The sequence below is a fragment of the Streptomyces sp. NPDC052496 genome, assembly GCF_040679095.1.
GTDB lineage: Bacteria > Actinomycetota > Actinomycetes > Streptomycetales > Streptomycetaceae > Streptomyces.
Genome location: NZ_JBFAUH010000012.1, coordinates 112750 through 226377, shown reverse-complemented (window position 1 = coordinate 226377; position 113628 = coordinate 112750). Strand labels below are relative to the sequence as shown.

General features: G+C 72.6%; 100 protein-coding genes, 1 tRNA gene and 7 pseudogenes (2 of these 108 cut by a window edge). 47 read left to right on the top strand and 61 right to left on the bottom strand.

The window, feature by feature from the left end; genetic code table 11:
* Both modA and AB0L45_RS18195 read right to left on the bottom strand, forming a co-directional pair.
* Window positions 1–146, bottom strand: the start of a protein-coding gene (modA, locus tag AB0L45_RS18200) for a molybdate ABC transporter substrate-binding protein (RefSeq protein WP_365840946.1). It extends 643 nt beyond the left edge of the window; the window shows 146 of its 789 coding nt (coding positions 1–146); its start codon is at window positions 144–146; its stop codon lies off the left edge, out of view.
* Between the two features lie 42 nt (window positions 147–188).
* Window positions 189–584 (bottom strand): helix-turn-helix transcriptional regulator, encoded by a 396-nt coding sequence (locus AB0L45_RS18195; RefSeq protein WP_365840944.1) that lies wholly within the window; start codon window positions 582–584, stop codon window positions 189–191.
* 307 nt (window positions 585–891) lie between these two features.
* On the opposite strand from AB0L45_RS18195, the gene AB0L45_RS18190 reads away from it, so the two are divergent.
* Window positions 892–1761: a triphosphoribosyl-dephospho-CoA synthase gene (locus AB0L45_RS18190; protein ID WP_365840942.1), complete on the top strand. Its 870-nt coding sequence runs from the start codon at window positions 892–894 to the stop codon at window positions 1759–1761.
* A 60-nt stretch (window positions 1762–1821) separates the two neighbouring features.
* On the opposite strand, the gene AB0L45_RS18185 is transcribed toward AB0L45_RS18190, so the two are convergent.
* Window positions 1822–2583 carry a PaaX family transcriptional regulator C-terminal domain-containing protein gene (locus AB0L45_RS18185; RefSeq protein ID WP_365840940.1) on the bottom strand — a complete coding sequence of 254 codons (762 nt, stop codon included), beginning with the start codon at window positions 2581–2583 and terminating at the stop codon, window positions 1822–1824.
* Window positions 2580–3212 (bottom strand): signal peptidase II, encoded by a 633-nt coding sequence (gene lspA / locus AB0L45_RS18180; RefSeq protein ID WP_365840938.1) that lies wholly within the window; start codon window positions 3210–3212, stop codon window positions 2580–2582. The genes AB0L45_RS18185 and lspA overlap by 4 nt, the downstream gene beginning before the upstream one ends.
* A 160-nt stretch (window positions 3213–3372) precedes the next feature.
* On the opposite strand from lspA, the gene AB0L45_RS18175 reads away from it, so the two are divergent.
* Entirely contained in the window at window positions 3373–5031 is a 1659-nt protein-coding gene (locus AB0L45_RS18175; RefSeq protein WP_365840936.1) for an acyl-CoA dehydrogenase family protein, read from the top strand.
* Window positions 5028–5825, top strand: a complete 798-nt coding sequence (locus tag AB0L45_RS18170) for a crotonase/enoyl-CoA hydratase family protein (protein ID WP_365840935.1) — start codon at window positions 5028–5030, stop codon at window positions 5823–5825. Before AB0L45_RS18175 ends, AB0L45_RS18170 begins: the two co-directional genes overlap by 4 nt.
* Before the next feature lie 9 nt (window positions 5826–5834).
* Here AB0L45_RS18170 and AB0L45_RS18165 read toward each other — a convergent pair whose 3' ends face one another.
* Window positions 5835–6869: a helix-turn-helix domain-containing protein gene (locus AB0L45_RS18165; protein WP_365840933.1), complete on the bottom strand. Its 1035-nt coding sequence runs from the start codon at window positions 6867–6869 to the stop codon at window positions 5835–5837.
* 154 nt (window positions 6870–7023) lie between these two features.
* Here AB0L45_RS18165 and AB0L45_RS18160 point away from each other — a divergent pair, with 154 nt between their 5' ends.
* The 7 genes from AB0L45_RS18160 to AB0L45_RS18130 all read left to right on the top strand — a co-directional run bounded on the left by AB0L45_RS18160 (window position 7024) and on the right by AB0L45_RS18130 (window position 15398).
* On the top strand, window positions 7024–7947 hold the full coding sequence (locus tag AB0L45_RS18160) for an NAD(P)-binding domain-containing protein (protein ID WP_365840931.1): 924 nt from the start codon (window positions 7024–7026) through the stop codon (window positions 7945–7947).
* Entirely contained in the window at window positions 7944–8597 is a 654-nt protein-coding gene (locus AB0L45_RS18155; RefSeq protein ID WP_365840929.1) for a maleylpyruvate isomerase N-terminal domain-containing protein, read from the top strand. Before AB0L45_RS18160 ends, AB0L45_RS18155 begins: the two co-directional genes overlap by 4 nt.
* 113 nt (window positions 8598–8710) lie before the next feature.
* Complete coding sequence (locus AB0L45_RS18150; protein ID WP_365840928.1) at window positions 8711–9562, top strand: YndJ family protein; 852 nt, start codon at window positions 8711–8713, stop codon at window positions 9560–9562.
* Window positions 9563–9640: 78 nt separating this feature from the next.
* Entirely contained in the window at window positions 9641–10180 is a 540-nt protein-coding gene (locus AB0L45_RS18145; protein ID WP_365840926.1) for a DUF1990 domain-containing protein, read from the top strand.
* Between the two features lie 123 nt (window positions 10181–10303).
* Window positions 10304–11578, top strand: coding sequence for a metallophosphoesterase (locus tag AB0L45_RS18140; protein ID WP_365840924.1), 1275 nt, complete (start codon window positions 10304–10306; stop codon window positions 11576–11578).
* A 318-nt stretch (window positions 11579–11896) separates the two neighbouring features.
* Complete coding sequence (locus AB0L45_RS18135; RefSeq protein ID WP_365840922.1) at window positions 11897–12961, top strand: pentapeptide repeat-containing protein; 1065 nt, start codon at window positions 11897–11899, stop codon at window positions 12959–12961.
* Window positions 12962–13247: 286 nt separating this feature from the next.
* Complete coding sequence (locus tag AB0L45_RS18130; protein WP_365840920.1) at window positions 13248–15398, top strand: SpoIIE family protein phosphatase; 2151 nt, start codon at window positions 13248–13250, stop codon at window positions 15396–15398.
* Window positions 15399–15486: 88 nt separating this feature from the next.
* Here the strand turns inward: AB0L45_RS18130 and AB0L45_RS18125 are convergent, their stop codons facing one another.
* On the bottom strand, window positions 15487–16878 hold the full coding sequence (locus AB0L45_RS18125) for an NADP-dependent succinic semialdehyde dehydrogenase (protein ID WP_365840918.1): 1392 nt from the start codon (window positions 16876–16878) through the stop codon (window positions 15487–15489).
* Between the two features lie 598 nt (window positions 16879–17476).
* Between AB0L45_RS18125 and AB0L45_RS18120 the strand changes: the two genes are divergently transcribed.
* The gene (locus AB0L45_RS18120) at window positions 17477–18220 is read left to right on the top strand and encodes a L,D-transpeptidase family protein (RefSeq protein WP_365840916.1); all 744 of its coding nucleotides are present in this window, start codon (window positions 17477–17479) and stop codon (window positions 18218–18220) included.
* Here AB0L45_RS18120 and AB0L45_RS18115 read toward each other — a convergent pair.
* The 4 genes from AB0L45_RS18115 to AB0L45_RS18100 all read right to left on the bottom strand — a co-directional run bounded on the left by AB0L45_RS18115 (window position 18207) and on the right by AB0L45_RS18100 (window position 24166).
* Window positions 18207–20465, bottom strand: a complete 2259-nt coding sequence (locus tag AB0L45_RS18115) for an ABC transporter ATP-binding protein (protein ID WP_365840914.1) — start codon at window positions 20463–20465, stop codon at window positions 18207–18209. The two genes, AB0L45_RS18120 and AB0L45_RS18115, sit on opposite strands and share 14 nt — an antisense overlap.
* 10 nt (window positions 20466–20475) lie before the next feature.
* Window positions 20476–21315, bottom strand: coding sequence for an ABC transporter permease (locus tag AB0L45_RS18110; RefSeq protein ID WP_365840991.1), 840 nt, complete (start codon window positions 21313–21315; stop codon window positions 20476–20478).
* A gap of 95 nt (window positions 21316–21410) precedes the next feature.
* Complete coding sequence (locus AB0L45_RS18105) at window positions 21411–22361, bottom strand: ABC transporter permease (protein ID WP_365840912.1); 951 nt, start codon at window positions 22359–22361, stop codon at window positions 21411–21413.
* Window positions 22358–24166 (bottom strand): peptide ABC transporter substrate-binding protein, encoded by a 1809-nt coding sequence (locus AB0L45_RS18100; RefSeq protein WP_365840910.1) that lies wholly within the window; start codon window positions 24164–24166, stop codon window positions 22358–22360. The genes AB0L45_RS18105 and AB0L45_RS18100 overlap by 4 nt, the downstream gene beginning before the upstream one ends.
* Window positions 24167–24381: 215 nt before the next feature.
* Here AB0L45_RS18100 and AB0L45_RS18095 point away from each other — a divergent pair, with 215 nt between their 5' ends.
* Genes AB0L45_RS18095 through AB0L45_RS18085 form a run of 3 tightly spaced genes read left to right on the top strand, consistent with a single transcriptional unit; the run spans window position 24382 to window position 29593 of the window.
* On the top strand, window positions 24382–25560 hold the full coding sequence (locus AB0L45_RS18095; RefSeq protein WP_365840908.1) for an ROK family transcriptional regulator: 1179 nt from the start codon (window positions 24382–24384) through the stop codon (window positions 25558–25560).
* Window positions 25561–25595: 35 nt separating this feature from the next.
* A complete protein-coding gene (locus AB0L45_RS18090; RefSeq protein WP_365840907.1) occupies window positions 25596–27158 on the top strand; it encodes a M81 family metallopeptidase in 1563 nt (520 codons plus the stop codon).
* A 56-nt stretch (window positions 27159–27214) separates the two neighbouring features.
* Window positions 27215–29593 carry a phosphoketolase family protein gene (locus AB0L45_RS18085; RefSeq protein ID WP_365840905.1) on the top strand — a complete coding sequence of 793 codons (2379 nt, stop codon included), beginning with the start codon at window positions 27215–27217 and terminating at the stop codon, window positions 29591–29593.
* Window positions 29594–29641: 48 nt separating this feature from the next.
* Here the strand turns inward: AB0L45_RS18085 and AB0L45_RS18080 are convergent, their stop codons facing one another.
* From AB0L45_RS18080 to AB0L45_RS18065, 4 genes are all read right to left on the bottom strand, one after another.
* Window positions 29642–30922 (bottom strand): MFS transporter, encoded by a 1281-nt coding sequence (locus AB0L45_RS18080; protein ID WP_365840903.1) that lies wholly within the window; start codon window positions 30920–30922, stop codon window positions 29642–29644.
* 48 nt (window positions 30923–30970) lie between these two features.
* Window positions 30971–32146, bottom strand: a complete 1176-nt coding sequence (locus AB0L45_RS18075; RefSeq protein ID WP_365840989.1) for an amidohydrolase family protein — start codon at window positions 32144–32146, stop codon at window positions 30971–30973.
* A gap of 38 nt (window positions 32147–32184) precedes the next feature.
* A complete protein-coding gene (locus AB0L45_RS18070) occupies window positions 32185–33594 on the bottom strand; it encodes a glutamine synthetase family protein (protein WP_365840901.1) in 1410 nt (469 codons plus the stop codon).
* A 163-nt stretch (window positions 33595–33757) separates the two neighbouring features.
* Window positions 33758–35821 (bottom strand): SpoIIE family protein phosphatase, encoded by a 2064-nt coding sequence (locus AB0L45_RS18065; protein ID WP_365840899.1) that lies wholly within the window; start codon window positions 35819–35821, stop codon window positions 33758–33760.
* Between the two features lie 109 nt (window positions 35822–35930).
* On the opposite strand from AB0L45_RS18065, the pseudogene AB0L45_RS18060 reads away from it, so the two are divergent.
* A pseudogene (locus AB0L45_RS18060) lies at window positions 35931–36526 on the top strand (TetR/AcrR family transcriptional regulator); the annotation flags it as partial.
* Window positions 36527–36933: 407 nt separating this feature from the next.
* On the top strand, window positions 36934–37182 hold the full coding sequence (locus tag AB0L45_RS18055; RefSeq protein WP_365840897.1) for a hypothetical protein: 249 nt from the start codon (window positions 36934–36936) through the stop codon (window positions 37180–37182).
* Window positions 37183–37265: 83 nt separating this feature from the next.
* On the opposite strand, the gene AB0L45_RS18050 is transcribed toward AB0L45_RS18055, so the two are convergent.
* The 3 genes and pseudogenes from AB0L45_RS18050 to AB0L45_RS18040 all read right to left on the bottom strand — a co-directional run bounded on the left by AB0L45_RS18050 (window position 37266) and on the right by AB0L45_RS18040 (window position 37971).
* Window positions 37266–37373, bottom strand: a complete 108-nt coding sequence (locus AB0L45_RS18050; protein ID WP_365840993.1) for a LysM peptidoglycan-binding domain-containing protein — start codon at window positions 37371–37373, stop codon at window positions 37266–37268.
* Window positions 37374–37519: 146 nt separating this feature from the next.
* A pseudogene (locus tag AB0L45_RS18045) lies at window positions 37520–37678 on the bottom strand (N-acetylmuramoyl-L-alanine amidase); the annotation flags it as partial.
* Window positions 37675–37971 carry a hypothetical protein gene (locus AB0L45_RS18040; protein WP_365840895.1) on the bottom strand — a complete coding sequence of 99 codons (297 nt, stop codon included), beginning with the start codon at window positions 37969–37971 and terminating at the stop codon, window positions 37675–37677. The pseudogene AB0L45_RS18045 and the gene AB0L45_RS18040, both read right to left, overlap by 4 nt.
* 107 nt (window positions 37972–38078) lie before the next feature.
* Here AB0L45_RS18040 and AB0L45_RS18035 point away from each other — a divergent pair, with 107 nt between their 5' ends.
* From AB0L45_RS18035 to AB0L45_RS18020, 4 genes are read left to right on the top strand one after another with little or no spacing between them, the layout of a single operon-like run.
* Complete coding sequence (locus tag AB0L45_RS18035) at window positions 38079–38495, top strand: WXG100 family type VII secretion target (RefSeq protein WP_365840893.1); 417 nt, start codon at window positions 38079–38081, stop codon at window positions 38493–38495.
* Window positions 38492–39025 (top strand): hypothetical protein, encoded by a 534-nt coding sequence (locus tag AB0L45_RS18030; RefSeq protein WP_365840891.1) that lies wholly within the window; start codon window positions 38492–38494, stop codon window positions 39023–39025. The genes AB0L45_RS18035 and AB0L45_RS18030 overlap by 4 nt, the downstream gene beginning before the upstream one ends.
* A gap of 9 nt (window positions 39026–39034) precedes the next feature.
* Window positions 39035–39826: a hypothetical protein gene (locus AB0L45_RS18025; RefSeq protein WP_365840889.1), complete on the top strand. Its 792-nt coding sequence runs from the start codon at window positions 39035–39037 to the stop codon at window positions 39824–39826.
* Entirely contained in the window at window positions 39823–40719 is an 897-nt protein-coding gene (locus tag AB0L45_RS18020; protein WP_365840887.1) for a hypothetical protein, read from the top strand. Before AB0L45_RS18025 ends, AB0L45_RS18020 begins: the two co-directional genes overlap by 4 nt.
* A 287-nt stretch (window positions 40720–41006) precedes the next feature.
* On the opposite strand, the pseudogene AB0L45_RS18015 reads toward AB0L45_RS18020, so the two are convergent.
* Window positions 41007–41651 (bottom strand): annotated as a pseudogene (locus tag AB0L45_RS18015) (oxidoreductase); the annotation flags it as partial.
* 418 nt (window positions 41652–42069) lie between these two features.
* Between AB0L45_RS18015 and AB0L45_RS18010 the strand changes: the two are divergent.
* Genes AB0L45_RS18010 through AB0L45_RS18000 form a run of 3 tightly spaced genes read left to right on the top strand, consistent with a single transcriptional unit; the run spans window position 42070 to window position 44085 of the window.
* Window positions 42070–42384: an ESX-1 secretion-associated protein gene (locus AB0L45_RS18010; RefSeq protein WP_365840885.1), complete on the top strand. Its 315-nt coding sequence runs from the start codon at window positions 42070–42072 to the stop codon at window positions 42382–42384.
* Between the two features lies 1 nt (window position 42385).
* Window positions 42386–43477 (top strand): WXG100 family type VII secretion target, encoded by a 1092-nt coding sequence (locus AB0L45_RS18005; protein WP_365840883.1) that lies wholly within the window; start codon window positions 42386–42388, stop codon window positions 43475–43477.
* A gap of 2 nt (window positions 43478–43479) precedes the next feature.
* Entirely contained in the window at window positions 43480–44085 is a 606-nt protein-coding gene (locus AB0L45_RS18000) for a hypothetical protein (protein ID WP_365840881.1), read from the top strand.
* A gap of 493 nt (window positions 44086–44578) precedes the next feature.
* Here the strand turns inward: AB0L45_RS18000 and AB0L45_RS17995 are convergent, their stop codons facing one another.
* A complete protein-coding gene (locus tag AB0L45_RS17995; RefSeq protein WP_365840879.1) occupies window positions 44579–45610 on the bottom strand; it encodes a hypothetical protein in 1032 nt (343 codons plus the stop codon).
* A 2164-nt stretch (window positions 45611–47774) separates the two neighbouring features.
* Here AB0L45_RS17995 and AB0L45_RS17990 point away from each other — a divergent pair.
* Window positions 47775–49754: a pre-toxin TG domain-containing protein gene (locus AB0L45_RS17990; RefSeq protein ID WP_365840877.1), complete on the top strand. Its 1980-nt coding sequence runs from the start codon at window positions 47775–47777 to the stop codon at window positions 49752–49754.
* Window positions 49751–50098, top strand: a complete 348-nt coding sequence (locus AB0L45_RS17985; protein WP_365840875.1) for a hypothetical protein — start codon at window positions 49751–49753, stop codon at window positions 50096–50098. Before AB0L45_RS17990 ends, AB0L45_RS17985 begins: the two co-directional genes overlap by 4 nt.
* Before the next feature lie 148 nt (window positions 50099–50246).
* On the opposite strand, the gene AB0L45_RS17980 is transcribed toward AB0L45_RS17985, so the two are convergent.
* Complete coding sequence (locus tag AB0L45_RS17980; RefSeq protein WP_365840873.1) at window positions 50247–50417, bottom strand: hypothetical protein; 171 nt, start codon at window positions 50415–50417, stop codon at window positions 50247–50249.
* A gap of 273 nt (window positions 50418–50690) precedes the next feature.
* Here AB0L45_RS17980 and AB0L45_RS17975 point away from each other — a divergent pair.
* From AB0L45_RS17975 to AB0L45_RS17940, 8 genes and pseudogenes are all read left to right on the top strand, one after another.
* Window positions 50691–50831: pseudogene (locus tag AB0L45_RS17975) on the top strand (lamin tail domain-containing protein); the annotation flags it as partial.
* A gap of 119 nt (window positions 50832–50950) precedes the next feature.
* A pseudogene (locus AB0L45_RS17970) lies at window positions 50951–51325 on the top strand (3-hydroxyacyl-CoA dehydrogenase NAD-binding domain-containing protein); the annotation flags it as partial.
* Window positions 51322–51465, top strand: a complete 144-nt coding sequence (locus AB0L45_RS17965) for a hypothetical protein (RefSeq protein ID WP_365840871.1) — start codon at window positions 51322–51324, stop codon at window positions 51463–51465. The pseudogene AB0L45_RS17970 and the gene AB0L45_RS17965, both read left to right, overlap by 4 nt.
* Before the next feature lie 26 nt (window positions 51466–51491).
* Window positions 51492–51536 (top strand): annotated as a pseudogene (locus tag AB0L45_RS17960) (hypothetical protein); the annotation flags it as partial.
* 414 nt (window positions 51537–51950) lie between these two features.
* Window positions 51951–52307, top strand: a complete 357-nt coding sequence (locus AB0L45_RS17955) for a DUF427 domain-containing protein (protein ID WP_365840987.1) — start codon at window positions 51951–51953, stop codon at window positions 52305–52307.
* A 100-nt stretch (window positions 52308–52407) separates the two neighbouring features.
* Window positions 52408–53370 carry a metallophosphoesterase gene (locus AB0L45_RS17950; protein ID WP_365840869.1) on the top strand — a complete coding sequence of 321 codons (963 nt, stop codon included), beginning with the start codon at window positions 52408–52410 and terminating at the stop codon, window positions 53368–53370.
* A gap of 22 nt (window positions 53371–53392) precedes the next feature.
* Window positions 53393–54649 carry an MFS transporter gene (locus tag AB0L45_RS17945; protein WP_365840867.1) on the top strand — a complete coding sequence of 419 codons (1257 nt, stop codon included), beginning with the start codon at window positions 53393–53395 and terminating at the stop codon, window positions 54647–54649.
* Window positions 54640–55758, top strand: a complete 1119-nt coding sequence (locus AB0L45_RS17940; protein ID WP_365840865.1) for a hypothetical protein — start codon at window positions 54640–54642, stop codon at window positions 55756–55758. The genes AB0L45_RS17945 and AB0L45_RS17940 overlap by 10 nt, the downstream gene beginning before the upstream one ends.
* Before the next feature lie 19 nt (window positions 55759–55777).
* On the opposite strand, the gene AB0L45_RS17935 is transcribed toward AB0L45_RS17940, so the two are convergent.
* From AB0L45_RS17935 to AB0L45_RS17915, 5 genes are all read right to left on the bottom strand, one after another.
* A complete protein-coding gene (locus AB0L45_RS17935) occupies window positions 55778–56461 on the bottom strand; it encodes a DUF309 domain-containing protein (protein ID WP_365840986.1) in 684 nt (227 codons plus the stop codon).
* A gap of 134 nt (window positions 56462–56595) precedes the next feature.
* Window positions 56596–57780: a serine hydrolase gene (locus tag AB0L45_RS17930; RefSeq protein ID WP_365840863.1), complete on the bottom strand. Its 1185-nt coding sequence runs from the start codon at window positions 57778–57780 to the stop codon at window positions 56596–56598.
* Window positions 57781–58075: 295 nt separating this feature from the next.
* Window positions 58076–59338 carry a cytochrome P450 gene (locus AB0L45_RS17925; protein ID WP_365840861.1) on the bottom strand — a complete coding sequence of 421 codons (1263 nt, stop codon included), beginning with the start codon at window positions 59336–59338 and terminating at the stop codon, window positions 58076–58078.
* Window positions 59339–59398: 60 nt separating this feature from the next.
* On the bottom strand, window positions 59399–60694 hold the full coding sequence (locus AB0L45_RS17920; RefSeq protein WP_365840860.1) for an MAB_1171c family putative transporter: 1296 nt from the start codon (window positions 60692–60694) through the stop codon (window positions 59399–59401).
* The gene (locus AB0L45_RS17915; RefSeq protein ID WP_365840858.1) at window positions 60687–61274 is read right to left on the bottom strand and encodes a hypothetical protein; all 588 of its coding nucleotides are present in this window, start codon (window positions 61272–61274) and stop codon (window positions 60687–60689) included. The genes AB0L45_RS17920 and AB0L45_RS17915 overlap by 8 nt, the downstream gene beginning before the upstream one ends.
* Window positions 61275–61704: 430 nt before the next feature.
* Here AB0L45_RS17915 and AB0L45_RS17910 point away from each other — a divergent pair, with 430 nt between their 5' ends.
* Window positions 61705–63360 (top strand): hypothetical protein, encoded by a 1656-nt coding sequence (locus AB0L45_RS17910; RefSeq protein ID WP_365840856.1) that lies wholly within the window; start codon window positions 61705–61707, stop codon window positions 63358–63360.
* Between the two features lie 42 nt (window positions 63361–63402).
* On the opposite strand, the gene AB0L45_RS17905 is transcribed toward AB0L45_RS17910, so the two are convergent.
* The 3 genes from AB0L45_RS17905 to AB0L45_RS17895 form a co-directional block, all read right to left on the bottom strand.
* Window positions 63403–63702: a hypothetical protein gene (locus AB0L45_RS17905; RefSeq protein ID WP_365840855.1), complete on the bottom strand. Its 300-nt coding sequence runs from the start codon at window positions 63700–63702 to the stop codon at window positions 63403–63405.
* A complete protein-coding gene (locus tag AB0L45_RS17900) occupies window positions 63699–64178 on the bottom strand; it encodes a hypothetical protein (protein ID WP_365840853.1) in 480 nt (159 codons plus the stop codon). The genes AB0L45_RS17905 and AB0L45_RS17900 overlap by 4 nt, the downstream gene beginning before the upstream one ends.
* A gap of 216 nt (window positions 64179–64394) precedes the next feature.
* Window positions 64395–64471 (bottom strand) — tRNA-Pro (locus AB0L45_RS17895).
* A 191-nt stretch (window positions 64472–64662) separates the two neighbouring features.
* Between AB0L45_RS17895 and AB0L45_RS17890 the strand changes: the two genes are divergently transcribed.
* Window positions 64663–64956, top strand: a complete 294-nt coding sequence (locus AB0L45_RS17890; RefSeq protein ID WP_365840851.1) for a YiaA/YiaB family inner membrane protein — start codon at window positions 64663–64665, stop codon at window positions 64954–64956.
* Here the strand turns inward: AB0L45_RS17890 and soxR are convergent.
* Window positions 64947–65441 carry a redox-sensitive transcriptional activator SoxR gene (gene soxR, locus AB0L45_RS17885; protein WP_365840849.1) on the bottom strand — a complete coding sequence of 165 codons (495 nt, stop codon included), beginning with the start codon at window positions 65439–65441 and terminating at the stop codon, window positions 64947–64949. The two genes, AB0L45_RS17890 and soxR, sit on opposite strands and share 10 nt — an antisense overlap.
* Window positions 65442–65496: 55 nt before the next feature.
* On the opposite strand from soxR, the gene AB0L45_RS17880 reads away from it, so the two are divergent.
* The gene (locus AB0L45_RS17880; protein ID WP_365840847.1) at window positions 65497–66264 is read left to right on the top strand and encodes a transketolase; all 768 of its coding nucleotides are present in this window, start codon (window positions 65497–65499) and stop codon (window positions 66262–66264) included.
* Window positions 66265–66410: 146 nt separating this feature from the next.
* The gene (locus tag AB0L45_RS17875) at window positions 66411–67316 is read left to right on the top strand and encodes a transketolase (RefSeq protein WP_365840845.1); all 906 of its coding nucleotides are present in this window, start codon (window positions 66411–66413) and stop codon (window positions 67314–67316) included.
* Between the two features lie 54 nt (window positions 67317–67370).
* Here the strand turns inward: AB0L45_RS17875 and AB0L45_RS17870 are convergent, their stop codons facing one another.
* Complete coding sequence (locus AB0L45_RS17870; RefSeq protein ID WP_365840843.1) at window positions 67371–68294, bottom strand: alpha/beta hydrolase; 924 nt, start codon at window positions 68292–68294, stop codon at window positions 67371–67373.
* Window positions 68295–68526: 232 nt separating this feature from the next.
* Here AB0L45_RS17870 and AB0L45_RS17865 point away from each other — a divergent pair, with 232 nt between their 5' ends.
* On the top strand, window positions 68527–71769 hold the full coding sequence (locus tag AB0L45_RS17865; RefSeq protein WP_365840841.1) for an amidohydrolase family protein: 3243 nt from the start codon (window positions 68527–68529) through the stop codon (window positions 71767–71769).
* 11 nt (window positions 71770–71780) lie between these two features.
* On the opposite strand, the gene AB0L45_RS17860 is transcribed toward AB0L45_RS17865, so the two are convergent.
* The gene (locus tag AB0L45_RS17860; RefSeq protein ID WP_365840840.1) at window positions 71781–72980 is read right to left on the bottom strand and encodes a Gfo/Idh/MocA family oxidoreductase; all 1200 of its coding nucleotides are present in this window, start codon (window positions 72978–72980) and stop codon (window positions 71781–71783) included.
* Window positions 72981–73359: 379 nt separating this feature from the next.
* Between AB0L45_RS17860 and AB0L45_RS17855 the strand changes: the two genes are divergently transcribed.
* Window positions 73360–74646, top strand: coding sequence for an acyl-CoA dehydrogenase family protein (locus tag AB0L45_RS17855; RefSeq protein WP_365840838.1), 1287 nt, complete (start codon window positions 73360–73362; stop codon window positions 74644–74646).
* A gap of 141 nt (window positions 74647–74787) precedes the next feature.
* Here AB0L45_RS17855 and AB0L45_RS17850 read toward each other — a convergent pair whose 3' ends face one another.
* The 6 genes from AB0L45_RS17850 to AB0L45_RS17825 all read right to left on the bottom strand — a co-directional run bounded on the left by AB0L45_RS17850 (window position 74788) and on the right by AB0L45_RS17825 (window position 80382).
* A complete protein-coding gene (locus AB0L45_RS17850) occupies window positions 74788–75396 on the bottom strand; it encodes a GAF domain-containing protein (protein ID WP_365840836.1) in 609 nt (202 codons plus the stop codon).
* On the bottom strand, window positions 75393–76049 hold the full coding sequence (locus AB0L45_RS17845) for an ATP/GTP-binding protein (protein WP_365840834.1): 657 nt from the start codon (window positions 76047–76049) through the stop codon (window positions 75393–75395). Before AB0L45_RS17845 ends, AB0L45_RS17850 begins: the two co-directional genes overlap by 4 nt.
* Complete coding sequence (locus AB0L45_RS17840) at window positions 76027–76437, bottom strand: DUF742 domain-containing protein (RefSeq protein WP_365840832.1); 411 nt, start codon at window positions 76435–76437, stop codon at window positions 76027–76029. Before AB0L45_RS17840 ends, AB0L45_RS17845 begins: the two co-directional genes overlap by 23 nt.
* A 2-nt stretch (window positions 76438–76439) precedes the next feature.
* Window positions 76440–76889: a roadblock/LC7 domain-containing protein gene (locus AB0L45_RS17835; RefSeq protein ID WP_365840831.1), complete on the bottom strand. Its 450-nt coding sequence runs from the start codon at window positions 76887–76889 to the stop codon at window positions 76440–76442.
* Window positions 76879–78900: an ATP-binding protein gene (locus tag AB0L45_RS17830; RefSeq protein ID WP_365840829.1), complete on the bottom strand. Its 2022-nt coding sequence runs from the start codon at window positions 78898–78900 to the stop codon at window positions 76879–76881. The genes AB0L45_RS17835 and AB0L45_RS17830 overlap by 11 nt, the downstream gene beginning before the upstream one ends.
* Window positions 78901–79185: 285 nt before the next feature.
* Complete coding sequence (locus AB0L45_RS17825; protein ID WP_365840827.1) at window positions 79186–80382, bottom strand: MBL fold metallo-hydrolase; 1197 nt, start codon at window positions 80380–80382, stop codon at window positions 79186–79188.
* 214 nt (window positions 80383–80596) lie between these two features.
* On the opposite strand from AB0L45_RS17825, the gene AB0L45_RS17820 reads away from it, so the two are divergent.
* Complete coding sequence (locus AB0L45_RS17820) at window positions 80597–81742, top strand: hypothetical protein (protein ID WP_365840825.1); 1146 nt, start codon at window positions 80597–80599, stop codon at window positions 81740–81742.
* A 57-nt stretch (window positions 81743–81799) separates the two neighbouring features.
* On the opposite strand, the gene AB0L45_RS17815 is transcribed toward AB0L45_RS17820, so the two are convergent.
* The 4 genes from AB0L45_RS17815 to AB0L45_RS17800 all read right to left on the bottom strand — a co-directional run bounded on the left by AB0L45_RS17815 (window position 81800) and on the right by AB0L45_RS17800 (window position 85478).
* The gene (locus tag AB0L45_RS17815; RefSeq protein ID WP_365840823.1) at window positions 81800–83257 is read right to left on the bottom strand and encodes an NAD(P)-binding protein; all 1458 of its coding nucleotides are present in this window, start codon (window positions 83255–83257) and stop codon (window positions 81800–81802) included.
* 167 nt (window positions 83258–83424) lie between these two features.
* Entirely contained in the window at window positions 83425–84297 is an 873-nt protein-coding gene (locus AB0L45_RS17810; protein ID WP_365840984.1) for an SAM-dependent methyltransferase, read from the bottom strand.
* A gap of 23 nt (window positions 84298–84320) precedes the next feature.
* Window positions 84321–84608, bottom strand: coding sequence for a DUF397 domain-containing protein (locus AB0L45_RS17805; protein ID WP_030023883.1), 288 nt, complete (start codon window positions 84606–84608; stop codon window positions 84321–84323).
* 3 nt (window positions 84609–84611) lie between these two features.
* Complete coding sequence (locus AB0L45_RS17800; RefSeq protein WP_365840821.1) at window positions 84612–85478, bottom strand: helix-turn-helix transcriptional regulator; 867 nt, start codon at window positions 85476–85478, stop codon at window positions 84612–84614.
* 136 nt (window positions 85479–85614) lie between these two features.
* Between AB0L45_RS17800 and AB0L45_RS17795 the strand changes: the two genes are divergently transcribed.
* The gene (locus tag AB0L45_RS17795) at window positions 85615–86076 is read left to right on the top strand and encodes an ATP-binding protein (protein WP_365840819.1); all 462 of its coding nucleotides are present in this window, start codon (window positions 85615–85617) and stop codon (window positions 86074–86076) included.
* A 49-nt stretch (window positions 86077–86125) separates the two neighbouring features.
* On the opposite strand, the gene AB0L45_RS17790 is transcribed toward AB0L45_RS17795, so the two are convergent.
* Complete coding sequence (locus AB0L45_RS17790; RefSeq protein WP_365840817.1) at window positions 86126–86926, bottom strand: SGNH/GDSL hydrolase family protein; 801 nt, start codon at window positions 86924–86926, stop codon at window positions 86126–86128.
* 393 nt (window positions 86927–87319) lie between these two features.
* Here AB0L45_RS17790 and AB0L45_RS17785 point away from each other — a divergent pair, with 393 nt between their 5' ends.
* Both AB0L45_RS17785 and AB0L45_RS17780 read left to right on the top strand, forming a co-directional pair.
* Entirely contained in the window at window positions 87320–88129 is an 810-nt protein-coding gene (locus AB0L45_RS17785; RefSeq protein ID WP_365840815.1) for a tyrosine-protein phosphatase, read from the top strand.
* Window positions 88130–88204: 75 nt separating this feature from the next.
* Window positions 88205–88867: a hypothetical protein gene (locus AB0L45_RS17780; protein WP_365840814.1), complete on the top strand. Its 663-nt coding sequence runs from the start codon at window positions 88205–88207 to the stop codon at window positions 88865–88867.
* Window positions 88868–88925: 58 nt separating this feature from the next.
* On the opposite strand, the gene def is transcribed toward AB0L45_RS17780, so the two are convergent.
* Complete coding sequence (def, locus tag AB0L45_RS17775; protein ID WP_365840812.1) at window positions 88926–89585, bottom strand: peptide deformylase; 660 nt, start codon at window positions 89583–89585, stop codon at window positions 88926–88928.
* A gap of 104 nt (window positions 89586–89689) precedes the next feature.
* Here def and AB0L45_RS17770 point away from each other — a divergent pair, with 104 nt between their 5' ends.
* Entirely contained in the window at window positions 89690–90277 is a 588-nt protein-coding gene (locus AB0L45_RS17770; RefSeq protein WP_365840810.1) for a helix-turn-helix domain-containing protein, read from the top strand.
* A gap of 22 nt (window positions 90278–90299) precedes the next feature.
* On the opposite strand, the gene AB0L45_RS17765 is transcribed toward AB0L45_RS17770, so the two are convergent.
* Window positions 90300–91526 carry a serine hydrolase domain-containing protein gene (locus AB0L45_RS17765; protein ID WP_365840809.1) on the bottom strand — a complete coding sequence of 409 codons (1227 nt, stop codon included), beginning with the start codon at window positions 91524–91526 and terminating at the stop codon, window positions 90300–90302.
* Between the two features lie 87 nt (window positions 91527–91613).
* The gene (locus AB0L45_RS17760) at window positions 91614–92804 is read right to left on the bottom strand and encodes a cytochrome P450 (protein ID WP_365840807.1); all 1191 of its coding nucleotides are present in this window, start codon (window positions 92802–92804) and stop codon (window positions 91614–91616) included.
* Between the two features lie 135 nt (window positions 92805–92939).
* Here AB0L45_RS17760 and AB0L45_RS17755 point away from each other — a divergent pair.
* Window positions 92940–93185, top strand: a pseudogene (locus AB0L45_RS17755) (helix-turn-helix domain-containing protein); the annotation flags it as partial.
* A 60-nt stretch (window positions 93186–93245) separates the two neighbouring features.
* Window positions 93246–93662 (top strand): MarR family transcriptional regulator, encoded by a 417-nt coding sequence (locus AB0L45_RS17750; protein WP_365840982.1) that lies wholly within the window; start codon window positions 93246–93248, stop codon window positions 93660–93662.
* An 84-nt stretch (window positions 93663–93746) separates the two neighbouring features.
* Here the strand turns inward: AB0L45_RS17750 and AB0L45_RS17745 are convergent, their stop codons facing one another.
* Together AB0L45_RS17745 and AB0L45_RS17740 are read right to left on the bottom strand one after the other, a co-directional pair.
* Window positions 93747–95054, bottom strand: a complete 1308-nt coding sequence (locus tag AB0L45_RS17745) for a S8 family serine peptidase (RefSeq protein ID WP_365840805.1) — start codon at window positions 95052–95054, stop codon at window positions 93747–93749.
* A gap of 195 nt (window positions 95055–95249) precedes the next feature.
* Window positions 95250–96413 carry a serine hydrolase domain-containing protein gene (locus AB0L45_RS17740; RefSeq protein ID WP_365840803.1) on the bottom strand — a complete coding sequence of 388 codons (1164 nt, stop codon included), beginning with the start codon at window positions 96411–96413 and terminating at the stop codon, window positions 95250–95252.
* A gap of 212 nt (window positions 96414–96625) precedes the next feature.
* Between AB0L45_RS17740 and AB0L45_RS17735 the strand changes: the two genes are divergently transcribed.
* Entirely contained in the window at window positions 96626–97417 is a 792-nt protein-coding gene (locus tag AB0L45_RS17735; protein ID WP_365840801.1) for a MerR family transcriptional regulator, read from the top strand.
* A gap of 49 nt (window positions 97418–97466) precedes the next feature.
* Here the strand turns inward: AB0L45_RS17735 and AB0L45_RS17730 are convergent, their stop codons facing one another.
* The 14 genes from AB0L45_RS17730 to AB0L45_RS17665 form a co-directional block, all read right to left on the bottom strand.
* Complete coding sequence (locus tag AB0L45_RS17730; RefSeq protein ID WP_365840799.1) at window positions 97467–98849, bottom strand: aspartate aminotransferase family protein; 1383 nt, start codon at window positions 98847–98849, stop codon at window positions 97467–97469.
* A gap of 13 nt (window positions 98850–98862) precedes the next feature.
* Window positions 98863–100743 carry a 1-deoxy-D-xylulose-5-phosphate synthase gene (gene dxs / locus AB0L45_RS17725; protein WP_365840797.1) on the bottom strand — a complete coding sequence of 627 codons (1881 nt, stop codon included), beginning with the start codon at window positions 100741–100743 and terminating at the stop codon, window positions 98863–98865.
* 36 nt (window positions 100744–100779) lie between these two features.
* On the bottom strand, window positions 100780–101973 hold the full coding sequence (ispG, locus tag AB0L45_RS17720) for a flavodoxin-dependent (E)-4-hydroxy-3-methylbut-2-enyl-diphosphate synthase (RefSeq protein WP_365840795.1): 1194 nt from the start codon (window positions 101971–101973) through the stop codon (window positions 100780–100782).
* Window positions 101974–101977: 4 nt separating this feature from the next.
* A complete protein-coding gene (gene hpnH / locus AB0L45_RS17715) occupies window positions 101978–103000 on the bottom strand; it encodes an adenosyl-hopene transferase HpnH (protein WP_073763388.1) in 1023 nt (340 codons plus the stop codon).
* A 5-nt stretch (window positions 103001–103005) separates the two neighbouring features.
* Entirely contained in the window at window positions 103006–103695 is a 690-nt protein-coding gene (locus AB0L45_RS17710; protein WP_365840793.1) for a 1-hydroxy-2-methyl-2-butenyl 4-diphosphate reductase, read from the bottom strand.
* Window positions 103695–105710 carry a squalene--hopene cyclase gene (gene shc / locus AB0L45_RS17705; RefSeq protein ID WP_365840791.1) on the bottom strand — a complete coding sequence of 672 codons (2016 nt, stop codon included), beginning with the start codon at window positions 105708–105710 and terminating at the stop codon, window positions 103695–103697. Before shc ends, AB0L45_RS17710 begins: the two co-directional genes overlap by 1 nt.
* Before the next feature lie 150 nt (window positions 105711–105860).
* Complete coding sequence (locus AB0L45_RS17700; RefSeq protein ID WP_365840789.1) at window positions 105861–106925, bottom strand: polyprenyl synthetase family protein; 1065 nt, start codon at window positions 106923–106925, stop codon at window positions 105861–105863.
* Between the two features lie 53 nt (window positions 106926–106978).
* Window positions 106979–108460, bottom strand: coding sequence for a hydroxysqualene dehydroxylase HpnE (gene hpnE / locus AB0L45_RS17695; protein ID WP_365840980.1), 1482 nt, complete (start codon window positions 108458–108460; stop codon window positions 106979–106981).
* A gap of 133 nt (window positions 108461–108593) precedes the next feature.
* Entirely contained in the window at window positions 108594–109559 is a 966-nt protein-coding gene (gene hpnD / locus AB0L45_RS17690) for a presqualene diphosphate synthase HpnD (protein WP_365840787.1), read from the bottom strand.
* An 8-nt stretch (window positions 109560–109567) separates the two neighbouring features.
* Window positions 109568–110512 (bottom strand): squalene synthase HpnC, encoded by a 945-nt coding sequence (hpnC, locus tag AB0L45_RS17685; RefSeq protein WP_365840785.1) that lies wholly within the window; start codon window positions 110510–110512, stop codon window positions 109568–109570.
* A 424-nt stretch (window positions 110513–110936) separates the two neighbouring features.
* Window positions 110937–111734, bottom strand: a complete 798-nt coding sequence (locus tag AB0L45_RS17680; RefSeq protein ID WP_365840783.1) for an ABC transporter ATP-binding protein — start codon at window positions 111732–111734, stop codon at window positions 110937–110939.
* A complete protein-coding gene (locus tag AB0L45_RS17675) occupies window positions 111727–112656 on the bottom strand; it encodes an ABC transporter permease (RefSeq protein ID WP_365840781.1) in 930 nt (309 codons plus the stop codon). Before AB0L45_RS17675 ends, AB0L45_RS17680 begins: the two co-directional genes overlap by 8 nt.
* A gap of 79 nt (window positions 112657–112735) precedes the next feature.
* Entirely contained in the window at window positions 112736–113608 is an 873-nt protein-coding gene (locus tag AB0L45_RS17670; RefSeq protein WP_365840978.1) for a glycosyltransferase, read from the bottom strand.
* 14 nt (window positions 113609–113622) lie between these two features.
* Window positions 113623–113628, bottom strand: the 3' portion of a protein-coding gene (locus tag AB0L45_RS17665) for a CDP-alcohol phosphatidyltransferase family protein (protein WP_365840779.1). 774 nt of this gene lie beyond the right edge of the window; 6 of the gene's 780 nt are visible here — the last part of the coding sequence; the start codon falls outside the window, past its right edge; the stop codon is at window positions 113623–113625.

Here is a 113628-nt window from a genome sequence, read left to right as displayed (position 1 = left end):
GCGGCCAGGACCTTGAGCGTGGTCCCGCGCTGCGCGGCGGACGAGTCGTCACCGCTGCCGCAGGCGGCGGCGAGCGGGGTGAGGACGGCGACGGTCAGGGCCGCGGCGACGGCGCGGCGACGGGTGACGCCGGAGGTGCGGGGCATCAGGATCGGCTCCTTGGGGACGCGAGCGGGGTGCGACACGCGTCAGGCGCGGTCGACATGGACGTTGGTCGACTTCACGCGGGCGGTGGCCCGCACGCCGACCTCCAGTCCGAGTTCCTCCACCGCTTCCCGGGTGAGGAGGGAGACCAGCCGGTGCGGGCCGGCCTGGATCTCCACCTGCGCCGCCACGTCGCCCAGCTTGATCGCCGTGACGATGCCGGGGAAGGCGTTGCGGACCGAGGTCCGGGAGGTGTCCTCCTCCGTGGTGCCGTTCTTGGCGAGTTCGGTGGAGAACGCGGCCAGGTCGCGGCCGTCGATCAGCCGGCGGCCGGTCTCGTCCCGGTGGGTGGGGATCCTGCCGGCGTCGGCCCAGCGGCGGGCCGTGTCGGGGCTGACGCCGAGCAGGCGGGCGGCCTGGCCGATCGTGTAGGACTGCATGTGCGGCACCGTAGGGCAGATACTGTCTCATCTGCAATTACTCCGTGGGATAGCACCTCGCAGGTGCCAGGCGCATTGGAGGATGCGACAAGTGAGGCCGTGGAGCGGCTGACCGGCACCGCGGCGCGCCGGGCGCGTGGCGCGGGGGCGCGGACCGGACATACCAGGGGGCGGAGCGTCGGCCGGGTGGGGGAAGCCGTACTCTTTTCGGAGGGATTCGGGAGGGCGTGGCGTAACACGGAGGGAGCGCGAACCGATGGGTACTCCTACTTCTTCAACCCGTTCCGCGGTCCGCGGCCGGTCGATCATGAGGAGACTGCGGCCGGAGGCCGCGCGCGGCGACGTGCCGCCGGTGCACGAGCGCCCCGTCCTGCACACGGTCCCGCACCCCTCCCCGGACCGCCCCCTCCCGCTGCGCCTGGCCGATCTCGCCGTCGCGGCCTGTACGGCGCAGACGGTGCTGGCCCCGAAGCCGGACCCGCTCGCACTGCACGCCGCCGAGCTGCTGCACGCCCCCTTCGCCTCCATGGCCGAGGCCGCCATGGGCCGGCCGCTGGACCGGCGGCTGCGCGAACAGCTCGGGCGACTGGGGCGAGCGGGTGAGCAGCGCGCCCTCCAGGCGGGTGCGGGCGCGCCCGGCAAGCGCGGCGCCCTGTGGTCCGTGGGGCTGCTGGTGGCCGGCGCCGCCGCCACGAACTGCCGCTCGGACGTGGAGACCTGTGAGGCGGCGGCCACCCTGGCCCGCCTGCCGGACGGCGGTGCCCCGGCGGCCAGCCGGTCGCCCGGCGGCCGGGCCCGGCAGTACTACGGCGTGCCCGGCGCCGTCGGCCAGGCCCGCTCCGGCTTCCCGAACGTGCTGGGCGTGGCGCTGCCCGCGCTGCGCCAGTCGCGCGCGGCCGGCGCCTCCGAGGTGACGGCCCGTATGGACGCGCTGCTCGCGCTGCTGTCCACGCTCGACGACACGACGCTGCTGCAGCGCGGCGGCTCGCAGGGTCTGTTGTCGGTGCAGATGGACGCGCGTGACGTGCTGTCGTCGGGCGGGTTCGGCACCCCGCGCGGGCGCAAGGCGTTCGTCCGGCTGGACGCGCGGATGACCCGTAACGGACTCACGGCGGGCGGCAGCGCGGCGCTGCTGTCGGCGACCCTCTTCCTGGACTTCCTCTTCGAGGGCCGCTGAGGTCCGTAGCCGGAGGCGGTGCCTCAGGCCGCGCCGCCGGGCATCGCCGGAAGTGTTCCCTCAGGCCGCGCCGCCGGGCGTCACGTACTGCCGTAGCAGCTCGCGCAGTTCGGCCTCGAAGGCGTCGTAGCGGTGGCGCAGTGCGACGCCCGGCCAGTCGGCGGGCAGCAGGGCGTCCGGCAGCAGCGGGTCCGCGAGGAGGTGCCGCAGCGCGGCGGCCGAGACGGTGAAGCGGCCGGCCGGTGACGCGGCGCCGGACAGCGCGGCGAGCAGGGCGCGGGCCCGTGCCGCCCAGCCGTCCAGGTCCCACAGCCCGCGCGCCAGCTCCGCCGGGTCGCCCTCGGGGGCGCCGGTGAGCAGGGTGCACTGGCGGGCGACCACGTCCGGGCGGGCGCGTTCCAGGTTGGCGGGGCGCAGCCAGGTGCCTTCGCGCAGTTCGGCGAGGCGCAGTTCCGCCATGGCCTGGCGCAGCGCGGTCCGTTCGGCGGCCGGGCGGGCTTCGGCGGTGACCACGGCGATCTCCCAGCCGCCGGCCCAGGGCCGGGTGCGCGGCGTGCGGCTCTCGTCCTGGCGCGCCTGGCGTTCCAGCAGCCGCGCGGTGAGCCCGTACGCGCCGTCGTCCTGCCGGAGATCGCCCGCGGCGACCATCCGGGACAGTGCGACGCGGACGGTGCCCTCGGCGATGCCGAAGAGTTCGCCGACGCGCACCAGGGCGCGCGCCGGGAGGCGGGGCGGGTGGTGGCCCAGGAGGGTGCTGAGCACGATGGAGCGGGCGGTGAGCGGCCGCAGGCCGAGGTGGCGCGCGGTATCGAGATCCGTCACCGGGACAGGCCGCCCGGCGCCGTCCCGTCCCGCTCCGCGGCGGCCGTGCCGTTCTTCGCCGCCGCTTCCGTCGCCTTCTCCAGCTTGTCCTTGCTGTCCGGGTTGTCCAGTTCCCAGCCGAGGAAGGAGAACAGCACGATCCCGATGCCGCCGCAGACGATCGCGCAGTCGGCGAGGTTCATGACGCTGAAGCCGCGGATGTGGATGAAGTCGACCACCGCGCCCCGGAAGTCGCCGGGGGTGCGGAAGAGGCGGTCGGTCAGGTTGCCCAGCCCGCCGCCCAGCAGCAGGCCCAGCGCGATCGCCCAGGGGACGCTGTAGAGCTTGCGGGCCAGCCGGAAGATCACCACTGTGACGGCCACCGCGATGACCGTGAACAGGATGGTCGTCGCCTCGCCGATGCCGAACGCGGCGCCGGAGTTGCGCAGCACCGTCAGTTCCAGCCAGTCGCCGAGCACCTTGACGGAGCGGCGGTTCTCCAGCTCCGCGACCACGGCCAGCTTGCTGCCCAGGTCGAGCAGGTAGGCGGCGCCGGCCACCGCCAGGAGCAGCGGCACCCGCCGGCTGCCCCTGGCCCCCTCCGCGCGGTCCGCACCGCTCTCCCCGGTGGTCCGGCCCGGATTCGTCACGTGGAAGTCCCCTCGAAGTCGTCGATCGCCCTCCACCTTAAGCGGGCCGGGCGCCGCGGCCGCCCCCGGTGAGCACGGCCCTGCCCGCCCTGGCACCCCACCGCCCCAGCCCGCCATTACACTCTTCCCACGCCTGACCGGTTTCTGTAACGTCATCGGTATGACCGTCACCCATGAAGTCGTGAATCAGGCGCCGCCGCTGACCGGATTCAGTACGGCGGACGATCCGGCCCTGCTGGAGGCGCTGCGCCGCGCGGACGCCGGGTGGGGCGTACCGGAGGTGCTGGAGCTGGGCGCGCTCGCCGGGACGGAAGCGGTGCGGGAGCAGGCCCGGATGGCCGAGGAGCAGCCGCCGCGGCTGCGCACCCACGACCGCTTCGGGCACCGCATCGACGAGGTGGAGTTCCACCCCGCCTGGCACCAGCTGATGACCGTCGCGGTGGAACGCGGGCTGCACGCCGCGCCGTGGGCCGAGGCCCGGCCCGGCGCCCACCTCGTGCGCGCGGCCAAGTTCCACGTCTGGTCGCAGGCCGAGCCGGGGCACGGCTGCCCCGTCTCCATGACGTACGCCGCCGTCCCCGCCCTGCGCGCGGCGCCGGACCTGGCGGCGCAGTACGAACCGCTGCTGGCGGCCCGTACGTACGACTACGGGCTGCGGCCCCCGCTGACCAAGGCGGGCCTGATCGCGGGCATGTCGATGACGGAGAAGCAGGGCGGCTCCGACGTGCGGGCCAACACGACCCGGGCGGTGCCGGCGGGCGACGGCACGTACCGCATCACCGGGCACAAGTGGTTCACCTCGGCGCCGATGAGCGACGTGTTCCTGACGCTGGCGCGGACGGCCGAGGGGATGAGCTGCTTCCTGCTGCCGCGCGTGCTGCCCGACGGCACCCGCAACGCGATGCGGCTGATGCGCCTGAAGGACAAGCTGGGCAACCGCTCCAACGCGTCCTCCGAGATCGAGTACGACCAGGCGGTGGCCTGGCCGGTCGGCGAGCCGGGGCGCGGCGTGCGGACCATCGTCGAGATGGTGAACATGACGCGGCTGGACTGCGTGATCGGCACCGCGGCGGGCATGCGCGCCGGGCTGCGGCTGGCGCTGCACCACACCGCGCACCGTCACGCGTTCGGTCGCGCGCTGTCCGAACAGCCGCTCATGCGGGCGGTGCTGGCGGACCTGGCGATCGAGTCGGAGGCGGCGACGACGCTGGCGATGCGGCTGGCGACCGCCGTGGACCGGGCCCAGGGCGGGGACGCGGAAGAAGCCGCGCTGCGCCGGCTGGGGCTGGCCGTCGGCAAGTACTGGGTGTGCAAGCGGGGCAGCGCGCACGCGGCGGAGGCGCTGGAGTGCCTGGGCGGCAACGGGTACGTGGAGGAGTCGGGCATGCCGCGGCTCTACCGGGAGGCGCCGCTGCTGTCGATCTGGGAGGGCTCCGGCAACGTCGCCGCGCTGGACGTCCTGCGCGCCCTCGGCAAGGAACCGGCCGCGCTGGACGCGTACTTCGCCGAGGTGGACGCGGCGGCGGGCGCCGACCGGCGGCTGGACACCGCCGTCGCGGGCCTCCGCAAGATGCTCGGCGCGCTCGGCGACCCGGACCAGGCGCAGCGCGCCGCCCGGACCCTTGCGGAGCGGATGGCGCTCGCGTTCCAGGGCGCGCTGCTCGTCCGGTACAGCCACCCGGCGGTGGCGGACGCGTTCTGCGCCTCGCGGCTCGACGGGGAGTGGGGGAACGCCTTCGGGACGCTGCCCGCGACGGCCGACCTGACGGCGATCCTGGAGCGGGCCCGGCCCGTACTGCCCCCGGAGGCCACCGGATGACCGGCGGGGGCCCGGACGGCGGGCCGGCGCGCCGCACGGTGCGCGTCGAGCGGGCCGGCCCGGTGACCACCGTCGTCCTCGCCCGGCCCGAGGCACGCAACGCCGTGGACGGCGCCACGGCGCGCCAACTGGCCGACGCGTTCCGCGCCTTCGCGGCGGACGACGACGCGCGCGTCGCGGTCCTGTGGGGCGAGGGCGGCACGTTCTGCGCGGGGGCCGACCTCAAGGCGGTCGGCACCGAGCGCGGCAACCGGGTCGCGGCGGACGGCGACGGGCCGATGGGCCCCACCCGGATGCGGCTGGACAAGCCGGTGATCGCGGCGGTCGCCGGGCACGCGGTGGCGGGCGGCCTGGAGCTGGCCCTCTGGTGCGACCTGCGGATCGCCGAGGAGGACGCGGTCTTCGGGGTGTTCTGCCGCCGCTGGGGCGTGCCGCTGATCGACGGCGGTACGGTACGGCTGCCCCGTGTCGTCGGCACCGGCCGGGCCCTGGACATGGTGCTGACCGGGCGGCCGGTCGGCGCGGCCGAAGCACTGGGGACGGGCCTGGCCAACCGGGTGGTGCCGCCCGGCCGGGCCCGCGCGGAGGCCGAGGAACTGGCCGCCGCGATCGCCCGCTTCCCACAGGCGTGCCTGCGCAGCGACCGCGCTTCCGTCCTGGACCAGGAGGGCCTGCCGGAGGACGCCGCCATGGCCGCGGAACTGCGCCACGGACAGGGCGTACTGGCGGACGCGCTGCGGGGCGCCGCACGGTTCGCCGCGGGGGCGGGGCGGCACGGACACGTGGCGGAATAGGGGGCGCGCTCACCCGGCGGGCGTCGCCATCGGTGCCGTACGGGGAAACGCCCGGCGGTAGTCGGACGGCGCCACCCCGACGCGCTTGAGGAAGTGGTGGCGCAGGTTGTTCGCCGTGCCGAGACCGCTCAGTTCGCCGATCTTCTCGACCGGCAGGTCCGTCGACTCCAGCAGGCTCTGGGCGCGCGCCAGCCGCTGGTCGAGGAGCCACTGGAGCGGGGTGGTGCCGGTGGCCGCCTGGAGGCGCCGGTAGAAGGTGCGCGGGCTGAGTGCGGCGCGCTCCGCGAGGTCCTCGACCGTCAGCGGCTGGTCGAGGTGGGCGCGCGCCCAGGCCAGGACGGGCGCCAGCCCCTCGTCGTCGGCGGCGGGCACCGACAGGTCGATGAACTGCGCCTGGCCGCCGGGCCGGTGGGCGGGTACGACCATCCGGCGGGCCAGCTGGTTGGCGACGTGCGCGCCCAGGTCGCGCCGTACCAGGTGGAGGCAGAGGTCCAGGCCCGCCGTCAGGCCGGCGCTGGTGAGCACGTCACCGTCGTCGACGTACAGCACCGAGTCGTCGACCCGCACCTTCGGGTAGCGCTCGGCGAGCTGGGCGGTGTGCATCCAGTGGGCGGTGGCGCGGCGGCCGTCGAGCAGTCCGGCCTCGGCCAGCGCGAAGGCGCCGGTGCACAGGGACACCATGCGGGCACCGGCGTCGTGGGCGCGGCGCAGCGCCTCGACCAGGGCGGGCTGCACGGGCCTGCCGTCCTCGACGCAGGCGTCGGGTACGGAGGGGACGACGACGGTGTCCGCGCCGACGAGGTCGTCCAGCCCGTACGGCGTACGCAGCGCCAGCCCGGCCGCGCCGCTCCCGCCCTCCTCACCGGCCCCGCCCTCGCCGCCGCCCCGCTCCCCCGTACCGCACAGCCGCAGGTCGTACCACGGCTCGGCGAGGTCGGGCTGCGGCTTGCCGAAGACCGTGCAGGGGATGCTCAGTTCGTACAGGTCCCAGGACGGAACCCCGATCTCCTCGGTCACGACGACCGCGACGGAACCAGCGCTCATCCCCGCAGGATAGGGCCGCGGAGAACCTGGCAGGAATTTGGTGCCGACCGTCACCACTGTCACTGGTTCCGGCCGCCGGGCGCTGCGAGCGTGGCCGTACGTGATCAACACCGCCGGCACCGACATCCGCCGGCGGATCTGCGAGGAGACGTACATGCGAACTGAACGCGCGGCCGTGACGGTGCTCGGGCTGGGATCGATGGGGTCGGCGCTGGCGGCCGCGCTGCTGGCGAAGGGCCACCCGACCACGGTGTGGAACCGCTCGGCGCACAAGGCCGAGGCACTGGCGGAGCGCGGCGCCGCGGTGGCGGCGACGCCCGCCGAGGCGGTCGCGGCCGGCCCGCTCGTCCTCGCCTGCGTACTGGACCACCCGGCGCTGCACACCGTCCTGGACCCGGTGGCGGGCTCGCTGGCGGGCAAGACCTTGGTCAACCTCACCTCGGGATCGCCCGAGCAGGCCGTGGAGGCCGCCGCGTGGGCCCGCTCGCACGGCGCGGGCTACCTGGACGGCGCGATCATGACCACGCCCCCGGGCGTCGGCAGCCCGGAGGTGATGTTCCTCTACAGCGGCGCGCGCGAGGCGTTCGACACCCACCGCGCCACCCTCACGGCCCTCGGTGACCCGCTGCACCTGGGCACCGACCCCGGCCTGGCGTCCTTGTACGACGCGGGGCTGCTCGGCCTGATGTGGGCCACGCTGACCGGCTGGCTGCACGGCACCGCGCTGGTCGGCACGGAAGGCACCCCGGCCACCGCCTTCACCCCGGTCGCGATCCGCTGGCTGCACACGGTGCACACCTTCCTGGCCACGTACGCGCCCCAGGTGGACGCCGGCCACTACCCGGGGGACGACGCCACCGTGGACGTCCAGATCGCCGCGATCGACCACCTCCTCCACGCCGCCGCGGCGCGCGGCATCGACAACGCGCTGCCCGAACTGCTGAAGGCCACCATGGAACGGGCCCGCGACGCCGGCCACGGGGCCGGCAGCTACGCGAGCGTCATCGAGGTCCTCAAGGGCGCGGTGGGCGCGGCTGACTCGGCGGGCGCGACCAGCACGGCGGCGGGCGCCCGATGACCACGACCACCACCCCACCCGCCCCGACGCCGCCCGCCACCCCCTTCACCCCGGCGCCGCCCGCCGCTGCCTGGCCCGGCCTGCTGGCCGCCGCCACCGACTCCTGCCTGGACGCCCTTCTCGAAGGAGCGGACCAGGCCTGGTCGCGCCCCGCGCACGGCCTCGAATGGAGCTGCCGGAAGACCCTCGACCACCTCGCCCTCGGCCTGACCGGATACGCGGGCCTGCTGATCGCCCGCCCCACCGACCGCTACATCACCCTCTTCGCCTCCCTCGATCCCGAGGCCCCGATTCCGGCCTGCCTGGAGGGGCTACGGATCGCGGCCCGCCTGCTCGGGGCGACCGTCCGTGACACACCGGCCGACGTCCGCGCCTGGCACCCCTGGGGGCACGCGGACGCCGCCGGCTTCGCCGCCATGGGCGTCACGGAGCTGCTGCTGCACACGTACGACCTCACCCGCGCGCTCGGCGTGACCTGGGCACCGGACGACGACCTGTGCCGCGCCGTCCTGTCCCGCCTCTTCCCCGACGCCCCGGCCGCCCCGCCCGGGCACGGGCCGTTCGACCTCCTCCTCCAGCGCACCGGCCGGGCCGCCCTGCCCGGACTGCCGCGGCGTACGGAGTGGCAGTGGGACGGCTCGGTGCGCTGAGCCCCCGCCGCCCCAGGGGGCACTGTTGAACACGTTCAACCCGTCACGTACTGTCCTGCGTGACGGGTTGAACGCGTTCAAACCGGCTTCGGGCCGGGGCTGGAGGCCACCTCATGACCACACTGGTCACGCTCATCGTCATGCTCGGCATGTTCGTCGTGGTGCCGACCGGGCTCGCGCTCATCGACGAACCGGGCACCCACTGGCTACGACGCCGCTGGTACGTGGCGGCCGCGGCGGGCGCGACCGCCCTGTGGCTGCCGCGCGGAGCCGCCGCCACGGCACTGGCCGCCGCGTACGCGCTGGCCACCCTCGTCCTCGCGCTGTACGCGCCGCGCCGGCTGGCCCGCACCCGCAGCCTCGCGCCCGGAGAGGTCGCGGTACTGACGGCCCTGGTCACCCCGGCCGTCGCGGGCACCGCACTGGTCGCGGAGCGCTCGGGCCACCAGCTCTTCGGCTTCGACCTGGAGATCCTGTCGCTGACCGTGCCGCACTTCCACTTCGCCGGTTTCGCCGCCGCCCTGATGGCCGGGCTCGTCTGCCGCGCCGCACGCCCCGGCAGGGCCGGGCCGCTCGCCGCGCTCAGCGTGCCCGTGGGAACGCTGTTCGTGCTGGCGGGCTACTTCGTCGACGACTGGGCCGAACTGGCCGGCGCGGTCGTCCTCACCGCCGGCATGTGGCTGGTCGCCCTGATCACCTGGCGGGACATCCGTACCACCGCGCCGGACCGCACCACCCGGACGCTGCTCGGCGTCTCGGCCGCCGTCCTCGTCGCGACCATGCTGCTCGCCCTGAGCTGGGCACTCGGCGAGGCAACCGGCATCCCGCACCCCACACTGGCATGGATGGCGGCCACCCACGGCCTGGGCAACGCGCTCGGCTTCGCCCTGTGCGCGCTGCTCGCCTGGCGCCGCCTCAGGGCCACACCCACCGCACCCCGGCCGACCGCACCCGTACCCGCCTGACCGTCCCGTCTCCGCCCGAACCTCCCCTACCAACCCCCACCAGCGCTCTCCCCACCCCACCCGGAAAGCAGGCCCCGAATGCCCACCCACGCCTCCGCCTCCACCCCCGCCCCCTTCAACTACGCCGAGAACGGCGGCACCCGCCACCACCCGCTGCCCGACGGGTACCGCTACCTGCACGAAGCGACCTACCTCGGCCACGGCCGCGCGGTCCTCGAAGCCGCGGGCCACGCGGTCACGTCCTTCCGGATGCACCGCGCGGCGGGCGTACGGGTACGGGCGTCGGCGCCGGAGGCCGCGCCCGGCGTGCGGGTGGAATGCGCCCTGGGGCTCGGCCCCGTGCGCCTGTGGGCGCCGTGCCGGGTGGTGTGGAGCGAGTACGAGAGCGAGCGCATCGGCTTCGCGTACGGCACGCTGGCCGGCCACCCGCAGCGCGGGGAGGAGTCGTTCGTGGTCGAGATGCGGGAGGACGGCGCGGTGTGGTTCACGATGACGGCCTTCAGTGTGCCGGGCCGCTGGTACACCCGGCTGGCGGGACCGGTGGTCCCGGTCTTCCAGCGCCTGTACGCCCGGCACTGCGGCCGGACACTGCGCCGGCTGGCCCGCCGGGGCCGCTGACCGGGAGCCCGCGGCGCCGCCGGAAGGCGTCCCGATGCCGCGCCACGCCGTACTCCCCAGACGTCCACACGGCGTTCATGGCTCCGTCACCAGTTGCCCCGCCGCCCATGAGAGAAACCAGCCATGTGCGACGACGAACTGATCCCGCCGCGGGCGGACCTGACCGAGGAGCAGTGGATACGGACGGCCGGCCCCGGCCTCCCCGACACCGCCGTACCGGACGGCGCGCAGGCTTCGGGGGCGCGCGGTGTGCACCGGCGGACCCTGCTGGGCGGGGCGGTCGCGGGAGCCGCGCTGGCCGCGCTGCCGTTCGGGGCGCAGCAGCCCGCGGCCGCCGCGCCGCGCACGGGCGCTCCGGCCCGCTTCCCGCTCCCGTCCGCGCCGGGCCCCTCCGGCGAGTACGCCGTCCTGATCACCGGCGACGCCGGGACGGGCCAGGCGGAGCAGTACGCGGTCACGGCGGCGGCCCGGGAGATCTGCCGCGCCGAGCACGTCGGGCTGGCGGTCGGCCTCGGGGACAACATCTACGAGAACGGCCCCGAGTCCGACCACGACTCGGAGTTCGCGGAGAAGTTCGAGTCGCCCAACACCGGTATCGACGTGCCGTGGCTGATGGTGCTGGGCAACCACGACTGCTCGGGGCTGGTCCCCGGCAGCGGCGGCGACCCGTCGCGCGGTGACCGCGAGGTCGCGTACGCCGCCGCGTCCCGCCGCTGGTACATGCCGAGCCGCTACTACAACGTCGCCCTCCCGGCCGGCGGCGCCCAGGGCGAGCCGCTCGTGGAGTTCTTCGCGCTCGACACCAACCCGGTCGCCTCGTACGTCGCGCAGACCGACCCGTACTACTACTGGAACGGCCCGTACATGCGCGAGCAGCGCCGCTGGCTGGACGGCGCGCTGTCCGCCTCCCGCGCGCGCTGGAAGGTGGTCCTCGGCCACCACCCGTACCTGAACAACGGCAAGCACGGCAGCGCCGGCGCGTACGACGGCTTCGTGATCGGCAACTACACCAGCGGCATCCACCTCAAGGAGCTGTACGAGGAGGTGGTGTGCGGCCGCGCCGACCTGATCCTGTCAGGACACGACCACACCCTGCAGATCCTGGACCCCACCGACCGCACCCGCGGCACCCGCCAGCTCGTCTGCGGCGCCGCCGCCAAGTCCGGCGACGGCAAGGCCCACTTCACCCACCCCGCCGCCTGGCAGGACTTCGCCCAGCACGGTTTCATGCTGCTGAAGGCGTCGGCCGGCACGATGACGATCGACGCGTACACCGTCGACATCCCGACAAAGAAGGCCGGACTCGCCCACCGGGTGCGGACTGCGCGGCCGGTGGCGGCGCGGGCGAAGGCGGGGGCCAGGGCCGGGGCCGGGGCGCTCGCGGGGCGATACGCCTAGAGAACTCCTCAGGGCAGGGCTTCCCCGCCCCGGGGGAAAGTGTCCGACAACCGGTTACCCGGCGCACCGGTGTCGGGTCCAATGACCGGCGTGACGAAAGGAACGCCCCGGGCCGGGGCACACCACACGCGACTGCACCGCATCGCCGTACGCGCGAGGCGGCCGACCGCCGCACCCGTGCGCGCACCGCTGGGGAGCCGGCGGCCAGGACAGCGCAGCCGGGGCACGCAGCGATTCCGCGCCGCCCCCGGCGGCCCGCCGCACCGGACCCGGCCCGAGGGCGAAGCCGGTTCCACCGCACCGGGGTGGTGGGTACGGATGGAACGGGCCGTCACCGTCCTGGCGGCCATGGCCACCCTGGCGGTGGCCTCCTTCACCTGGGTCTCGCTCAACCAGGTCGACCGGGAGCAGGAGCTGACCCGCGACGCGCAGATCACCGACCGCTACAACACCGCGGTCGGCAACCTGGGCAACGGCTCGCCGGACATCCGCCTGGGCGGCATCTACGCACTGCAACGCATCATGCTGGACTCGCGTCGGGACTATCCCACCGTCATCGACGTGCTCAGCGCGTACGTACGCGCCCACGCCACCCCGCCGCGCACCAGCGGCACCGGACCGCGACGGCCGCCGAACGACGTCGGAGCAGCGCTCCGGGTCTTCCGGAACCGGGACGCGGGGTGGGGCAGTGACGGGCTGATGCCCGACCTGGCCGGCACGTACTTACGCGGCGTGAACCTGCAAGGCGTGAACCTGACCAACGCCGACCTGACCCGCGCCGACCTCACCGGCGCGGACCTGCGCGGCGAGGAAGCCCCCCACCGCACGGAGGTGGGCGACATGGAGCGGCTGCGGACCACCGACCTGACCGAGGCGAAACTGTACGGCGCGAACCTCACCGGCGCCGACCTGCGAGGCACCGAACTGCACGACGCGGACTTGCGGAACGCGCGCCTGCACCACGCGAACCTCCAGGGCACGAAGCTCCACGAAGCGCGGATGACGGGTGCGGACCTGCGCGGGGCCTACCTGGGCAGTGCCCGGCTCTCCGGGACACGGCTGGAGAAGGCGGTCTTCACCGAGGCGAACCTGGCCGACGCGGACCTCCGGCAGGCGCTCCTGAACGGAGCGGATCTCAGCGGTGCGGGACTGCGCAGGGCGAAGCTGCGGGGAGCGGACCTCAGGGGTGCGAAGCTGGCCGGTGCGGATCTGCGCGGGGCGGACCTGCGGGACGCGCCCACGCACGGGACCTCCATGGATCGCACGGACATCGATGTGCCGGCCCTCTTGCAGGCGCGACTGGACCGCACCGTGAAACTCCCCGCCAGGCTGGCGGACGATCCCCGCGTCCGGAAGGCCGTGGAGTCAGCCGGCGATGGCTGACCACCAGGTAGTCCAGACACCCTGACCTTTCCCCGACATACCCCCCACACCCCATCCAAAATGCACAATCACCAACCCCGTCCTAATGTGGGCGCATGGCCGCTTCCCGGTTGCGATGGTTCGCCTTCGGCGGGCCGCGCGGGGAAGCGGCGGGCGTGGTGGCCCCGGCGTCGCCGGTCCCGACTGCCTGGCGGGCAGCCGGGACCGGCGCGCCATCGGCGTCCGGTTCTCGTATGTGCGGCAGCCGTAGGTGCGCCCCGGCCACGGGACAGGAGCGTGGCAGGTCATGACCGGACGGAACACCACTCCGCCCGGCCGTTACGACCCGCGCCACGGCGTACCGCCCCGGGCCGCCGCCGACGACGCGGACAGCGTGGCCGCCGGGAAGCCTCTCGAAACCCTCGGCCTGCGCGAACGGCTCGCCCTCAACCGGACCGGCACCTTCGACTGGGACCTGGACCGCGCGACGCTCGAACTGGACCCGTGCGCGCTGGACGTCTTCGACCTGCGGCCCGACGAGTACGACGGGCGGCCCTCGGCGCTCGCCGCCCGTATACCGCCCGAAGAGGGCTACCGGCTGGACGCGGCCGTCTCCCAGGCCGTCCAGGACGGGGCGCCCTCGTACGGTGCGTACTTCCGCGTCCACTGCCGCGACGGCACGCCCCGGTGGACGCACGCCCAGGGCCGCATCCTGCGGGACGCGGACGGCCGGCCGTACCGGATCGCCGGGCTGGTCCGGGAAGCCGGTACGGAGATGGCCGACTCCGTGCTGCTGCGTTCCCTCCAGGAGAACCGGCAGCGGCAGACCGCGATGGTCCAGCAGACCACGGCGGCCCTCTCCCGCGCGCTGTCGGTCGCGGACGTCACCCGGGTCCTGACCGGGACCGGCGGCGCCCGGCGTTTCGGCGCCGACGCGCTGATCCTCGGGCTGGTCGACAGCGACCACTTCGAGGTCATCGCCATCACGGGCCTGCCGGGCACCACGCCCGAGGACATGATGGCCTCCCGGCTCGACGACACGCTGCCGCTGTCGGACGCCGCGCTGTCCCGCCGGGCCACGTTCCTGTCCTCACGCGGCGAGCTGATGGCCCGCTACCCGCGGCTGCGCCCGTACCGGGACCGGGTGCCTTCGGGCAGCGCGGTCTTCCTGCCGCTGGTCGCGCAGGACCGCGTCATCGCGGCGCTCGGCCTGTTCACCGCCGAGCCCAAACAGCACTCGGCGGAAGACCGCAACCTCGCCCTGGCGCTGGCCGGCGTCGTGGCCCAGTCCCTCCAGCGGGCCATGCTCTTCGACCAGGCACGCGAGTTCGCGACCGGACTCCAGGCCACCATGCTGCCGCGCCGGGTGCCCGCCATCGCCGGCGGCGAGGTCACCGTCCGCTACCACGCGGCGAGCACCGGGCGGGACATCGGCGGCGACTGGTACGACGTCATCCCGCTGCCCCAGGGGCGGACCGGGCTGGTCGTCGGCGACGTCCAGGGCCACGACACGCACGCCGCTGCGGTCATGGGCCAGCTCCGTATCGCCCTGCGCGCCTACGCCACCGAGGGCCACTCCCCCGAGACGGTCCTCGTACGCGCCTCCCGCTTCCTCGCCGAGCTGGAGACCGAACGGTTCGCGACCTGCACGTACGTCCAGGCCGACCTCGAATCCGGGGCCCTGCACGTGGCGCGCGCCGGCCACCTCGGCCCCCTCGTCTGGGACGCGGCCGGACACACCGACTGGCATCCGGTACGCGGCGGGCTGCCGCTCGGTCTGGCCACCACGTTCGGCCAGGACCACTTTCCCGAGACCCAGCTCTTCCTGGAGCCCGACTCCACCCTCCTGCTGTGCACCGACGGCCTGGTCGAGAAGCCCGGCCAGGACATCGCGACCGGCATCGACGCACTCGCCGCGGCGGTACGGGACGGCTCCGGCGAACTGGAAGCCCTCGCCGACCGGCTCTCGGACCAGCTGTGGGCCCGGTCCGGATCCGGCGACGACATGGCCCTCGTCCTCCTGCACCGGGCCCCGGCCGCCGGAACCACCACCGTCACCCCGCGCTTCCGGCTCCACGTCCACCAGGCGGACCCGTCCGGCGCCTCGGAGGTACGGGCGATGCTGCGGCGCACGATGGACCAGTGGCGGGCGGGCTCCCTCGCGTACGACATCGAGGTGGCCGCCACCGAACTCATCACCAACGCCCTGACCCACACGGACAGCGGAGCCCTGGTGACGGTCGAACTCCAGCCGACCGGCCCCCGCGCCCGCCGCCGCATCCGCCTGGAGGTCGAGGACCGCTCCAGCCGCTGGCCCCGCCGCCGCACCCCCGGCGAAACAGCGACCTCCGGCCGCGGCCTGATGATGGTCGAAGCCCTCTCCGACGCATGGGGAGCCGAGCCCCGAGGCAACGGCAAGGCCCTCTGGTGCGAATTCGTCCTGCCGGGCGAGGAATAGGTGAGGGGCGCGCGCCGCACACGCGCTCTACCGGGCCGGGTTGCCCCGGCCCGGTAGGTGCTCGGACTCCTCGGCCGGGCTCAGGACCCTAGCCGCCGTACCACACCGTCGTCGCATTGCAGAATTCGCGGATGCCGTGGCCTGCCAGTTCGCGGCCGTAGCCGGAGCGTTTGATGCCGCCGAAGGGGAGGGCGGGGTGGGAGGCGGTCATGCCGTTGAAGAAGAGGCCGCCGGCTTCGATGTCGCGGATGAGGCGTTCCTGTTCGGCCTCGTCGCGGGTCCAGGCGTTGGAGCTGAGGCCGAACGGGGTGTCGTTGGCGGTGGCGACGGCTTCGTCGAGGCTGTTGACGCGGTAGAGGGTCGCCACCGGGCCGAACGCCTCTTCGCGGTGGATGCGCATCTCGGGGGTGATCCCGGCCAGGACGGTCGGTTCGTAGAACCAGCCGGCCGTGAGTTTCTCCGGGCGCTTGCCGCCGCAGAGCGCGGCCGCGCCCCGGTGGACCGCGTCGTCGACCAGTTCTTCCAGGTCGGAGCGGCCCTGTTCGCTGGCCAGCGGGCCGACGTCGGTCGTCTCCTCCATCGGGTCGCCGACGGTCAGCGCGGCCATCCGCTCGGTGAAGCGCACGGCGAACTCGTCGTAGACGTCGGTGTGCACGATGAAACGCTTGGCGGCGATGCAGGACTGGCCGTTGTTCTGGACGCGGGCGGTGACGGCGGTGCGTACGGCCGCGTCGAGGTCGGCGGACGGCAGCACGATGTAGGGGTCGCTGCCGCCCAGTTCCAGCACCGTCTTCTTGATCTCGTCACCGGCGATGGACGCGACGGAGCGGCCCGCCGGTTCGCTGCCGGTGAGGGTGGCGGCGGCCACCCGGCGGTCGCGCAGGATGTTCTCGATCTCGCCGGAGCCGACGAGCAGCGTCTGGAAGCAGCCTTCGGGGAAGCCCGCCCTGCGCAGCAGGTCCTCCACGTACAGGGCGGTCTGCGGCACGTTGGAGGCGTGTTTGAGCAGGCAGGTGTTGCCGGCCATCAGCGCGGGCGCGGCGAAGCGGATCACCTGCCAGAGGGGGAAGTTCCACGGCATGACGGCGAGCACGGTGCCCAGGGGGCGGTAGCGGACGTAGGCGCGGCGTGCGCCCGCGTCCTTGACGGCGCCGGCGTCCGGTACCTCGTCGGCGAGGAGTTCCTCGGCGTGGTCGGCGTACCAGCGCATCGCCTTCGCGCACTTGGCGGCTTCCGCGCGGGCCGCCGCCAGCGGCTTGCCCATCTCGGTGGTCATGGTGCGGGCGATGCCGTCCTGGCCCGCCTCCAGCAGGCCGGCGGCGTTGCGCAGCAGTTCGCCGCGTTCGGCGAAGGTGGTCGTGCGGTAGCTGCGGAACGTCTGCTCGGCCCGGGCGAGCCGGTCCTCGATGCCGCTCGCGTCGAGGGCGTCGAAGGTCTTGAGTGTCTCGCCGGTGGCCGGGTTGACCGTGGCGATGGCCATGTGGATGCACCTCCCGTGGGGTGGGGTGGTGGTAGGGAGTGGTGGGAGCGGGGCGTGGTGGAGGGAGCCGGGTGCGGGACACAGCCGGCTCCCTCCGCCTGGCGCGGGTTACGTGAGCGGGCCGGGGGCCGGGGACGGCTCCGGTACGGGGTCCGGGCCCGGCGGGCGCGGGACGGGGTCGGGGGACGGGGTCGGCGGCTGCGGAGCGGGCGGCGGCGGTGTGGGGTCGGGCGGCCCGGGCACCGGCGGTCCCGGCGTCGGCCCCGGCGCGGGGCCGGGCCCCGGTCCCGGCTCGGGCCCGCCGGGCCCCGGGGACGGCGTGGGTGTCGGCGGCACGGGCTCCCGCTCCTGCCCGGGCGCGCGCGTACGGTGCGGTATCGGTTGCCGCTCCACAGCAGACCTCCTGGGTCGGACGGCATGTGGTTCTTCGGCCCCGGTACCCGGGTTTCGGCGGTCTATCGCCCTGGCGGGCGATGGATTGCGTCTGCTGGTGCAGGTCCCGTGCCGTCGGTCCGGTCCCTCTCCCCGCCCCCTTCCTTCGGGTGGCTTGTCCGGTTCGTTCGGCGACGGGTGGCGTCGGGGCCTCTACATTGCGGGCATGACCTCCGCGAGGACCCTGACGACCGCGGCCTGCGCGGCCGCGCTCGCGCTGACCGTGCCCGCCGCCGCCCTGGCCGTGCCCCGCTCCCCCGCCGCCGTTGCCCCGGCGGCCGGCCGCTCGCTGCCCACCCGTATGGCCGACACCGGCGGCGGCAGTCAGCTCATCACGGCGCACGCTCCGGACCTGCGCTCCACGACCGGCACGGTCAGCTGGTGGCAGCGGTACGGCGGGCGCTGGCACCGGGTCGGTACGGCGCCCGCGCGCTTCGGGGCGAACGGGCTGGTGGACGGCGCTTCCCGGGAGCAGGGGACGTCGACGACGCCCACGGGGCTGTACGACCTGCCGTTCGCTTTCGGGGTCGCCGAAGCACCGGCCGGTACGAAGGTCCCGTACCGGCCGGTACGGGACTCCTCCTGGTGGTGCCAGGACAACGCCTCGTCGTCCTACAACCGCTGGGTGGACCCGCGCCCGCGCGACTGCGCGGCGAAGGAGGCCGAGCACCTGGCGGACTACCCGACGCAGTACAGCCGGGCTCTCGTCATCGGCTTCAACTACCACCGCCCGGTACGCGGCCGGGGCGCGGGCATCTTCCTGCACGTCAACGGCCGTGGCGCGACGGCGGGCTGTGTGTCCGTACCGGCCCGTGCGATGGCCCGCATCGTGGCGTGGGTCAAGCCCGCCGCCCGACCGCACATCGCGATCGGTACGGATTCCGGCCGTACGGCCGTCACGCGCTACTGACCGCTCCCGGGCCGGGGGCCGCCCCGAGGGGGAAGTGGCAGGCCACCTGGTGCCCGGGAGCGGCCGGCTCGGTCGGCTCCGGCTCGCTCTGCGCGCACCGTGCGCGGGCTGCCGGGCAGCGGGTGCGGAAGCGGCATCCGGAGGGCGGTGCGGCGGCCGAGGGGGTTTCGCCGGTGAGCGGGGTGCCCGCGGCGGGGGCCGCCGGGTCGGGCGCGTCGACGGTGTCGAGGAGGCCCCGGGTGTACGGGTGCAGGGGACGGGTGAAGACGTCCCGGGCCGGGCCGGTCTCCACGATGCGGCCCAGGTACATGACGCCGACGGTGTCCGCGAGGTGCCGTACCACCGCCAGGTCGTGGGAGATGAAGAGGTACGTCAGCCCCTTGTCGCGTTGCAGGTCGCGCATGAGGTTGAGGATCTGCGCCTGGACGGAGACGTCGAGCGCGGAGACGGGTTCGTCGGCGACGACGAGGGACGGTGAGAGGGCGAGCGCGCGGGCCAGCCCGAGGCGCTGGCGCTGGCCGCCGGAGAACTCGTGCGGGTAGCGGTCCACGGCGCCGCGCGGCAGTCCTACGTCGTCGAGGAGTGCGGCGACCCGGCGCTGTCGGGCGGCCCGGTCGCCGATGCCCTGGATGACCAGCGGTTCGTGCAGGATCGTGCCGACGCGCATCCGGGGGTCCATGGAGGCGTAGGAGTCCTGGAACATCAGCTGGACGTCGCGGCGGTGGGCCCGCAGTTCACGGCGGGTCAGGGTGCCGATGTCGCGGCCCGCGAAGCGGATCGTGCCACCGGTCGGCGGCTCCAGGCCGACGACCATCCGGGCGAGGGTGGACTTGCCGCAGCCGGACTCGCCGACGATGCCGAAGGTTTCGCCGCGGGTGACGGTCAGGTCGACGCCCGCGACGGCGCCGACTTCCCCGGCACCCTTGCGGCGGGCGCGGGCGAAGGGGCCGGCGTGCAGGGCGTAGCGCTTGGTGACGGCGGTGAGGGTGAGGAGGGGGTCCGGGGCGGTGGGTGCGGGGGGAGGGGGCTGGGAGGGGGTGGGTGTGGTGGAGGTGAAGGTGGGTGTGGTGGAGGCGGGTGAAGTGAAGGTGGAGGCGGGTGCGGTGGAGGTGGAGGCGGGTGCGGTGGAGGTGGAGGCGGGTGCGGCGGAGGTGGAGGCGGGTGCGGCGGAGCCGGTTGCGGTCCGGTCGGCTTCCGGTACCGGCACCGCGCCCGCCACCGGGTGGAAGCACGCGTACGCATGCCCCGCCTCCCCCGTCAGGGCCGGTTCCTCCGTACGGCACTGTGCGGTCGTGAACGCGCAGCGCGGTGCGAAGCGGCAGCCGGCGGGGCGGGTGACGAGGGCGGGCGGCAGGCCGGGGATGGTGGCGAGGGTGGAGCGTTCGCCCTCGGCACGTTCGGGGAGGGCGGCCAGGAGGGCCTGGGTGTAGCGGTGCCGCGGGGCGGCGAAGAGGCGGTGTACGCCGGCGTGTTCGGCGATCCTGCCGCCGTACATCACCGCGACCCGGTCCACGCGCCGGGCGACGACGCCCAGGTCGTGGGTGACCAGGATCATGGCCATGCCGAGGCGGGCCCGCAGGTCGTCGATGAGTTCCAGGATCTGGTGCTGGGTGGTGACGTCGAGGGCGGTGGTCGGTTCGTCGGCGATCAGCAGTGCGGGCTCGCACACCAGGGCCATGGCGATGGCGACGCGCTGCCGCATGCCGCCGCTGAGCTGGTGCGGGTGGTTCCGCATCCGCTCGGCGGGCTGCGGCATGCCGACCAGCCGCAGGGTCTCCTCGGCCTTCTCCCAGGCCTGCCGCCGGGTGATCCGCCGGTGCAGCAGCAGGGGTTCGGCGACCTGGGCGCCGATGGTCATGGTCGGGTTGAGGGAGGTCAGCGGGTCCTGGAAGACCATGCCGATGGTGTTGCCCCGGACGCCCCGCAGGACGGGTTCGGGCGCGGCGGCCAGGTCGGTCGTGCCGTCCGTACCGGTGCCGTCCCGGAAGAGGATGCGTCCCCCGGTGACGCGCCCGCCCTTCGGCAGCAGGCCGAGGACGGACAGGGCCGTCATGGTCTTGCCGCAGCCGGACTCGCCCACGATGCCGAGGGCTTCTCCGGGGGCGAGGTCGAGGTGGACGCCGTCCAGGGCGTGCACGGTGCGGCCGCGTCCGGCGATCTCGACGTGCAGGTCCTCGACGCTGAGCAGCGGGGCGGTGGTCCCGGACGGCGGCCGGGTGGTCGCGGACAGCGGGTCGGCGGTCATGGGCCCTTCCTCAGCTCTTCTGGAGGCGCACGTCGAAGGCGTCCCGCAGGCCGTCGCCGACGAAGTTGAACGCGGCGACGACGAGGACGATGGCGAGGCCGGGCGGGAAGATCAGCCACCAGTGGCCGACCTGGGTGTAGGTGATGCCGGCGGAGAGCATGGAGCCCCAGTCGGCGGCCGGCGGCGGGATGGACAGGCCCAGGAAGGAGAGGTACGCGACGTAGAGGATGGCGTCGGCGATCTGGAAGGTGGCGTTGACGACGACGGTGCCGGCGGCGCCGGGCAGGATGTGCCGGAAGACGGCCCGGCCCCCGCCGCCGCCCATCAGCCGCATGGCGTGCACGTAGTCGCGGCTGCGCAGGGCGAGGGCTTCGCCGCGGACCAGGCGGGCCGGGGACAGCCAGGCGACCGAGGCGATGATCAGGATGAGGACGGGTTTGCTGGGCGTGACGATGGCGGCGACCACGACCAGCAGGAACAGTGCGGGGATGGCGAGCGCGGCGTCGGTGACGCGCATCATGGCGGCGTCCGCCCAGCCGCCGAAGTAGCCCGCGACGGCGCCGTACACGGTGCCGAAGAGGGTGGCCAGCAGTCCGGCGGCGAGGCCGACTTCGAGGGAGGTCTGGCCGCCGTACATCAGCCGGCCGAGCATGTCGTAGCCGAGGTCGGTGGTGCCGAGGAGGTGGCCGGGGCTGCCGGGCGGCAGGCTCGCCTGTGTGAGGTCGGTGTGGGTCTGGTCGGTGGGGTGCAGCAGCGGGCCCAGGTAGCAGAGCGCCGGCAGGGCGAGGAGGACGGCGGCTCCGGTGACGGCGAGCTTGCTGCGGGCGAAGACGGCGAGGGTGCGGCGCAGCGGCCCGGGGGTGGCGGGTGCCGTCGCGGACCGGGCGCCGTCCCCGGCCGGGGCGGTCCCGGTGGCGCCGCCCGGCGCGTCCGTGGGGGGTGCGGTCACGAGACGCTCCTGATCCGGGGGTCGAGTACGGCGTAGGCGATGTCGGTGATCAGTGAGCCGAGCACGGTGGCCACGCCGACGATCAGGGTGACGCCGAGCAGGACGGGGAAGTCCGAGCCCTGGGCCGCGTTCCAGAACAGCAGTCCCATGCCCGGGTAGTTGAACATCGACTCGACGACGAGGGTGCCGCTGAAGAGGGTGGGCAGGTAGAGCCCGAGGAGGGTGGCGAGGGGGATCAGCGCGTTGCGCAGCACGTGCCGGGCCATGATGCGGGTGCCGGACTGGCCTTTGGCGCGTGCGGTGCGTACGTAGTCCTCTTCGAGGTTGTCCAGGACGGCAGAGCGCAGGTAGCGGCTGAAGGCGGCGATGATGCCGAGCGCGGTGGTCACCACGGGCAGGACGAGGGCGGGGGCGTCGGCGAGCAGGCCGCCGACGGTGTCGGCCTGCGGCGCCTCGGCGGGGAAGAGCTGGAGCTGCTGGCTGAAGACGAGGATGAGGACCAGGCCGAGGAAGAAGACGGGGGTGGCGTAGGCGAGGAAGGCGGCTCCGGTGAGCAGGTGGTCCACGGCCCTGCCGCGGCGTACGGCCTGGAGGATGCCGAGCGGTACGGCCAGTACGGCGGCGAGCGCGATCGACAGGCCCGCCAGCAGCGCGGTCTTCGGGAGGCGTTCGCCGAGCAGGGCGGTGACGGTCTGGTTGAGCTTGTAGGACTCGCCGAGGTCTCCGGTGAGCAGCCGTCCGAGGTACATCACGTACTGCTGCGGCAGCGAACGGTCGTAGCCCTGCTGGTGGTCGAAGTGGGCGATGGCCTCCGGGGTGGCCTTGACGCCGAGGATGGCGCGGGCCGGTCCGCCGGGCAGCAGGTGCAGCAGGACGAAGACGATGACGGAGACCAGCAGCAGGACGACGGCGGCCTGTGCGACGCGTTTGGCCAGGAAGCGGATCACCGGCCGGCACCGCCCTTCCTGACGAAGTACCAGTCCTGGGGCGCGAGGCTGAGGGTGGGGTTCTGGTCGATGCCGCGCAGGTCGTTGCGGATGACGGAGACCTGGTAGGCGGGGTTGGGTGTCCACAGGACGGGCACCTGGTCCGCCGTGTAGCGGGCGTAGTCGCGCAGGGCGGCCGGGTCGTCGGAGTACTCGGTCTTCTTGATCAGCTCATCGGCCTTCGGGTCGGACCAGTTGCCCATGTTGGAGGGCGCGCCGGTGGCGAAGACCGCTTCGCCGCTGGCCACGGTCGGGAAGTACCAGCTGCCCTGCGTCCCGAAGAAGCCCAGCTGCCAGGCGGAGCACACCGGTTCGCGCTGCTTGCAGGGGACGGTGGTGCCGAGGACGGTGTTCAGCGGCTGCTGCCGGATGTCCAGGGTGATACCGGCCTTGTCCATGGCGGACTTGATCTCCTGCATGGTGTTGGAGGTCTCGGTGGAGCCGGACTGGGAGAGGAGTTCCAGGCGCAGGGGCGCTCCGGCGGGGATGTCCTTGCCGCACCGGTCAGGGCCGGTGCCGGGGCGGACGCAGCGCAGCCGGCCGTCGGTGCGCTGCCAGCCGTGCGCGGTGAGCAGGGCCGCGGCTCTCCTCGGGTCGTACGGGAACGGGTCGCGGTCCAGCTGTCCGGCGGGCACCGGGCCGCGGGTGGGGGCCGCGCTGCCGTGCCAGACGACGTCGGAGATCGCCCGCTGGTCGATGAGGTGCTGGAGGGCGCGGCGCAGGTAGGTCTGGCGGAGCAGCGGGCCGGCGGTGGGGTGGTTGAGGTTCAGGACGATGTAGGTGATCGCCCAGCCTTCCCACGGGTCGATGCGGTAGCCCAGCTTCTCGAAGCGCGCGGACTGGGCCAGCACCGAGGGCGGTATGTAGCCGTAGTCCACGCCGCCGGCGCGCAGCACGTTGAATTCGGAGTCGGCGGTGGTGAAGGGCTTCAGGACGACGCGGTCGAGGTGGGGCTTGTCGGGGCCGCCGTACTGCCGGTTGGGGACGAGGGAGACCTGGCCCGAGGTGGTCCATTTCTCGATCCGCCAGGGTCCGCTGACGGTTTTCCAGAGCGGGTCGGTGGCGAATTCCGAGAGCCTTTTGCCGTGCTGGAGGAGCCGTGCGAAGACTTTTTCCGGCTTCTCGTCGTGCGGGTTCCAGGCGTGTTCGGGCAGCGGGGTGACGTGGACGAGCTGGTTGCCGGTGAACCAGGCGGGGTTGTACGCGCGGTCCAGGCGCAGCCGGAAGGTGTGCTCGTCCAGCGTCTCGAACTTCTTGACGTTGTCGGGCAGCAGGCCCGGTGAGTAGCCCGCCCACTCCTCCTTGTCGTGCCGGATCAGGTCGTACCAGAACCGCACGTCGCGGGTGGTGACGGGGGTGCCGTCGGACCAGCGGTAGCCCTTCTTCAGCCGGACGGTGACGGTGGTGTTGCCGTCGCTGTAGCGCGGCTGTCCGGCGAGGTTGCGCGGGCTGTCCATGGTCAGCCCGGCGCCCTTCTTCCCGGCCGTGTAGAGCGGTGGGTAGAGCAGGTTCTGTATGGCGCTGTTGTACGAGGCCAGGTAACCGGCCGTGCCGATCGGGAAGATCCAGTTGGGGGTGGCGGCGGGCGGCAGCGCCATGGTGGCCGTGCCGCCTTCGACGCGGGTGCCGCCGGTGGCGCCGACGTCGGTGACCGCGCCGTCCGCCGGGCCGCATCCGGTGAGCGTGGCCGCAGCGAGCAGCAACGCGGTCACCGCGCACAGCAGGGTGCGGACGGGCCCGCGTCGGCGGGTTCTGCGCGGGCCCATGCTGCCTCCGGAAAGGGTCGGCCGGTCGAAGGGTGCGAGAAAAGTACGGACGGCCGCGAAAAGAAGTCAAGGGGCTGGTGGAACATTGCCAATTGGGGTGTACTGAGCGCCACTTGATTCCCCTTCTTTCTTCGGCAGCCGAAGAAAGAAGGGGGCCGTCCGCAGCATTCCGCACGGCCGGAAGGCACCGCCATGACCGTCCCGGAGGCCCCGCCATGACCGCCGCGGAGGAACAGCCCGGCTCCGCCGCGCACGTCCTCGAACTCGTCGCGACCGGCACCGCCCGCTCGCGCGCCGACCTCGTACGGGAGCTGGGGCTCGCCGCCTCCACCATCTCCGCGCGCGTCCAGGAACTGGTCGACGCCGGGCTGCTGACCGAGTCCGGCGAGGGCGCCTCGCGCGGCGGCCGCCGTCCGCGGCTGCTGCGCGTCCCGGACGGCGGCACCGTCGCGCTCGCCGCCGACCTGGGCAGCCACCACATCCGTACCGGCGCGGTGGGTCTGACCGGCACCGGCTTCGACATCGACGAGTGCGTCCTCGACCTGACCACCGGACCGGAACCGGCCGTCGGCCTGCTCGCCGAACGCCTGACCGCGCTGGCCGGACGCCAGCGTGCGGCCGGGCGCACCGTGTGCGGTGCGGGCATCGGCTTCCCCGGGCCCGTCGACCCCGCGTCGGGCCGGGTCATCGCGCCGTCCCGGATGCCAGGGTGGCATCTGTACGAGCTGCGCGACCGGCTCGCCGGCCTCCTCGGACTGCCGGTCGTGGTCGACAACGACGCCAACGTGCTGGCCCTGGGCGAGCACCGGGCCGCCCACCCGTCGCTGCGCCACCTGGTGGTGGTCAAGGCGGGCCGCGGCATCGGCTCCGGCGTGATCAGTCACGGCCGGCTCTACCGGGGCGCCCGCGGCTGCGCCGGCGACATCAGCCACGTACGGGTGGACGCCGCCGCCGAACGCCCCTGTTCCTGCGGGAACATCGGCTGTCTGGAGTCCGTGGCCAGCGGTGCCGCGATCGCCACCGCGCTGCGTGCACAGGGCATCGAGGCGGACTCCACCACCGACATCCTGCGGCTCGTCGAGGACGGCGAACCGCACGCGACGACCCTGGTGCGGCAGGCCGGGCGGCACATCGGCGCGGTGCTGGGCGTGGTGGTGAACTTCTTCAATCCGGAGGCCGTGGTGCTGGGCGGGGCGCTCGCCGCGGCGGAACCGCTGGTCGCCGCGGTCCGCGGCGTGCTGTACGAGCGCTGTCTGCCGATGGCGACCAGCGAGCTGGCAATCGTCGCGGCGAGCTGCGGCCCCGACGCGGGGCTGCTCGGTGCCGGCCATGCCGCGCTGCGCGAACTGGCCACCGACGGCGGTCTCCCGGCCCTGCCCGTCGCCCGTACGTGACCTCCCCGACGGACCCCACGAAAGGTGCACCCCGTATGCGCATCGCGATCGGCGGCATGGCCATCGAGTCCAGCCAGTTCTGCCCGCACCGTACGTCGTACGACGACTTCCGCGTCACCCGGGGCGCGGAGCTGCTGGCCCGCTACACCTGGACGCGGCCGGACAGCGACCTCGCGCGGCAGGTCGAGTGGGTGCCGCTGGTGCACGCGGTGGCGCTGCCCGGCGGACCCGTCGAGCGGGAGACGTACGACCGCATCAAAGCCGAACTGGTCGCGCGTGTACGGGACGCCGGGCCGCTGGACGGTCTGGTGTACGACATCCACGGCGCCATGAGCGTCACCGGTCTGGACGACGCGGAGGCGGACCTCACCGAGGCCGTACGGGACGCGATCGGTCCCGACGCGCTGATCTCGGCCGCCATGGACCTGCACGGCAACGTCTCGCGCCGCTTCGCCGAACCCCTCGACCTGCTCACCGCGCACCGCCTGGCCCCGCACGAGGACGCCTGGGAGACGCGTGAGCGGGCGGCCCGCAAGCTGGTCGAGCGGCTGGCGTCCGGCACCGGCCGTCCGTACCGCGCCTGGGTGCAGGTGCCGGTCCTGCTGCCCGGCGAGAAGACCAGCACCCGCCTGGAACCGGCCAAGTCCCTCTACGGCAGGCTCGCCGCGGTCGAGGCGCTGGACGGCATCGTGGACGCGGCCGTCTGGGTGGGCTACGCCTGGGCCGACGAGGAACGCTGCCGGGCCGCGGTGGTGGTGACCGGCGACGACCCGGACCTGGCGCTCGCGCAGGCCCGCGGCCTCGCCCAGGAGTACTGGGACGCGCGCCGCGCCTTCGTCTTCGTCGGCCCGACCGGCGACGCCGACACCTGCGTCGCCCGTGCCGTGGCGTCCCCCGCCCGCCCGTTCCTGATCAGCGACTCCGGCGACAACCCGACCGCGGGCGGCGCGGGCGACCTCGCGTACATGCTGGGCCGGCTGCTGGCGAACGAGGACCTGGCGAGCGGGCGGGTGACGGCACTGCACCCCGGCATCACCGACCCGGCGGCCGTGGCCACGTGCTTCGAGGCCGGGCCGGGCGCGCGGGTGACGCTGAAGGTCGGCGGCCACGTCAGCGCCGGTACCGGTCCGCACGCCGAGCCGTACGGGCTGACCGGCACGGTGACCGCCCTGGACGACCCGTCGGCGCCCTCCCCCGGAGCCCCGCGCGGCAACCCGGCGTACGACGGTGGCGGCCGCACCGCCGCCGTGACCAGCGGCGGGGTGACGGCCGTCCTCACCGAACGGCGCACGCCCTTCCACACCCGTGCCGACTTCGGCCCGCTGGACCCGGCCGGGTACGACATCGTCGTGGTGAAGATCGGCTACCTGGAGCCGGAGCTGCACGCCCTGGCGGCCGACTGGCTGCTCGCCCTGACCCCGGGCGGCGTGGACCAGGACCTGCCGCGCCTGGGCCACCACCGGATCGCCCGCCCGCTCTACCCGTTCGACGACGCGGGCTTCGAGGAGCCGGACCTGACGCCGGTGCTGCTCCGGGCGGACCGGGGTGCGGACACGGGCCGGGCCGGTACGGCCGATATGCGCGGCGCCGGTGCATGACGGCCCGTACGGTGGAGAGGCGCTCCCTGATCACCTTTCCCCGACGGAGGGCCCCGATGGAGTCGCCGACCCCGCTCACCGAGAGCGAACTGCTCGACCTGGACGCCCATTGGCGGGCGCTGAACTACCTCGCCGCCGGCCAGATCTACCTGACCGGCAACCCGCTGCTCACCGAGGAGCTGCGCCCCGAGCACATCAAGCCGCGGCTGCTCGGCCACTGGGGCACCTGCCCCGGCCTGAACCTGGTCTACACCCACGTCAACCGGGTCATCACCACCCACGGGCAGGAAGCGGTGTGCGTGTGGGGCCCGGGGCACGGCGGGCCCGCGGTGTTCGCCGGGGCCTGGCTGGAGGGGACGTACGGGGAGCTGTACCCGGACGTGGGGCGGGACGCGGCCGGGATGGCCCGGCTGTTCCGGCAGTTCTCGTTCCCCGGCGGGGTGCCCAGCCACGCGGCGCCGAACGTGCCGGGCTCCTTCCACGAGGGCGGCGAGCTGGGCTATTCCCTCTCGCACGCGTACGGCGCCGCACTGGACAACCCGGACCTGCTGGTGGCCTGCGTGATCGGGGACGGCGAGGCGGAGACCGGGCCGCTGGCCGCCTCCTGGCACGCGAACAAGTTCCTGGACCCGGCGCACGACGGCGCCGTGCTGCCGATCCTGCACCTCAACGGCTACAAGATCGCCAACCCGACGGTGCTCGCCCGGCTGGACGAGGACGAGCTGGACGCGCTGCTGCGCGGCTACGGACACGAGCCGCTGTACGTCACCGGCTCCGACCCCGCCCAGGTGCACCGGGACATGGCCGCCGCCATGGACACCGCGCTGGAACGCATCCACCAGGCCCAGCGCACCGTCCGCGGCGACGGCGCCCGGTCCCGGCCGCGCTGGCCGATGATCGTACTGCGCACCCCGAAGGGCTGGACCGGCCCCGACGCGGTGGACGGCGCGCCCGTCGAGGGCACCTGGCGCGCCCACCAGGTGCCGCTGTCCGGCGTCCGGGACAACCCGGAGCACCTGCGCCAGCTGGAGGGCTGGCTGCGGTCGTACGCGCCGGGCGAGCTGTTCGACGGCGAGGGGCGGCCGGTGGACCGGGTGCTGGCCTGTGTGCCGAGCGGCGACCGGCGGCTCGGCTCCAACCCGCACGCCAACGGCGGCCGTCTCGTCCGTACGCTGCCGCTGCCCGACCCCGAGAAGTACGCGGTGCCCGTCGACAAGCCCGGCACCCGGATGCACGAACCCACCCGCGTCCTCGGCGGCCTGCTGCGCGACCTGATGGAGCGGACCGCGGACCGCCGCGACTTCCGGCTGTTCGGCCCGGACGAGACGGCCTCCAACCGCCTCCAGGACGTGTACGACGCCACCGCCAAGGCGTGGCAGGCCAGGACCGAGCCCACCGACGAGCACCTGGGGCAGCACGGGCGCGTGATGGAGGTGCTCTCGGAGCACCTGTGCCAGGGGTGGCTGGAGGGGTATGTGCTCTCCGGCCGGCACGGCCTGTTCTCCTCGTACGAGGCGTTCGCGCACATCGTCTCCAGCATGGCCTCACAGCACGTCAAGTGGCTCCAGTCGGCCCGCGACATCCCCTGGCGGCGCCCGGTGGCGGGCCTGAACTACCTGCTGACCTCGCACGTCTGGCGCCAGGACCACAACGGCTTCTCGCACCAGGACCCCGGCTTCGTCGACCACATCCTCAACAAGGACCCGCACACCGTACGGGTCTACCTCCCGCCGGACACCAACAGCCTGCTGTGCGTGGCCGACCATGTGCTGCGCACCCGCGACGTGGTCAACGTGGTGGTCGCGGGCAAGCAGCCGTGCTTCGACTGGCTGGACATCGAGCAGGCGCGGGGGCACGTCGCGCGCGGCGCCGGCATCTGGGAGTGGGCCGGCACCGAGCAGCCCGGCGCCCGGCCCGACGTGGTGCTCGCCTGCGCCGGGGACGTACCGACGCAGGAGACGCTGGCCGCCGCTTCCCTGTTGCGCACCCACCTGCCGCAGCTGTCGGTACGGGTCGTCAACGTCGTCGACATGACCCGGCTGCAGCCCCACGAGGAGCATCCGCACGGCATGACGGACCGGGAGTTCGAGGCGCTGCTGCCGCACGACGTGCCGGTGGTCTTCGCGTACCACGGCTACCCGTGGCTGGTGCACCGGCTGACCTACCGCCGGGCCGTCCACCCCAACCTGCACGTGCGCGGCTACAAGGAGATGGGCACCACGACCACGCCGTTCGACATGGTGGTCACCAACGACCTGGACCGCTACCGGCTGGTGATGGACGTCATCGACCGGGTGCCGGGGCTGGCCGTACGGGCCGCCGGGGTGCGGCAGGCGATGGCGGACGTACGGCAGCGCCACCACGCCTGGATCCGCGCGCACGGCACGGACCTGCCGGAGGTCGAGGAGTGGAGCTGGCCGGGCGGCGGGCGGTAACCGGGTCCGGGCCGGGGCGCGGCCGCCGGGCGCGCCCCGCCCGGCCGGTCAGGGCCGCGGGTCGCGGGCGTCGTAGCGGGCGAAGTCCCGCCGCCACAGGGCCAGGAGCAGCACCGTCACGACGCAGGCGAGGCCACCGCCGACGACCGCCACGGCCGGTGAGGCGAGGTCGGCCGCCGAGCCGGCCAGGAAGTCGCCGAGCCGGGGGCCGCCCGCGACCACGACGATGAACACGCCCTGGAGGCGGCCGCGCATCCGGTCGGGCGCCGCGGCCTGGAGCATCGTGCCGCGGAAGACCATCGAGACGGTGTCGGCGCAGCCGGCGACGGCGAGGCAGAACAGGCCGAGCCACAGGTGGCGGGTGAGGCCGAAGCAGGCGACGGCCGCGCCCCAGGCGGCGACCGAGACCAGGATCGCCAGGCCGTGCCGGCGGACCGCGCCGAGCCATCCGGAGAACAGCGCGCCGAGCACCGCGCCGACCGCGGGCGCCGCGACGAGCAGCCCCACCGTCTTGGCGTCGCCGCCGAACCAGAGGACGGCGACGGCGGGGAACAGGGCGCGGGGCTGGGCCAGCACCATGGCCGCCAGGTCGGCGAAGAAGGTCATGCGCAGGTTGGGCCGGGTGGCGAGGAACCGCAGTCCTTCCAGGACGGAAGGGCGGCGCGGGGCGTCGTCGCCCGCACCGTGGTCGGGGCGCATGGCGGGCAGCCGCCACATGGCGTACAGCGCGGCCGTGAAGCAGCCGACGTCGATCAGGTACGCGGCCTGGTAGCCCCACAGGCCGACGAAGACGCCGCCCAGCATCGGCCCGCCCATCATCCCGAGGTTGCTGGTGAGTGAGCTGAGGGCGTTGGCGGCGGGCAGCTGCTCGGGCGGCAGCAGGCGCGGGATCATCGACGAGCGGGCGGGCGCGTTCATCGCGAAGCAGACGGCCTGGAGGGCGACGACCGTGTAGAGCACCCACACCTGGCGTACGTCCGCGAGCGCGGCGGCGGCCAGCGCGACGGAGAGCACGGTGGCGCCCGCCGCGCTGAACAGGCCGAGTTTGCGGCGGTCGACGGTGTCGGCGATCACGCCGCCGTACAGTCCGAAGACGACCAGCGGGACCAGGGAGCACAGGCCGACCACGCCGACGGCGAAGGTGGAGCCGGTCAGGGCGTACACCTGGAGGGAGACCGCGAGGGCGGTCATCTGCTGGCCGACCCAGGAGACGGTGTTGCCGCACCACAGGCGCCGGTAGTGCGCGGAGGTGCGCAGCGGGGTGATGTCGGCGAAGACGCGGGTGTACAGCGGGGGACGGGGCTCGGAGTCGGATATGGCAGGAGGCACGGGGCAGTAAAGCACGGTCGGTGGTGGTACCACGTACCGGTGGCGTGATCAGGACGCCGTGCCGCGGGGCGGCCGGCTCCCGCACAGGCCGTACACCCGCCGCGCGTTGCCCGCCGCGACCAGGCCCGCCACCCGTTCGGCGTCCGCCGCCGACCAGGCGCCCGTGCGCACCCAGCCGGTCAGCACCTCGGCCAGCGCCGTGCGGAAGGCGGCGCTGCCGACGGTGTACAGCTCCGGCAGGCCGTACGCGTCGGTGGAGAAGAGGAGTTTGCCGAAGGGGGCCAGTTCGAGGAATTCGGCCAGGACGGCCGTGGCGCGGGGGCCGGTGTGGGCCAGGGTCAGGCCGATGTCGGCGTACACGTGCGGGAAGGCGTGCGCCAGGTAGGCGGCCTGGCGGTGGTACGGGTAGCAGTGCAGCAGGACCAGGTCGGTGCCGGTGCCCGCGGTGGCGTGGGCGAAGTCGGTGAGCAGCGCCGGGTCGGCGTGGTGCAGGCGCAGGTCGGGGTCGCCGAAGCCGGTGTGCAGTTGCAGGGGGCGGCCGGTGCCGGCGGCGAGCCACAGCAGGTGGCGCAGCAGGACCGGGTCGGTCAGGCGGTGGACGCCGGTGGCGAGCCAGGCGCGGGCGGCGGCCACCACCTCGCCCTCGGCCGGCGGCTCGGGGGCCAGGGCCAGTCCGTGGCGGTAGGCCGCGACGGACTTGAAGCCCACGGCGGCGCGGGCCGCGTCCCGTACGGCGTCGGCGAGTCCGGCCGCGAACACCTCGGCGGACGCGTCCGCGGCCTCCTCCCCCACCGCCCGTACGCCCGCCGCCACCCGTTCCGCCAGCGTCTCCAGCCGGACGATCTCGTACCCGGTGCCGCCGCCCGCCTCGGCCGTCCCGTGCGCGCCGGTGAGGTCACCGGGCAGGCCGGTGTCCACCAGGTACGTACCGATACCGGTGCCGCCCAGCAGCAGGCGCCGGACCTCGGCCGCGCCCAGTTCGCGCCGCCGGGCGAGGTACGCGCCGGGCGCGCAGTGCGGCGCGAGACCGAGCAGCGGCGGGCACCAGCGGCGGACGGCGAAGCCGGTCTGGGTGTCGAAGAAGGTGGTGCCCGCGGCGGCGGGCCGGTCCGACTCGGTCAGGTACGACGCGAACTCGGCGGCCGACAGGTCGCCGCGCAGCACGCCGTGGCAGTGCTGGTCGACCAGCGGCGGCAGGTCCAGGTCCAGGCCCGGACCCGGCATCGCGCCCGGGTCCGGGCCGCCGCCGCGCCGCGCGGCCATCAGTACCTCCAGCGGGTCGCCGCGGCGATCTCGTCGGGCTCGCTGTCGGCGAAGTGCGCCGCCTCGGCCCGGCGTACGGCGATCACCGCACCGTGCAGCACCTCGCCCATCGCCTGCCGCAGCACCGCCGACTCCGCCAGCCGGTCGGTGGACTCGGTCAGCGAGGTGGGCAGGCGGACGATGCCGCGCCGGGCGCGCTCGCGGACGCCCAGGGCGCCCGGGTCGCCGCTGACCGGCGGGGGCAGCGCGGCGCCCGCGGACAGGCCGTGCAGCCCGGCGGCGATCACCGTGCCGACCGCCAGGTACGGGTTGGCGGCGGCGTCGAACGGCTTGATCTCCGCGTGGCCGCCGTCCGGGTCACCGGGGTCGCCGGTGACCAGGCGCAGCGCGGCCTCCCGGTTCTCCACGCCCCAGCACTGGTAGGCACCGGCCCACACGGACGGAACCAGCCGCAGGTAGCTCGCGGGCGACGGACAGCCGACGGCGAGCAGGGCGGGCATCGCCTCCAGGACGCCGCCGAGGAACCGTACGGCGTCCGGGTCCAGGCTCCACTCGGCGTCCGCGGCGCGGTGCAGGCTGCGTTCGCCGCGGTGCAGGCTGAGGTGGAGGTGGCAGCCGTTGCCGACCTGGCCGGCCACGACCATGGGCGCGAAGCTGGCCCGCAGGCCGTGCCGCTGCGAGACGGCCCGTACGGTCTCCCGGACGAGCACCAGGTCGTCGGCGGCGCGCAGCGGGTCGGCCGCTGCGGTGGACACCTCGAACTGGCCCGGCGCGTACTCGGGGTGGAGCTGGAGGACCTCGATGTCCTGGAGGGCCAGTGCCTCGGCCACGTCGCGGAGGTAGTCGGAGAGTTCGACGACCCGGGTCATGCTGTAGGCGGGGCCCGCGCAGGGGTGGTCCAGGGCTTCGTCGGCGCCCGCGGGGGCGTCGGGGCGCCTGCCGCCGGCCTCCGGCGCGCGGGTGACGACCCACTCCGTCTCGAAGCCCATCCGCAGGACCAGCCCCGCGTCGGCGGCGCGGTCCACCATGCGGCGGGCGAACTGCCGCTGGCAGGCGGGGTGCGGCGCGCCGAGCTGGTCGTAGCGGTCGACGGGCGCCCAGGCCCAGCCGGGCTGCGCGGCGAGCACGGTGACCCGGTCCAGGTCCGGGAAGAGCCGCAGGTCGCCGTCGGGCCCGCCGAGGTGCGCGGACGCGGTGATCGCGTCGTCGGAGGTGAAGACGTCGAAGACCGGTGACATGCCGACGCCGCGATGCACGGCGGGCGCCAGCCGGGCCGTCGGCACGGTCTTGGTGCGGACGATGCCCGCGTTGTCGACCCAGGTCAGGGCGATGGCGCGGACGTGCTCCGCGTCCAGCCGTGCCGCCGTCCGGCGGGCGTCGCTCCACTGCTGCGCAGGCCCCGGTTCCATAGCGCGTGTCCCCATTCCGCCATGCCGCTCACTCGGCGGCCGTTCGAACTGTGCCCCTGCCCGCTGCCCGCTCCACGGCGCCCCCGTACAGGGGCCGTCGCGCCGTGTGCCCCGCCGGGCGGCAGGGCGCGGCCGCCGCGCCCCAGAGGGGCCGGGCCGGCCGTCACGGACAGTCGAACTCGCACCATACGCACTTTCCGTTGCCGCGCGGCTCCACACCCCAGACATCGGACAGCCGGTCCACCAGCAGCAGCCCGCGGCCCGACATCGCGGACTCGCCCGGATCGCGGCGGCGCGGCAGCGCGCTGGAGCGGTCGGCCACCTCCAGCCGCAGCCGCCGGTCGGTGCCGTGCGGCATCCGTACGGTCACCACCGCCGCGCCGTCGGTGTGCAGCAGCGCGTTGGTGATCAGCTCGTCGGCGGCCAGTTCGATCTCGTCGGCGCGCTCCCGGGCGCCCCAGGCGCGTACCGCGGCGCGGATCATGTGGCGGGCGGCGGACAGCCCTTGCGCGTCGTCGGGTGCGACGTGCTGCTGGAGCCGTCCGGCGGCAGGCGGGGCGGGCTCGCCGCCGCGGCGCAGGATCAGCATCGCCATGTCGTCGTCGCCGGTCTGCTCGGCGGCCAGTTCGCAGAGCCGGTCGGCCAGTTGCTGGACGTCCTGCGGGCCGTCGCGCACCACCCTGGCCAGGTGCCGTACGCCGTCCTCGATGTCGGTGCCCGGCTGTTCCACCAGCCCGTCGGTGTACAGCACCAGGGTCTCGCCGACGGCCAGGTGGACGGTGGTGACGGGGTAGTCCAGGTCGCGGAAGCCGGTCGCTATGCCCAGCGGGAGGCCGCCGGCCACCTCCAGCCGGCGGCACAGGCCCTCGGCGTGCCGCAGCAGCGGGTCGACGTGCCCGGCGCGTACCAGCCGCACCGTTCCGGTGGTCAGGTCGGCCTCGGCGTACGTGCAGGTGGCGAAGCGGTCGGTGTCGAGTTCGCCGAGGAAGGCGGAGGCGCGGGTCATGACGGTGGTGGGCGGGTGGCCCTCGGCGGCGTAGGCGCGGAGCACGATCCGCAGCTGGCCCATGACGGTCGCGGCGTGGGTGTCGTGCCCCTGCACGTCGCCGATGACCGCGGCGACCCGGCCCTCGGGCAGCGGGATCACGTCGTACCAGTCGCCGCCGATGTCCCGGCCGATCCGGGCGGCGCGGTAGCGGACGGCGATCTGGGCGCCGGGGATGCCGGGGATCCGGCGGGGCAGCATGGCCTGCTGGAGCCCCTCGGCGAGGTCGTGCTCCTGGTCGTAGAGCATGGCGCGGGCCAGGCTCTGCGCGACGCTGGAGCCGAGGGCGAGCAGCAGGTTGCGCTCCTGTACGCCGAACGGGTTCTCCGAGCGGTAGAACAGGCCCACCACGCCGATCGGCCGGGCCTGGGCGATCAGCGGCAGGTACGCGGCGGAGCCGAAGTCCATCTTTTCGAGGTGCGGCCAGAGTGCCGGGTAGCGTTCGGCGAACTCGGCGCGGGAGCGGATGAAGCACGGCTGGAGGGTGCGCACCGCCTCGCTCATCGGGTACTCCTCCTCGACCCGCAGGACCTCGTGCTGCGGTACGAAGCTGCCCTTCTGCCCCTCGTGGATCAGCCGGATGCGGCCCGCCTCGACCAGGCCGACGATGACGTTGCGCGCGCCCAGCCGGGTCAGGGCCTGGTCGTCGCCGAGTACGCCGATGACGTCGCGGACGGTCCTGGCGTGCGCCAGCGCCGCGGTGGTGCGCTCGACGAGGCCGGTGTTGCGCAGCCTGCGCGCGTGCGCCTGCGCCCGTTCGGCCGCCTGGGCGTACTCCTGGCTGGCGTCCCGGACGACGCCGATGATCCGGTGCGGCCGGCCGGTTTCGTCGCGGCGGATGCTGGCCTGGGTGTGGGTCCAGCGCACCGTGCCGTCGCGCAGCCGGACGCGGAAGTAGGCGCCGTACGAGTCGCTGCCGTCCTTCAGCGCCTGGGAGACCACGGCGTCCAGACGGGCCGCCTCGTCCGGCGGCAGACGGCAGCCCAGGGTGGCCGGGTCGGAGTCGTACTCCTCCGGCGGCAGGTCGAAGACCTCCAGAGCGGATCCGTCCATGTGCATACGGCCGCTGTCGAGGTCCCAGTCGAAGCCGCCCATGCCGTTGAGGGCCAGCGTCAGGTCCGGATGAGCGGGCCAGTCGTCCGGCACCGACACGGTCGGCCGCTTCGCGCCCCGGTCAGCCATGTCCGTAACTTTGCCACATTTATCCGTTATGTGGCCGGTCCACGAGGCCGGGTGGCCTGGCTGCTCGGCTCCCGCAGCGGCCCGGGAGCGGGAGCCGGTCACAGTGCCCGAAGGCAGCCGGCCGCTGCAGATCGTCCGGAGTCCGGGAGGCCGTCCGGCTGATCGCCGAGCACGGCTTCCACGCCGTCCGGGTCGCCGACACCGCCGCCGCCTGCGGCACCAGCACGGCCCCGTGCACTACCACTTCCCCGGCCGCGCCGCCCTGCTGGAAGCGGCCGTGCGCTGGTGCATGGACGAGGACACCGCGCGGCGCGCCGCGGGCCTGACCGACACGCCGGACGCCCACGCCGAACTGCTGCACCTGATCGCGCTGAGCCGCCGCGCACCGCACAGCAGCGGCGGCAGTGGCTGGTCCAGCTCGACCTGTGGGCGCAGTCCGCCCGCTCCACCACCGTCGGGCAGCCGCACGAGCACTACTACCGGCAGTGGCGGACCACCGTCACCGACACGCCGCGCCGGGGCATCGACCAGGGCGCCTCCCGCGCCGCCACCCCGGAACCCACCGCCCTGCGGCTGACCGCGCTCATCAACGGCCTGGCCACCCAGGCGCTGGCCACCACGCCGGACAGCACCACCCCCGACACCACGCACGCGGCACTGCTCACCTTCGCCCACCGCTTCGTCCACCGCGAACTGACCCCCTGATCAGGCCCGCCTCTCCCACCGAAGGAACCCGCCGTGAACAACGCGGTCATGTCGCCGCTTCCCCCGGTGCGGCCTGTGCGGTCGGCATAGCCGTCGTGCACGGTGACGGAGCGGTGACGGACAGGGCAGGTTGCCGCAGGAGTCACCAGCTCAGAGCGGTTCCGTAGGAGCGGAAACGCGTTCACAAACGAAGCCGGACCGGTTCTTCGCGGGCCCGGCCTCCTCGCCGTACACGCACACACGCATGATGGTTTCTCACGGTTTCCAGCGACTTCCGGTAGAAGCTCGCAGGAATCTGCCGCACCGATTTCCCATCCGTCTCCCAGTTGATCATGCACGGGCTGAAACGGGACCTCCCACAGCAGAGGCGAACCTGCCCCCTCGACTTCGGCGTCCCCTGGCGCACCGTGTTCGGTTTCTTCCCCCCGACCGTTCCCAGGGCATCCGGCGACTGGCACCCCATCGCGAAGCGGTGGTTCCAGTCACTGAAGGATTCCGGCCAGGCCCAGTTCTACAAGCAGTCGGATTGGCTCACGGCCGTGTACGTCACGGAGGCCATGAGCCGAAACCTGACCCAAGGCAAGTTCAGTACTCGGTTCTTTCAGCCGGCCATGTCCGCGATGACGGGCCTTCTGGCCGCGGAGGGCGCTCGGTGACGGGACGTGCGAAGCTGGAGCGTGAGGACGCCGGGGAGGGCCCGGCGCAAACGACCCGCGTGAGAACTGGGCTGCCCACCGAGCTACCGGTACCGCACCCACTGGCCAGGCAGGATCAGGTCGTCCGTGCTCCACCGGTTGAGCCGGCGCAGGTTCGCGGTCTCGATCGCGTAGCGCCGCGCGATCCCCACAGCGTGTCCCCCGTGGTCACCCGGTGGCTGTGCAGCCGGACACGGACCCGGGTCCGGAAGCCGTCCATGGCGAACGCCGGGGCGCTCTTCCCGGGCTGCCATTCTTGGTGCCCGATCACGGACCGCTCGGTCCGGCCGTGGCGGCGGCAGAGGGCCGCAGCCCACCGCACGGCCGCGTCGAGCTGCGTCTCAGGCCACGGATCCGTACCGGTGCCGCGGTTGACCAGTTCCAGGCCACAGAAACGGGCGTTGCCGTCCTTGGTGGCCTGCCGGTCCAGCGGGAGCGGGAACCGTTCTTCGATCACCGCTTGCAGGACGAGGGGATCCCCAACCCCGCATGGTTGGCACGACCCTGGCCCACCATGTAGATCAGTCCGTCCTTGGTGCCCACACTGTGGCGCAGCGGCAGGCCGGGGCGGCCGTCGTAGCACAGTTCCACCGAGGCCAGAGAACCGGACGAGGCGGTGTGGTGGATCATCACGCCGTGCACGCTCCCCCAGGGGCCCTGGCGGTTTCGGTGGTGGGTCCGCCAGCTGCGGTACTCCCGTACCTGGCAGCCCTCGGCGCGCAATGCCGCGAGGAACTGGTCTGCCGTCATGGGCAAGGTCATGGGGTCTCGCTCTTTCACTGCGAAGCAAACGGCCACGTGGCGCCGAAGAGCTCCGGCCATCCTGCGGGATATGAACCCGACTGACTACTTGAGCAGTGAACCTCTTCCTGCCGGAAGCGGCTGAAGCGTTGTCAGTGGCTCGCGATAGGTTGCGGGAAGACTCAAAAGCACAGTTCCTGGGGGGACCTATGGCCGGTGACGGCTTCGACGTAGACACGGACCAGCTCAAGTCCGCGGCGCCGCGATTCCACCGGGAAGCCGACGCGCTGGCGAAGGCGACGGCGAAACTCAAGGGCTCGCTGGACGGGCTGGGTGCACCGTGGGGAGACGATGAACAGGGGCAGAAGTTCCAGCACATGTACGCCCCGCACCGGACACAGATAGAAAAGGCCGCCCAAGCTTTGGTCAAAGGACTGGAAAGCATTTCCAAGGCTATGAAGGACATGGCGGACAACCATGAAGAAGCCGACCGGTCTTCTGCCACCGGCTTCGACAAGGGCGGTGCGCAGTGAGCGCCGCCGACAAAGCCAAGGAGGTCGTCCAGGACCTGACCGGCATGTACTGGCCGGAAGGTGACGAGGACGAGCTGAGGGAGGCTGCCCGCGCCTGGCGGACCTTCGCCGACGAGGTGGAAGACGTCACCGCCGCGGCGCACAAACCTGCCCAGGATGTCATCGACAACAACAAGGGCCCGGGCATCGAGGCGTTCGGTGAATTTTGGCGCAAGTATCACGGCGGCGGCAAGGGTTACCTGGACGATGTGGCCTCTGCCGCGCGCGACATGGCCAAAGGGCTGGACAAGTTCGCCGACCAAGTTGCCGAGGCCAAGACGAAGATCACGCATGAGCTGGAGATCGCGGGGGCGGTGCTGGTCGCCGGGACAGCGCTGGCGCTGTTCACCGGCGGCATCACCGAGGTCGCGGCGGGACTGGCTGCAGAGGGCATCACTGCGGCGGCCAGTGCAGTCGGCGTCACTCTTTCCGTCACGGTGACCGAGATTTCCAGTGCCATCATGGCGTCAGCCGCCATGGGCGGTATCTAAGCCATCACGGTGGACGTGGTTGTCGCTCAGGGCGGCCGGAATCTGCTCGGTGAGCAGCGTGGCATCAACCTCGCCGAAATCAAGGACTCCGGAACGTCCGGCTTCCTCCTGGGCGGCGCGTTCGGCGGTGCCGCACGCGGCGTCAAGGCGGTGCGCGACGCCGGCGGCTTGAAAAACGTTTTCGGCAAGACAAAGCTGGACGGCCTGGGAAACGTCAAAATCACGCTGCCCGACTTGGGTGGCCCGCGTATGGCCATGGCCGGTCACACGCCTGTCGGCCCACCTACTCGGCCCCTGATGCGCAGCACCGAGGGAAGCGGAGGAGGCGCGGCCTCCGGTACGCCTAAGATCAATGGCTGGGAAGCTGCGAGTCACATCAAGGGCCCCGCTGCCGGACGAATCCTCAAGCGCCCGCATGAGCGGCATACGATCAGCGGGTCGGCCCGAGCGGGCAAGAACATCAGGGAGGAAAACACTCTCATCCTCCCTGGATACGGCAAGGAAGTCGAGGCCGATATTGCAGGCATCGCAGAAGGAAAGGCAACCTACCTCCCGCGCGACGATCGCTACGAGATCAATGGGCGCACGTATGGCGTTCATGAGAACGGCACCGTGTACCCCGCATCGGGCCCGGGTTTTGTGCAACTCGACAGAAATGAATATGCCGCGCTATCTGCCATCGCAAAAGCGAAGGGCGACCTTTCGGCCGCACCGCAGCTAACACGGGCCCCACGCTTCGTCAACAATCCGGAAGCCGTCGAAAAGGCCCTCTCTCTATACAACGGGACCTACACACCATGACATACAACATTTTCCTCGTTGACAGCCCTGATGCGAATGCCATGGCTCAGGCTCTGGCAGCGGTCCTTCAAGTCCCGGTGAAGGAGATTGATGTCGCCGATGTCGATGGCGATCCGGACGAGCGCCACTGGGAAGCCCTCGTATCCTGCGAGTATTCGCACGTCCACGGCAATCTCTCATACTCCGCAGAGATCTACGCTCAGGATTCGGTGGCGCACCAGCCCTCAGAGGCTCAGTTCTCCGCAGCGCTTGCCGAACGGGTCGGTACACCCGTCCTGTATCCGCCGACCGGAAATTCCGAAAGCGCACACTGGATCGTCACTCCGGAAGGGCTGACCACTCGGGCACGACTGGACGAGTCCGAGGACGAAGAACCTTCATACACCGTCACGGCCGTCGAGGCTTTCGTTCGCCAGCTGCCGGACGTCCCGGTCAGGCATCTACCAGAAGTGGTGCGTGAGCAGAAGGTCATCACTCCGCTGACCGACGCCTTCACCGAAGCCGTGGCGTCCTTGCCTGAGACGGAGCGCTCAGAGATTTCACCGGACGGCACTGCGGCAACGCGCGTGGCCGCGTCCTACCTGGGAGCCTGGGAGAAACTATCGAGGCGGGCGGAAAACAGCTGGGAACCCTCCGGCTGGTTCCCTCTGGAGTTCTACCGGGAAACACTCGGCTATCGGGATGACATCGAGGGCTACCTGAGGCAGCTCCCGGGTACAGTGCAGGCACTGTACCGGGACTACCTCAACAAGGTCGACGATCTCTACCGGGAGCTGACCGTAGAAGACCGTGACCACGTGGTCGCCAACGACAAGGGCGCTCCCGTCACCCATCTGGCACAGAAACCCTGGTGGTGGTACCGCCGCCCTGAGCCCATGCCCTGGGCAGAGTAAGAGGCGCTGCGCCACGCTCTTCAAAGATCTCGAACAGCGTGGCGCCTCGCCGGAATTCTCAGTCGAGAAGGTATTCGATGCGGTTGAAGGAGATCCACGTCGGCGCGAAGGCAGCTGTCCGGTCGCGTTGAGTCTGTCCATGGTTGTGGTGAGCCGTGGGGCTGCCAGGTGGAGTGAGAACGCTTGACGCGGAATTCTCAGTGCGCGCGACTTCCGTGGAATCCGGGGAACGGCCGGCTCGTCGATGCCGGAGAAGGTCGGACGAGGAGCGTCGTGGCGTCAGGAGGTCAGGTACGGAGCAGGTCGGTCGAGACCGCCCAGAAGCGCTCGGCGACAGCGGGATCGAGCGCCCATTCCTTGACACCGTGCGGGTGCTGCGCGAGGTCGACGTCGTTCGGCACGGTGTATGCCTCCTGCGAGTCATCGAGGTAGTGGCCTCCGGAGTGGACGAACTGCGGGGCGACAGCCGCCACCATGGAGGTGGCGCCTCCCTGCTGGACCGTTTTGTAGCTGAAGGCTCCGGCGGCCTCGGCCGCATCGAGCGACTGCTTCTGCTGCGCGGTGAAGTTCCGCTGCAGCCCTGTTGCAACACCGCCGGGGTTCACCGCGTTGGCCACGATGCCGTCGGACGCCCACAGGCGGGTCGCCTCGACGGCGAACAAGGAGTTCGCCGTCTTCGACCGGGCGTAGGCGATCTGCGGGTCGTAGCTGCGCCGCTCGAAGTGGAGGTCGTCGAAGTCGATGCCGGAAGGCATGGGTGCCGTCGAACTGACCGAGACGATCCGCGCTTCGCCGCGGTCGGACGCCCCGAGGGCCAGGGCATCGTGCAGGCCGATGGCGAGTGCGAGGTGACCCAGATGATTCGTCGCGAACTGCAACTCCCAGACCTCGCGGGTTCGTTCGAGGCCACCGGTGACCACGCCCGCGTTGTGTGTTCCCCCCGCGCGCGGGGACCACGCACAGCCGAGCCCGAAGGGGTTGCCGAGCCAGGGAACAGCCCCGCACGCGCGGGGCTGTTTGGCGCGTACTACTGCAACCCCATCACCGACCGCGCAGCACCCCCGGCCACGGCGGACCGGAGCACTGAGCGCTCCGCATCGCGCCACCGTGAACGCACCGCGACCGGCCTCAGTCACTCGCAGCGAAGGTGCGGGACGGCTTCTCATTCCGGAATGCCGGGCCACCTCCTCCATGCTCGCGGGACCGGCCGACGCCATGAACGGGTCTGCCGGGTGCCTGGATCTGGTCAATGAGCCGTTAAATCGGTGCCTGCTGAACACAATTGGCGATGCTCATCTGTCTACGTTGGCCGGGCGCACTGATCACACGGCTCGATCACGGGGGACCGCGATGGCACACGAGCATTTTTCGATACATCCCGCGCCGGTTACGGCGCTGGCCAGGGACTTCACGTCCTCTTCCGAGCGCCTGGATGACCGCATCAGTACCTTCGCCACCCGTGCGGAGAACGTGAACGATGCCTTCGGTGTGATGTCCGAATCCACCGAGGTCCTGTCCCAGTACGTGGAGATGACCCGCCAGACGGTGTCCTCCCTGCGGCAGCTCAGTGCCGGGCTGCGGCACTACGCCGCAGGCCTGCAGCACACCGTTGCCTCCTACCGGGGATCCGATGCCACGCAAGCACAGCAGTTCGGGGGGAAGTGACATGCCCGGTCAGGAGCAGGAGCAGCAGCCGCAGATCGAAAAGAGCTTCGACCTGTTCAATCCCGGTGGGAACCCGTCGGTCCTGCGGGCGTGTGCCGAGGCGTGGCGGCACATGGCGCACGATCTGAAGAGCACGGTCGAGGCCCAGGACCATGAGGTCACCCGGCTCGGTGACAACTGGACCGGCGCCGCGGCCGATGCCTTCCACGCCCACTGGGAGCACACCAGAGGCCAGGTCGACAAGGCGCTGCCGCAGTTCGAGACCGTCGCCCGTCAGCTCGACACCACAGCTGATGCGATTCAGAAGGCCAACGACGAGGTGCACCGTGTGGTCGAGGAGATCGCCGCGACGGTGGCGATCGGCGTCGGCCTGACGGTGCTGACCGCGGGCTTCTCCGATGCCGTCGCCGCGGGTGCGGCCTCGGCTGAGATCGCCGAGGCGACGGCGGAAGTCACCCGGCTCGGGCAGCTTTTGATCAGGGCCGCCAAGGCGATCGAGGCGGTGAAGAAGGCGATGGCGGACAGCAAGCTGCTCAAATTCACCATCGAGTTCGGCAAGAACACCGGCGCCAACTTCATCGGCAACGTCGGCGGACAGGTGCTCACGGGGCAGAAGGTCACGTGGGGCCAGGACTTCCAGGATGCCGCCGTCGCGGGCGTGGTGGGCACGGGGATCGTCGAAGGCGCGGGGAAGCTCGGGGGCAAAGTCGAGGGCTGGGCGCGCAGTTCCGGGGGACACGGAGCCGACTGGGCTCCCGGCAAGGCTTTCGGAGAGGGACTGGGCGGCAAGAACCTGCCCGGCAGGATGGCCGTGGAGGGGGTGGGCAGCGCGGGCGGGCAGGCCGCGGCGGACGGGGCGGAAATCATCATCGAGGGGGAAGACAAGGACATCCTCCGGGACGCGGCGTTCAGCGGTGCTGCCGGAGCCGCCGGCGGCGGCGCGAACCACACAGGCGAAAAAATCAACGACGGCGGCGGCGAGCACCGCGCAACCGGCCGTAAGGGACTCCCCGGATGGCAGCAGATCCCCGCCGACGGCCTCATCTACGGCGCCGGCAACGCAGCCAACACCGAACTGGGCAGCTCTGACTGACCGTGTTCAAGGTCCGCAAAAGCATCAAGCGCTTCCGAAACGACCCCGCCTGGACTCACCACAAGCGCGCCCGGGATTACCTCGACACGTTCGACCACGGCGGCTATCCGTTCAGCCTCGGCCCCGACGGCATCGCCCTTCGCGATCTGCTCCAGGGCAGCTTCCGCGGTCAGGAGGTGAATCTGTTCCACCTCCTCGCATGGCAGCGCACCGGCAAAGCCAATGTCGCATGGACCTATTCCGTGACCGTTCTCCCCCTGCCCCGTGCCCTCCCGGCCACCGCCTTGACGAGCCGCCGACTGGCGTCATCGCGTACGGAAAGAATCCCCGCGCTCAACCGCGCCACGGGCCGCGCCAAGGACCTGCCCCACCTCGGCACCCACTTGGTCCGATACTGCGCCGACGACCCCGACTTCGCGGCGCTCATCAGCGCGTACGCCATGGAACGGCTCATGCACAACGCCCGCCTGGGCTGGCGCATCGAGAAAGACCGCATGATCGGGTGGACCCATGGGCGGGAGACCTACGAGGCCCTTCTGTCCCTCACCGAAACCCTCGCAGCCATCATCGACGACTTCCCTGAACAGGCGTGGTGCTGGCCCAAGTGAGCTGCTGTGCACCCGGGCCGGACTCCCGCGCCGACGACACGCTGCGGGGCCTAACTGGCGGCAGAGCCGTTCGCCGGCCCGGTCGGCTCGTGGACACCGCCTCCACCACAAGCCCGTCCGTAGCCGGGATCATGCGCTCCACTCGCACATCGACCCTTGCGCACAGCTCATCCTCGACCGTCTTGATCGCCACGGAGCACAAGACAGCGAAGAAACGATCTTTCGTTCCCGTCACTGACCTGGGGATTGACGCCACCGCGGTCAGAGCCCGACTTTTCCCCAGGGCTGCTCTTCGCTCCCCGCCCCGCTGCTGCGGCAACGGGCTGGAAGGCGACTGCGGAGTGTTCTGGGGCCGAGCGGCCGAGGGCGCGTTGGGGCGGAGCTTCGCGCTGGGCTCTGCCCGTCCTGGAGGCTCGGCCCGCCCGGGTGTCGGTGGTCACCTGCGCTCCGCGCATGAGCGGCCGGTCAGCGGTGTCCGACTGGACGTGGACGGTCACTTCGCGTCGACGGGCATCTGACGAGCAGGACGCGTCCGGAGCCAGTACGAGCGGGCCGCGACGGTCAGGGCGACACCGTAGACGGCGAAGGCGACCATCCCGATCCAGCCGACCAGCAGCGCGTCGTCCGGGGAATGGAAGTCGCCGGGCCGCATCGTCACTGCTCCGAACGTGGCCAGGAGCAGGTATCCGATCCCGACGACGCCGTACGGGGCGAGCGTGGCGGCCCCGAGCAGGGCCGGGACGAGCGGGAGCCGACGCGGCACCCGTCGGCCACGCAGGAACGGCGTCCAGCGCGGGAAGACCTGCCCCCACGGGCGGACCAGGCCCCACAGCAGGAATACACCGAGCGCGGCCAGCAGCGCGGTGGGGTCCAGGCCCCAGGACTCCAGGGTGAGGAAGAGCCCCGAGGCGCCGTTCCGCTCCGAGACCGCGAGCACCTCCTCGCCGGTGATCCCCGCGAACGTACCGCCGAACGCCCAGGCCAGCTTCATCGCCGCGTACGGGACGAAAGCCAGCGTCCCGGCCCAGGCGGCGAGTTGGTCGATCCGCGGTGCGACCGACGGCGCTTGTACGGCCCTGTCGGTGGGCAGTCGGTCGGACCGGGCCGTGGCCGCGAGCAGGACCGCCCCGACCGCCGCGAGAGCCTTGTTCGCAGCAGCGGCCGGATCGTCCACGCCCTGACCCACCATCAGCGTGACCACATCCATCAGCAGGCTGAACGCGGTGATCCCGGCCAGGACGCAGACCGCCAGGAGCAGCACCCGCAGCGCCGGCCGCAGCCCGTACACCACCACCGCCCCACTGACCGCCGCCGCCGACACACCCACCGTCATGGCCGCCCAGCCCAGCCACGAGGCCCCTGGACCACCACCGTGGTAGCGCCAGGAAGTCCCGCTCAGCGCACATACCAGGCCGAAGCCTGCGTACAGCACCGCCCACAGCACTGTCGCCCGGGCCACCCAGCGCGGCCACCGCTGCCACCAGGCACTCCAGGGCGCCTTCACCGTCCGTTCAGCACTGGTCATGTCCTGAACGTCGCACCGACCGCGGCGGTGCGGCGTCGGCCACCGGAACGATCTCCCTCCCCCAAGCGGGTGAGGCCGGCGGTTCCGGGGTGAGGAATCTCAGTGAGCAGGTTTGTCCCACCCCCGGGCGTCGGACGGGGAGATTCACCGAGTGCCATCAATGCACGGTCGGCCACGAGTGGCAGGCGAACATCTCCAACCGCACCACGCTGCCGAAGTGGAAGAACGGGGACGTTGCGCCGCCTGCCGTGAATCCGTGAATGCGTCGGCTGCCGGGTCTCTCATACCTTCCCCGGCTGCGGGCACACCGCACTGGTCACACTCGACACCGACTGGTCCCGGCGCGCCGCCGAGACCGTTGCGGCGAACCGGGCGAACGGCCATCCGGCCCGCACGACCACCGAGATCACCCGCAGCCTCACCCGGGCGGTGCTGTCCATGCCCGAGGACGAGGTGTCCGAGCCGCTTGCCCGCTACATGTGCACCTACCGGGAGTTGCGCGTGCCCGTGGCGCCGGACGGCAAGGGCCGCTACGGGCGGCTGGATGTGGTGATCTGATGCCTGGCGGTCCGGACATCGTCGTGGAGATCGACTCCGCCCCGAGCCCGGCCCGCGCAGCAGCTCGCCTTCGTCCGCGACGCGGGTGCCTACCCGCCGTGGGTCCGATTCGGCAAGGGCGGCACTGGGAAGATCAACGGCGTGGCGGTCCTCGACCTGCGGGCCGCGGTGCGGGGGTGTGTGCGAGGCAGGAGCCTGACGGGCTCGGCTCGCGACAGGGTGCCGTAGGTCCTGGTGGTGGTAGTGGCGGCGGTGGCGGTGGGGATACCGGCCTTACGGCCGTGATGCTCCTGGGTGGCCTGCTCGGGCTCGACGTCAAGCGCGCTGCGGTCTCCTTGAACGTCGGCAGGGGTCTGTTGGCCGTCAGCACCGGTCGCCCGTACGGCTGTTGTTCGAGTGGGCCAGCAGCGGGTCGGCCTCCAGGCCTCCACCTCCAGGTCGGCGCGGGCGACCGTGGACAGTAGCGCCAGCACCGCAGCGCCATCGCCCGTGCGGTCTTTGAGAAGCCCATCACCCAGGAAGCGGTCCGGGACGGACGGGTTGGCTTGTCGGCGTTCCTCGCGCCCCCGCTCCAGGCTCGACTCCACCCGGGTGCGCCCGGAGCCACTGCCGGAACTCTGCCGGCCGGGAGAATCGCGGCACGTGGCCAGACGGAGAGCCCAACTGGTCGAGCCAAGCCCGGGTGAACCGCTCAGCCTGCCGCAGCTGATCTACGTCCGCTTCCCCAGCCTTACCCTGATCTCCTCTCTGAGCCCGGACCGAAGGTCCTCCACCCGCGCAGAGCGAGGTCCGGCAGAGCAGCACCGGCTTCATGATGGGCGCCCTGCCGGGCCTCGGGGCAGCTCCGGCACGCCGGCCGGAAGCGTGTCAGCCCGCGTCGGGGCTCTTGCCCGCCAGCTGCGTCAGCAGTTCCACGATCCGCGCCCGGGTTGCAGTCCGCCTTCTCGTTCAGACTGCGCATCTCGTCAGCAAGTTGGTCGACCTTGCCCTCCAGCGCGTCGAACCGGCCGTTGATCTTGGTGAAGCCGTCGCGGGCCTCCCGGCGCAGCGCGGCCTGGCCCTCGGTGACCGCGGCGAAGTTTCTGCCGGACTGCACCTGCAGGGCTTCGACCCGGTCCCCGACGGCCACGGTGCGGCGGCTGGGCGCCTCCAGCTCGTGGTGAGCGATGGGGCCTCGGAAGCCAGGTCAGTCCTGGGTCGGCAGATGGTACGTGCACGGGGTGGTTGTCCCAGAAGCGGCGGCCCCGGCGGAGGCGGGATCGGGCGCCCGGCCGCGCACGCTTCGTACGGGTGCGGTTCTGGCAGTGGGCGAGGCGACTCCTCCTGACCGTGCAGCCGACGGATAGAGCTGCGCGGCCCGAGCAGGGGCGCAGCTGGAATCGCGGTGAGCGTGCCGTGAACTGGTGGGACACAGAAATTGATCATGAGGGTTTCACCCTCTACTGTGTAACGCTGCGCGCGACTCGGGGTTTTCAAATGGCCGGGGACGACCACCCTGGCCGCATCACGTCTGCCCGGTTCCACAGCTCCGGGCTTGCTGGCCCAGCCCGACCAGTCCTAGCGGAATCCGCGCGCCATTCTGCTCAATCGAACATTTTTAGGAAACATGACGAACGGCCGGAGAAGAAGATACCTTGCGTTCTTCTTGACTCTCTCGATGTTCTTTATTGGCGGCGTGTCAACTGCGGCAGCTGCCGATTCCACCGCGAAGCCGACATTCGACCTGGCGATCTCCAAGGTGATCGCTCAATGCCGAGGCCTGCTCCCCTCGAAGAAGATCTCCTGCATCAAGGAGAAGGCCGAGGAGCTCGTAGGTGACTCGGTGAACGAGTGCTCCGCAAAGCCCCTCGGCGAGAAAATCCCCTGCCTGAAGGACCGGTTGACAGAAGAAGCCGGCAAGGTACAAGGGACGCTGTGGGCTTTCCACCTGCTATACCAAGGTATGCACGGCCGGAATGTCGATAATTCTGTCCTGGGTGACATGTCCCAGATGGCGCGTATCAGGACGAATCCTCTGGTACTACTGGAGGACAAGGAACTGCTGGCGGGGCTGAAAAAAGACCTCCGCCAGGAACTCGGCGAGATGAAGGGGGCGGACGAGAACGGCAACTGCCGCAAAGACGCCTCCTTGATCGGACTGCTGAACTGTTTCAAGAATGAATACCTGCCCCAGGTCGCGGTGAAAGAAACGCTGGCCTGGATGGCGTACGCGAAGATACTCACGCTCTACATCGCGGACAGGAATGAAGTAGGCAAGCAGCTTATCGACCTGCATGCCGAGCTTGGCCAGGCAGCAGGCGACCCGCAGAAGCTCAAGGATCCGGGGTACCGGAAAAGGCTGGCTCAAAGCGCTCAGGAGGTCCAGCGGCACGCGGCAGCCAATGCGGACTTCTGGAGGGCGCACAGCAAGGAGCTGCTCAGCAGTCTCGACCGTATTGTCGTCGCAGGACGGACGGCGAATGCTGCGATCGGCAAGGCCGGCCACAACTCGGACAGTCTTTTTGAGTTCACGCTGCCCGACGGCTGGAATGAGACTTTCGGCCCCGGGGGAACCTTCGAAAAAGAATTCGGCTCGGGCAGCGGTTGGGGCACGCTCGGCCCGGACAGCGACTGGGACAAGATTTTCGGCCCCAACGGAAGCCTGACCACAGCCTTCGCCCCGGGCAGCGACTGGGACAAAACCTTCGGTCCCGGCGGAACCATGGACCAGGCCAACAAGGAACTGGACCAGGCCGGCCGGGACCTGAAGAAACTCAACGAGAGCCTGGACTCGTGGGTGCGGGACATGGAAAAGACGCGCCAGAGCATCAATGCTTCGGTGAAAAGCATTGACCGTAGCATGGACAGGCTACAAGAAGACCTGGCCGAAATGGAAAGAATAGGTCACCGCAACCACGAGGCTCGTAACCCTCTCGAAGGGCTTGACCTTTCCGGCATCGGTGATTATGTGCGCGGCGGCCCCAAGGCCGAGGAAGACAAGGCGAAGCAGGCCATCGTCTCCCTGCTGCTTGACTTCACCCCGGGTGTCGGCGACGCCAAGGGTATCGTCGAGGTCCTCTCAGGCAAGGACATGGTGACCGGGCAGAAGCTCTCCCCAACGGACCGCCTTCTCAGTGGCCTGATCCTGACCCGCTGGATCAAGGGCGGAAAGAAGGCCATCAAGGCCGATGAGCTGATCGACGCCGTCAAGAAGGAAAAGGCTAAGCCTCGCGACCCTGCCGCGCGTTACCCTGTAGGCCATCGAGGCAAGCAGGAAGATACGAGCATCCGTTCTCCCGATGCGGACGACACGTCCGTCAACCGAGGGAACCGGGAAGTTAAGATCGTTTTTCCTGACGGGTCAAAGACGAAGAACTCCCCCACCCGCATCGGCGGGCGTTCCTACACGGGGCATGCCCTGGACCGTATGCAGGGCCGTGGGATCATGCCGTCGGTAGTGGAGGACACCATCAGAAACGGTGAGACCGTACCCGGCAAGAGGGCCAACACGTCTGCGCACTACAATTACACAGACGGCATCACGGTCATCACGGACACCAAAACGGGCGATGTCATCACAGTCGCCGGAGGGATCATCAAACAGTGAACGAGGATCGCGAATGGTGGGCAGGGCAGCGTCGCCTGGCAGAGAACACCATCACCCGGTTCGAACAGCAGCAGATCTCCCTGAAGGGGCTCGTTGATGATCTGCTGTTTTTCTCGGACGCTTTCGCGGAACGAGGAACAGAATCCATGGATTCCTTCTCTTCCCAACTGCCCGTCCCTGCCCGTCAATGGCTGGAGATGTTTCAGTCGGCGGCCCTCGGAGTTGAAGTGATTTTTTCTGTAGCGGATCACGCCGAACAGGAACACCTCTCAGGTGAGGATGCGGCATCTGTTGACGAAGAGGTCACTATTCTGAAAAACCTGATCTCTGCCCTCCCCGGATAACGCTGTCCAGCTCACCGAGACGCTGTGGACTGCCTCAACTGCCCACAGCGTCTCGGTGCTCCCTCAACGCGCTCCTGTCATAGGGCCCGTAGCCGGCTCCGGCGTCAGGCTCGGCGTGGTCAGGTAGCGGGGCCCGGAATGGCTGAGGTCATCGCCGGGCAGGCAGCAGCGCGAGATCGCTCCGCTCCTGCAGCGCCGGGCCGCGGCGCGGGAGCAGGCCCTCGGCCAGATCGAGGTCGAGCAGCGCGTGGGCGATGCCTTCCTTGCTGCCCTTGCTGCCCTTGCTGCGGAAGTGGAAGTACACCGCTCCTGCCGCCACGCCGGACCGGGCGGTGATTTGCGATTCGAGCCCGTCGAACCCGCAGGTCGGTGGCGTACCTGGTGTGGTGTGCCGGGGGCGCGTGACCGTCCGGTCATGCGCGGAGGCGTGTACGACGGACGCGGAACGGGTGTGCACATGTCCGGGTTCCGTAATGGGCCGTCACGCCTTCAAGCACTGCCTGTCGGGTGAGCGGACAGTGAGGTCCGCCCGGCACTTCGGGCACCTCGTCCTGCCGGCTCCGCCTCAGGCGGGGCTGCCCTGGCCGTCACCGTGGCCCTGCCTGCCGCCGCCACCGGCGCACACGCCCTGCCCGCCCTGCACCGCTCCCCCGTCGTCATCGGTGCGGTGCAGGCCGGCAGCCCTGGCCGCGACGACGGCTCCAACCGGTCCCTGAACGGCGAGTGGGCGACTTTCCGAAGTTGCAGCCTGGGGTTCCAATGGAGCTCGGTGCTGACCGTCGACCGCGCCGAGCGGGACGCATTGCGCCGCCTGGCCGCGGGATGCGGCCACACCCACGTCGCATACCGGCCCGTGACCGGGTCGCCCAGCTGGACGCGGCCACCCGCCCGGCGTGGTCATCGCCTCCCCCACCTCCGGCGGTCCGATGGTGGACATGCAGACCACGGCCGCCACGCCCGGCCGCCTGGTCATCAGCACCCGTTCAACCCGCCGCCCGGCGGCGAGGGCGGGATGGCCCACACGCTCGACCACTTCGGTCCGTCGCTGAAGTCCCCCGGACCCGGCCGACGGCGCCGGGGCTGGACCGGGCGCTGCGGGACGCGGTGGTCGACGGCTGCGACCGGGCCGCCGGGGGCCGTACGTACGCGCAGTTCGTCGCGGAGCGCGACCAGGGCGTCATCGACGTGCTGCGCGTGACCGGCCGCCTGGCCGGGCCCGCCCGGTGACGGCGCGTCTGCCGCTGTTCCGGCGGACGGTCCAGGACGACTGGATCGACCGGATCGACCGGATCGACCGGATCGACCGGATCGACCGGATCGACTGGATCGACTGCAACGGCATCTCTCCGAGGCGTACTACCTCCTAGGCTTCGGCTTCGCCACGGATGCCCTCATGGACATGACCGGCCTCGACGCGGCCTACCGCAGCCGCACCGGGCACTCGCTCTACACGGTCGAGGCGCATGTGCGCTGGCTGGCGGAGGTGCCGCGGGGTGCGAACTCGCGGTGCGGACGGTGGTGCTGGGCGTGGGCGCGAAGAAGGTGCGGTTCGCGCACGCGGTGTACGGGGGCGACGCGTCCGGCGATCCGGTGGCCACCGAGGGGGTCTTCGCGCTGCACGTCCATCAGGGCGAGGGCCGGGCCGCGTCGCTGCCCGACGCGGCGCGGGAGCGGCTGGCGGCGCCGGCCGGGCCGGCGCCCGAGTGGGCGGGGCGGGGAATCCGGGAGGTGCGGGCGGCGTTGCACGGCGTGTCCCTGGATCGTCGGGGACGCGCCGTCGCCGGGGTCGGCCGTCCGGCCGTTCCGCGGTGCGACCCTGAGGTACCGCATTCCCGTCCGGAGAGGAACCGTCATGCCGTCCGTACCAGGCCACCGCATCACCGTCGAACAGGGCACCGACCACGTCCGCGTCGTCCACGACGGCCAGGTCGTCGCCGACAGCCGCCGTCCGCTGCTGCTCCACGAGACCGGCTACCCGGTGCGCTACTACCTGCCGCCCGAGGATGTCCGGACGGACCTGCTGGTCCCGTCCGGCACCCGCACCCACTGCCCGTTCAAGGGAGACGCCTCCTACTGGTCGCTTTCCGGTGGCCCGGAGGACATCGCGTGGGCCTATCCTGCGCCGAAGTCCGCGGTCGCGCAGATCAAGGATCATCTGTGCTTCTACGAGGCGGAGTTGGTGGCGGCGGGCCCGGACGACAGCCGGTAGGAAAGTTTCCTAACTATTCTCCGTCAGGTCCATTGACGCGTACACGTACCCTCGTCAAGATTCCTCCGAACGGCACCCCCCGCCGACCGAGGAGACGGACATGACGCCCACCCCCCGCGCCCCGAAGTCCCGCACCTTCCTGTCCAACCCCCGCACCGGCATACCCACCGCCGCGGGCGCGGCCCTCGCGCTCGTCGGCGGTGCGCTGCTGTGGTCGCCGGCCGTCCGCGCGGACGCCGCGCCCGAGCGGACGGCCGCCAAGGCCGGCGCCTTCACCGTGGTCGCCGCCGGTGACATCGCCGAACGCTGCACCGCGAGCAGCAGCAGCTGTGTGCACCCGAAGACCGCGGCCCAGGTCAAGAAGATCGACCCGGCCTTCGTGCTCACCATGGGCGACAACCAGTACGACGACGCCCGCCTGAAGGACTTCCAGAAGTACTACGACACCTCCTGGGGCGCCTTCAAGGCCAAGACGCACCCGGTGGCCGGCAATCACGAGACGTACGACCCGGACGGCAAGCTCGCCGGGTACAAGTCCTACTTCGGCTCCGTCGCCTACCCCAAGGGCAAGAGCTACTACAGCTTCGACCACGGCAACTGGCACTTCGTCGCGCTGGACTCCAACAGCCTGAACTCCACGCAGACCAAGTGGCTCAAGGACGATCTCGCCGCCAACTCCAAGAAGTGCGTGGCCGCTTACTGGCACCACCCGCTGTTCTCCTCCGGCGAGCACGGCAACCAGCCGGTCAGCCGCTCGGTGTGGAAGCTGCTGTACGACGCCAAGGCGGAGCTGGTCCTCAACGGGCACGACCACCACTACGAGCGCTTCGCGCCGCAGGACGCGGACGGCAAGGCCGACCCCAAGGGCCTGGTCGAACTGCTCGCCGGGATGGGCGGCGCCAACCCGTACAAGATCGAGGAGGTCCAGCCGAACAGCGAGAAGCGGCTGACCAAGACCTTCGGCGTGGTCAAGCTGAACTTCACCGACGACGGGTTCTCCTGGGACCTCGTCGGCACGGACGGGAAGACGAAGGACAGCAGCCCGTCCTACCAGTGCCACTGACCGGCCGCCCGGAAACCGCCCCATGTATCTCGCCTCCACCGGCGCGGCCGCCGCCACCGCACAGCTGACGCGCGGCCGCGTCGCCGGACCGGTGCTCGCACTCGGCACGGTCAGCCTGGTCACCGACATCTCCTCGGAGATGGTCACCGCGGTGCTGCCGCTCTACTTCGTCCTGCAACTCGGCCTGTCCCCGCTCCAGTTCGGCTTCCTGGACGGGCTCTACAACGGCGTCACCGCCCTCGTACGGCTGGTCGGCGGGCACGCCGCCGACCGCGGCGGGCGGCACAAGCTGGTGGCCGGCGCCGGTTACGCGCTGTCCGCGGTGTCCCGGCTGGGCCTGCTGCTCGCGGGCGGCGGCACGGCCGGGATCAGCGCGGCCATCGCCGCCGACCGCATCGGCAAGGGCGTACGGACCGCCCCGCGCGACGCCCTGATCTCGCTCAGCAGCCCGCCCGACGCGCTGGGCCGGGCGTTCGGCGTGCACCGCGCGATGGACACCACGGGCGCGCTGCTCGGACCGCTGGCCGCGTTCGCGCTGCTGTGGGCGACCGCGGACGCCTACGACGCGGTGTTCGTCGTCAGCTTCTGCGTCGGGCTGCTGGGCGTGCTGCTGCTGGTCGCGTTCGTGCCGGGGCGCGACGCCCTGGGGCCGGTGGCCGCGGCCGCCGGGCCGCGGACCCCGCTGCGCCACCGGATCGCCGAGCCGCTGCGCGACGCCGCCTTCCGGCGCATCATGCTGGCCGCCGCCCTGCTGGGCGCGGCCACCATCGGCGACTCGTTCGTCTACCTGCTGCTCCAGAAGCAACTGGACTTCGCGGTGCGCTGGTTCCCGCTGCTGCCGCTCGGCACCGCCGCGGTCTACCTGCTGCTCGCGGTGCCCGCCGGGCGGCTCGGCGACCGCGTCGGGCGCCGGGTGCCCTTCCTCTTCGGCCACGCGGCGCTGCTCGCCGCCTACCTGCTGCTGCTCACCGTGGACGACGGCACCGTCCTGCCGGCCGGTGTGCTGGTCCTGGTGGGTGTCTTCTACGCGGCCACCGACGGCGTACTGATGGCCCTGGCCGGACCGGTGCTCCCGGCGGCGCGGCAGGCGAGCGGCATGGCCCTGCTGCAGACCGGCCAGGCGCTGTGCCGGCTGCTCGCCGCGGCGGGGTTCGGTGCCGTCTGGACGCTCTGGGGCAGCCGGACAGCGCTGGTCGTCGCCGTCGTCGTCCTCGCGGCCGCCCTCGCGGGCGCCGCCGTGCTGCTCCCTCGTACGGAAAGGCGGCCCTCATGGTCGTGACGGATACGGCAGGTCCCCCGCCGGCGACGGAAGGTCCGGAGGAGGCGGAGGGCGGGGCCCGTGCTCGACGGGCCGGGTTCTCCACGCGCGCCCGTGTCCTGGCCATCGTGGTGGCCACGGCCGTCCTCACCACGGTCGCCGTGGTCTACACGGTGTCGGCGGCCCGGCGCGCCGACACCGCCGACGCACCGTCGGCGTTCGGCCTGGACCGCGGGCAGCTGTACTTCCGCAGTACGCGGGACGGGGACGGCGCCGGGCGGGTCGCCCGCCTCGCGGCTCCCGCCGCCGCCCCGGGCGCCGCGGCACTGAGCGCGCGAGCCGCCCCGGCGCCGGACCACCGCACCACCGGCGGCCCCGCCTGCGAGCGCTTCTACGCGGCCGGCGGCACCGCCCTGTGCCTCCAGCGCCGCCCCGGCATCCCCCCGGCCGCGTACGCCGTCGTGCTGGACGGTCAGCTGCGCGAGAAGCGCCGGATCGCCCTGACCGGCATCCCCAACCGGGCGCGGGTCTCCGCCTCGGGCCGGATGCTGTCCTGGACGATGTTCGCCACCGGCGACTCCTACGCCACCACGGCCTTCTCCACCCGTACCTCGATCCTCGACACCCGCACCGGCTACCTGATCAAGAACATGGAGGACATCCCGCTCACCCTCGACGGCCGCCGCTACCACTCCCCCGACGTCAATTACTGGGGCGTCACCTTCGCCCGCGACGACAACCGCTTCTACGCCACCGTCTCCACCAAGGGCCGCACCTACCTCGTCGAGGGCGACATGCGCCGCTGGGCGGCCCGCACCCTGCGCGAGAACGTGGAGTGCCCGTCCCTCTCGCCCGACAACACCCGTCTCGCCTTCAAGAAGCGGGTCCGGGAGGGCGCCCGCGACCCGTGGCGGCTGTACGTGCTCGACCTGCGCACCCTGCGCGAGCACCCGGTCGCGGAGCAGCGCAGCGTGGACGACCAGGCGGCCTGGCTGGACGACCGTACGCTCGGCTACGCGCTGCCGGGCGGCGACGGCAAGGGCAGCGACATCTGGACCGTCCCGGCGGACGGCACGGGCGCCCCGGCACTGCGGGTGGCGGGGGCCTCGTCACCGGCGCTGGTGCGCTGAGCGGGGCGCGGCCGGGCCGTCATTCCGCGGTCCGGGGGCTTCCGGCGGTGCACAGGCGGGGGGCGTTCCCGGCCGCCGCCACCGGCCCGTCGAGCCGGTCCGCCAGGTCCCGCGCCCAGGCGGTCAGCCCGTCCACGTCGATGTCGTACGGGACGGTGTCCGCGTACGGGGCGATGGCGCCCGCGCCCCGGAGCAGCAGCGCCGCGCCGCCCTTGGCGTTGCCCCGGGCGGCGTGGGTCAGGCCGACGGCCAGCTGCGCCAGGCCGCGCCACAGCTGCCGCTCCGGTTCGGGCGCCGTCTTCCAGGCGTCCTCCAGCACCTCGTGCGCGTGGAAGGGCAGGCCGCGGTCCAGGAGGTCCTGGGCCTCGGTGAGGGCTTCGCGGGGGCTGCGTTCGACGCCTTCGGGCTGGCGGGCCACGCCCGGCGCGCCGTACGGCAGCGGGCGTCCGAGGCCGTCCCGCGGGCGGGCGTTGCGGGCCCGGCCTTCGACGTCACGGTCGCGGGCAGCCATGGTCCGTCCTTCCGGTTGCGGCGGGCCGGCCTCGGGAGCGCCGTCGGCACCTTCGGCACCGGCGCCGGTTCTGGTCCCCGCCCCGCAGTGCTCGCAGCCGGGCTCCGCCGGCCGGTCCGTGATCCGGCCGCACTCCTGGCACACCTGGTCCAGCCAGCAGGCCGGGTCGCCGCCCTCGTCGTCTCGTGACACGTTCACGCTTCGATTGTGCAGCGCGTGCCGGGGCGGTGTACGGGCGGGGCGCCGGAGCCCCGTACGGCTGCGGGTCCGGCCGTTTCTTTGGCCGGATCAGGACGGTGCCGTGCGCGCGTGCGCTACGGGAACGGTCAGGCGCCGCCTCCGGGTGTGCGCCGTCCGCGGACGTACATGCGCCAGCCGAAGACCGCCCCCACCGCCAGGGCCACGGCGAAGCCGCCGGCCACCGCCCATCCCGCGGTCTGCGACCACCGGCCGGGCTCCCGGGAGACCTGCGCGGCGACCGGCCGTACGGAGGCGGGGCGGCGGCCGGCGTCGCTCCGCGCTCCGTCGGCCGACGGGGCGGCCCCGGCAGGCTGCAGGGAGCCCACCGGACGGGCCTTGCCCGCGGCGCGGAATCCCCAGTCCAGCAGCGAAGCCGCCTCGCGGTACACCGCGTTGGACGCGCCGGACCGCGGGTTCATGACGGTCACCAGCAGCGTCCGGCCGCCCCGTTCGGCCGCGGCGATCAGGGTGTTGCCGGCGTTGCTGGTGTAGCCGTTCTTGACCCCGACGATGCCCGGATAGCGCGGCGTCCCGTTGGCACCGGACAGCATCCGGTTGGTGTTCTGGATCTCGAACGAGGGGCTGCCCTTGCTGGGGAACCGGGCTGTCGTCGTGGCGCAGTACCGGGCGAAGTCGGCGTTGGCGAGGCCCGCGCGGCCGAAGACGCTCAGGTCGTACGCCGAGGAGACCTGCCCCGGACTGTCGTACCCGTCCGGCGACTTCACCGCGGTGTCCCGCGCGCCCAGCTGCCGCGCCCTGGCCTGCATCTCCCGGGCCGTGGCCGCCCAGCCGCCGTTCATCGAGGCGAGCACCCGCACCGCGTCGTTGCCGGAGCGCAGGAAGACACCGCGCCACAGGTCGGCGACCTGATAGCTGCGGCCCTCCTGGATGCCGACGAGGCTGCTGCCCGGGCCGATGCCCGCCAGTTCCTCAGGGGTGACCTTGTGCACGGCCCCCGCGCGGAACTTCGGCAGCACGGTGACCGCGAACAGGGTCTTGAGGGTGCTGGCCGGCGCGAGCCGCTGGTGCGCGTTCCTGGCCGCCAGCACGTCGCCCGTACGGACGTCCGTCACCGTCCAGGCGCGGGCCGACACGCCGTCCGGCAGCGCGGGGGCCCCGGCCCCCACCACCGCCTGCCCCGTACGGTCCCCCAGCTGGTCCGTCACCTGCTCGGCGTGGGCCGCCCCCGATATGGAGGTGAGCGTCAGCCCGGCGGCGGCGATGACGGCCGGCACACCGGCTTTCCGGGACAAAAGCGTGTGAAGTGCCATGTCTTCACGCTAGGAAGCACGCACTGCGCCCGCAGAGGGACCTACGCCAGACGGCCGAAGCTCCGGGACACGTACGGGACCGGGCTCCGCGGGCGTATCGAAGGCCAAGGGCTCACGGGCGGCTACGGCGCCAGGAGCGGCCCGGGCGGGCCCGCGGCAGGGCGCCGCCGGGCACATCCGCCCCGTACGCACGAGGACCCGCCCGGTGCGACGGGGGATGCACACCGGGCGGGCCTCACGACCTTTCTACCGCATGAAGGAACGGTTATGCCTCAAAAACTTGTTCGTCCCGCGATTACCAGGCGACGGGGAGCGAGATCAAGCCACGTGCGCGCAGCGTCCTGCGGTGGCGCAGCGCGGACCGCGGAACGTCCAGCCGCAGCCCGGGAAAACGGCTGATGAGAGCGGCCAGCGCGGTCTCCGTCTCCATCCGCGCCAGGGCCGCGCCGAGGCAGTGGTGGATGCCGTGCCCGAACGTGAGGTGGCCCCTGGCGTCCCGGCCCGTGTCCAGCGTGCCGGCGCCGGGGAAGCGGTGCGGGTCGCGGTTGGCGGAGGCCAGGGAGAGCAGCACCGTCTCGCCCGCCGGCACCCGTACACCGCCGATTTCCACGTCCTCGACGGGGAACCGGCGGATGGCCAGCGCGACCGGTCCGTCGTAGCGCGCGAACTCCTCCACGGCCGCCGCCAGTTCGGCCGGATCCGCACGCAACGCCGAGAGGCGCCCGGGGTGGTCCAGCAGGGCGAGTACGGAATTGCCGATGAGGTGGACGGTGTTCTCGTAGCCGGCGAAGAGCAGGAGGAAGGCGAGCGAGGTCAGTTCGTCCTCGGTGAGCCGGTCCCCGCCGGCGTCCGGCCCCGTACCACCGTCCGTACCGGCACCGGCCGCGCCCCCGCCCGCGTCACCGTCCCTGACCATGATCAGGTCGGACAGCAGGTCGTCCCCTGGCGCGGTCCGCTTGGCCGCGATCAGGCCGGTGTAGTAGCGCATCATCGCCCCGACGGCCTCCTTCGCCTGCTCCGGCCGGGCCGGGTCGGGCGCCATCAGCGCGTCCGTCCAGCTCCGGAAGTCCGGGCGGTCCCGCTCCGGTACGCCGAGCAGGTCGCAGATGACGACGATGGGCAGCGGACCGGCGTAACACGCGATCAGGTCGGCCCGGCCGGCGTCCTGCACCGCGTCCAGCAGGCTGTCCGCGAGCCGCCGTACGGGCTCCCGCAGCTTCTCGACCCGGCCCGGCGTGAACGCCTTCGCCACCAGGCGGCGCACCCGCGTGTGGTCCGGCGGATCCATGTTGAGCAGGTTGGCGTCCAGCGCGGGCGGGAGCGAGAAGCCGCGGTAACCGTTGCGCGCGTGGCGCTTGTCGAGCGAGAGCCGTGGGTCGGACAGGCCGCGGCGCACGTCCTCGTACCGTGTCACCAGCCACGCGGGCTGTCCGTCGGGGACGGCGATGCGGTGTACGGGGCCGGCGTCCCGCAACGCGGCATAGCCGGCGTACGGATCGTCCAGGAGGTGCGTCACGTCGATGAGGTCGTCGGGGCCGGTCTCGGCGGTGTTCTGCATGGTGCACGACTCTAGACACGGCCCCCCGCCGGAGGACGGGCGGCCGCCGCCCCGTCCCCTTCAGTGCCGCTGCATGGCGCTGCGCTGCCGCAGCTCGGTGAGCACCGTGTCGGTCAGCGGCGAGTGGTAGACGTCCGCGACGCGCGCCAAGTGCTCGAACTCCGCCGCGAGTTCGGGCCCCTCTCCGGTACGGGAACCACCGGCCCGGCCGGCCGGCACCTGCTCAGCACCCCACCGCGGCACCCGCTCCCCCGGCCGTTCCTCGGCCATCACCACCACGCTGTCGGCGCCGAGGACGGGTACGAGCCCGATGGCCCGGTTCTCCAGCCCGCGGCGCAGCGCGGCGGCCTCCGCGACGGCCGCCAGCTGCCGTTCGTCCGCCACCACCGCGCGCCCGCGCTCCCGCGCGATGTCGACGGTGTCCGACTCCACGTACCGCCGGATGCCGCGCTGCACGTCCCGGATCTCCGCCATCTGCCGGTCCGCGCGCCACTGGAGGCCGGTGAGCCGCCACCGGCCGGCCCAGGCCGGCCGCCGCTCGGTCACCTCGGGGGCCTGCGCCGCGACGTCCTTCCACAGCGGCTGCAGCCGGCGCAGCCGGCGCCAGGCGCACGCCCGGGTGCCCGCGGCCGGCAGCGTGAGCCCGGCCAGCACCAGGACCGCGGCGACCGACGCGCTCAGCGGCGCCACCACGTCGGTGAGCCACGGCGCCTCGTGCCCGGCCCAGGACAGGACGAAGCCGGCCAGTTTGCAGGCGCAGTACACCAGGCCGAGCCGGCAGCCCGCGGCCAGCAGCCGCAGACCGCGGGCGAGCCAGGACGGGCCGACCTGGCGGGCGTAGCGCGGGCAGAGGACGCCCAGCCCCACCAGGCTCGTGCCGAAAATGGCCAGATACAGCATCAGGAACGCCAGCACGCCCGGCGAACCGGCGTACGCCGTACTGAAGTCGCGCGGATGTTCCACGTCGTCCGGCCGCCCGACGGCGAAACAGGTGACCGCGACCGCCCAGGCGACGGCCACCGCGCCCACGGCCGCACGGGACCGGGTACGGGCCCGCGCCCGGCCGGCGTCGTCCGTACCGCTGCTCCAGCGCAGCAGCAGGACGAACGCGGCGGCCGCGAAGACCACGACCGAGGAGCAGAGGAGGACCATCGCCAGGTTCGGCACGCCGGTCAGCCGGTCGAACCACAGGTAGACGCTGGGGGTGGAGAAGACGAACACCGTCGCCACCCCCGCGCTCATCACACACGTCAGGCCCAGGTCCGAGTTGCCGCGGTCGCGGAGCCAGGCCCGCGTCTTGAAGGCGACGACGGCCCACGCCACCGCGCCGGAACACAGGTACAGCACGTCAAACACCCGTTCCCCCGTCCGTGTCAGCTGTGCCGGCGCCCTGCACGGCGCCGTCCTTCCCGTCAGCGCCGCCCTTCCGCCCGGCGCTGTCCTCCCGCTCGGCGCCGTCCGCGCCTCCCGCGCCGCCCCGCCCGGCGCGCCGGTGCCACAGCGCCGGTGCCAGGACCGCCGCGAGGTCGGCGGCCCGCCCCGTCAGCTCGGGCCCGCGGTCCACCGCCGACGGCACCACCCGCTCCATGAGCAGCGCGCCCAGCACCTCCGCCGCCCGCGTGGCGGCCCCGTACCGCCCGGGCAGGTCCCTCCCCGGTGCGGCCCTCCCGTGCGGATCCCTGCCGGGCACGTCGGCCGTCCCGTGGTCCAGCAGCAGACGGCCGAGTTCGTGCAGCACGATGTGCGTCTGGTGCCAGGGAGTGGTGCGGAGTTCGCAGAAGATCCAGTACCCGTCGGCGGTGCCGGCCGTCACCCCGGAGGCCGTACCGCCCAGCACCATCGGCACGATCCGTACGGGACGTCCCAGGCGCGCCGCGACGGCATGGCACACGTCCGCCAGGTCCGCCGGGACGGGCAGGTCCAGTTCCCGGACCAACCGCTCGCACCGGTACCGTGCGCGCCGGGCCCGCGCGCCCGCGCGCAGCCGTCCCCACGGCCTTCCGCGCACGCTCCGCGCCCCGTTCCCGGTCCGCGCGCCCCCCATCAGCATCCGCCCCCCGAGCTCCCCCGGATCCCGGCCGCCCGCGCCCCGCACGCAGTTGTCACCGCCGAAACCGCAGCTCGCATCGTGTCACGCACGCGATCTCGCGCACCAGTGCACTTACGGACAGTGAAAAACGGGGAAACCGCGGCCCGTTACCGAGGATTTCCCAGCCAGGTCGGCCCACTCGTCGCCGCCGCGCGCCGGCCCGTCGGGAGCGCACCCGTCCGTGGGGACCGCGACGGTACGCCCGGCACCCCGCGCGTCGCTGTGCCACGCTTTCCGCACGCACGGTGGCCGGTCCGTCACGGGGGAAGGGGCGTGCATGGGCGCGGAGTTGTTCTCCGAGAGGTTCGCCGGCTCCGGCGTGCCGACGGCCTGGGCGGTGACACCGACCGAGGGACTGCGGTGGGTGCTCGTGTGGAGCATCTCCTCCCTGGCACTGGCCGGGCTCTGTGAACGCCGTATGCGGCAGCAGGTGGCGGGACTGCTCTTCAGAAAAGAGCTGACCGTTCTGCTGGTCGGGGTCTATTTCCTGGTCACCGTGGGGGTGGCCTACCAGTACCCCCAGTGGTGGGAGCAATGGTGGACGTATGTGGTCCCCGGCAGCACGCTGTTGCTGGGGGTGGTGTTCTGGCTGCCGCTGCAGGGCGCCCGGCTTTCCTGGCACGGTGCGTGGGACTTCCGGTACCCGCTCGCCACCCCGGACGGCGAGGGCTTGGAGCAGGAGCGGCACCGAGAAACTCTTTCGCCCGTCCGGAGCACTCCGCGCGAACGGCGTCCGAGTGTGCCGCGGGAGACGCGGCTGCGGCTGCTGACCTTGCTGCTGGTGCTCGTCGGCCTGGCCTGCGCGCTCATTCCGCTGCTGGTGGTCAACGCTCCGCACCGGTATCCCGACTGGCTGGCGTCGAACGCATTCCTGTGGGGAGTGACCGGTCTGTTCACCATCGGATACGGCCGTAAAACGCTGCGCCTCGCCTGTAAACGGGAGGACGACGGCTTTCCTTCCTTCCCCGCACGCAAGGGTGCCTGGGTGGGGTTCGTCCTGTGGCCGGCCGCCTGCCTGTGCTGCCTGGCGGGCTTGGCCCTCACCCTGGGGGCGATGACCGTGATGATGAATCCCGGCGGCCACACCTCAGGGGCCCTCTTCCTCGCGTTCCCTCTCATGCCGGCAGGGGGCCTGCTCTTCGCACGGGGACGGAAGACGTTCCTCCGGGCCCGCCGGCACCGGGCCCGTGTCATTCCCGGGCCCGAGGTGCTCAAGCCGGGCTCGTACGTCCTGTATCTGCGGCCCTTCGAGGACGACCGGCGTCGCACCGCCCTCCATGAGGTCCCGCTGCCCGGCGCGGTGGGCGGAGTGATGGGCTTCGCCATGTCCCGGCGGTCGGCGGAGGAACACATCACCGACGCGCTGCGCCCCGTCGGGCCGCTGATCGCCGTCGGCGAGCCGGGCGAGACGCTGCCGCACGTGGGGGCGGCGCGCATGGAACTGCCCGTCGAGCCGCGCAACGCATGGCGCGCACCGGTCCACCGGCTCATGCGCCGGTCCCGCCTGACCGTGCTCACCCTGGGCACCAGCGAGAGCGCCCTGTGGGAACTGAAGGAGGCGCTGTCCGTACTGCCTCCGCAGCGGCTCGTCCTCTTCCTGCCGCCCATGGAGAACGCGACGTACGCGCGCATCCGGGCAGCGGCCGACGCCTGGGCCCTCCAGGAGCCGGCAGCCCCGTCCGGGACGCGCGGGGCGGCCCGCGTGCCGGCCGCGCGACTGCCGGCTCGTCCCGGCCGGCTCAGCACCGACGACTGCGAACCGGTGCAGGGCATCGTCCGCTTCGCCCCGGACGGCACTCCGGCCTTCGCCCACGTCCGGGCGAGCCACAACGAACCGACCCGGAACCTGTTCACCGCCTTGCTGCCGGGCCTGGCCCCGGCCTTCGCGGTCCTCATGGAATACGAGGAGCAGACGGGCCGGCACTGCTGCTGACGCACCGGGGCCGCCCACGGCCCGCGGGAGGGCGCTCGCGCGTCAGCCGGGCCCCTTCCGCAGCCGGCGGGCGGCGGCGCGGATGGCCTGCGCGTACGGGATGTCGAAGGCCCGGGTCTCCGGGTCGAGCTCCCGGAAGGGCACCAGAGCCCGGTGCCGGCCGTCGACCGACAGCATCCAGGCCGACCAGGCGTCGTGCACGTCCTCTTCGGTGACCTGCTCTCCCTTGGCCCTCAGCAGAACGGCGTAGATACGGAAGAGGCCGTCGGAATCCGCCGGGGGTTCGGCTTCCGCCGGAAGGCAGGAGCGGATCAGGGTGGCGAGTCGGTCCAGATAGGTCACGTGGTCAGTGTGCCAACGAAAATCAGCAGGTGTGCACCGACGAACACCACGGGAATGGCGCGTTCGGACGTGCCCAGCTCCGCGTAGCGCCTGCGCCGGCCGCGGAGGGGGTCCGGTTTCAGCTCGTCCCATTCGTCGGTGAAGACCTTCATCGGAAGGTGTTCCTCCGCCTTGTTGATGCCTTTGAACTTCGCCGCGTTGAGGTCGCGGTAGCTGCGCAGCTGCATCCACCAGGCCGCCGAGAGAGCCACCCCGGCCAGGAACACGGCCAGCAGCACCCACCAAGGGGCCGTGGAGAGCTTCGGGAATCCCAGACCGACCAGTGCGATGAACGCGGACTGCACCGTCAGGAAGAACGCGTTGGCCGTTCCCCGGCGCGCCGAGACGCGGTCGGCCATCTCTACGGCGAGTTTGTAGAGTTCCAGTATCTCCGCCCGCTCCTGCGGCCGGGAGCCTGTCCCGTCGATCTCGTCCATGGCGGTCCGGACACCCCGTCGGCGCGCCCGGCGTCACGCGCACCGAGCGCGGCCCCGCACGGCCGCCCGCCTCACCCGTAGGGCCGCCCGCGAGCAGGTACCCGGAAACGGTCACCCCCCATCCGGGGTGACACTTCCCAGCTCCCACCGCGGTCCAAACGCGGTGAAGGCCGCCCTCGCATTGCTGCGAAAACGGCCTGCGACCTGCGAAAACGCTGGTCGGGACGACAGGATTTGAACCTGCGACCCCTTGACCCCCAGTCAAGTGCGCTACCAAGCTGCGCCACGTCCCGATGCCCGTCCGGTCCGGGTTTCTCCCCGGTCGGCCGCGCAGGAAGAACAATACCGCATGTCAGGGGGTGTCCACCGCCAGGTTCCGGTCGCGGGCTCCGGCCGGCCGGTCCGGCGCGGTGCGCGCCCGCGTGCGGGGCGGATGAGTACGCGTACTCATCCGCCCCCGGCGCGGTGGCGGAACCCTACGCGCATGACGACTCCATCGATACAGCGGCCGACGACCACCGCCTTCTTCGTCCAGTCCGCGATCTCGTTCGGGCTGTCGCTGGCCGCCCTGATGGTCGGGATCGCCAAGCTGCCCGTGGGCGCCTGGGAGCGCGGCTTCCTCGGGCTCGGTCTGGTCTTCGTGGTCTCGTCGGCGTTCACGCCGGCCCAGTGCGTACGGGACCGGCAGGAGGTCGAGGAGGTGACCAACCGGGTGGACAAGGCACGGATCGACAAGCTGCTGATCGAGCAGGACGTCTTCAAGCCCGGTCAGGTCTGACGCCCGGCGTCCGGCGTGCGGACGCCGACCGTTTCGGGGCGGTCGCCCATCAGGTAGCGGGCGCCCGCCCCGCGTGCCGCCGCGGCGTCGCCCGGGTTGTACAGGCCGCACTTGCGCAGGCTCAGGCAGCCGCAGCCGATGCAGCTGGACAACTGGCCGCGCAGCTTCTGGAGTTCGGCGATCTGCTGGTCGATCCGGCGGGTCCAGGTGCGGGCGACCTTGTTCCACTGGGCGGCGTTGGGGGCACGGTCCTGCGGCAGGGCGGCCAGGGCCGTGCCGGCCTCCTCCAGGGAGAGGCCGACCGCCTGGGCCGCCCGGATGAAGGCGATACGGCGCAGGGTGGCGCGGGTGTATCGGCGCTGCCCGCCGCCGGTGCGCTCGGAGTGGATCAGGCCCAGCTCCTCGTAGTACCGCAGCGCGGAGGCGGCCAGTCCGCTGCGCCCGGCCAGCTCGCCGATCGGCAGACGGTCATGGGGTGAGGTCATGCCCACCAGACTAGCGCTTGACTTCAAGCGCACTTGAAGTTGCACGCTCTCTGCCATGACGAACGCGACCACGCACGAACCCGCCGCCACCGCCACCGACTTCGCCGGCCTCCCGCACCTGATGAGCCTGATGACCGGCGACGAGAAGCACGGCCCGGCCGCCACCTCCACCCTCGACGCGCTGTGGGTGCTCTACGACCGGGTGCTGCGGGTCTCCCCCGCCACCGCCCAGGATCCCTCCCGGGACCGTTTCCTGCTGTCCAAGGGCCACGGCCCGATGGCCTACTACGCGGTGCTCGCCGCCAAGGGCTTCTTCCCCACCGCGTGGCTGCCGGGCTTCGGCTCGTACGACTCGCCGCTCGGCCACCACCCGGACCGGGTGCTGGTGCCGGGCGCGGAGATCGGCAGCGGTTCGCTGGGGCACGGGCTGCCGCTGGCCGTGGGCACGGCGCTCGGGCTGCGGGCCCAGGACCGTACCGACCCGGCGGTGTGGGTCCTGATCGGCGACGCGGAGCTGGACGAGGGCAGCAACCACGAGGCCATCGCGTACGCGGGCGCCGCGGGCCTGTCCCGGCTGCACACGCTGGTCGTCGACAACTCCTCGTCCAGCCACGGCTGGCGCGGCGGGATCGCCTCCCGGTTCGAGGCCGCCGGCTGGTCCGCGGTGACGGTGGACGGGCGTGACCACGAGGCGCTGTACGACGCGTTCACCGCGCCGCACCCGGACCGGCCGCACGCGGTCGTCGCCCGGGTCGAGCCCAAGGAGTACGCGGGCGAGCCGAAGCCGAAGTCACAGCCGGAGGCCGTGGCCGAGGCGGCCTGACCGGCCTCACCCGCATCACCGACATCACCGGCCTGAGGCGCGCCGACCGCCCCGTACCCGTACCGCATCCGGACGGACCCGCTCCCCCCACCCCCGCAACGCATCACATCGCATCGCATCGCATCGACTCACGAAGGACCCCTCTCATGGACACCATGCGCGAACGTTTCGCCTCCGTCACCACCCGGCTGCTCGACGAGGACCCGCGGCTGGCGGTCGTCCTCGCCGACATCGGCGTGGACGGCTTCCGGTCCGCCGCGGAACGCCACCCCCACCGGGTGGTGAACGTCGGGATCAGAGAGCAGCTGCTGATCGGGGTGGGCGGCGGCCTCGCCCTGACCGGGATGCGGCCCGTCATGCACACCTTCGCCAGCTTCCTGGTGGAGCGCCCCTTCGAGCAGGTCAAGCTGGACCTCGGGCACCAGGACGTGGGCGGGGTGCTGGTGAGCGCGGCGGGCTCGTACGACTGGCCGGCCGGCGGCTTCACCCACATGGCGCCGGGCGACATCGCGCTGCTCGACAGCCTGGACGGCTGGACCATGCACGTCCCCGGCCACCCGGACGAGGCCGAGACGCTGCTGCGGCACGCCGCCGCGGCCGGTGACGACAAGGTGTACGTACGGCTGTCGGTGCAGAGCAACGAGGCGCCGCGGCCGGTCGACGGGGCCGGCTTCCTGACGGTGCGCGAGGGGCGCGGCGGTGTCGTGCTGGCGGTCGGGCCGATGCTGGACGACGTCCTGGCCGCGACCGAGGGCCTGGACGTGACGGTGCTGTACGCGACGACCGTGCGGCCCTTCGACGCCGCGGCGCTGCGTACCGCGGTGGCCGGGACGGCGGCGGCGGCGGACGTGGTGCTCGTCGAGCCGTACCACGAGGGCACCTCGACCCGGCACGCGAACGACGCGCTGGCCCACGTGCCGCACCGCGTCCTCGGCCTGGGCGTCGGACGCCGGGAACTGCGCCGCTACGGGCAGCTCGACGAGCACCTGGCGGGCCAGGGCCTGGACGCGCGGTCGCTGCGCGAGCGGATCACCGGCTTCCTGGCCCGGTGACGCCGGCCCCCGGAGGCCGGACCGCCGGACGCCGCGCCTCCGGACGCCCGCGGGCTACACGCGGGCGTCCAGCCACGCCAGCAGGTCGCGCTGGACCTCGTCGCGGTTGGTCTCGTTCAGGATCTCGTGGCGGGCCCCGGGGTAGGCCCGCCACGTCAGGTCGCGCAGGCCCAGGTAGCGGAAGTCCTCCAGGAGTTCGGCGACCTGCGTCAGCCGCTGGTGGCACGGGTCCTGGTCACCGACGGCGAGGTGGACGGGCAGTCCGAGCGGTACGCGGGCCAGGTTGCGCGGGTCGTTGATCTTACGGACCGCCCGCAGCCAGTCCAGGGCCAGCCCGGCGCTGAAGGGGAAGCCGCAGGCATCGTCGGCCACGTAGCGGTCCACCTCGGCGGTGTCGCGGGAGAGCCATTCGAAGCCGGTGCGGGGTGCGTACGGGTCGTTGAAGGAGCTGAAGAGGTGCGGTACGAAGCCGGAGCGGGCGGCGCGGCCGTGCGCGGCGATCTCCGCCTCCAGGGCGGCGGCACCGGTCTCGATCTCGGCACCGGGCAGGCTGCGGAAGGTGCCGCTGAGGATCAGCCCGGCCAGGTCGGCACCGTACTCCTGGGCGTAGTCGCGGGCCAGCATCGAGCCCATGCTGTGGCCGAACAGGACCAGCGGCAGGCCGGGGTGGGCGGCACCGGCCCGGTCCCCGATGTGCTTGAGGTCGGTGACGACGGCCCGCCACGCGTCGTCGCCGACGACGCCCAGGCCGCCGGTGGAGGCGGCGGTCGCGCCGTGGCCCCGGTGGTCGGAGGCGATCACCGCGTAGCCGTGGCCGGTCAGGAAGCGGGCGAACCGGTCGTAGCGCCGGGCGTGCTCGGCCGCGCCGTGGGCGATCTGGACCAGGGCACGCGGCTGCCCGGATTCCGGCAGCCAGGTGTACGTGGCGATGCGGGCACCGTCCGGGGCGTGGTGGAAGTCCTGCTGTACGGCCTGCATGGCGCGCTCTCCTGACTGCCGGGACGCACGGGGCACGGGGCGGCAGCGGCGGGCGGAACGGGCCGCCCGCCGCACGCCGCCGCGGATCATCGCCCCCACTCTCCCCCCGCGCCCCGCGACACTCCAAGAGCCGTGCGCGGCGGGGTGTTGACCTCGGGCCATCGGTGCGTGACACGATCAGTCGGCTCGCCCGGACCACCGACCCACGCAACCCCCCATGGCTGGAGGATCGTTGGACACCACGGACAGATCTGCGGACGCGTCCCCGACCGCGCGCCTTCCGCGGCCCTTCTCCCGGCGCACGTTCTTGCAGGGCACGGCCTCCGCCGCGGCCGTCGCCGGCGTGGCCGGGCTGCCGGGCCCGCTCGCCGCCACCGCCCGCGCCGCCGGGGCCGCCCGGCTGCCGGTCCTCTCGTTCACCGCCGCCACGAACGGCGCCGCCACTCTCTCCCCCGCCGGCGACCGGCTGGTCGCCGAGGTCCAGAACGTCCTGTGGTCCGTGCCGCGCGGGGGCGGCGCGGCACACGCGCTCACCCCGCCGGACCTGGAACCCACCCGGCCCGTCTTCTCCCCCGACGGCAGCCGCCTGGCCGTCTGCGCCTACCGGGGCGGCGGCTTCCACCTCTGGACGCTGCGTCCGGACGGCTCGGACCTGCGGCAGCTGACCGACGGGCCGTGGGACGACCGCGGCCCGGCCTGGTCGCCGGACGGCACCCGGATCGCCTTCGCGTCCGAGCGGGGCGGTGATCCGGTGGCGGGCAGCCCGTACCGGATCTGGGTGCTGGACGTACGGACACGGAAGCTGACCCGCGTCACCGGGCGCCCCGGGCAGGCCGGCCCCCACCAGGACGGCGCGTGGGAGGACTTCGACCCCACGTGGTCACCGGACGGCGAACGGCTGTGGTTCGTGCGCGGCGCGGTGTCCGGCACCGCGCTGGACAGCCGTACCGTCGCGTCCGTACGGGCCGACGGCGGCGGCGAGGTCCGCACCGAGCACACGGCCGTCGCCGGCACCCAGGCCATGGTCCCGGCCGTGGCGCCCGCCGCGCGGGGCGGTGCCGCCCGGCTCGCCTACCTGCGGACCACCGACCGCCCCGGCGCCACCTGCACGCTCGTCGTGGACGGCGCCGAGGTCCCGGTGGCGGGGGACGTGGAGCCGGTACCGCCGCGCTGGATCTCGCGCGAGGAGCTGCTGCTGACCGTCGGCGGGCAGTTCACGGTACTGCGGCCGGCCGCGCCGGACACCGCGGAAACCATTCCCTTCACCGCCGACCTGCCGGTCCGCCGGCCGCGCTACCAGGTCAAGGACTACGGCTTCGAGCGCACCGGCCGGCAGCCGGTGCGCGGTGTGCACCTGCCCGCGCTCTCCCCGGACGGGCGCCAGGTGGCCTTCGCCGCCCTGGACTCGCTGTGGCTCGTGTCCGCTTCGGGCGGCCGGCCGCGGCGGCTCGTCCGGGCGGGCGCCACCCGGTACGTCCTCGGGCCGAGCTGGGCCCGCGACGGCCGCTCCCTGGTGTACGCGGACGACCGCGACGGGCTGTTCGCGGTCCGCCGGCGCGATCTGGCGACCGGTGAGGAGACGGTGCTGGCCGGCGGGGGCCGGGTGCAGCCCGCGCTGTCCCCGGACGGCAGCCGACTCGCCGCGATCGACATGTCAGGAAATCTCGTCGTACGGAATCTGGCCGACGGCAAGGAGACGCTGACCGCCCCCCTGGGCGGCGGCGGGGTGCCGGGCCGCCCCAGCTGGTCCCCGGACGGCCGCTACGTGGCCTTCTGCGACCGCAACCGCCTCAACCGCCGCTTCCGCGAGGGCTACAACCTCATCCGCGTCCTCGACACCCGCACCGGCAAGGACCGGCTGCACGCCCCGGACCCCGGCCACACCCTGCACTCGATCGCCGACCGCTACGACTCCGGGCCCGTCTGGTCGCCGGACGGCCGGTGGATGGCGCTGATCGCCGAATCCGCGCTGTGGGTGCTGCCCGTACGCCCGGACGGCACCCCCGACGGCGCCCCCCGACGGCTGACCGACGAGAGCGCCGACCACCCGTCCTGGTCCGGTGACTCCCGCACCCTGCTGTACCTGTCGGCCGGACGGCTGCGGCTGACCGGTGTGGACGGCGGCACCGCCCGTACGGTCAGGGTGTCCCTGGACCACCGCGGTACGCGCGCCCGGGACACGGTCGTGCACGCGGGCCGGTTCTGGGACGGCACCGGCGAGGAGGTGCGCGAGGACGTCGACGTGGTGGTGCGCGACGGCCGGATCACCGACGTGGAGCCGCACGGCCGGGCCGCGGGACGGCGCGCCGCCCGCCGCGTCGACGCCTCCGCGCGCACCGTGATCCCCGGCCTGTGGGACTCGCACACCCACCCCTGGCAGACGACGTACGGCGGCCGGCAGACCGCGCTCCAGCTCGCCTACGGCATCACCACCGCCGTCTCCTTCGGCGGCTTCTCCTACGAGCAGGCCCGCGTCCGGGAGTCCGTCGCCGCCGGCACGCTCGCCGGGCCCCGGCTGCTGTCCTGCGGCGAGCTGCTCGACGGCAGCCGCGTCGCGTACAGCATGGGCCGCGCCCACGCCACGCGGGAGGGTCTGCGCCGGTCGCTGGAGCGGGGTGCCGCGCTCGACTGGGACTTCGTCAAGACGTACGTACGGGCCCCCGGCTGGATCATGGAGGAGGCCGCGCGCTTCGCGCACCAGCGGCTGGGGGTGCGGTCCGGCAGCCATCTGCTGTCCCCCGGCGTGCAGCTCGGCCAGGACCTGACGACCCACCTCCAGGCCACCCAGCGCCTGGAGTTCGGGCACGCCGTCAGCGCCACCGGCCATGCCTACCAGGACGTGGAGGAGATCTACACCGGCACGGACTTCCACCTCATCGCCACGCCCTTCACCGCGTCCGTGCTGCTGGGCGAGGACCCCGGCCTCGCCGAGGACGCACGCGTCACGACCCTCATGCCGCCCTGGGACGCCGCCCTGGCACGGGAGAACGCGGGCCACCGCCCCACCCCGAAGCAGCTGGGCGACATCGAGACCGAGGTCGGCGTCTACCGGCGGGTGCTGCGCGGCGGCGGCCTCGTCGCCCTCGGCACGGACCAGCCGCTGACGCCGGTCGGCCTGCACCTGCACCTGGCGCTGCGCGCCCTGCACCGCTACGGACTCACCGCGGCGCAGGCCCTGCGCACCGCCACCGCCCTGCCGGCCCGCGTCTTCGGCGCGGACCGGGACCTCGGCACGCTGGAGGAGGGCAAGCTGGCCGACCTGGTGATCGTGGACGGCGACCCGTTCACCGACTTCGACTCACTCGTCCGCACGGCGGCGGTGCTGCGGGGCGGGCGGCTGTACGAGCAGGAGGACCTGGTGGCGTCCTTCCCCGCGCCGGACGCCCGCCGGGCCGGGGCCGGGGCGGGCGCGGTGAACTGGCTGGAGGTGGGACGGCAGCACCGGCGCGACTCCTGCTGCGGCGCGGCCGATTGAGGGCGGCCGGCTCAGCCCTCCTTGGTCTGGCCGCGCTCGAAGTAGTCCACCAGCTCCGGGTCCAGCGGCGGCACCTCGCGCGGGGTGCCGCCGTCCCGGAGCGAGGCGGTGGCCCGGTCGCCCGCCGCCACCGCCATCCGGGCGGCGACCGGTGAGGTGTCGGTCGGCCCGCCGTGCCGGACGAACCGCAGGAACTCGTCCACCAGCAGCGGATCGGCGCCGCCGTGCCCGGCCTCGTCGTCCGCCTCACTGGCGGGCAAGTCGTACACGGCGTCGGCGTCGGCGCGGTACCCGGACTGGCGGGAGTTCCACACCCGTACCGAACCGCCCGGCCCGTCACCGAAGTTCTCCAGGCGCCCCGCGTCACCGATGACGGTGTAGTTGCGCCAGTAGTCCGGGCTGAAGTGACACTGCTGGTACGCGGCCAGCACCCCGTTGTCCAGGCGCATGTTGACCAGGGAGACGTCCTCGACGTCGATCCGCGGGTTCAGGCCGCGCTGGCTGCCGGGGGGCCAGTGCGCGTCGTGCGCCAGCCAGTCGTCCGGCCGGGGCTCGCCCGGCGCCCGCCGCATGCCCGGGTCGCCGTACACCGTCAGGTCGCCCAGCGCCTGCACCTGGCACGCGTAGCCGTTCGCGAGCCAGTGCAGCGCGTCCAGGTCGTGCGCGCCCTTCTGGAGCAGCAGCCCGTTGGTGTGCCGCCGCTCGGCGTGCCAGTCCTTGAAGTAGTAATCGCCGCCGTGTCCGACGAAGTGCCGTACCCACACGGTCCTGACCCGGCCGATGTCGCCGCGTGTGATCAGCTCGCGCATCAGGCGGATGACCGGCATGTGGCGCATGTTGTGGCCGACGTACAGGCGCGTGCCGGTGGTGAAGGCGGTGCGCAGGATCGTGTCGCAGTCCTCTATGGAGATGGCGAGGGGCTTCTCCACGAAGACCGGCCGGCCCGCACGCAGCGCCTGGCACGCCAGGTCGGCGTGGGTGTGGTCGGGCGTCAGGAGCAGGAGCGCGTCGAGGCCGGGGTGGTGCAGCAGGGCCCGGTGGTCGGCGAACGTCTCGGCGCCGGGCAGGCGTCGGGCGGCATACGCCAACGCGTCCGGGTCGGTGTCGGCCACTGCGGCCACCCGGGCGCCGTACCCCGGCCGGTGGGCGGTCAGCGCGAGATCGCCGCGCAGCCCGAAGCCGATGACGCCCAGGCGCAGATCGTCGGTCATGAGGTGCCTCCAGAAGCTGACGGACTCCATGGTCGGCGGGGTGCGGGGACCAAGGAACGACGGGGCGGCGGGGCCGTGGACCACCGGTGTCACGCCTCCCTTCGCCACCCCACGAGAACACCGCCGGACGTGCTGCACGCACCGTAAACCACAGGGGTGGTGAGCGGGTTCCGCGCGCTCCCATTGGTCGCATAAATGCACGGTGTTGATGTTTTATGCGCCGTGCAGCAGGTATGCCAACGGGTATTGCACGAGGTAAGCACCCCATGACGGTCCGGAACGGCGGGATGGGGACCAGGGCGACCGACGGCGCACGACCTGAGTGCGCCGCCGGGAGGCAAGCAGCACGGCGCGGGGGGCTCAGCGGAGGAGGCTCGTCTTGCAGCGCTACTTCACCGACCAGCGGCACGAAGCACTGCGGCACCGGGTGCGGGCATTCGCCGAGAGCGAGGTCCGGCCCCGGATAGCCGAGATGGAGGCGGCCCGTACCGTCTGCCACGACCTGTCGCGCCGGATCGCCCGCCAGGGGTGGATCGGCGCGACCGTGCACCGCGCCTACGGCGGGATGGGCGCCGGACACCTGGCCAAGACCCTCATCATCGAGGAACTGTCCCGGGTCAGCGCCGCCATGGGCGCCATGGTGCAGGCGTCCCAGCTCGGCGCCGCGAAGATCATCCACTTCGGCAGCGAGGAGCAGAAGAGGACCTGGCTGCCGGCCGTCGCCACCGGCGCGTGCCTGCCCACCATCGCCGTCACCGAGCCGCAGTCCGGCGGGCATGTGCTCGGGATGACGAGCCGGGCGGTCCGCGACGGGGACGACTATGTGCTCGACGGCCGCAAGATCTACGTCGGCAACAGCCACGTCGGCGACCTGCACGGCGTCGTCGTCCGCACCGGTGAGGGCACCAGGGGCCTGTCGGCGTTCCTGGTGGAGGCGGACCGGCCGGGCGTACGGGTCGGCCCCCAGCAGCAGGCCATGGGGCTGCACGGCTTCAGCTTCGGCGAGCTGTTCTTCGACAACTGCCGCGTACCGGCGGCGAACCTGCTCGGCCAGGAGGGTGACGGGCTGGCCGTCGCGTACTCCTCCAGCGTGCTGTACGGACGGCCGAACCTGACCGCGGTGTCGCTCGGCATCCACCAGGCCGTACTGGACGAGACCGCGCGGTTCTGCGCGGAGCGGGAACGCTACGGCAAGCCGCTGGCGAACCTCGGCAACATCAAGATCAAGCTCGGCCGGATCCAGTCCCGGCTGCTGGTCGCCCGGCTGGCCGCTTACCACGCCGTCCACCTGCTCGACCAGGGCCTGCCCTGCGACGCGGAGCTGATGAACGCCAAGCTGGTCAACGTCGAGACCGCGCTGGAGTCGGCGCGCGACGCGATGGAGATCCACGCCGCCTGCGGGCTGTTCACGGACCGGCCCGTGGAGCGCTATCTGCGCGACGCCCACCACATCTTCGCCCCGGCCGGCACCTCTGACGTCCAGCTGCTGCGCCTGGGCGAGCTGGCCCTCGGCACGGCCAAGGGCGAGTGGTCCAGCCGACTGGCGCGGCTGGTCCGCCGGGAACCGCCGGACCCTGCGGAGGACGGCCGGACCGACGGGCCCGCGGCCGACGGGCGCCGCGCCGCTCTGCTGCGGGAGCGGACGGAGTTGCAGCCGACCGGTTAGGCCCGGGGCGGACGCGGCGGCGCGGGCCGGCCGCGGCGGCGCGGGCCGGCCGCGGCGGCGCGGGCCGGGCGCGGCGGCGCGGGCCTTCTTCCCGGGGTCCGCGCCGCCCGCTCCGCGCCCCGCTCGGCAGCCCGCCCGCCGTCAGCTCTCCTCGGTGCGCTGCCGCTCCATCTCGTGGATCTGCTCGACCAGTTCGGCCGCCATCGACTTGATGGTCTCCAGGCCCTCGCGTCCCCACGGGCGGCGTTCGAGGTCGACCACGCAGACCGTGCCGAGCCCCATCCCCGTACGGTCGATCAGCGGTGCGCCCAGGTACGAGCGGATGCCGATCTCGTCCACGACCGGGTTGCCCGCGAAGCGCGGGTAGTCGCACACGTCCTCCAGGACGAGCGCCTTGCGGCGGACGATGACGTGCGGGCAGTAGCCGTGGTCGCGGGCCATCACCCGGCCGGGCTGGGCGCTCGGCGGCGCGGGGCCCAGTTCGACGGGCGCCTGGTCGGCGTCGGGCGTGTAGAGGCCGGCGAAGTACTGCCGGTGCTCGTCGATGAAGTTGACCATGGCGTACGGCGCCCGGGTGGTCCGGGCCAGCTTGCGCGCGAACGCGTCGAAGGCGGGCAGCGGCGCGTCACCGATGCCCAGGGCGCGCAGCCGCGCCACACGGGCCGGCGCCTCGTGGTCCTCCGGGGTGAGCAGCAGATGACGCGTGGGGTCGTAGGAGGCGTACGACGCGCGCGGGGCGGGACGGGTCACGGGAACTCCGGAGGGGCGGCGGGGGCTGGGGTCAGCAGGTGCTGGACGAGGGAGACCAGGACCTGGGTGGAGGAGCTGTACTGGCGTGCGTCGCACAGGACGACCGGGGTGCGGGAGGAGAGGTCCATGGCGGTACGCACCTCGTCCGGGCCGTAGTGGTACGCGCCGTCGAACACGTTGACCGCGACGACGAACCCGATGCCGCGCCGCTCGAAGAAGTCGACGGCGGCGAAGCACTGGTCCAGGCGGCGGGTGTCGGCGAGGACGACGGCACCGAGCGCCCCGTTGGACAGCTCGTCCCACATGAACCAGAAGCGTTCCTGCCCCGGTGTGCCGAAGAGGTAGAGCACGTGCTCGCGGCCGAGGGTGATCCGGCCGAAGTCCATGGCGACGGTGGTGGTGTTCTTGTCCTCGACCCCGGCCAGGTCGTCGGTGCCCACGCTGACCTGGGTGAGCAGTTCCTCCGTACTGAGCGGCTCGATCTCGCTGACGGCGCCGACGAAGGTGGTCTTGCCGACGCCGAAGCCGCCGGCCACCAGGATCTTCAGCGCCAGCGGGAACGGGTCGGCGGCGGGCCGCGCGGGGGACGAGCCCGCCGTGGTCGGGAGCCGGGCATCGGCGGACAGGGCGTCAGAGCCGTTTGCGAAGTCCATGCAGCACCGCCTCCAGCAGGGCTCGGTCGGTACGGTTCGGGGGGCCGGCCCCGCAGGCGGACACCGGCACCGGCGCGCGGGCGGCGAGCGCCCCGCAGTCCACCAGGTCGGCCAGCAGGACCTTGGTGACCACGGCGGGCAGACGTATGTGCGCGGCGATCTCGGCGACGGACACCGGTCCGCCGCACAGCCCCAGCACCTGCGCGTAATCGGGGCCCTGGCAGGTGACGGGCCGCTTCCCGGTGGCTATCACCATGGTCAGCAGGTCGAAGTGGGCGGTCGGGCGGGTCCGGCCGTTGCTGACCGTGTACGGGCGGACCAGGCGGCCGGCTTCGTCGTCCAGCCACGGGATCTCCCGGCCCGGTCTGCGGCGGCGCCGTAGGCCCATGGTCAGCGACCACCGGCCGGGGCCTGCTGTCGTACCGGCGTCGCCAGGTAGGGCCGGACGCTCTTGACCAGCATCCCCATCTCGTAGCCGAGGACCGCCACATCGGCCTCCCGGCCGGCCAGCACGGCCAGGCACGCGCCCGAGCCGGCCTTGGAGACGAACAGGAACGTGGTCTCCAGCTCGACGACGACCTGGAGCACGTCGTCGCCGTTGCCGAAGCGCACCCCGGCGCTGCGCGCGAGGGAGTACAGGCCGGAGGAGAGCGCGGCCAGGTGGTCGGCGCTGTCCGGGTCGAACCCGTGGGCCGCCTTCACCAGGCCGTCGGAGGACAGCAGAAGCGCGCTGGTCGCGTGCGGTACGCGGTTCACGAGTCCGGTCAGCAGCCAGGAGAGGTCGGTGTGCCGGCCTCCCTGCAGGTGCGCATGTGCCTGCGCGTGCACGTCACTCACCATGGTCGCGGTCGTCTCCTCGGCGGGGGTCGGGCCTGTCGTGGCCGGCGTCGGCGCCGGCCCGGTATCGGTCGTAACCGTCGTGGTCGGCGGGGCTGCCGTAGCTTTCGTCGGCGAGGCTGATGCCGCGCCGGAACGCGGCCATCAGGCCGGGGTCGTGGTCGAGTTCGGGCCCGCCGGCGCGGCGCCCGGCGTTCGGCAGGATCGGCTCGCCGCGCAGTTGCGGCACCAGGTGCTCCTGCTTGCGGCGGCGCGGCAGGCTCGGCCGGGCGCCGTCGTCCAGCGCGGTGGGCGGGGCGGGCGGCAGGTGGACGGGGCCCGGGGCGGCGGCGCCGGGCGTGGCGGGGTGCGGGTCCGGGTGCCGCACGGCGCCGCCGGGCGCGTCCGGGGCCCGGTGGGTGCCGGTCGGTGGCGGGCCGTCGTCCGGTGCGGCGGGCGTGCGCACCGCGCGCGTGCCGGCGTGCGGCGTCTCGGCCGCGCTCGGCCACACTCCGTCGCCGTACGCGATGTCCGGGTACGCCCCGGTGGCGGCACCGGCGACCGGCGCTCCGTGCGCGGCGTGCACGAGCCTGCGGCGCGGGCCGCGGGGCGGGTCCGTCTCCGCGTCGTTCCCGCCGTACGCGTTCCGGTAGGCGGAGACGGCCTCGGCGCCGGGGAGGGCACCCGGCTCGGACACCGTCAGGGTGATCTCCTGGGTGTCCACGTACCGCTCGCCCTGCCGCGGCTGCTCGGACTCCGGTCCCAGCAGGCCCTTCGGTACGACGAGGACGGCCTGCACGCCGCCGTAGATGTTGCTCTGGAGGCGGACCGCGATGCCGTGCCGCCGGGCGAGCGAGGAGACCACGAAGAGCCCGATGCGCCCGTCGCTCAGCAGCTCGGCCACGTCGACGTGGTCGGGGTCGGCGAGCAGCCCGTTCATCCGGGTCTGCTCGTCCACGGACATGCCCAGGCCCCGGTCCTCGACCTCGACGGCGAGGCCGGCCGTGACGAGCTGCGCGCGCAGCAGGACGTGGGTGTGCGGGGCGGAGTAGACGGTGGCGTTCTCGACGAGTTCGGCGAGCAGGTGGATGACGTCGGCGACGGCGTGGCCGCGCAGCGAGCCCTCGATGGGCGGTACCAGCTTGATCCGCGGGTACTGCTCGACCTCGGCGATCGAGGAGCGCAGCACCTCGGTCAGGGTGACCGGGCGGCTCCACTGGCGGCGGGAGATGGCGCCGCCGAGGACGGCGAGATTCTCGGCGTGCCGGCGGATGCGGGTGGCCAGGTGGTCGACGTGGAAGATCCCCTTGAGCAGGTCGGGGTCCTCGATCTGGTTCTCCAGCTCGTCCAGCAGCTCGATCTCGCGGTGCACCAGGGACTGCAGGCGCCGGGCGAGGTTGACGAAGACCTCGACCTTCTGCTCGTTGCCGCTGGCGTTGCCCCGGGCGATGACCACCGCTTCCATGACGGCCGTCCCGGCCGCCCGGCCCGCCGCGGCCACCTCGTGGGCGAGCAGGTCGAGGGGGTCGCCGGTGGGCGGCGCGACCGGTTCGCTCTCCCGCGGCGGGCACCATTCGCCCTGGCGGACCCGGTCCAGCAGGTCGTCGAGGTCGTGCCGGCCGCGGGCGCAGATCTCGCGCAGCCGGGCGTGGCGGGCCACGGCGGCGCGCGCCTCGTTGGTGGCCGCCGCGCCGGCGGCCGTCACGACGGCGCAGACCAGACCGCAGGCGCCGAGCAGTACGGCCCACTCGCGGCCGGTCAGGCCGGTGCCGCCGACCCGGACGACGAAGGCGGTGGCGGCCGAGCAGACCGCGGCGACGAGGAGGCAGGGCACGGCGGCCAGGCGTACCAGGCGGGTCCGTATGGCCGAGTCGGCGGCCGTCTCGGGGAACGCGGCCCGGCCGTGCCGCCCGCCCTCCCGCTCCCGGCGCCGGGCGGCCGCCGGCGCGGGATCCGCCCCCTGGGGTCCATGGGGGCCCAGGGAATGCTGAGTCTCCTGGGTGACAGGAGTCCCCTGGGGGAATGCAGCAGGCATCGGCGCCCTCCGGATCGGCCGTCGGCAGTCGCGGAGCACGCACGCTAGTTGTTGCGGGGGTGGGGTACGGACATACTTCGGCGTTTCGCCACCCCGCGCCACCTCCCCCCGAGGGGGAGGCTCGTACGCGAGTACGCTTCTTTCCGAACTCCCGTTCAGCCGCACGCAGTTGGCAAGCCCTGCGGCGCCGACCGGGCGGACGGCGGAGCACGGCCGTCACCGCCGGCCGACGGTGTCGCGCCCGGACGGAGACTGCCCACCTTCAAGGGCGGGGATGTCATCCGCTCACGCCATCTCGACGGCGTCCCCCGACCGCTCCCCCGTGGGCCACGCCGGCCACCCGTGGACCGGCGGCAGTGCCACCGCTCGCCACCACGGGTCCACGATCTGCTCGTCGGCCGGTTCGAAGGGCTTGCCGGGCAGCGGGGCGGCCACCTTCGCGCCGGCCGCGCGGGCGGCCGCGACCGTGCGTTCCACCGGTTCGGACCAGGGGTGCGGGGCGAGGTTGAACGTTCCCCAGTGGATGGGGAGCAGGGTGCCGGCCGGGGTGCCCTGGGAGAGGTCGGTGTGGGCGCGCAGGCCCTCTTCCGGTGTCATGTGGACGTCCGGCCAGAACTCGCTGTACGCGCCTATCTGGATCATCGTCGCGTCGAACGGGCCGTGCTCGGCGCCGATGGCCGCGAAGCCGGGGAAGTAACCGGTGTCACCGCTGTGGAAGATCCGGTGCGCCGGGCCGGCCACCACCCAGGACGCCCACAGGGTGTGCTGCGGGCCGCGCAGTCCGCGTCCGCAGAAGTGCTGGGCGGGGGTGGCGGTGAGGGTGAGGTCCTCGACCGTCGCCGACTCGTTCCAGTCCAGTTCGGTGATGCGCTCCTCGGGCACGCCCCACAGTTCGAGGTCGGCGCCGATGCCGAGGGGGACGACGAAGCGGGTGCCCGTACGGATCAGGGCCTTGACCGTCGGCATGTCCAGGTGGTCGTAATGGTCGTGCGAGATGACCACGGCGTCGACCGGGTCCAGCTCCTTGAGGGGGAGCGGTACGGGGTGCAGGCGCCGGGGGCCCGCCCAGGTGAACGGTGAGCAGCGCTCGCCCCAGACCGGGTCGAACAGCACCCGGCGGCCGTCGATCTCGGCGAGCACGGTCGCATGCCCCAGCCAGGTCAGTCGCAGTCCGGAGGCGGGCGGCTCGCCCCAGTCCGCCGCGGTCGGGCGGTGCACGGGGATGCGGCCCACCGGCGCCCGGCGCAGCCGGCTCTCGCGGTTCAGCTGGCTGCGGGCCATGGACAGCGCGCCGCCCTGCGTCATCTGCCGGGTCGGTACGGGGTTGCGGAACTGGCCGTCGACGAACTGCGGGGACCTCTGTATGCGCGCCAGCCGCTCCCCCGTGGGCCAGGCGCCGAAGACGGCGGGGCGGCGCAGCGCGAACCGCTCCGCGGAGCGCGGGGTGGACGAGGACTCACTGCGGGGTCGGGAGCCGGGCACGGCACCTCCATGGATCGGGGCGGTAGCACTGTCGACGAGTCGCCGTGCAGTGAACGGACCGCCGCGCTGACGGGTTCCGGCACGCCGGCGTCCGGGCCGGTGGCGCCCGCCGCGGTCACCATGGCCCGGACACGGCACGTGTTCCCTGCGCGGAACGGACCACTCGGCCGCTCCGGGCATTCCGTGGCGGGCCGCGCGGCTCTACCGTCGTGCCATGAGCCAGACGCTGCCGCCCGGGCAGCCAGAGGACGCCCCGGATGGCGGGGCTCCCGGCGGGCTTCCCGAGGAAGGGGCCGCCCCGTCCGCCCTGCCTTCGCCCGACCTGCCTCCGGCCGGCCTCCCCGCACCTGATCTGCCTCCACCTGACCTCTCCCCGTCCGCCCTGCCCCCGCCCGTGGTCCGTGCCGCCCCGCACCTCTCCCGGCCGGGGGTGCGCCTGGTGGCCGTGCCCCTGGCGGTCACGCTCGGGCTGCTGGTGGCCGCCGCGCTCGGCACCGGCTTCATCGGGCGGTTCCGTGCCGCCGAGTCGCCGCAGGCGCGCGCCTTCACCTCGCTGCTGGAGTTCGACCTGTGGAGCGCCCTGGTCGGTGCCTCGCTCGCGCTGTACGCGGCGGTGGCGTACGCGATGTCGTACGCGGTGCGCCGGCGCTGGCGGCACCCGGTCGACCGGCCCACGCCCCGGGCCGTGGCGGCGCTGGGGGCGGGGGCCGTCGTGCTGATGGGCGCCGTCTTCGGCATACTGCGCTTCTTCACGCCGCCCGGGTACGTGCCGGTGCCGCTCGACGGGCTGGCGTGGCGCATCCCGCTGCTGCTCGTCCTGGGAATGCTGGCGGCGGCGCCGGGCGCGGTGGGCCTGTGGGACGTACAGGTACGGCTGCTGCGGCTGAGCCGCCGGCTGCCCACCGAACCGGACGTGCTCGCGCCGGTGGGGGCCCTGCGGGAGCTGGACCGGGGGTGGCGGGACGCGGTGCGCTTCCTGACCGGCGGCAGCCTGATCATCTCCACCGCGGTCGTCGACGCGGGGGCGCTGCGCAACGCGCTGCTGGCGTACGGCGTGCCGGAGAAGACCTTTCCGGCGTCCTCCGTGCTGCTGTACGGCGCGTTCTTCAGCGTGATGTTCGCGCTGGTCTTCCTGCCGGTCGTGGTGTTGTGGCGGTCGGTCGCCGGCCGGCTGGTGGAGGTGACGGTCCGGATCCCGGAGGCCGACGAGCTGACCGAGGAGTGGATCGAGCGCCGGGCCCGGCTGGTGGCCTTCCTGCGCCTGGACGTCTCGCTGCCGAAGGTGCTGGCCCCGGCGTTCGGCATCCTGGCTCCGCTGGCCACCGGCGCGGTCAGCCTGTTCCTGCCGGGGGGCCGGTGACGGGCGCTGTACGAGAGGCCGGTGACGTGACCTGATCGGCGGACCGGTGACGTGCCGTCAGGCCGCCCGGCGCAGCGGTACGACGGCCGTCAGCGGGGTGCCGAGTCCGGGCCGGAGCGGCAGCAGTACGGTGCGCAGGACCGTGCGCGGGGCCATCAGGCGGGACGGCGGCGCGGTCAGGCAGGAGACGTCCCGGAAGGCGGCGCCGAGGGCGGGGTCGGTGACCGAGCGGAGGATGAGCCGCTGCACGTACCAGGACATCAGCCGCTCGCCGAGGCCCGCGCGGGCGCCGGGGCCGCTCGCGTACGGGCGGTCGGCGCCGACCGCGGTGATCCAGGCGGTCTCGGTGGCGCGGGCCACCGCGCGCTGTGCCTCCTTCGCGAGGCCCGGGCGCAGGCCGCCGCCGAACTCCAAGGTGCGGCGCAGCGCCAGGGCACCGAGCGCGGCGACCGACATGCCCTGCCCGTAGATCGGGTTGAAGGTGCAATTGGCGTCGCCGAGGACGACGAAGCCCTCGGGGACCGCGCCGGGCCGTTCGTAGTGCCGGCGGCGGTTGGCGGTGTCGCGGAACCCGTAGACGGGTGAGACCGGTTCGACGTGCGGCAGCAGGCCGTGGATGTACGGGTCGCCGACCGTGGCGGTGAAGTCGGCGAAGCCCTGCCCGTTGGTGGGCGGGTGGTGGCCGCGTACGCCCGCGACGGTCAGCAGCCAGGTGCCGCCCTCGACCGGTACGTACACGGCGCCGCGCGGACACCCGGCCCGGCCGGGGATGTTGATCCCCGCCTCCGGGGCGCCGGCCGGGCCGGTGGGGCGGAACATCCGGGTCGCGTAGGCGATGCCGGCGTCGACGGTCTCCTGGCGGGGAGCGGGGCGGCCCAGTGCGGCGAACCACTGCGGGGTCCTGGAGGCGCGCCCGGAGGCGTCGAGGACCAGTGCGGCGGGCAGGACCCGCTCGTGCGGGCCGCTGCCGTCGGTCCGGTCGCCGCCCGGCCGGGCCCGTACCCGTACGCCCGTGACCCGCCCCGCGTCGCCGGTCAGGCCGACCGCCTCGGTCGCCTCCAGCACCTTCAGGCGGGTCGGCGATCCGGTGGCCGCCCGCAGCACGCGGTCCCGTACGACGCCGTCGATCACCGGGCGGGTGACCGACAGGAACCCGTGGCGGCCTTCGTCGAAGCGGTGCTGCCAGCCCACCGCGGTGAAGGTGACCAGATCGCGCGGCGGGTAGAGGGTGCGCGCCCCGGCGTCGGTGAAGGCCTGGCCCGTGCCGGGCAGCAGTTCCTCCAGGGCCCGCAGGCCGCCGCTGAGAAAGACGTGCAGGTGGCGGGCCTGAGGTACGCCTTTACGGAAGGTGTGGCCGGCCGGGTAGCGGTCGCGTTCGACGACGGTGACAGCGGCCACGTGCCCGAGCAGGGCGGTGGCCGCGAGGAGACCCGCGAGTCCGCCGCCGATGACGACCGCGTGCCGTTCCCCCGCCGCTCCGGCTGTCTCCCCGGCCGCTCCGGCAGTTGCGCCCACCGTTGCCCCCGTCCCGCCCTTCGGGCACCCCGTCCGGGCCGGCGGCCGCGGCGGCCGCCGGCCCCTCATGGATTCTCACCCTCGGCCCGGCGGGCGGCGCTGTCAACCGCCGCCCCGGCCCGCACACTTGGACGCGGCGTCCGCACCGCACCGGTGTGTGCGGACCGTCACTGCTTGCGCCCCACTCCCCCGTAGAAGATGATGTCGTTCAGCTCCGCCGGGCCCGGGGGCGGTCCGTCCGGGCGCCACAGCGGCACCCGCACCACGCCCGGCTCCAGCAGGGTGAACGGCCCGAAGAGCGGCTCGATCTCGCTCCTGGTGCGCAGGTTCAGGGTGGCGGTCGCGTTCTTGTAGACGTCCAGGACACCGTCCCGCGCCTGCTCGTCGGTGCGGCCCTGTTCGTACGCCTCGTACGGCTCGCCCGTGGCGTGGGACAGCACGAGGACGCTGCCGGCGGGCAGTTCGCGCGCCAGCGTGGCGACGATGCCCGCCGGGTCCTCGTCGTCGCGGACGAAGTGCAGGACGGCCACCAGCAGCAGGGCCACCGGCCGGCCGAAGTCGATCAGCTCGCGCACGGTCGGGTGGTCGAGGACCGTCCGCGGGTCGCGCACGTCGGCCAGCACGAAGCCGGTGTCCTCGGTGGTGGTCAGCCGCGCCCCCGCGTGCGTGGCGACGATGGGGTCGTTGTCCACGTAGACGACCCGGACGCCGGGTGCGGTCTCCCGGGCCACCTCGTGGGTGTTGGGCGAGGTCGGGATGCCCGTGCCGATGTCGATGATCTGCCGGATGCCGCCCGCGACCACCTCGCGCACCGCGCGGTGCAGGAACGCCCGGTTGGCGCGGGCGCTCAGCCGCACCTGCGGGTGCGCCTCGATGACGCGCTGCGCGGCTTCCCGGTCGACCTCGTAATTGTCCCGGCCGTCCAGGTAATAGTCGTACATCCGGGCGGGGTGCGGCCGGCTGGTGTCGATCTCGTCGGCCGTGAAGGCGGCCGCGTCCTGCAGCCCCCGTGAGCCGTCCTCGTCCCACGAGCCGACCACGGCCCGGGAGAATTCCGCTTCCTTCACGCCGTCCTCCGGTCGGTTCCGCAGCCGCAGCCGCACGGCGCGGCGGTGAGCAGGAAGTCGGCAGCGCCGGCCTTCGCGCCCTCGATGAAGCTCTTGATCTCACGGTGGGTGTAGATCAGGGCCGGGCCGCCCGGGTCGGTGGACTGGCGCAGCGCCACCCGTCCGTCCCCCAGCCGCAGCGCCTCGACGCACTCGCCGCCGTTGCCGCCGCTCCACGGCTTGTGCCAGCCGTCGCTGCCCAGCTCGGTGGCGGGCATGCCGTTGTAGATGCGTATGCGATCCATGGTTCAGATCTCCTTGCGAAAGCCGCCCAGAAGGGCCTCGGTGGTCTGTGCCGGCGCGGCTTGCGCGCACATCCGGTCCAGTGCCTCCAGGTACTGCGAGACGTCGTCGCGCTGGTCGAAATACACCGCGCCCACCAGGTTCTCCGCGTACGCGATGTCGGGCAGTTCCGGGATCGGGAAGCGGAAGATGTGGAACGGCCCGTACATCGAGGGGTGCGGTCCGGCGGCGAACGGGATGATCTGCAGCCGGACGTTGGGCAGGGTGGTGGCCTCGGCGAGGCGCGCGATCTGTTCGCGCATCACGCGCGGGCCGCCGATCGGGCGCCGGAAGACCGTCTCGTCCATGACCACCCAGAGCATGGGCGCGTCGGGCCGGGTGAGCAGCGACTGCCGCTCCAGGCGCAGCGCGACCGCGCGGTCGATCTCCTCCCGTGCCGCGTGTGGCATACCGGCGCGCAGCACGGCGTGGGCGTACTCCTCGGTCTGCAGCAGCCCCGGTACGTAGTGCGGCTGGTAGCCCCGGATGAGGTTGGCCTCGCTCTCCAGGCTCACGTAGGCGCTGAACCACTCGGGCAGCACGTCGCGGTAGTTGTGCCACCAGCCGGGCCGGTTGGCCTCGCGGGCCAGTTTGAGGAAGCCGTCGATCTCTTCCTTGCCGGTGACGCCGTAGGTCGCCAGCAGCTTCTCCACGTACGGGATCTTGAGGCCGACCTCGGCCTTCTCCATCCGCCGTACGGTGGCGTGCGTGACATCGAGAGCGGCGGCCGCCTGCTCGTAGGACAGCCCCGCCTTCTCGCGCAGGTCCTGCAGCCTCTTGCCGAGCACCACCCGCAGGACGGTCGGAGCGCCACCCGACCGTGCTTCCGCCACTTCTGCTCCCCTCCTGCCGACATGAGTGATCAGCAGTGTGTCATGCCGTCAGCAGGCCGAACAGACTGTGCTTGCGATTCTGCAAATTACACATTGATCCTTGCCATCGGTGACCAACATCGCACATAGTTGCGGAGTGGCTTCCTCCAACAACGCTCCTTCGTTAGGGCGCTGTGGCGGCTTCGTCGCCGAGCGTCTCCGGGACGCGTTCCACTTGCCGGCCCGCCGCACCTCCGTACCGGAGGCGCGCAGACGCGTGATCGCCGTGCTGCACGAGTGGGGCGCGGCAGAACAGGTCTGTGACGACGCCGAGTTGGTGGTGTCGGAGCTGTTCACCAACGCCGTACGGCACACCGACAGCGAGAAGGTCGGCTGCGAACTGACGGTCGTCGGCGCATTCCTGCGCCTGGAGATCACCGATCAGGGGCGGGGCGACTCGACGCCGCACGTCCAGCCCGGCAGCGTGGACAAGGAATGCGGCCGGGGGCTGTTCCTGGTGGGCGCCCTCTCGGAGAGCTGGGGCGTACGTCCCGACCCCACCGGCCGCGGCCGCACCGTCTGGGCCGACCTGTCCTACGGGCCCCCCGTCACCCACTGAAACCGCCGCCCGCGCCTCGACGGCGGGCGGCGGTGTGGCATCGCTGCCGCTACAGCGGGAGCAGGTCCGGCCGCTTCGGCTCCACATGGTCACCGGAGGACTCGCCACGCAGCCGGCGGCCGATCCACGGCACCAGATGCTCCCGCGCCCAGTGGATGTTGTCCCGGCGCGCCTCGGCCGGGGTGCGCTCCGCCTCCGGCGGCCAGGCCTGGTCCGGGTCGGCCGGCACGTCGAGGCCCAGCACCTGCGCGGCGCGCAGCGCGACCCGGGTGTGCCCGTCGGCCGACAGGTGCAGCCGGTCGTCGCTCCAGGCCCGCCGGTCCTGCACGGACTTCAGCGACCACAGGTCCAGGACCGGGCAGCCGTGCCGGTCGGCGATGGCCCGTACGTGGGCGGTGTACGTCGCGATCTTGCCGCGCAGGTGCCGCAGCACCGGCATGCCGCGGGTGTCGAACCCCGTGCACAGCAGCACGGTGCCGACGTCCTCCCGCAGGTCCGCGACGGCCGCCTCGTACCGCTCGGCCACCGCGTCCGGGTCCGAACCCGGCCGCAGGATGTCGTTGCCGCCGGCGCAGAACGTCACCAGGTCGGGGGCCAGCTCCTTGGCCCGCGGCACCTGCTCCTCCACGATCTGGTCCAGCAGGCGCCCGCGGACCGCGAGGTTGGCGTAGCGGAACTCGCCCTCCGCGCGCCGGTCCGACAGCAGGACCGCGAGCCGGTCCGCCCAGCCGATGTACGCCCCGTCACGGCCGGGATCCCCGACTCCCTCGGTGAAGCTGTCCCCGACGGCTGCGTACGACCCGATGGCGCCGAACGCGCCACTGCTCATCTTCTTCGAATCGTCTGCCACGTCAGGACATACTTCACCCCAGGAAGTGACTTACGCCACCGTAACCAGGGCTTGACGTGGGGTGATTAATGCCACCTGGTCAAATTCTGATCAAGTCGGAATAAGAAATGACGGCGATAAACAGCTTTTTTCGGTCGTTTGACCGGGTGTGGGGGTGGCCGAACGGCGGGGCCGGAGAGTGGGCACCGGGCGGGCGGCCCCCGGGCGTCGGTGAGGGACGGACCGGGCGGGCGTCAGCATGCCACGGCAGGCCCAGGACCGCCCCGCCGCGGCACCGCCGCGCGCCCTGAAACCGGCTGCGACCGGCCGGATTACGGGGTGCGGGCATGTCGTATCGTCGGAGTGGCCCGCCTCGTCGACGAGCAGCGTCGGCGACCGATTCGAGGAGCGCCCGTGACGCAGCAGATCCCGGAGGTCCCGTCGACCGACTCCGAGCTGGCGGAGGTGCGCAACTTCCGTGACGTGGGCGGGCTGCCGACCGTGGACGGGCGCCGGGTGCGCAAGGGCCGGCTGTTCCGCAGCGGCCACCTGGCGGCGGCGACCGAGGCGGACGCCGCCTTCCTCGCCGGGCTCGGGCTGCACACGATCTTCGACTTCCGCAACGCCGCGGACATCAAGCTGGAGGGCCCCGACGTCGCGCTGCCCGGCGTACGGAACGTGAACATCCCGCTGACCGATCCGGCCGACGGCGCCGAGTTCTGGGCGATGGTGCGCGACGGCGAGCTGGGCCACCTGCGTGCGGCGCTGGGCGACGGCCAGGCGGCGGGCCGGATGGCACAGACGTACCGCCACATCATCACCACCCGCACCGCCGACCACAGCCGCGTTCTGCACGCGCTCGCCGAGGACAGCGTCCCCGCGCTCATGCACTGCGCGGCCGGCAAGGACCGGGCGGGCCTGTCCGTCGCCGTCACGCTGCTCGCGGTCGGCGTCGAGCCGGAGGCCATCGAGGCCGACTACCTGGAGTCCAACGCCGCGCACCGCCGGTACAAGGTGCGCCGCTCCGACACGTCGGCGGCCGGCATGTCCCCCGAGGTCATGGAGCTGCTCGCACCGCTCTTCGACGCGCGCGCCGAGTACCTGGCGGCGGCCCTCGACGCCATCGAGGCGACCTGGGGCTCGACGGAGACGTACCTCCGCGAGGGCCTGAAGCTCTCCCCCGAGACCCGCGAGCGGCTGCGCTTCCAGCTCCTGGAGGACTGAGAGCCTGTGGCATGACCCCGGCCGGCCGCTCGGCCCGGCCGGCCGGGCCCGCCCGCCGCCCGGCACAATGGCCGCGTGATCGACCACACGACTCCCTGCCTGCCGTTCCTCCAGCCCGGCGAAGTCCTGCTGCACAGCGAGCAGTACGAGGTGTACCCGTCCCTGCCGCTCGTCCCGGCCCACCTCCGGGTGCCGCGCAAGCAGTCGCTGCTGGAGAAGCGGCTCCGGGGTGCGCTGGGCAGCGTCCTGGACAAGGCGGCGCGGCCCCTCGGCATCGCCACGGACAACCGGTTCACCAGCCACCGGCTGACCCGCGCCGCCGGCACCGTCGCGCACGGGCTGAGCGAGGCGCAGGACACCTTCGAGGACGCCGTGGACCGGGCCGCCGAGCACATGATGTACGGCAAGCCCATGGAGGGCGGCTGGACGAGCCTGGCCGGGCGCTTCCACGTCCAGGTCACCAACGCGGGCGGCTCCCCCGTGCACCAGGCGGTCACCGACCGGCGCCTGTTCGTCCTCACCGACCACGCCACCGGCTGGCGGGCCCGCGACCCGGAGCTGGAACTCGCCGTGGAAGTCCCCCGCCCGGACATCGCCGAGCTGCGCCCCAGGCCCCGTACGACCTTCCCGCGCGGCCGGTTCGACCTGGTCTTCGTCGACGGGTCGTGGATAGCGCTCAGCTGCTCGTTCCGCAAGAGCATGGAGGCGCTGGTGGACGCCTTCTACGGACGGCGCTGACGCGGCGTCATCTGCCGTCGCTCCCCCACGGCTTGTCGCGACGTGCCGCCGCCCGCCGTCACTTGCCCAGTTCCGCCGCCAGTTCGGCACGCCGGGCGAACTTCTCCTCCTTGCACTCCGCCATCTCCCGCAGCGCCGTCCTGCGCTCCCGGGCGGCGAGCCGGTCGAGGTAGAGGTGGCCGCGGAGGTGGTCCGTCTCGTGTTGCAGGCACCGGGCGAAGTAGCCGTGGCCCTCGATCACCAGGGGTGCGCCGTCCTTGTCGCGGCCCCGTACGACGGCGTGGTCGAGGCGGGGCACGACGCGGTAGGGGCCCGGCACGGACAGGCACCCCTCGGACTCCTCGACCAGCCGGCGCCGCTCGGCCGGCACCTCGTCCAGCACCGGGTTCACGATGTGCCCGACGTGCCGCACGCCCCAGTCGTCCGTCATGTCCCACACGAAGACCCGCAGGTCCACGCCGATCTGGTTGGCGGCGAGCCCCGCGCCCTCCGCGACGTGGTTGGTGGCGAACATGTCGTCGATCAGCCGCGCGAGTTCCGGCGTGCCGAACTCGGTGACCTCCCGGCACGGGCGGTGCAGCACCTCCTCCCCGACGACGGTGATACGGCGTACCGCGCCCCGTTCGACCTCGGGCAGCAGCCGCGGACAGGAGTCCACCGGCTCGCCCTGCACGCGCGCCCGGCGGTCCCGCGAAGTGTCACCGAACCGAACAGCCATGAATGTCCCCACCTTTCGCACAGCAGCCGCCGGCCGGGGCCGGACCCCCGGCCGGCGGCAGGCCGGCTTGACCGAATGCTTTGCAAAGTAGCACCCTTTGCAAAGTGAGCGAGAAAAACCGCAGACCAGCCCCGGCCCAACCACCGCCGCCCGCCGCCCGGCAGCCGCTCCCGGACCATCCCGTACGCCTCGCGCTGCTGGACCTGCTCGCCGAGGTCGGCACCGTCACGTCCACGCAGGCCGCCGCCCGCCTCGGCCACAGCTCCGGCCTCTGCTCGTTCCACCTGCGCCAGCTCGCCCGGCACGGCCTGATCGAAGAGGCGCCGCACACCGGCGGGCGGGTGCGGCCGTGGCGGCTCCGCTGGAACGGCCCGGTCTCCCCCACGCCTCCGACCGGCGAAAGAGCGGCGCCGGAACGGTTCGACGTGCTCTCGCGCGGCCTGGAGGACGAGAGCTACCGGCGCTGGCTGGCGCACCGGGACCAGGCACCGGCCGAGTGGCGGCACGACGAGTCGTTCAGCGCCGTGGTGCATCTGACGCCGGCGGAGCTCGCCGAACTCGCCGACTCCGTCCGCGCTCTGCTGGCGCCTTACCGCGACCGCGACCAGCAGCCTGCCGCCCGCCCGGCGGGCACGGTGCCGGTGGCCGCGATCGCCAGGCTGTTCCCCCTGCTGAACGAGGCGTCCACGTGAGAACGGCCACCGGCCCGGTGGGTCAGTCGTCGATCGCCTGGTAGAGCGTGGTCCAGAAGTCGTGGATGAGCCGCGCCGAGTCCCCCGTACTCATGCCGACCTGGGTGAGCAGGATGCCGGTGAGCTGTTCCGCCGGGTCGGCGTAGGTGGAGGTGCCGGTGCCGCCGTCCCAGCCGAACTGGCCCACGGACGCGTAGTCACCGCGGTAGGTGCGCACCGCCATCCCGTAGCCCCAGCCGCCGTGCCGTCCGAGTCCGTACGACATCTGGGTGTTGTTGGCCAGGGCCTCCCGGGCGGCCTGCTGTTCGGGGGTGAGGCAGTTGGTGGTCATGAGCTGCACGGCGGGCCGCGAGAGGATCCGTTCGGTCCCGTGCGTCCCGTGGTTCAGCAGCATGCGGAAGTACGCGTGGAAGTCGTCGACGGTCGAGACCAGTCCGCCACCGCCTGCCTGGAACGCCGGGGGCTTGCTGTACTGGCCGCCCACCGCCTCGTCCCACACCAGGAACTTCCCGGTCTGCGGATCGGGCGCGTAGCTGGGCGGCAACCGGTCGATCCGGCCGGCGGGCACGTGGTACCCGGTGTCCTTCATCCCCAGCGGTTCGAGGACCCGTTCGCGCAGGACCGTCTCGAACGGCCGGCCCGTGATCCTGGCGACCAGTACGGCGAGTACGTCGTGGCTGATGTGGTACTGCCAGCGCTCGCCGGGCTGGTACGCCAGCGGGAGCGAGCCGAGGCGGCGCATCCACTCGTCCGGTTCGGGCGCGGGCACCCTCCCCTGGGTGAAGATCTCCTGTTCCTGGATCGCGGCCTGGATCGGCGAACCCGCCGCCGTCACGTCCATCCCGATCCCGAACGTGGAGCTCAGCAGGTCCCGTACGGTGATCGGCCGCCGCGCGGGGACGGTGTCGTCCAGCGGGCCGTCGCTCCGCTTGAGCACCCGGCGGTCGGCGAGTTCGGGCAGCCATGGCTCCACCGGCTCGTCCAGCCGCAGCCTGCACTCGTCGAGCAGGACCATCACCGGTGCCATCGCGACCGGTTTGGTCGTCGACGCCATACGGAAGAGCGTGTCCCGGCGCATCGGCGCGCCGCCCTCGTGACGCATCGTCCCGAGCGCTTCGACGTGCGTCTCGGCGCCGCGGCTCACCAGGGCGACGAGCCCGGGGATTTTCCCGGACTCGACGTGCCGCGCCAGCACGTCGTGCAGCCTGCGCAGCCCTCGTCCGGAGAAGCCGCTGTTGCCGTTCTTCATGACGTATCTCCTAGTACGTGTGTTCAGTACGGGAGGCCTGCCCGGGTGTCCGCCCCGTGGCCTCGGTGAGGTGGAGTGCGGGCCCGGTCATACGTCCCAGGTGACCGGGAGGCTCTTCACGCCGTGGATGTCCGCGCTCTCCGGGCGCAGCGGGACCTCGTCGGCCGGCACGGCCAGGCGCAGCGTGGGGAAGCGTTCGAGGAGCGCGGTGAACGCGACGCTCATCTCGATGCGGGCCAGCTGCTGGCCGAGGCACTGGTGGATGCCGTGGCCGAAGGCCAGGTGGCCGCCTTCCTGGCGCCGGAGGTCGAGCGCGTGGGGGTCGGTGAAGCGCTCGGGGTCGCGGTTGGCGGTGTGGTACGACAGGACCACCGTCGTACCGGCCTCGATGACCTGCCCGCCCAGCTCGACGTCCTCCAGCGCCGTGCGCCAGAACTGCTTGGCGACACTCAGGTACCGCAGCAGCTCCTCCACGGCCCGGCCCACGAGCGCGGGATCGCCGCGCAGCGCGGCCAGTTGGTCCGGGTTCTGCAGCAGCGCGAAGGTGCCCAGTGCCAGCATGTTCGCGGTGGTGTCGAGTCCGGCCGACAGCAGGATCAGGCTGACGCCCTTCAGCTCCTCGTCGGTCAGGTCGCTGTCGGTCAGTTCGCTGAGCACGTCGTCGGTGGGGTTCGCGCGCTTGGCGGCCACCAGCTCCGCGAGGTACTCCTGGGTCGCGGTGTAGGCCGCGATCAGTTCCTCGTCGCCCGTCTCACCGTTCATGAACGATTCGATCTGCTGCTGGAAGGCGCCCCGGTCCTCGTACGGGACGCCCAGCAGTTCGCAGATGACGATGGCGGGGATGGGCTTGGCGAACGCGGTCACCAGGTCCGCCGGCGGTCCGGTCCGCTCCATGGCGTCCAGGCAGTCGGCGGTGATCTGCTCGATGCGCTCGGTGAGCAGGCGCATCCGCCGTACGGTGAACCGGCCCATCAGCGGTTTGCGGTAACGCCGGTGCCGGGGGTCGTCCATGAGGAGGAACTCGCCGGGCGGTGCCGGCGGAAGCTCGTAGTCGATCACGTTCATCAGCTCCTTGCGGGAGCTGAACCGCGGGTCGGCCAGGACCGACCTGACCAGGTCGTGTCCGGTGATCATCCAGCCGGGTTTCCCGCCGGGGTGGGTGTAACGGCTGATCGGGCCGTGCCGGCGGGCGTCCAGCAGCTCGGCCGGCGGGTCGAAAGGACAGCCGGGCCGACGGGTCGCCGGCAGCTGCGGGACGGTGTGCAGGGAATCCCCCATGGCTTTTCCTCATCTCGCGACATTACGCGTTCGGAACACGCTGAAAGCTACGTTGCATTCAGCATTCCGTCAATGAATTGAACGCCATAACTGCAGGTCAAAGCCGGTATTTTGATGCAATGACGCTGTCACCTAATGCAATGCCGCGTTGCAATGAATGGCAACGAAAGCAATACTGACGGCATGCCAGGAGGACGATTGACCCAGCAGGACCGTCAGCGCATCGCGACCGGACTGGCCGACGGGCTCTCCTACGCCGAGATCGCCAGGCGGCTCGACCGGCCGACCTCGACGATCAGCCGGGAGATCGCGCGCAACGGCGGCCCCAGCGGCTACCGGCCGCAGCAGGCCCAGCAGGCGACGGCCCAGCGGGCGCGGCGGGGCACCCCGGCGCCCGCCCGCGCGGACACCGCGCCGAGCAGTCCGGCGGAGGAGCAGATCGTGGAGCTGGCGGTCAGGTCGGGGCTGCCGCGGACGACGGCGCGCGTCCACATCGACCTGCTGCTGTCCGAGGACGGCAGGCGCACCGCGGCCGAGCTGACGCGCAGGCTCGGCGTCAGCCCGGCCTCCGTGTCGGCGGCCGTGAACTTCCTGGTCGAGTACGGCTATGTCCGGCGGGAGCGCGACCCGCAGCGCCGCCGCGACATCTACGTGGTCGACGACCACGCCTGGTACCACTCGATCGTGATCAGCGCGCAGAGCACGCTGGAGTCGGCGCGGGCCGCGACGGCGGCCGCGCGGACGTTCGGGCCCGACAGCCCGGTAGGACAGCGGCTGGCCCGGGGCGGAACGTACCTGGAGCGCGTCATCCAGGACATGCTGGAGTCGGCCGAACGCTGGCGCACGCTCCTGAAGTGAAAGAACTTCCCTGAAGTGCGGGACGCCCCTGAAGTGCGGGACTTCAGCCGCAGTTCATGAGGCGGCTCGCTTGCGGCGGGCGCTTCACGCCCCCGGAGGTCCGGCAGGCGGCTGCTGCGGCGGGTACGGGGCCGGTGCCTGTGGTGCGTACGGGCCCGGTGCCTGCGGCGGCGCGTACGGCCCGAACGCTCCGGGCGGCGGCTGCGGCGCCCCGTACTGCGGCGGCACCCCTTGCTGCGGCGGCCCGCCGAACCCGCCCGGCCCCGCGGCCGGCGGCCCCTGACGCAGGCTCTGCCGCTTGCGCCGGTTGGCGGCGAGCACGGCCCCGAGGACGGCCATGACGACGAACCCGCCTCCGGTCGCGACAGCGATGATCACCAGGCCGTCGGGGCCCTCGGCCTTCGGCGCGGCGGCCCGCTTGGCCGCTTCGGCCTGCGCGGCCGCGTCCGGGTCCTCGGGAACCTTCAGCGGGCCGTTGGCCGGACCGGCCGGAATGTCGGCGGTCAGGGCCCGCAGCGGCCGGATGAAACCGTAGCCGTAGTGCGGGTCGGGCAGCGGGAGACTCTGCTTGCCGGGTGCCATGCCCGCGCTCTTCACCAGGCGGTTCACGATCTGGCCCGCGGTCAGGTCGGGGAACTTGGCGCGCAGCAGCGCGGCGGCGCCGGAGACGTAGGCGGTGGCGTCCGACGTACCGGAGGCCTGGCGGTACGGCTTGGCCGCCCCGGCGGACCTGATGTGCACGCCGGGGGCCGTCAGCAGGGTGCCGGGACCGAAGTTCGAGTCCTCCCAGACCTCGCCGTCCTGCCCGACTGCCCCCACTCCGACGACACCGGCGTGCGCGGCCAGTCGGGTGGGCCGGGTCGCGTCGTTGCCGGTCCCGGCGACGATGATGACGTCCTTCTCGTGGGCGTACGCGATGGCTTCCTCGTCGGAGCTCGACAGGTGGTCCACGCCGAGCGAGATGTTGATGACCTCGGCGCCCCCGTCGACGGCCTGCCGGATCCTGGCCCCGATGGTCGGGCCGTCGTCCTCCGGCTTGGCCAGCGGCAGGATCTCGGCGTCGGGCGCGAGCCCCTTCACCCCGTCCGCGTGCCCCGGCCCGTGTCCGTGCCCGGCGATGATGGCGGCCATGCCCGTACCGTGGTCGCCGTCCTCCTCGTCGTCACCGTCGTGGTAACTGTTGCCCGAGAGCACGTTTCCCGCGAGGTCGGGGTGGTCCGTCTTGACCGGTCCGTCGATGACCGCGACCCGCACGCCCTTCCCGGTCGACTGCTGCCAGATCTTCTCCGCCTCGAAGGACTGCAGTGGCCATTGCGCGTCCCTGGTCGCGTCCGCCGACGCGGCCGGGGCGGCCCCGAAGAGCAGGGCCCCCGCCAGTACCGTGCTGCCCACCGCGCGAAGCGTGCGCGCCGCTGTCACCCCGTGAAGTCCTTCCCACCCAGGACGCGCCCGGGTTCCGAGGACCACGGCCGCGTCGCTCCACATGTCGGCCGTCCGGCCCCGGCCACCGCGTTCCGGCGGTGGCCCGGCCGTTCACCCTACGTGGGACGGGGACGCGGACGCGCACGAGGTGGCGGGCCCGGGGCCTCAGCCCGCCGGCTGAGCGGACCCGTCCGCCTCGTCCGCCGGCCCGGCCGGCCCGTCGCCGAACACTTCCTGGACGAGGCGGTCCTGTGCCTTCAGGAACGCCCCGGTCAGGGACAAGGCGGCGTCGTCCACGTAGTTCAGCGAGGCGGTCAGGGTCTTGCTGCCGTCGGACGTGCTGTACATCAGCGCCGCGTGGCCGCCGGCGCCGCCGTTGTGGAAGAACAGCGTGCCGCCGTCGGTACCGGCTTCCTGCACCCTCAGCCCCAGGCCGAAGCCGCTCTTCGGGTGCGGCTTCGCCATCTCGGCCAGCAGCGGGGCGGGCAGCAGCCGGCCGGCCGCCAGCGCGGAGATGAAGGTGTGGAGGTCCTGGGTGGTGGAGATCATGTCACCGCCGGCGGAGATCCAGGAGGGGTTGACGCGGGTGACGTCGACCGTCTCCTGGCGGCCGGCGTCCTCGTACCGGTAGTACGCGTGGGCGTACGGCTCGGGGATCTCCGGCGAGGTGCCCGGCACGACGGTGCCCGTCAGGCCGAGCGGCTCCACGATCCGCTCCTGTGTCACCTCGGCGCAGGAGCGGCCGGTGACCTTCTCGACCAGCAGTCTGGCCAGTACGTAGTTCGAGTTGGAGTAGCTCCAGTCCGTGCCCGGCTCGAACCGCGCGGGCCGGGAGAGCGCCAGCCGTGCCAGCTCCTCGGGCCGGTAGGTGCGGAACCGGTTGTCCACCCACTCCTTGCCGGAGATGGTGGCGGGGATCCCCGGCACCACCGTCCCGTCCTCGTAGTACTCGCCGGTGAAGTTGAAGACTCCGCTGGTGTGCTGCAGCAGCATCCGGACCGTGATGCGTTCGTCCAGCCCGTACCCCGGGAGGTACCCGGCCGCCGGGGCGTCCAGTTCGACCTTCCCCTCGGCCACCAGCTGGAGCACCAGGGTCGCGGTGAAGGTCTTGGTGTTGCTGCCGATGCGGACGTGCCCGTCGGCCGGCGGTTCGGCGCTGCCGCCCAGCTCGGCCACGCCGGCGCTGCCGGTCCACCGCCCCCGCTCGTCGTGCACGCGCAGGTGTATTCCGGTGATACCGGAATCGACGATGTCCTGGAGGGTCTTGCGCAGTTCCGGGCGGTCCGGCCCGGCGACGGAGTTCTCGGTGGTGTGCGGGGACTGGCTCATGGTCATTCCTTGTCTCAGGTCAACGGGTACGCGGCACTGCTCGGGCCGCGCAGCGGTGGCCCCGGAAGGCGGCCACCGGCCCCTTCGAGGCGGCGATGACCTGAGCGTTCACCCTGACCCAAGGTCAAGGTCAAGCGGTGTCGTGACCTTGCGCTGCCGGCCTCTCCGCAGGGGGTGCCGTACGGGCGCGGAGGCGCGCTACGCTCACCGCTGTGATCACCCGTAACCCGGCGAACGGGCTCACGATCGGCCAGGCGGCGGCGTTCGTGGGCATCACGGTCAAGACCGTGCGGCACTACCACCGGCTCGGCCTGGTCGCCGAGCCGGACCGGGACGGTTCCGGCTACCGGCGCTACGGCTCGGCCGACCTGCACCGGCTCATCCAGGTCCGCACCCTGGCCGGGGCGGGCGTGCCGCTGGCCGGGATCGGTGACCTGCTGGACGCCGGCCCCGAGCGGTTCGCCGCCGCCCTGGACGACGTCCACCGCCGGCTCACCGAACAGATCGAGGAACTGTCCGCGCGCCGCGACACGCTGCACCGGCTCACCCACGGCGACCGGGCCCTGCTGCCCGACCGGGCCTGCGCGGTGCTGGACCGGCTCGCCGGTGCCGGCTTCGGCCCGGACTACGTGGCCGTGCAGCGGGAGGCTCTGGTGCTGGTCCGGGCGCTGGTCCCGGAAATCCTCGACAGCTTCCTGACCCGGCTGGAACACCTCCTGGACGACCCCGAGCACATCGAGCTGACCCGGCGCGGCTGGGAGGCGCGGACCTGGGATCCGGACGACCCGCGGCTGGCGGAGCTGGCGGCCGCGCTGGCCGGCAAGGTGCTGGCCGACCGTGCGCTGGGGGCGATGCCGGCCGGCTTCCGCAAGCGGTCCGACGCCGCCTCCCGGTACGCGGTGGTCAACCAGCACCGGGCGGACGAGGCGCCGTCCATCGCCCGGCTGAACGCGCTGGTCGAGGCGGAGCTGCGGGCGGCCGGCCTCGACGTCCCGCGTCCATGACGGCCGCCCGTCTCCCGGGGCTCCCGGGAGACGGGCGGCCGGGCAGCCGCTAACGCGTCTGGAGGGCCTGCTTCATCAGGGTCCGGCCGAAGTCCCACATCAGGCCGCCGCCCTGGTGCGCGTCGTCCATCACCTCCGTGAACGCCGTCACGAACCGTTCCACCTCCGGCTCGCCGATCGTCAGCGGCGGGATCAGCTTGATGACCTCCAGGTGGTCGCCGGATACCTGGGTGAGGATGCGGTGGCGCTGGAGGAGGGGCACCACGACCATCTGGGCGAACAGGCCCTTGCGGGCCGCCTGGAGCATGGTCCAGTGGCCGCGCAGCTTCAGGGAGCGGGGACGGCCGAACTCGATGCCGATCATCAGGCCGCGGCCGCGGACGTCGTGCAGCAGCTCGTACCGGTCGGTGAGGGCGGCCAGTCGCGTACGGAGCAGGTCGCCGGTGTGCCGGGCGTTGGCGACGATCTGCTCGTCCTCCATGACCGACAGGACCGCCAGGCCGGCGGCCATCGCCTGGGCGTTGGCGCCGAAGCTGGCGGAGTGGACGAGGACGCGGTCCATGGAGGAGTAGACCTTCTTGAAGATCCAGTCCTTGCCGAGGGTCGCGCCGACCGGGACGTAACCGCCGGAAAGGGCCTTGGCCACGCACACCAGGTCCGGTTCCACGCCGTCCTCGTGCTGGTAGGCGAAGAAGTCGCCGGTACGGCCGAGACCGGTCTGCACCTCGTCGGCGATCAGCAGGGCCTTGTGGCGGTGCAGCAACTCCTGGGCGGCGCGCAGGAATCCGGGGGGCGCGGGATGCACGCCCTTGCCCTGGACCGGCTCGACGATGAAGGCCGCCACGTCACCGCGCCGCAGCTCCCGCTCCAGGGCGTCCAGGTCGCCCAGCTCGATGCCGGTGTCGGGCAGCAGCGGCGCGAAACCGTCCCGGAAGCCGTCCTCGCCGTTGACCGACAGGGAGCCGGTGGTCAGCCCGTGGAAGGCGTGGGCGCAGTACAGGACACGGGGCTTGCCGGTGGCGTAGCGGGCGAACTTCAGGGCGGTCTCGACGGCTTCCGTACCGCTGTTGCCGAAGAACACGCGGTCCAGGTGGGGCGTGTGGGACAGGAGTTTCTCGGCCAGCAGTCCCGGCAGCGGCTGGCAGTCGAACCGGGTGAGGTCGGCGAGCTGGGCGTCGAGGACGTCGTGCAGGGCCTGCCGGACGACCGGGTGGTGCCGGCCGAGGCCCATCACGCCGAAGCCGGCCAGCATGTCGAGGTAGTCCTGGCCGTCCGCGTCCCAGAAGTAGGCGCCCTCGGCCCGCTCGTAGACCTTGTCGAAGCCGATGGTGTGCAGCATCCGCGGCAGCTGGTGGTTGACGTACCTGGCGTGCAGGTCGTAGCGCTCGGCGCCGCGTTCGGCGAGCAGCTTGGTCAGGTCGAATCCGGTCACGAGCCGTTCTCCGTCACGAGTCGTTCTCCTTACGGGCCAGGGAGGCGCTGATGCGGCCGGCGATCTCGGCCGGGGTGAGCCCGATGTCGGCGAGCACCTCACCGCGCTTGGCGTGCGCCAGGAACTGTTCGGGGATGCCGAAGGTCCGCAGCGGTACGTCCACGTCCGCGTCGCGCAGCGCCTGGCCGACCGCCGCCCCCACGCCCCCGTTGCGGCTGTTGTCCTCCACGACGGCCACCGAGGTGTGCTGGGCTGCCAGCCGGACGAGCGCGGGGTCGACGGGCTTGACCCACCGGGGGTCGACGACCGTGACACCGATGCCGCGCTCGGCCAGGAGTTCCGCCGCCTCCAGGCAGACCGGGGCCAGCACGCCCACCGAGACCAGCAGCACGTCCGCCCGCTCGCCGCGCGCCAGCACGTCCACGCCGCCGATCCGCTCCAGCGCCGGGACCGGCTCCCCCACCGACTCCTTCGGGAAGCGCAGGACGGTCGGCGCGTCGTCCACGTCGATCGCCTCGCGCAGTTCGGCGCGGAGCTGGTCGGCGTCGCGCGGGGCGGCGATCCGCAGGCCGGGCACGACCTGGAGGATCGACATGTCCCACATGCCGTTGTGCGAGGCACCGTCGGTGCCGGTCACCCCGGCCCGGTCCAGGACGAAGGTGACCCCGCACCTGTGCAGCGCCACGTCCATCAGCACCTGGTCGAAGGCCCGGTTGAGGAAGGTCGCGTACACCGCGAAGACCGGGTGCAGGCCGCCGGTGGCCAGGCCGGCCGCCGAGACGGCCGCGTGCTGTTCGGCGATGCCCACGTCCCACGTACGGTCGGGAAAGGCCGCCGCGAACCTGCCGAGGCCGACGGGCTGCAGCATCGCGGCGGTGATCGCGACGACGTCCGGGCGCTCCTCGCCGATCCGCACCATCTCGTCGCCGAAGACCGAGGTCCACGACGGCGGGCCGGGCGGCGCGACGGGCGCGCAGGTCAGCGGGTCCATGGCGCCGACGGTGTGGAAGCGGTCGGCCTCGTCCTCCAGGGCGGGGCGGTAGCCGCGGCCCTTCTCGGTGAGGCAGTGCACCAGTACGGGCCCGCTGAAGCGGGCGGCGCGGCGCAGCGCGGACTCCACGGCGGCGATGTCGTGGCCGTCGATCGGGCCGACGTACTTCAGGCCCAGGTCCTCGAACATGCCCTGCGGCGCGAAGGCGTCCTTGAAGCCCTTCTTGGCGCCGTGCAGCGACTCGTACAGCGGGCGGCCCACCAGGGGGGCGCGCTGCACCACCTCCTTGCCCCAGGCGAGGAAGCGCTCGTAGCCGTCGGTGGTGCGCAGGGTGGCGAGGTGGTTGGCGAGGCCGCCGATGGTCGGTGCGTAGGAGCGCTCGTTGTCGTTGACGACGATGATGAGGGGGCGGTCCTTGGCGGCGGCGATGTTGTTCAGCGCCTCCCAGGCCATGCCGCCGGTCAGCGCGCCGTCCCCGATGACCGCGACGACATGGTCGGTCTTGCGCAGCACCTCGTTGGCCTTGGCCAGGCCGTCGGCCCAGCCCAGCACGGTGGAGGCGTGGGAGTTCTCGATGACGTCGTGTTCGGACTCCTCCCGGGACGGGTAGCCGGACAGCCCGCCCTTGCCGCGCAGCTTGGAGAAGTCCTGCCGGCCGGTCAGCAGTTTGTGCACGTAGGACTGGTGGCCGGTGTCCCACAGGATGCGGTCGGCGGGCGAGTCGAAGACCCGGTGCAGGGCTATGGTCAGCTCGACCACGCCCAGGTTGGGGCCGAGGTGACCGCCGGTCCGCGCCACCGCGTGCACGAGGAACTGCCTGATCTCCTCGGCGAGTGCGCCGAGGGCTTCGCCGGGAATCTCCTTGAGGTCGCGCGGTTCACGGATCTGTTCCAGCATCGACATGCTCGGTCCCCCTCCATGGATACAGCTCTGACACGTTCAGCCGACGGTGACGTCGGGGGTGCCGGGCACCACTCCCGCGGCCTCCATCCCCGCGGCGATCTTCAGGGCCTCTTCGATGAGGGTCTCGACGATCTTCGACTCGGGCACGGTCTTGACGACCTCGCCCTTCACGAAGATCTGCCCCTTGCCGTTGCCGGACGCCACACCGAGGTCGGCCTCGCGGGCCTCGCCGGGGCCGTTGACGACGCAGCCCATGACCGCGACGCGCAGCGGCACCTCCATGCCCTCCAGACCCGCCGTCACCTCGTCGGCGAGCTTGTAGACGTCCACCTGGGCGCGCCCGCACGACGGGCAGGAGACGATCTCCAGGCGGCGCGGGCGCAGATTCAGCGACTCCAGGATCTGCAGCCCGACCTTGACCTCCTCGGCCGGCGGGGCCGACAGGGAGACGCGGATGGTGTCGCCGATGCCCTCGGACAGCAGCGCGCCGAAGGCCACCGCCGACTTGATCGTCCCCTGGAAGGCCGGGCCGGCCTCGGTCACGCCCAGGTGCAGCGGATAGTCGCACTGCGCCGCCAACTGCCGGTAGGCGTTGACCATGACCACCGGGTCGTTGTGCTTGACCGAGATCTTGATGTCCCGGAACCCGTGCTCCTCGAACAGCGAGCACTCCCACAGCGCCGACTCCACCAGCGCCTCAGGCGTGGCCTTGCCGTACTTCTCCAGCAGCCGCCGGTCCAGCGACCCGGCGTTGACCCCGATCCGGATCGGCACCCCGGCGCCGGACGCCGCCTTGGCGATCTCCTTCACCCGGTCGTCGAACTGCCGGATGTTGCCCGGGTTGACCCGGACCGCGGCGCAGCCCGCGTCGATCGCGGCGAACACGTACTTCGGCTGGAAGTGGATGTCCGCGATCACCGGGATCTGCGACTTCTTCGCGATGACCGGCAGCGCGTCCGCGTCGTCCTGCGAAGGGCAGGCGACCCGGACGATCTGGCAGCCGGACGCGGTCAGCTCGGCGATCTGCTGGAGCGTGGCCCCGATGTCGGACGTACGCGTGGTCGTCATCGACTGCACCGAGACGGGCGCCCCGCCGCCCACCGGCACCGGCCCCACCTGGATACGGCGCGAGACGCGCCGCTCGGCGAGCGGCCGGGCCGGTACCTCGGGCAGGCCCAGTGCGACGGCGGTCCCGGAGGGGCTGCCTCCGGGAGGCTCTCCCGTACGCATCACATCACCCGCGGTTTCCCGCGACGGTCTCACGGGCGGCGCGCAGGGACTCCTTGAGGGAGCCCATCGTCGCGAGGACGGCGGTGGGCTCGTAGCCGCAGTGCGCCATGCAGTTGGCGCAGCGCGGGTCCTTGCCGCGGCCGTACTTGTCCCAGTCGGTCTCCTCGATCAGCTGCCGGTACGTGGGGACGTACCCGTCGCTCATCAGGTAGCAGGGGCGCTGCCAGCCGAAGAGCGAGTAGTTGGGGATCGCCCAGGCCGTGCAGGGGAAGTCCGCCTTGCCCTCCAGGAAGTCCAGGAACAGCGGGCTGTGGTTGAGCCGCCAGCGGCGCCGGTTGCCGCCCGCGAAGGCCTTCTTGAACAGTTCCCTGGTCTGCTCGACGCCGAGGAAGTGCTCCTGGTCGGGGGCCTTCTCGTAGGCGTAGGCGGGCGAGAGCATCATCTCGTCGACCTGGAGGTCGTCGTTGAGGAAGTTGAGCACCTCGATGATGGTCTGCGGGGTGTCGGTGTTGAAGAAGGTGGAGTTGGTGGTGACCCGGAAGCCGCGCCGCTTGGCCTCCTTGATGGCCTCCACCGCCTCGTCGAAGACGCCCTCCTTGGCCACGGACTCGTCGTGCCGCTCGCGCATCCCGTCGATGTGCACCGCGAACGCGAAGTACCGCGAGGGGGTGAACTTGTCCAGCTTCTTGCGCAGCAGCATGGCGTTGGTGCACAGGAAGACGTACTTCCGCTTGGCCACCAACTGCCGCACGATCTCGTCGATCTGCGGGTGCATCAGGGGCTCGCCGCCCGCGATGGAGACCATCGGCGCACCGGACTCCAGCACCGCGCCGACCGCTTGCGCGACCGGCATCCGCTGTTTGAGCACCCCCGCGGGATGCTGGATCTTTCCGCAGCCCTCGCACTTGAGGTTGCACGCGAAGAGCGGTTCCAGCTCCACGATGAGCGGGAACTTCTCCCGCTTGCGCACTTTCTGTTCAAAGAGATACGTACCGACCCGGATGGACTGACGGAGCGGCATGGCCATCTGGCTCACCTCCTGGGGAGCAGCAAGGAACGGTGCCATTCGAAAAAGACAGGAAGGATGGAGCGCAGCACACGAAAGGCCGACATTCCACCGCGCAAAGTACTGATTCGGACAAGTTCATGTTCTGGAGCGTCCACGATCACCCGGACGGCCGCAACCGGACGCACGCCGTCCCGCGTCGCGGCCGCCAGCGTCGCGGCGGACTCCATGTCCACCGCGACGGCGCCCGAGGCCCGCAGCCCGGCCCGCTCCGCGCCGCGAACGACGTGGTCGGAGCCGCGCAGCAGACCGGTGTGCACCGTCACGCCGCGCTCCTTCAGAGCCCGCAGCAGCGGACCGTTGTCGGAGCAGGCCACGTCCGGTGCGCCGGGCAGATGGCCGCGGGCCGCCTCGGCGACCACCACGTCCCCCGGGCGCATGCCGGGGACCAGGCCGGCGCAGAAGCCGGTGGCGACGACCGGGGCCCGGGCGGTGCGGGAGCCGGCGCGCAGCGCGTGCGTGACGGCGTCCGACGCCGCCCGCGGGCCCATGCCCGTACGGAGGGTGACGACGGGGGCGCTCGCGCCGCTGCGGTCGCCGCCGCGCAGCGCGAACCGCTCGATGCCGAGCGCGCAGGCGAGCAGCAGCGGCGGCGGCCCGTCCGGCAGCGCCCGCGAGCCGTCCCGGGCGGCTCTCGCGCCGCGCGACACGGGCATCAGGCCCCCTGGGACGCGCCGGCCGGTCCGCCGTTGACGTAACGGCCGAGGGCCGTCAGCGGGAAGACCTGCCGGTACAGGTGGTAGTTGATCGAGAAGTCCCAGGGGAAACCCGTACCGGTGAAGTACGGCTCGTCCCAGGACCCGTCGGCGCGCTGCGTCCGCACCAGCCACCGCACACCCCGCTCGACCGCCGCGCTCTCCCGCTCGCCCGCGGCGAGCAGCGCCAGCAGCGCCCACGCGGTCTGCGAGGCGGTCGACTCGCCGCGGCCCGCCCACGCCTTGTCCCGGTAGGAGCGCTGGTCCTCGCCCCAGCCGCCGTCCTCGTTCTGGACGCGCTCCAGCCAGCGCACGGCGCGGCGGACCGCGGGGTGCGAGGCCGGGATGCCCGCTGCGGCCAGCGCCGGGAGCACCGAGCCGGTGCCGTAGATGTAGTTGGTGCCCCAGCGCCCGAACCACGAGCCGTCCGGCTCCTGTTCGGCCAGCAGCCAGCGGATGCCGCGCCGCACCCGCGCGTCGTGCGTCAGGCCGGCGTCGGCGGCCATCTCCACGACGTGCGCGGTGACGTCGGCCGACGGCGGGTCGACGACCTCGCCGAAGTCGCAGAACGGCAGCCGGTTGGGGAACGGGCTGGTGTTGTCGGCGTCGAAGGCGCCCCACGCCCCGTTCTTGGACTGCATGCCCAGGTTCCAGTGCACGGCGCGCCGGACGGCGGCGTCCACCCGTTCCGGGTCCGGGTACTGGATACGGCGCAGCGCGAGGACGACCTCGGCGGTGTCGTCGATGTCCGGGTAATGGTCGTTCTCGAACTCGAACGCCCAGCCGCCCGAGGGCAGTTGTGGCCTGCGGACACTCCAGTCGCCCGGCCGCCGGATCTGTTCGGCGAGCATCCACTCGGCCGCCTTGACCAGCTGCGGATGGTCGGCGGGCAGCCCGGCGTCGGCGAGCGCGATGGCGGCGAGGCAGGTGTCCCAGACCGGGGACTGGCACGCCTCGATCATGCGGACGGGCGCGCCGTCCGCGTCCTCGCGCCACACGGCGAAACGGTCCAGCGACTCCAGGCCCGCACGCAGCACCGGGTGCTTGAGGTCGTACCCCAGCAGGTGCAGCGCGATGATCGAGTAGACGGCCGGCGGCTGGATGCCGCCCCAGCAGCCGTCGTTCTCCTGGCGCTCGACGATCCAGCTGGCCGCGGCCCGCATCGCCGAGCGGCGGAGCTTTCGCACGGCCACCTTGCGGTAGCCGTGCAGGCCCTTGTCCAGCCGCTGGAAGAGACCGTCCCAGGTGGTGACGGGGGCGAGCGGCCGCGGCGGGTTCGGGCGGGCCGGGTCGGCGTGCAGCTCGTCCAGCGCGAACGGCGCGGGCCGTACCGGACGGTGAGCGGAGACGATCGTCAGTGCCACGATCGTCTGCCGCGCCCAGCACGCGAAGTCGTAGATGTTGAGCGGGAACCACTTCGGGAAGTAGATCAGCTCGGGTGGCAGTTCGGGCAGGTCCTCCCACTTCCACCAGCCGAACAGCGCCAGCCAGATGCGGGTGAAGACGCGGGCCGCGGCCACGCCGCCCTGCTCGCGGATCCAGGCGGCGGCCCTGGCCATGTGGGCGGCGTCCGGCGCGTCGCCGGCCAGCCGCAGGGCGACGTACGCCTCGATCGTGGCGGACAGCTCGCCCGGCCCGCCGTAGAAGGTGGCCCAGGTGCCGTCGGCGCGCTGCTCGGCGCGGATGTGCCGGGCGGCGGCCTCGGTGGTGCTCCGGTCGCCGATCCCCAGGAACTGCCGGAGCAGCAGGTCCTCGGCGTCCATGGTGACGTTGGTTTCCAGGTCGCCCTTCCACCAGCCCGCGTCGTCCTGGACGGACAGCAGGTAATCGGTGGCGCGGGCCGCGGCGCGGCGGGCGGCGGCGTCCGTGCCGGCGGGGGCGGCCGGGTCGTTCTCGGTGTGCTCGGCGGTGGCGTCGCCGGCCGAGGGGGCACGGGACGGCAGCGCCCCGGTGCTTCCGTCGGTCGTCGCTGTCATGGCTTCCCCTTCTGCAGTGAACTCTGTGAAGCGTGCTCAGGGATTCCGTCGGCCGGCGCCCGGCCCCTGCCGGAGAGCGGGGGTGGGCCCCGCGACCCGATGGGGGAAGGCACCGGCCGGCGACTGCGAACTAGGTCGGTTCGATAGTGATCATCTCTCTCGTACGACGACGAAGTCCGCGAGCGCGACGAACTGCGCGCGGACCGGTGCGGGCATGTCCACCTCGTCCAGTGCGGCGATGGCGGTGGCGTGCTGGCGGCGGGCCTCCTGCGAGGTCCACTCGCGGCCGCCGGCCTCCTCGATGAGGGCCGCGCGCGAGGCGAACTCCTCCTCGGTGAAGTCGGCGATCTCGTCCTCGCTCTTCTTCGCGTCCGTCGCGAGGATGCCGGCGAGGCGTTCGGCGGCGGGGTTGTCGGCCGCCAGGGCGGCGACGACCGGCAGCGACTTCTTGCGCTGCCGCAGGTCGCTCCAGGTCTGCTTGCCGGTGGCCTCCGGGTCGCCCCAGATGCCGAGCAGGTCGTCGACGGCCTGGAAGGCGAGGCCGAGGTGGTAGCCGTACCGCTCCAGGGTGTCGGCGGTACGGTCGTCGGCGCCGCCGAGGACGGCGCCGATGGAGGCCGCGCAGGCGAGCAGCGCGCCCGTCTTGTTGCCCTCCATCTCCAGGCACTCCTCGACGGTGACCCGCTCGCGGTGCTCGTAGGAGATGTCCTGGGCCTGGCCGTCGATGAGCTTGCGGGTGGCCACGGTCAGGCGGCGGGTGGCCCGGCCGGCCTCGACGGTGCCCAGCTCCAGCAGTATTTCGTTGGCGAGGGCGAACAGCGCGTCGCCGACCAGGATGGCCTGGGCCGGGCCGTGCACCTTCCACACCGTGTCGCGGTGGCGGCGCTGCTCGTCGCCGTCCATCAGGTCGTCGTGCAGCAGCGAGAAGTTGTGGACCAGCTCCACGGCGACGGCGCCGGGCACGCCGGCCTCCGGCCGCTGTCCGGCGGCCTGCGCCGACAGCAGCGCGAGCGCGGGGCGTACGGCCTTGCCGCCGTCCCCGGTCGCGGGTTGTCCCGCGGCGTCGATCCAGCCGAAGTGGTACGCGGCGACGGTGTCCATGGGAGGCGCGAGCCGGTCCACGGCGGCACGCAGCACAGGAGTGGCGAGCTGCCGCCCGCGCTCCAGCAGCGCGGTGACGCTCTCGGTGTCGATAGCTGGGGAAGCCGGATGCACGGTTTCTCCTCTGTTTCCGGTGCTCGTGCTCGTGCGAGAGCTCGTACTCGTGGTCATGCCACCTCCTGGGGCAACTGGCCCGCAGGGAAGCCGAGTTCGGTGAGTGCCTCGCGAACGGCGCCGAGGCCGCTGCGAACAGCGCTTTCCATGGTCGCGGGCCACCCGGTGGCGGTCCACGCGCCGGCCAGGTACAGGCCGGGAGTTCTGGTGCGGGCGGCGGGCCTCAGCCGGCCGACGCCCGGGGTGGGGGCGAACGTCGCGGTGCGTTCGCGGGTGACGAAGAAGTCGCGGACGCCGGCGCCGCGCGCGGCGGGCAACAGCCGCTCCAGCTCCGGCAGGTAACGCTCGCGCAGCTCGGCCACCGGCCGGTCGATCTCGTCCTGCGCGGCGGACTGCGACACGGCCAGGTACTGGCTGCGGGCGCCGCCGGGCAGCGCGGCGAGCCCGGAGGCCTCCGTACGGTCGAAGACCCACTGTACGGGCGAGCCGAGCGCCGCGAAGAAGGTCCCCCTCGACGGGCCGGACGGCCCGGGGGGCGCTCCCGGCCGGAGCACCGGCCGGTCGTAGACGACGTGCAGGTTCAGGATCGGCGCCGTACCGATGTCCAGCAGCCGGTCCTGGCCGTCGAGGCTGCCCTCGGGCAGCAGGCCGTGCGTCTCGCGCTGCGGCAGGGCCAGCACGACCGTGCGGGCGGTCAGCTGCTCGCGGCCGTGCGGCCCGTTCTCCACCGTGACCTGCCAGGTGCCGTCCGCGGCACGGGCCAGGGCGCTCGCGCGGGTGCGCAGCTCGACGCGGACGCCCGCCTTCTCCAGCGCCTCACGGGCGAGGGTGTCGTGCACCTCGCCGAGCGGCACCCGGGACCAGCCGATGTCGGCGGCCCCGTTGTCGGAGAGCAGGCCCGTCTTGAAGACCTTGGCGGCCAGCCCCAGCGAGGCGTCACCGGCGCGCGCGTTGAGTGTCGCGACGCCGACCAGGTCCCACAGCGCCTCGACGGCGCGCGGCGACTGGCCGTGCCGGGCCAGCCACGAGCCGAAGTCGACACCGTCCAGCGCGGGGTCCTCGGGGTCGAGCTTGCGCAGGGCCAGCGCCGCGCGGCCCACGTTCGCCCGCTCGGCGAGCGACAGGTGCGGGTACGTGGCCAGGCTCTTCGCCAGGTGCAGCGGTACGGGCAGGGCCGTCCGCCGCAGCCGCCCCAGCCGCAGCCCGTCGGCGTCCAGCACGGGGACGTCCATCCGGTCCTGGAGGGGCACCAGGCCGCGGGCGCCCACCCGGCCGAGGAACCAGTCGTACGCCGTGCAGCAGCGCAGGTACACGTGCTGCCCGTTGTCGACGGTCAGCTCCCCCACCGCGGACTCGCGGCGGAAGGAGAAGACCAGGCCGCCCAGCCGGGGCCGGCCCTCGACGAGGGTGACGCGCAGCCCCGCGTCGGCCAGCGCCAGCGCTGCCGTGGTGCCCGCGAGACCGCCCCCAATGACCACCGCAGCCGCCCCATCGGGACGGCCTGCCTCATGTGCATCGTGCCGGTCGGGCCCCATCGGTTCCGATGTCATTCGCCCTCCCTGATTACTGTCGTCAGGGACGCAGCGGCCCGGCGGAGGGTTGCCCGCCGCTTGGACCGGCGCAGCTGCCCTGAGCTGGGCTCGTCGGCCTCGCCCGTCTCCTGGCCCGTCATCCGCGCCTCCTCGCGGGCGGCCGGCCCGCCGCCCGGGCCGCCTGCCGGCGGCCGATCGCCCGCGCGTCGAACCCCGACAGGCCGCGCACCGCCACGAACGCCTTCTCCCGCCCGGGCAGCGAGACCCGGCCGCGCAGTACGGCCTCCGGGTCCGCCGCGATCCGGGTGAGGAGGCGGTGGTAGATGCCGGCCATGGCGGCGACGCAGGCACCGCTGCGCCGGTCGAGCATCGGCAGCAGCCGGAAACCCTCGTCGAACAGGGCGCGGGCACGCCTGACTTCGAAGTGGACCAGTCCGGTGAAGTCCGCGCCGGGGGGTGGGACCGGACTGTGGAAGCCCACCGAGCAGCCGAACTTGGCGAGGTCGTCGGAGGGGAGATACGTACGGCCGTTTCCGGCGTCCTCGCGAACGTCTCTCAGGATATTGGTCAGTTGCAGGGCCAGCCCGAGCGTATCGGCGTACTCGGCGGCGCGCGCGGCGTCCGGCGCGCCGGGCACCGTGCCGAACACTCCCAGGGAGAGCCGCCCGATCGCCCCCGCGACACAGCGGCAGTAGACCTTCAGGTCGTCCCAGGTCTCGTACGTCTCGCCGCGTACGTCCATCAGGACGCCGTCGATCAGCTCGTCGAGCCCGCCGAGCGGGATCGGGAAGCGCCGCGCGGCGTCGGCCAGCGCGACCGCCACCGGGTCGGTGTCGTCCTCGTCGACCGCGCCGTCCTTGATCCGGCCGAGCAGGGTCCGGGTCTCCTCCAGCCGCTGCTGCTTGGCGGCGTCCGCCAGCGAGCCGTCGCCGATGTCGTCGACCCGGCGCGAGAAGGCGTAGAGCGCCGACATGGCCTGCCGCTTGTCGGCCGGCAACAGCCGGATGCCGTAGGCGAAGTTACGTGCCTGCTGCCCGGTCACGGCCTCGCAGTAGCGGTACGCAGCGAGCACCGGCGCGGACGCGTGTGCGATGTCCTCCACGGTCCGACTCACCCCTCTCTTCGCAATGTCGCCCCCACCTCGCGCAGCAGGCTGAGCTTGGTCGGCTTGGGCGGTCCAGGGAGTACGTCGTGGTCGGCGGCCGCGACCGCCCGGAGTGCGGCGCGTCCGCCGCCGACGAAGCCGGCGAGCAGCAGTTTGAGCCTGCCGTGGACGCTACCCACCAGCGGGGTGCCTTCATTCAGCAGTTCGCGGGCGCGTTCCGCCTCGTACGCGATCAGCGCGCGCACCGGCGCGCCCCCGGTCGGCGCGGCGAGATCCCGCTCGGTGACGCCGAAGCGTTTCATGTCCTCGCCCGGCAGGTAGACGCGGTCCCGGCGCAGGTCCTCGGCGACGTCCTGGAGGTGCTCGACGATCTGCAGGCCCGTGCAGACGGCGTCCGAGGCCCGGATGCGCTCGGGGCTTGCGGTGCCGGTGATGCCCAGGACGAGCCGGCCGACGGGGTTGGCGGACAGCTCGCAGTAGGCGAGCAGGTCGCCGTACGTCGGGTAGCGGCCGACCCGCTGGTCCTGCCGGTTGGCCTCGATCAGGCCGAGGAAGGGCTCGGGGGTCAGGCCGCAGCTGCGCACGGTGGGGCCGAGGCGGCGCATCAGGGGGTGCAGCGGGCCGGGGGCGCGGTCGCTGAAGACGCGGTACAGGTCCGCCTCCAGCGCGTCGAGCAGGGCGAGCGGTCCCGTGTCGTCCCGTTCGGGGTCCAGTCCGAGCCGGGCCGCGTCGCCCCCGCCGGGCGCCAGGTCGCCGTCGCCGATGTCGTCCACGAGGCGGGCGAAGCCGTAGACGGCCATCAGGTCCCGGCGCCAGGCGCGGGGCAGGAAGAACGGCGCCACCGGGAAGTTCTCGTGCGCGGCCTGGTCCAGGACGGTGCGCGACTGCGCGTCGTCCCGGCCGCCGCCCGGCGTCCGGGGCCGGACCAGGACGTCGCGTGCCCGTGCCATCCCTCGGCTCACCGGAGGCTGCCCGGCGCGTTTCGGAGCCGGAGAGTTCCAGTAGCCATTGCCGTCACGCCTCCCGTTCTACACCGCCAAGCCAAAACATCCCATTTCGGACACGCCGCAGGGCGCGACCCGCCCGATCGGATCCCCGGTCGCCAGGACGGGTACGCATTGCCCGACTTGTGCCACTTGTGCTGTTCAGTACCCGTACAGCTTACGCCGTACATCTCTCCGGCGTCCGAGGGGGTACCGAACCTCGAAGCAACGATCCGGTCAACATCCACATACCGTGAACTGTTCCCGGAACCAGCGGAGTTGACCATCTGTTAACGATCTCCTGACCGGGGCCCGGCCTTCCGCGGCCGGCCCGTGACGATCAACGGCCCCCGCGAGCCGGACTCGCGGGGGCCGTGCGGCGCGCTGCGGGCTACTTGCCCGTCTCCTTCTCGTACGCCTTGATCACCTCGTCGGTCGGGCCGTCCATCAGCAGCTCGCCCTTCTCCAGCCACAGCACCCGGTCGCAGGTGTCCCTGATCGACTTGTTGTTGTGGCTGACCAGGAAGACCGTACCGGCCTCCTTGCGCAGCTCGCGGATGCGGGCCTCGGAGCGCTTCTGGAACGCCCGGTCGCCGGTCGCCAGCGCCTCGTCGATCATCAGGACGTCGTGGTCCTTGGCCGCCGCGATGGAGAAGCGCAGCCGCGCCCCCATGCCGGAGGAGTACGTCCGCATCGGCAGCGAGATGAAGTCGCCCTTCTCGTTGATGCCGGAGAAGTCGACGATGCTCTGGTAGCGCTCGCGCACCTGCTCACGGGACATGCCCATCGCCAGGCCGCCGAGGATGACGTTCTTCTCGCCGGTCAGGTCGTTCATCAGGGCGGCGTTCACGCCCAGCAGCGACGGCTGGCCGTGCGAGTAGACCTTGCCGCGCTCCGCGGGCAGCAGGCCGGCGACGGCCTTGAGCAGCGTCGACTTGCCGGAGCCGTTCGAGCCGATCAGGCCGATCGACTCGCCGCGGTACGCGGTGAAGCTGACGCCCTTGACCGCGTGCACCTCGCGCACCCCGCTGGAGGGCTTGCGGCGGATGATGCGGTTCAGGGCCGCGGTGGCGCTGCCCTTGCCCGCTCCGGTGCCGTAGACCCGGTACACGATGTGCAGGTCGTCCGCGATCACGGTGGGGACGCGGTTCCCGTCCGCCGTCTGCACGGCGTCCTCTTGCTCAGCCACGGCCGTACCGCTCCTCAGCCTTCCAGAAGTACACGAAGCCGGCGATGCCCATCACCAGCGCCCAGCCCACGGCCAGCGGCCACACGTGCGGGGGCAGCTTGTCGGCGGTGAAGCTGTCGATCAGCGCGAAGCGCATCAGGTCGATGAAGACCACGGCCGGGTTGCAGTCCAGCACGACGTGCACGAAGGCGGGGACGGCCTTCTCCTTGAGGATCACGTCGATGCTGAACATCACGCCGGACGCGTACATCCACGTCCGCATGATGAAGGGCATCAGCTGCGCCAGGTCGGGGGTCTTGCTGCCCAGGCGGGCCATGACCATGGCGAGCCCGGTGTTGAAGACGAACTGGAGCACCAGGGCCGGGATCGCCAGCAGCCACGACCAGGTGGGCACCTGTCCGTAGCCCAGCAGGATGAGGACCAGCACACCCATCGAGAACAGCAGCTGCTGGAGCTGCATCAGGCAGAACGAGATGGGCAGGCAGGCGCGCGGGAAGTGCAGGGCGCGCACCAGGCCCAGGTTGCCGGAGATCGCGCGGGTGCCGGCCATCACCGAGCTCTGCGTGAAGGTGAAGATGAAGACGCCGGTGACCAGGAAGGGCACGTAGTCCGCCACCCCCCGGCTGGTCCCGATCAGCAGGCCGAAGATGAGGTAGTACACGAGCGCGTTCAGCAGGGGCGTCACCACCTGCCACACCTGGCCCAGCTTCGCCTGGCTGTACTGAGCGGTCAGCTTCGCGCTGGAGAAGGCGGAAATGAAGTGCCGCCGGTCCCACAGCTGCCGCACGTACTCCGGCAGGCTGGGCCGGGCCCCGCTCTGCGTCAGCCCGTACTTGCGGGCCAGCTCGGCACGGGACAGCCCGTCGTCGGATGATGGCGGGGCACTCATGGCGACCGCACCGTCGTGCGTAGTCTCGCTCACTGTTGACACTTTCGTCCTCAAGGTGCGCTGCCGGGGCCGTGCCCCGGGTTCGCGCCTGATGCTCTCAGATACGAGCTTGTCAGATGACGGGTGGGCGGCCCAGCCGGGTCAGGCGCCACACGGTACGCCACTTCATGGGGCGCCGGGGACCACAGGACGTGGCCCAGCCCTCCTTGAAGCCGCCCAGCCAGGCACGCAGCGCGGGCCGCGAGGGCCGCCGGGCCAGGGTGAGCAGGAACCAGACACCGAGATAGACCGGAACCAGCGGAGCCGGAAGGTTACGGCGGGCCAGCCAGACCCGGTTGCGGGCCACCATACGGTGGTAGACCGCGTGCCGGCTGGGGGCGTGCGTGGGGTGCAGCAGCACCATGTCCGCCCGGTAGTCGATCAGCCAGCCCGCGTCCAGGGCCCGCCAGGCCAGGTCGGTCTCCTCATGGGCGTAGAAGAAGTCGTCGGGCAGCCCGCCGACCTCCTCGAAGACCTTCGTGCGCACCGCGTTCGCGCCGCCCAGGAAGGTGGTGACGCGGGAGGACCGCATCGGGTCGGAGGCGCGCAGCCGCGGCACGTGCCGACGCTGGGTCTCCCCCGTCTCCGGGTCCGCGATGCGGAAGCTGATGATGCCGAGCTTCTTGTCGCGGGTGAACGCCTCGCGGCACAGCGCGGCCGTGTCCGGCCGGTCCAGCAGCCCGTCGTCGTCCAGGAACAGCAGCACGTCCACCTCGCTGCCGCCCGGTCCGAAGGCCTCGATGCCGACGTTGCGCCCGGCGGGGATGCCGACGTTCTCCGGCAGCTCCACGGTCCGTACGCCCTCGGGCAGCGGCGGCAGCGGCGAGCCGTTGCCGACAACCACCACCTCGATGGGGTCGCCGTGCTGCTTGGCGACCGAGTCGAGCAGTGCGCGCAGCTCCTCGGGGCGGTTGCCCATGGTCAGGACGACGGCGCCGACCTTCATCTCGCGCGCCCCCGTCACTT

Excerpts from the sequence above, each read along its gene's own strand:
- AB0L45_RS18090 (WP_365840907.1), top strand. The coding sequence starts at position 25,596 with ATGCGCATCGCGATCGGCGGCATGGCCATCGAGTCCAGCCAGTTCTGC.
- AB0L45_RS17860 (WP_365840840.1), bottom strand. The coding sequence starts at position 72,980 with ATGACCGACGATCTGCGCCTGGGCGTCATCGGCTTCGGGCTGCGCGGC.
- AB0L45_RS18040 (WP_365840895.1), bottom strand. The coding sequence starts at position 37,971 with ATGACGGCAGACCAGTTCCTCGCGGCATTGCGCGCCGAGGGCTGCCAG.
- hpnE (WP_365840980.1), bottom strand. The coding sequence starts at position 108,460 with ATGGGGCCCGACCGGCACGATGCACATGAGGCAGGCCGTCCCGATGGG.
- hpnH (WP_073763388.1), bottom strand. The coding sequence starts at position 103,000 with ATGGCCATGCCGCTCCGTCAGTCCATCCGGGTCGGTACGTATCTCTTT.
- AB0L45_RS17830 (WP_365840829.1), bottom strand. The coding sequence starts at position 78,900 with ATGCCTGCTGCATTCCCCCAGGGGACTCCTGTCACCCAGGAGACTCAG.
- AB0L45_RS17950 (WP_365840869.1), top strand. The coding sequence starts at position 52,408 with ATGACGCCCACCCCCCGCGCCCCGAAGTCCCGCACCTTCCTGTCCAAC.
- soxR (WP_365840849.1), bottom strand. The coding sequence starts at position 65,441 with ATGACCTCACCCCATGACCGTCTGCCGATCGGCGAGCTGGCCGGGCGC.
- AB0L45_RS18095 (WP_365840908.1), top strand. The coding sequence starts at position 24,382 with ATGACCGCCGCGGAGGAACAGCCCGGCTCCGCCGCGCACGTCCTCGAA.
- AB0L45_RS18005 (WP_365840883.1), top strand. The coding sequence starts at position 42,386 with ATGCCCGGTCAGGAGCAGGAGCAGCAGCCGCAGATCGAAAAGAGCTTC.
- AB0L45_RS17995 (WP_365840879.1), bottom strand. The coding sequence starts at position 45,610 with ATGACCAGTGCTGAACGGACGGTGAAGGCGCCCTGGAGTGCCTGGTGG.
- AB0L45_RS18125 (WP_365840918.1), bottom strand. The coding sequence starts at position 16,878 with ATGGCCATCGCCACGGTCAACCCGGCCACCGGCGAGACACTCAAGACC.
- AB0L45_RS18120 (WP_365840916.1), top strand. The coding sequence starts at position 17,477 with ATGACCTCCGCGAGGACCCTGACGACCGCGGCCTGCGCGGCCGCGCTC.
- AB0L45_RS18190 (WP_365840942.1), top strand. The coding sequence starts at position 892 with ATGAGGAGACTGCGGCCGGAGGCCGCGCGCGGCGACGTGCCGCCGGTG.
- AB0L45_RS18085 (WP_365840905.1), top strand. The coding sequence starts at position 27,215 with ATGGAGTCGCCGACCCCGCTCACCGAGAGCGAACTGCTCGACCTGGAC.
- AB0L45_RS18065 (WP_365840899.1), bottom strand. The coding sequence starts at position 35,821 with ATGGCTGACCGGGGCGCGAAGCGGCCGACCGTGTCGGTGCCGGACGAC.
- AB0L45_RS17805 (WP_030023883.1), bottom strand. The coding sequence starts at position 84,608 with ATGGATCGCATACGCATCTACAACGGCATGCCCGCCACCGAGCTGGGC.
- AB0L45_RS18020 (WP_365840887.1), top strand. The coding sequence starts at position 39,823 with ATGACATACAACATTTTCCTCGTTGACAGCCCTGATGCGAATGCCATG.
- AB0L45_RS17820 (WP_365840825.1), top strand. The coding sequence starts at position 80,597 with ATGAGCCAGACGCTGCCGCCCGGGCAGCCAGAGGACGCCCCGGATGGC.
- AB0L45_RS18195 (WP_365840944.1), bottom strand. The coding sequence starts at position 584 with ATGCAGTCCTACACGATCGGCCAGGCCGCCCGCCTGCTCGGCGTCAGC.
- AB0L45_RS17990 (WP_365840877.1), top strand. The coding sequence starts at position 47,775 with ATGACGAACGGCCGGAGAAGAAGATACCTTGCGTTCTTCTTGACTCTC.
- AB0L45_RS18010 (WP_365840885.1), top strand. The coding sequence starts at position 42,070 with ATGGCACACGAGCATTTTTCGATACATCCCGCGCCGGTTACGGCGCTG.
- AB0L45_RS17670 (WP_365840978.1), bottom strand. The coding sequence starts at position 113,608 with ATGAAGGTCGGCGCCGTCGTCCTGACCATGGGCAACCGCCCCGAGGAG.
- AB0L45_RS18115 (WP_365840914.1), bottom strand. The coding sequence starts at position 20,465 with ATGACCGCCGACCCGCTGTCCGCGACCACCCGGCCGCCGTCCGGGACC.
- AB0L45_RS17890 (WP_365840851.1), top strand. The coding sequence starts at position 64,663 with ATGACGACTCCATCGATACAGCGGCCGACGACCACCGCCTTCTTCGTC.
- AB0L45_RS18160 (WP_365840931.1), top strand. The coding sequence starts at position 7,024 with ATGCGAACTGAACGCGCGGCCGTGACGGTGCTCGGGCTGGGATCGATG.
- AB0L45_RS17845 (WP_365840834.1), bottom strand. The coding sequence starts at position 76,049 with ATGGACTTCGCAAACGGCTCTGACGCCCTGTCCGCCGATGCCCGGCTC.
- AB0L45_RS18135 (WP_365840922.1), top strand. The coding sequence starts at position 11,897 with ATGGAACGGGCCGTCACCGTCCTGGCGGCCATGGCCACCCTGGCGGTG.
- AB0L45_RS17870 (WP_365840843.1), bottom strand. The coding sequence starts at position 68,294 with ATGCAGGCCGTACAGCAGGACTTCCACCACGCCCCGGACGGTGCCCGC.
- AB0L45_RS18150 (WP_365840928.1), top strand. The coding sequence starts at position 8,711 with ATGACCACACTGGTCACGCTCATCGTCATGCTCGGCATGTTCGTCGTG.
- AB0L45_RS17925 (WP_365840861.1), bottom strand. The coding sequence starts at position 59,338 with ATGCAGAACACCGCCGAGACCGGCCCCGACGACCTCATCGACGTGACG.
- AB0L45_RS17835 (WP_365840831.1), bottom strand. The coding sequence starts at position 76,889 with ATGGTGAGTGACGTGCACGCGCAGGCACATGCGCACCTGCAGGGAGGC.
- hpnC (WP_365840785.1), bottom strand. The coding sequence starts at position 110,512 with ATGGCACGGGCACGCGACGTCCTGGTCCGGCCCCGGACGCCGGGCGGC.
- def (WP_365840812.1), bottom strand. The coding sequence starts at position 89,585 with ATGGCTGTTCGGTTCGGTGACACTTCGCGGGACCGCCGGGCGCGCGTG.
- shc (WP_365840791.1), bottom strand. The coding sequence starts at position 105,710 with ATGACAGCGACGACCGACGGAAGCACCGGGGCGCTGCCGTCCCGTGCC.
- ispG (WP_365840795.1), bottom strand. The coding sequence starts at position 101,973 with ATGCGTACGGGAGAGCCTCCCGGAGGCAGCCCCTCCGGGACCGCCGTC.
- AB0L45_RS17840 (WP_365840832.1), bottom strand. The coding sequence starts at position 76,437 with ATGGGCCTACGGCGCCGCCGCAGACCGGGCCGGGAGATCCCGTGGCTG.
- AB0L45_RS17880 (WP_365840847.1), top strand. The coding sequence starts at position 65,497 with ATGACGAACGCGACCACGCACGAACCCGCCGCCACCGCCACCGACTTC.
- dxs (WP_365840797.1), bottom strand. The coding sequence starts at position 100,743 with ATGTCGATGCTGGAACAGATCCGTGAACCGCGCGACCTCAAGGAGATT.
- AB0L45_RS17930 (WP_365840863.1), bottom strand. The coding sequence starts at position 57,780 with ATGGCACTTCACACGCTTTTGTCCCGGAAAGCCGGTGTGCCGGCCGTC.
- AB0L45_RS17710 (WP_365840793.1), bottom strand. The coding sequence starts at position 103,695 with ATGCCCGTGTCGCGCGGCGCGAGAGCCGCCCGGGACGGCTCGCGGGCG.
- AB0L45_RS18170 (WP_365840935.1), top strand. The coding sequence starts at position 5,028 with ATGACCGGCGGGGGCCCGGACGGCGGGCCGGCGCGCCGCACGGTGCGC.
- AB0L45_RS18155 (WP_365840929.1), top strand. The coding sequence starts at position 7,944 with ATGACCACGACCACCACCCCACCCGCCCCGACGCCGCCCGCCACCCCC.
- AB0L45_RS18140 (WP_365840924.1), top strand. The coding sequence starts at position 10,304 with ATGTGCGACGACGAACTGATCCCGCCGCGGGCGGACCTGACCGAGGAG.
- AB0L45_RS18100 (WP_365840910.1), bottom strand. The coding sequence starts at position 24,166 with ATGGGCCCGCGCAGAACCCGCCGACGCGGGCCCGTCCGCACCCTGCTG.
- AB0L45_RS17910 (WP_365840856.1), top strand. The coding sequence starts at position 61,705 with ATGGGCGCGGAGTTGTTCTCCGAGAGGTTCGCCGGCTCCGGCGTGCCG.
- AB0L45_RS17900 (WP_365840853.1), bottom strand. The coding sequence starts at position 64,178 with ATGGACGAGATCGACGGGACAGGCTCCCGGCCGCAGGAGCGGGCGGAG.
- AB0L45_RS17760 (WP_365840807.1), bottom strand. The coding sequence starts at position 92,804 with ATGGGGGATTCCCTGCACACCGTCCCGCAGCTGCCGGCGACCCGTCGG.
- AB0L45_RS18145 (WP_365840926.1), top strand. The coding sequence starts at position 9,641 with ATGCCCACCCACGCCTCCGCCTCCACCCCCGCCCCCTTCAACTACGCC.
- AB0L45_RS18165 (WP_365840933.1), bottom strand. The coding sequence starts at position 6,869 with ATGAGCGCTGGTTCCGTCGCGGTCGTCGTGACCGAGGAGATCGGGGTT.
- AB0L45_RS18130 (WP_365840920.1), top strand. The coding sequence starts at position 13,248 with ATGACCGGACGGAACACCACTCCGCCCGGCCGTTACGACCCGCGCCAC.
- AB0L45_RS17940 (WP_365840865.1), top strand. The coding sequence starts at position 54,640 with ATGGTCGTGACGGATACGGCAGGTCCCCCGCCGGCGACGGAAGGTCCG.
- AB0L45_RS18075 (WP_365840989.1), bottom strand. The coding sequence starts at position 32,146 with ATGCCGGGTCCGGGCCTGGACCTGGACCTGCCGCCGCTGGTCGACCAG.
- AB0L45_RS18070 (WP_365840901.1), bottom strand. The coding sequence starts at position 33,594 with ATGGAACCGGGGCCTGCGCAGCAGTGGAGCGACGCCCGCCGGACGGCG.
- AB0L45_RS17945 (WP_365840867.1), top strand. The coding sequence starts at position 53,393 with ATGTATCTCGCCTCCACCGGCGCGGCCGCCGCCACCGCACAGCTGACG.
- AB0L45_RS18175 (WP_365840936.1), top strand. The coding sequence starts at position 3,373 with ATGACCGTCACCCATGAAGTCGTGAATCAGGCGCCGCCGCTGACCGGA.
- AB0L45_RS17955 (WP_365840987.1), top strand. The coding sequence starts at position 51,951 with ATGCCGTCCGTACCAGGCCACCGCATCACCGTCGAACAGGGCACCGAC.
- AB0L45_RS17875 (WP_365840845.1), top strand. The coding sequence starts at position 66,411 with ATGGACACCATGCGCGAACGTTTCGCCTCCGTCACCACCCGGCTGCTC.
- AB0L45_RS17765 (WP_365840809.1), bottom strand. The coding sequence starts at position 91,526 with ATGAAGAACGGCAACAGCGGCTTCTCCGGACGAGGGCTGCGCAGGCTG.
- AB0L45_RS17740 (WP_365840803.1), bottom strand. The coding sequence starts at position 96,413 with ATGAGCCAGTCCCCGCACACCACCGAGAACTCCGTCGCCGGGCCGGAC.